This window comes from Paenibacillus tritici (assembly GCF_013204885.1).
Taxonomy (GTDB): domain Bacteria; phylum Bacillota; class Bacilli; order Paenibacillales; family Paenibacillaceae; genus Paenibacillus_AQ; species Paenibacillus_AQ tritici.
In genome coordinates this window covers 173,015-288,357 of the sequence record NZ_JABMKX010000012.1, presented here as the reverse complement: position 1 = coordinate 288,357, position 115,343 = coordinate 173,015, and the positions used below count along the sequence as shown (strand labels likewise).

General features: G+C 51.9%; 101 protein-coding genes, 1 tRNA gene, 1 other RNA gene and 2 pseudogenes (2 of these 105 running past the window's edge). 69 read left to right on the top strand and 36 right to left on the bottom strand.

Annotation, left to right across the window (positions count from 1 at the left end; translation table 11 throughout):
• The 5 genes from HQN87_RS22450 to HQN87_RS22430 all read left to right on the top strand — a co-directional run.
• A protein-coding gene (locus tag HQN87_RS22450) for a fumarylacetoacetate hydrolase family protein (protein WP_173137813.1) crosses the window boundary here: on the top strand, positions 1 to 96 show its 3' portion. The gene continues 528 nt to the left of window position 1, outside the view; the window shows 96 of its 624 coding nt (coding positions 529–624); its start codon lies off the left edge, out of view; it ends in the stop codon at positions 94 to 96.
• Between the two features lie 25 nt (positions 97 to 121).
• Positions 122 to 925 carry a DUF92 domain-containing protein gene (locus tag HQN87_RS22445; protein WP_173137903.1) on the top strand — a complete coding sequence of 268 codons (804 nt, stop codon included), beginning with the start codon at positions 122 to 124 and terminating at the stop codon, positions 923 to 925.
• 65 nt (positions 926 to 990) lie between these two features.
• The gene (locus HQN87_RS22440) at positions 991 to 1,596 is read left to right on the top strand and encodes a TetR/AcrR family transcriptional regulator (RefSeq protein WP_254075611.1); all 606 of its coding nucleotides are present in this window, start codon (positions 991 to 993) and stop codon (positions 1,594 to 1,596) included.
• Positions 1,597 to 1,646: 50 nt separating this feature from the next.
• Entirely contained in the window at positions 1,647 to 3,590 is a 1,944-nt protein-coding gene (locus tag HQN87_RS22435) for an ABC-F family ATP-binding cassette domain-containing protein (protein ID WP_173137809.1), read from the top strand.
• Between the two features lie 292 nt (positions 3,591 to 3,882).
• The gene (locus HQN87_RS22430; protein WP_173137807.1) at positions 3,883 to 4,371 is read left to right on the top strand and encodes a tetratricopeptide repeat protein; all 489 of its coding nucleotides are present in this window, start codon (positions 3,883 to 3,885) and stop codon (positions 4,369 to 4,371) included.
• Between the two features lie 749 nt (positions 4,372 to 5,120).
• On the opposite strand, the gene HQN87_RS22425 is transcribed toward HQN87_RS22430, so the two are convergent.
• From HQN87_RS22425 to HQN87_RS22405, 5 genes are all read right to left on the bottom strand, one after another.
• Positions 5,121 to 6,164, bottom strand: coding sequence for a M42 family metallopeptidase (locus tag HQN87_RS22425; protein ID WP_173137805.1), 1,044 nt, complete (start codon positions 6,162 to 6,164; stop codon positions 5,121 to 5,123).
• Positions 6,165 to 6,192: 28 nt separating this feature from the next.
• Entirely contained in the window at positions 6,193 to 6,513 is a 321-nt protein-coding gene (locus tag HQN87_RS22420; RefSeq protein ID WP_173137803.1) for a LapA family protein, read from the bottom strand.
• Positions 6,514 to 6,598: 85 nt separating this feature from the next.
• On the bottom strand, positions 6,599 to 8,389 hold the full coding sequence (gene pepF / locus HQN87_RS22415; RefSeq protein ID WP_173137801.1) for an oligoendopeptidase F: 1,791 nt from the start codon (positions 8,387 to 8,389) through the stop codon (positions 6,599 to 6,601).
• Between the two features lie 212 nt (positions 8,390 to 8,601).
• Complete coding sequence (locus HQN87_RS22410) at positions 8,602 to 8,772, bottom strand: hypothetical protein (RefSeq protein WP_173137798.1); 171 nt, start codon at positions 8,770 to 8,772, stop codon at positions 8,602 to 8,604.
• A gap of 6 nt (positions 8,773 to 8,778) precedes the next feature.
• Positions 8,779 to 9,012, bottom strand: coding sequence for a hypothetical protein (locus HQN87_RS22405; RefSeq protein ID WP_036702226.1), 234 nt, complete (start codon positions 9,010 to 9,012; stop codon positions 8,779 to 8,781).
• Between the two features lie 172 nt (positions 9,013 to 9,184).
• On the opposite strand from HQN87_RS22405, the gene HQN87_RS22400 reads away from it, so the two are divergent.
• Complete coding sequence (locus HQN87_RS22400; RefSeq protein ID WP_036725228.1) at positions 9,185 to 9,382, top strand: cold shock domain-containing protein; 198 nt, start codon at positions 9,185 to 9,187, stop codon at positions 9,380 to 9,382.
• 201 nt (positions 9,383 to 9,583) lie between these two features.
• Here the strand turns inward: HQN87_RS22400 and HQN87_RS22395 are convergent, their stop codons facing one another.
• Positions 9,584 to 10,828: an MFS transporter gene (locus HQN87_RS22395; RefSeq protein ID WP_173137797.1), complete on the bottom strand. Its 1,245-nt coding sequence runs from the start codon at positions 10,826 to 10,828 to the stop codon at positions 9,584 to 9,586.
• Positions 10,829 to 11,053: 225 nt separating this feature from the next.
• Here HQN87_RS22395 and HQN87_RS22390 point away from each other — a divergent pair, with 225 nt between their 5' ends.
• The 4 genes from HQN87_RS22390 (at position 11,054) to HQN87_RS22375 (ending at position 16,158) form a co-directional block, all read left to right on the top strand.
• On the top strand, positions 11,054 to 12,136 hold the full coding sequence (locus HQN87_RS22390) for a tetraprenyl-beta-curcumene synthase family protein (RefSeq protein ID WP_173137901.1): 1,083 nt from the start codon (positions 11,054 to 11,056) through the stop codon (positions 12,134 to 12,136).
• A gap of 69 nt (positions 12,137 to 12,205) precedes the next feature.
• Entirely contained in the window at positions 12,206 to 13,177 is a 972-nt protein-coding gene (pfkA, locus tag HQN87_RS22385) for a 6-phosphofructokinase (RefSeq protein WP_173137795.1), read from the top strand.
• Between the two features lie 226 nt (positions 13,178 to 13,403).
• A complete protein-coding gene (locus HQN87_RS22380; RefSeq protein ID WP_173137792.1) occupies positions 13,404 to 15,881 on the top strand; it encodes a CoA-disulfide reductase in 2,478 nt (825 codons plus the stop codon).
• Between the two features lie 16 nt (positions 15,882 to 15,897).
• A complete protein-coding gene (locus tag HQN87_RS22375; protein ID WP_173137790.1) occupies positions 15,898 to 16,158 on the top strand; it encodes a metal-sensitive transcriptional regulator in 261 nt (86 codons plus the stop codon).
• A 275-nt stretch (positions 16,159 to 16,433) separates the two neighbouring features.
• Here HQN87_RS22375 and HQN87_RS22370 read toward each other — a convergent pair whose 3' ends face one another.
• The 4 genes from HQN87_RS22370 to HQN87_RS22355 form a co-directional block, all read right to left on the bottom strand.
• Complete coding sequence (locus HQN87_RS22370) at positions 16,434 to 17,789, bottom strand: MATE family efflux transporter (protein WP_173137788.1); 1,356 nt, start codon at positions 17,787 to 17,789, stop codon at positions 16,434 to 16,436.
• 144 nt (positions 17,790 to 17,933) lie between these two features.
• Positions 17,934 to 19,163 (bottom strand): putative glycoside hydrolase, encoded by a 1,230-nt coding sequence (locus HQN87_RS22365; protein ID WP_173137786.1) that lies wholly within the window; start codon positions 19,161 to 19,163, stop codon positions 17,934 to 17,936.
• A gap of 244 nt (positions 19,164 to 19,407) precedes the next feature.
• Positions 19,408 to 19,596 carry a hypothetical protein gene (locus tag HQN87_RS22360; protein ID WP_171718441.1) on the bottom strand — a complete coding sequence of 63 codons (189 nt, stop codon included), beginning with the start codon at positions 19,594 to 19,596 and terminating at the stop codon, positions 19,408 to 19,410.
• Positions 19,597 to 19,772: 176 nt separating this feature from the next.
• Positions 19,773 to 20,600 (bottom strand): YitT family protein, encoded by an 828-nt coding sequence (locus tag HQN87_RS22355; protein WP_301953208.1) that lies wholly within the window; start codon positions 20,598 to 20,600, stop codon positions 19,773 to 19,775.
• A 315-nt stretch (positions 20,601 to 20,915) separates the two neighbouring features.
• On the opposite strand from HQN87_RS22355, the gene cshA reads away from it, so the two are divergent.
• Entirely contained in the window at positions 20,916 to 22,580 is a 1,665-nt protein-coding gene (cshA, locus tag HQN87_RS22350; protein ID WP_173137784.1) for a degradosome RNA helicase CshA, read from the top strand.
• A gap of 71 nt (positions 22,581 to 22,651) precedes the next feature.
• Here the strand turns inward: cshA and HQN87_RS22345 are convergent, their stop codons facing one another.
• Positions 22,652 to 22,747 carry a dihydroorotate dehydrogenase gene (locus HQN87_RS22345; RefSeq protein ID WP_173137782.1) on the bottom strand — a complete coding sequence of 32 codons (96 nt, stop codon included), beginning with the start codon at positions 22,745 to 22,747 and terminating at the stop codon, positions 22,652 to 22,654.
• Positions 22,748 to 22,926: 179 nt separating this feature from the next.
• On the opposite strand from HQN87_RS22345, the gene HQN87_RS22340 reads away from it, so the two are divergent.
• The 3 genes from HQN87_RS22340 (at position 22,927) to HQN87_RS22330 (ending at position 24,676) form a co-directional block, all read left to right on the top strand.
• Positions 22,927 to 23,769 (top strand): YesL family protein, encoded by an 843-nt coding sequence (locus HQN87_RS22340; RefSeq protein ID WP_173137780.1) that lies wholly within the window; start codon positions 22,927 to 22,929, stop codon positions 23,767 to 23,769.
• A gap of 103 nt (positions 23,770 to 23,872) precedes the next feature.
• A non-coding RNA gene (gene ssrS, locus HQN87_RS22335) (6S RNA) lies at positions 23,873 to 24,064 on the top strand.
• Positions 24,065 to 24,286: 222 nt separating this feature from the next.
• Positions 24,287 to 24,676 carry a DUF1499 domain-containing protein gene (locus tag HQN87_RS22330; RefSeq protein WP_173137778.1) on the top strand — a complete coding sequence of 130 codons (390 nt, stop codon included), beginning with the start codon at positions 24,287 to 24,289 and terminating at the stop codon, positions 24,674 to 24,676.
• Between the two features lie 115 nt (positions 24,677 to 24,791).
• Here HQN87_RS22330 and tpx read toward each other — a convergent pair whose 3' ends face one another.
• The gene (gene tpx / locus HQN87_RS22325) at positions 24,792 to 25,310 is read right to left on the bottom strand and encodes a thiol peroxidase (RefSeq protein ID WP_173137776.1); all 519 of its coding nucleotides are present in this window, start codon (positions 25,308 to 25,310) and stop codon (positions 24,792 to 24,794) included.
• A gap of 112 nt (positions 25,311 to 25,422) precedes the next feature.
• Here tpx and HQN87_RS22320 point away from each other — a divergent pair, with 112 nt between their 5' ends.
• Together HQN87_RS22320 and gltC are read left to right on the top strand one after the other, a co-directional pair.
• On the top strand, positions 25,423 to 26,049 hold the full coding sequence (locus HQN87_RS22320) for a rhomboid family intramembrane serine protease (RefSeq protein WP_173137774.1): 627 nt from the start codon (positions 25,423 to 25,425) through the stop codon (positions 26,047 to 26,049).
• Between the two features lie 12 nt (positions 26,050 to 26,061).
• Positions 26,062 to 26,979 (top strand): glutamate biosynthesis transcriptional regulator GltC, encoded by a 918-nt coding sequence (gene gltC, locus HQN87_RS22315; RefSeq protein ID WP_173137772.1) that lies wholly within the window; start codon positions 26,062 to 26,064, stop codon positions 26,977 to 26,979.
• A gap of 37 nt (positions 26,980 to 27,016) precedes the next feature.
• Here gltC and HQN87_RS22310 read toward each other — a convergent pair whose 3' ends face one another.
• Together HQN87_RS22310 and HQN87_RS22305 are read right to left on the bottom strand one after the other, a co-directional pair.
• Complete coding sequence (locus HQN87_RS22310) at positions 27,017 to 27,694, bottom strand: zinc metallopeptidase (protein ID WP_436836483.1); 678 nt, start codon at positions 27,692 to 27,694, stop codon at positions 27,017 to 27,019.
• Positions 27,695 to 27,727: 33 nt separating this feature from the next.
• Entirely contained in the window at positions 27,728 to 28,159 is a 432-nt protein-coding gene (locus HQN87_RS22305) for a MerR family transcriptional regulator (protein ID WP_173137770.1), read from the bottom strand.
• Positions 28,160 to 28,615: 456 nt separating this feature from the next.
• Between HQN87_RS22305 and HQN87_RS22300 the strand changes: the two genes are divergently transcribed.
• From HQN87_RS22300 to HQN87_RS22285, 4 genes are all read left to right on the top strand, one after another.
• Positions 28,616 to 30,010: an ammonium transporter gene (locus HQN87_RS22300; RefSeq protein WP_173137768.1), complete on the top strand. Its 1,395-nt coding sequence runs from the start codon at positions 28,616 to 28,618 to the stop codon at positions 30,008 to 30,010.
• Positions 30,011 to 30,050: 40 nt separating this feature from the next.
• A complete protein-coding gene (locus tag HQN87_RS22295; protein ID WP_216857409.1) occupies positions 30,051 to 31,124 on the top strand; it encodes a DUF294 nucleotidyltransferase-like domain-containing protein in 1,074 nt (357 codons plus the stop codon).
• Complete coding sequence (locus HQN87_RS22290) at positions 31,121 to 31,870, top strand: exonuclease domain-containing protein (RefSeq protein WP_173137764.1); 750 nt, start codon at positions 31,121 to 31,123, stop codon at positions 31,868 to 31,870. Before HQN87_RS22295 ends, HQN87_RS22290 begins: the two co-directional genes overlap by 4 nt.
• A 1,246-nt stretch (positions 31,871 to 33,116) precedes the next feature.
• Positions 33,117 to 33,677 (top strand): TlpA family protein disulfide reductase, encoded by a 561-nt coding sequence (locus HQN87_RS22285; RefSeq protein ID WP_173137762.1) that lies wholly within the window; start codon positions 33,117 to 33,119, stop codon positions 33,675 to 33,677.
• A gap of 98 nt (positions 33,678 to 33,775) precedes the next feature.
• Here HQN87_RS22285 and cimA read toward each other — a convergent pair whose 3' ends face one another.
• Positions 33,776 to 35,395 carry a citramalate synthase gene (cimA, locus tag HQN87_RS22280; protein ID WP_173137760.1) on the bottom strand — a complete coding sequence of 540 codons (1,620 nt, stop codon included), beginning with the start codon at positions 35,393 to 35,395 and terminating at the stop codon, positions 33,776 to 33,778.
• Positions 35,396 to 35,647: 252 nt separating this feature from the next.
• On the opposite strand from cimA, the gene HQN87_RS22275 reads away from it, so the two are divergent.
• The 3 genes from HQN87_RS22275 (at position 35,648) to HQN87_RS22265 (ending at position 38,922) form a co-directional block, all read left to right on the top strand.
• Positions 35,648 to 36,883 (top strand): DNA polymerase IV, encoded by a 1,236-nt coding sequence (locus HQN87_RS22275; RefSeq protein WP_216857408.1) that lies wholly within the window; start codon positions 35,648 to 35,650, stop codon positions 36,881 to 36,883.
• 160 nt (positions 36,884 to 37,043) lie between these two features.
• Positions 37,044 to 37,286, top strand: a complete 243-nt coding sequence (locus HQN87_RS22270; protein WP_036702186.1) for a ferredoxin — start codon at positions 37,044 to 37,046, stop codon at positions 37,284 to 37,286.
• A gap of 196 nt (positions 37,287 to 37,482) precedes the next feature.
• Positions 37,483 to 38,922 carry a L,D-transpeptidase family protein gene (locus HQN87_RS22265; protein ID WP_173137756.1) on the top strand — a complete coding sequence of 480 codons (1,440 nt, stop codon included), beginning with the start codon at positions 37,483 to 37,485 and terminating at the stop codon, positions 38,920 to 38,922.
• Here the strand turns inward: HQN87_RS22265 and HQN87_RS22260 are convergent.
• A complete protein-coding gene (locus HQN87_RS22260; protein WP_173137754.1) occupies positions 38,919 to 39,056 on the bottom strand; it encodes a hypothetical protein in 138 nt (45 codons plus the stop codon). The genes HQN87_RS22265 and HQN87_RS22260 overlap by 4 nt on opposite strands.
• A 277-nt stretch (positions 39,057 to 39,333) precedes the next feature.
• Here HQN87_RS22260 and HQN87_RS22255 point away from each other — a divergent pair, with 277 nt between their 5' ends.
• From HQN87_RS22255 to HQN87_RS22230, 6 genes are all read left to right on the top strand, one after another.
• Entirely contained in the window at positions 39,334 to 40,428 is a 1,095-nt protein-coding gene (locus HQN87_RS22255) for a quinone-dependent dihydroorotate dehydrogenase (RefSeq protein WP_173137752.1), read from the top strand.
• A 27-nt stretch (positions 40,429 to 40,455) separates the two neighbouring features.
• Positions 40,456 to 41,268 (top strand): GTP diphosphokinase, encoded by an 813-nt coding sequence (gene yjbM / locus HQN87_RS22250; protein ID WP_036725183.1) that lies wholly within the window; start codon positions 40,456 to 40,458, stop codon positions 41,266 to 41,268.
• The gene (locus HQN87_RS22245; protein WP_367272772.1) at positions 41,234 to 41,707 is read left to right on the top strand and encodes a DUF309 domain-containing protein; all 474 of its coding nucleotides are present in this window, start codon (positions 41,234 to 41,236) and stop codon (positions 41,705 to 41,707) included. Before yjbM ends, HQN87_RS22245 begins: the two co-directional genes overlap by 35 nt.
• Before the next feature lie 124 nt (positions 41,708 to 41,831).
• Positions 41,832 to 43,451 (top strand): RsmB/NOP family class I SAM-dependent RNA methyltransferase, encoded by a 1,620-nt coding sequence (locus HQN87_RS22240; protein ID WP_173137750.1) that lies wholly within the window; start codon positions 41,832 to 41,834, stop codon positions 43,449 to 43,451.
• A 3-nt stretch (positions 43,452 to 43,454) separates the two neighbouring features.
• Positions 43,455 to 44,219 carry a pseudouridine synthase gene (locus tag HQN87_RS22235; RefSeq protein WP_173137748.1) on the top strand — a complete coding sequence of 255 codons (765 nt, stop codon included), beginning with the start codon at positions 43,455 to 43,457 and terminating at the stop codon, positions 44,217 to 44,219.
• A 34-nt stretch (positions 44,220 to 44,253) separates the two neighbouring features.
• The gene (locus tag HQN87_RS22230; RefSeq protein ID WP_173137746.1) at positions 44,254 to 45,057 is read left to right on the top strand and encodes a Cof-type HAD-IIB family hydrolase; all 804 of its coding nucleotides are present in this window, start codon (positions 44,254 to 44,256) and stop codon (positions 45,055 to 45,057) included.
• Between the two features lie 87 nt (positions 45,058 to 45,144).
• Here HQN87_RS22230 and HQN87_RS22225 read toward each other — a convergent pair whose 3' ends face one another.
• Both HQN87_RS22225 and HQN87_RS22220 read right to left on the bottom strand, forming a co-directional pair.
• The gene (locus tag HQN87_RS22225) at positions 45,145 to 45,234 is read right to left on the bottom strand and encodes a sporulation protein YjcZ (RefSeq protein ID WP_173137744.1); all 90 of its coding nucleotides are present in this window, start codon (positions 45,232 to 45,234) and stop codon (positions 45,145 to 45,147) included.
• A 114-nt stretch (positions 45,235 to 45,348) separates the two neighbouring features.
• Positions 45,349 to 46,755 carry an RsmB/NOP family class I SAM-dependent RNA methyltransferase gene (locus HQN87_RS22220; RefSeq protein ID WP_173137742.1) on the bottom strand — a complete coding sequence of 469 codons (1,407 nt, stop codon included), beginning with the start codon at positions 46,753 to 46,755 and terminating at the stop codon, positions 45,349 to 45,351.
• Positions 46,756 to 46,951: 196 nt separating this feature from the next.
• On the opposite strand from HQN87_RS22220, the gene HQN87_RS22215 reads away from it, so the two are divergent.
• Genes HQN87_RS22215 through HQN87_RS22205 form a run of 3 tightly spaced genes read left to right on the top strand, consistent with a single transcriptional unit; the run spans position 46,952 to position 53,020 of the window.
• Entirely contained in the window at positions 46,952 to 48,088 is a 1,137-nt protein-coding gene (locus tag HQN87_RS22215; RefSeq protein WP_173137740.1) for a glycosyltransferase family 4 protein, read from the top strand.
• Between the two features lie 4 nt (positions 48,089 to 48,092).
• Entirely contained in the window at positions 48,093 to 49,688 is a 1,596-nt protein-coding gene (locus HQN87_RS22210) for a metallophosphoesterase family protein (protein ID WP_246553468.1), read from the top strand.
• A complete protein-coding gene (locus tag HQN87_RS22205) occupies positions 49,685 to 53,020 on the top strand; it encodes an AAA family ATPase (protein WP_173137738.1) in 3,336 nt (1,111 codons plus the stop codon). Before HQN87_RS22210 ends, HQN87_RS22205 begins: the two co-directional genes overlap by 4 nt.
• On the opposite strand, the gene HQN87_RS22200 is transcribed toward HQN87_RS22205, so the two are convergent.
• Positions 53,007 to 54,140 (bottom strand): YkvI family membrane protein, encoded by a 1,134-nt coding sequence (locus HQN87_RS22200; protein ID WP_173137736.1) that lies wholly within the window; start codon positions 54,138 to 54,140, stop codon positions 53,007 to 53,009. The two genes, HQN87_RS22205 and HQN87_RS22200, sit on opposite strands and share 14 nt — an antisense overlap.
• 283 nt (positions 54,141 to 54,423) lie before the next feature.
• On the opposite strand from HQN87_RS22200, the gene HQN87_RS22195 reads away from it, so the two are divergent.
• The 4 genes from HQN87_RS22195 (at position 54,424) to HQN87_RS22180 (ending at position 56,468) form a co-directional block, all read left to right on the top strand.
• The gene (locus tag HQN87_RS22195) at positions 54,424 to 54,993 is read left to right on the top strand and encodes a xanthine phosphoribosyltransferase (RefSeq protein ID WP_173137734.1); all 570 of its coding nucleotides are present in this window, start codon (positions 54,424 to 54,426) and stop codon (positions 54,991 to 54,993) included.
• Positions 54,994 to 55,101: 108 nt separating this feature from the next.
• Positions 55,102 to 55,419 carry a hypothetical protein gene (locus HQN87_RS22190; RefSeq protein WP_173137732.1) on the top strand — a complete coding sequence of 106 codons (318 nt, stop codon included), beginning with the start codon at positions 55,102 to 55,104 and terminating at the stop codon, positions 55,417 to 55,419.
• Between the two features lie 128 nt (positions 55,420 to 55,547).
• The gene (locus HQN87_RS22185; RefSeq protein WP_173137730.1) at positions 55,548 to 55,769 is read left to right on the top strand and encodes a hypothetical protein; all 222 of its coding nucleotides are present in this window, start codon (positions 55,548 to 55,550) and stop codon (positions 55,767 to 55,769) included.
• Between the two features lie 21 nt (positions 55,770 to 55,790).
• Positions 55,791 to 56,468: an AlkZ-related protein gene (locus HQN87_RS22180; protein ID WP_173137727.1), complete on the top strand. Its 678-nt coding sequence runs from the start codon at positions 55,791 to 55,793 to the stop codon at positions 56,466 to 56,468.
• A gap of 382 nt (positions 56,469 to 56,850) precedes the next feature.
• Here HQN87_RS22180 and HQN87_RS22175 read toward each other — a convergent pair whose 3' ends face one another.
• Positions 56,851 to 57,309, bottom strand: a complete 459-nt coding sequence (locus HQN87_RS22175) for a YhjD family protein (protein ID WP_173137725.1) — start codon at positions 57,307 to 57,309, stop codon at positions 56,851 to 56,853.
• A 179-nt stretch (positions 57,310 to 57,488) separates the two neighbouring features.
• On the opposite strand from HQN87_RS22175, the gene HQN87_RS22170 reads away from it, so the two are divergent.
• From HQN87_RS22170 to HQN87_RS22140, 7 genes are all read left to right on the top strand, one after another.
• Positions 57,489 to 57,572, top strand: a tRNA-Leu gene (locus HQN87_RS22170).
• Positions 57,573 to 57,691: 119 nt separating this feature from the next.
• On the top strand, positions 57,692 to 58,099 hold the full coding sequence (locus tag HQN87_RS22165) for a hypothetical protein (protein WP_173137724.1): 408 nt from the start codon (positions 57,692 to 57,694) through the stop codon (positions 58,097 to 58,099).
• A 50-nt stretch (positions 58,100 to 58,149) separates the two neighbouring features.
• A complete protein-coding gene (locus HQN87_RS22160) occupies positions 58,150 to 58,431 on the top strand; it encodes a hypothetical protein (protein ID WP_173137723.1) in 282 nt (93 codons plus the stop codon).
• Between the two features lie 605 nt (positions 58,432 to 59,036).
• Positions 59,037 to 60,383, top strand: a complete 1,347-nt coding sequence (locus tag HQN87_RS22155) for a citrate transporter (protein ID WP_367272770.1) — start codon at positions 59,037 to 59,039, stop codon at positions 60,381 to 60,383.
• A 34-nt stretch (positions 60,384 to 60,417) separates the two neighbouring features.
• The gene (locus tag HQN87_RS22150) at positions 60,418 to 62,550 is read left to right on the top strand and encodes a hydantoinase/oxoprolinase family protein (RefSeq protein ID WP_173137722.1); all 2,133 of its coding nucleotides are present in this window, start codon (positions 60,418 to 60,420) and stop codon (positions 62,548 to 62,550) included.
• Positions 62,551 to 62,599: 49 nt separating this feature from the next.
• Positions 62,600 to 63,277 (top strand): hypothetical protein, encoded by a 678-nt coding sequence (locus tag HQN87_RS22145; protein ID WP_216857399.1) that lies wholly within the window; start codon positions 62,600 to 62,602, stop codon positions 63,275 to 63,277.
• An 8-nt stretch (positions 63,278 to 63,285) separates the two neighbouring features.
• The gene (locus tag HQN87_RS22140; protein ID WP_301953207.1) at positions 63,286 to 63,954 is read left to right on the top strand and encodes a GntR family transcriptional regulator; all 669 of its coding nucleotides are present in this window, start codon (positions 63,286 to 63,288) and stop codon (positions 63,952 to 63,954) included.
• Between the two features lie 117 nt (positions 63,955 to 64,071).
• Here HQN87_RS22140 and HQN87_RS22135 read toward each other — a convergent pair whose 3' ends face one another.
• The 3 genes from HQN87_RS22135 to HQN87_RS22125 all read right to left on the bottom strand — a co-directional run bounded on the left by HQN87_RS22135 (position 64,072) and on the right by HQN87_RS22125 (position 66,350).
• Positions 64,072 to 65,220 (bottom strand): DUF2812 domain-containing protein, encoded by a 1,149-nt coding sequence (locus HQN87_RS22135; protein WP_173137721.1) that lies wholly within the window; start codon positions 65,218 to 65,220, stop codon positions 64,072 to 64,074.
• Complete coding sequence (locus HQN87_RS22130) at positions 65,217 to 65,588, bottom strand: PadR family transcriptional regulator (protein ID WP_254075610.1); 372 nt, start codon at positions 65,586 to 65,588, stop codon at positions 65,217 to 65,219. Before HQN87_RS22130 ends, HQN87_RS22135 begins: the two co-directional genes overlap by 4 nt.
• Before the next feature lie 75 nt (positions 65,589 to 65,663).
• Positions 65,664 to 66,350, bottom strand: a complete 687-nt coding sequence (locus HQN87_RS22125; protein WP_173137720.1) for a DUF7002 family protein — start codon at positions 66,348 to 66,350, stop codon at positions 65,664 to 65,666.
• 318 nt (positions 66,351 to 66,668) lie between these two features.
• On the opposite strand from HQN87_RS22125, the gene HQN87_RS22120 reads away from it, so the two are divergent.
• Complete coding sequence (locus HQN87_RS22120; RefSeq protein ID WP_173137719.1) at positions 66,669 to 67,544, top strand: GNAT family N-acetyltransferase; 876 nt, start codon at positions 66,669 to 66,671, stop codon at positions 67,542 to 67,544.
• A gap of 305 nt (positions 67,545 to 67,849) precedes the next feature.
• On the opposite strand, the gene HQN87_RS22115 is transcribed toward HQN87_RS22120, so the two are convergent.
• The 3 genes from HQN87_RS22115 to HQN87_RS22105 form a co-directional block, all read right to left on the bottom strand.
• On the bottom strand, positions 67,850 to 68,695 hold the full coding sequence (locus tag HQN87_RS22115; protein WP_173137718.1) for a YihY/virulence factor BrkB family protein: 846 nt from the start codon (positions 68,693 to 68,695) through the stop codon (positions 67,850 to 67,852).
• A gap of 81 nt (positions 68,696 to 68,776) precedes the next feature.
• Complete coding sequence (locus tag HQN87_RS22110; protein ID WP_367272769.1) at positions 68,777 to 69,943, bottom strand: anaerobic sulfatase maturase; 1,167 nt, start codon at positions 69,941 to 69,943, stop codon at positions 68,777 to 68,779.
• Positions 69,944 to 69,967: 24 nt separating this feature from the next.
• Positions 69,968 to 71,158, bottom strand: coding sequence for an ROK family protein (locus HQN87_RS22105; RefSeq protein ID WP_173137884.1), 1,191 nt, complete (start codon positions 71,156 to 71,158; stop codon positions 69,968 to 69,970).
• 219 nt (positions 71,159 to 71,377) lie between these two features.
• Between HQN87_RS22105 and HQN87_RS22100 the strand changes: the two genes are divergently transcribed.
• Complete coding sequence (locus HQN87_RS22100) at positions 71,378 to 72,013, top strand: chromate transporter (protein ID WP_173137717.1); 636 nt, start codon at positions 71,378 to 71,380, stop codon at positions 72,011 to 72,013.
• 13 nt (positions 72,014 to 72,026) lie between these two features.
• Positions 72,027 to 72,560, top strand: a complete 534-nt coding sequence (locus HQN87_RS22095; protein ID WP_173137715.1) for a chromate transporter — start codon at positions 72,027 to 72,029, stop codon at positions 72,558 to 72,560.
• An 86-nt stretch (positions 72,561 to 72,646) separates the two neighbouring features.
• Here HQN87_RS22095 and HQN87_RS22090 read toward each other — a convergent pair whose 3' ends face one another.
• Positions 72,647 to 74,185, bottom strand: coding sequence for a sulfatase family protein (locus HQN87_RS22090; RefSeq protein ID WP_173137713.1), 1,539 nt, complete (start codon positions 74,183 to 74,185; stop codon positions 72,647 to 72,649).
• 103 nt (positions 74,186 to 74,288) lie between these two features.
• Between HQN87_RS22090 and HQN87_RS22085 the strand changes: the two genes are divergently transcribed.
• From HQN87_RS22085 to HQN87_RS22050, 8 genes are all read left to right on the top strand, one after another.
• The gene (locus HQN87_RS22085; protein WP_343221978.1) at positions 74,289 to 75,167 is read left to right on the top strand and encodes an AraC family transcriptional regulator; all 879 of its coding nucleotides are present in this window, start codon (positions 74,289 to 74,291) and stop codon (positions 75,165 to 75,167) included.
• 75 nt (positions 75,168 to 75,242) lie between these two features.
• Positions 75,243 to 77,045, top strand: a complete 1,803-nt coding sequence (locus tag HQN87_RS22080; protein WP_173137711.1) for a sensor histidine kinase — start codon at positions 75,243 to 75,245, stop codon at positions 77,043 to 77,045.
• Positions 77,046 to 78,644, top strand: coding sequence for a response regulator transcription factor (locus HQN87_RS22075; protein ID WP_254075608.1), 1,599 nt, complete (start codon positions 77,046 to 77,048; stop codon positions 78,642 to 78,644).
• 135 nt (positions 78,645 to 78,779) lie between these two features.
• Positions 78,780 to 80,354 (top strand): extracellular solute-binding protein, encoded by a 1,575-nt coding sequence (locus HQN87_RS22070; RefSeq protein WP_173137709.1) that lies wholly within the window; start codon positions 78,780 to 78,782, stop codon positions 80,352 to 80,354.
• Positions 80,355 to 80,384: 30 nt separating this feature from the next.
• A complete protein-coding gene (locus HQN87_RS22065; RefSeq protein ID WP_173137707.1) occupies positions 80,385 to 81,344 on the top strand; it encodes an ABC transporter permease in 960 nt (319 codons plus the stop codon).
• 18 nt (positions 81,345 to 81,362) lie between these two features.
• On the top strand, positions 81,363 to 82,259 hold the full coding sequence (locus tag HQN87_RS22060) for a carbohydrate ABC transporter permease (protein WP_173137705.1): 897 nt from the start codon (positions 81,363 to 81,365) through the stop codon (positions 82,257 to 82,259).
• 20 nt (positions 82,260 to 82,279) lie between these two features.
• Positions 82,280 to 84,316 (top strand): alpha-L-arabinofuranosidase family protein, encoded by a 2,037-nt coding sequence (locus HQN87_RS22055; RefSeq protein WP_173137703.1) that lies wholly within the window; start codon positions 82,280 to 82,282, stop codon positions 84,314 to 84,316.
• A complete protein-coding gene (locus HQN87_RS22050; protein ID WP_173137701.1) occupies positions 84,313 to 86,079 on the top strand; it encodes a glycoside hydrolase family 2 protein in 1,767 nt (588 codons plus the stop codon). The genes HQN87_RS22055 and HQN87_RS22050 overlap by 4 nt, the downstream gene beginning before the upstream one ends.
• A gap of 442 nt (positions 86,080 to 86,521) precedes the next feature.
• Here HQN87_RS22050 and HQN87_RS22045 read toward each other — a convergent pair whose 3' ends face one another.
• On the bottom strand, positions 86,522 to 87,382 hold the full coding sequence (locus HQN87_RS22045; protein WP_173137699.1) for an SDR family NAD(P)-dependent oxidoreductase: 861 nt from the start codon (positions 87,380 to 87,382) through the stop codon (positions 86,522 to 86,524).
• A 165-nt stretch (positions 87,383 to 87,547) separates the two neighbouring features.
• On the opposite strand from HQN87_RS22045, the gene HQN87_RS22040 reads away from it, so the two are divergent.
• Together HQN87_RS22040 and HQN87_RS22035 are read left to right on the top strand one after the other, a co-directional pair.
• Positions 87,548 to 87,991: a MerR family transcriptional regulator gene (locus tag HQN87_RS22040; RefSeq protein ID WP_173137697.1), complete on the top strand. Its 444-nt coding sequence runs from the start codon at positions 87,548 to 87,550 to the stop codon at positions 87,989 to 87,991.
• A gap of 159 nt (positions 87,992 to 88,150) precedes the next feature.
• Positions 88,151 to 89,017 carry a divergent polysaccharide deacetylase family protein gene (locus HQN87_RS22035; RefSeq protein WP_173137695.1) on the top strand — a complete coding sequence of 289 codons (867 nt, stop codon included), beginning with the start codon at positions 88,151 to 88,153 and terminating at the stop codon, positions 89,015 to 89,017.
• On the opposite strand, the gene HQN87_RS22030 is transcribed toward HQN87_RS22035, so the two are convergent.
• Positions 89,004 to 89,807, bottom strand: coding sequence for an N-acetylmuramoyl-L-alanine amidase family protein (locus HQN87_RS22030; RefSeq protein WP_173137693.1), 804 nt, complete (start codon positions 89,805 to 89,807; stop codon positions 89,004 to 89,006). The two genes, HQN87_RS22035 and HQN87_RS22030, sit on opposite strands and share 14 nt — an antisense overlap.
• A gap of 167 nt (positions 89,808 to 89,974) precedes the next feature.
• Between HQN87_RS22030 and HQN87_RS22025 the strand changes: the two genes are divergently transcribed.
• A complete protein-coding gene (locus HQN87_RS22025) occupies positions 89,975 to 90,169 on the top strand; it encodes a YqzE family protein (protein WP_173137691.1) in 195 nt (64 codons plus the stop codon).
• Between the two features lie 105 nt (positions 90,170 to 90,274).
• Here the strand turns inward: HQN87_RS22025 and HQN87_RS22020 are convergent, their stop codons facing one another.
• From HQN87_RS22020 to HQN87_RS22010, 3 genes are all read right to left on the bottom strand, one after another.
• Positions 90,275 to 91,357 carry a hypothetical protein gene (locus tag HQN87_RS22020; protein WP_173137689.1) on the bottom strand — a complete coding sequence of 361 codons (1,083 nt, stop codon included), beginning with the start codon at positions 91,355 to 91,357 and terminating at the stop codon, positions 90,275 to 90,277.
• A 194-nt stretch (positions 91,358 to 91,551) separates the two neighbouring features.
• A complete protein-coding gene (locus HQN87_RS22015; RefSeq protein WP_436836482.1) occupies positions 91,552 to 92,616 on the bottom strand; it encodes a YqhG family protein in 1,065 nt (354 codons plus the stop codon).
• A gap of 11 nt (positions 92,617 to 92,627) precedes the next feature.
• On the bottom strand, positions 92,628 to 94,373 hold the full coding sequence (locus HQN87_RS22010) for a DEAD/DEAH box helicase (protein ID WP_173137685.1): 1,746 nt from the start codon (positions 94,371 to 94,373) through the stop codon (positions 92,628 to 92,630).
• A 421-nt stretch (positions 94,374 to 94,794) separates the two neighbouring features.
• On the opposite strand from HQN87_RS22010, the gene HQN87_RS22005 reads away from it, so the two are divergent.
• Both HQN87_RS22005 and spoVB read left to right on the top strand, forming a co-directional pair.
• Positions 94,795 to 98,586, top strand: coding sequence for a ribonucleotide reductase barrel domain-containing protein (locus HQN87_RS22005; protein WP_173137683.1), 3,792 nt, complete (start codon positions 94,795 to 94,797; stop codon positions 98,584 to 98,586).
• Between the two features lie 335 nt (positions 98,587 to 98,921).
• Positions 98,922 to 100,478: a stage V sporulation protein B gene (gene spoVB, locus HQN87_RS22000; RefSeq protein WP_173137681.1), complete on the top strand. Its 1,557-nt coding sequence runs from the start codon at positions 98,922 to 98,924 to the stop codon at positions 100,476 to 100,478.
• Positions 100,479 to 100,612: 134 nt separating this feature from the next.
• Here the strand turns inward: spoVB and HQN87_RS21995 are convergent, their stop codons facing one another.
• Complete coding sequence (locus HQN87_RS21995; protein WP_367272775.1) at positions 100,613 to 101,137, bottom strand: hypothetical protein; 525 nt, start codon at positions 101,135 to 101,137, stop codon at positions 100,613 to 100,615.
• A gap of 14 nt (positions 101,138 to 101,151) precedes the next feature.
• Complete coding sequence (locus HQN87_RS21990; protein WP_173137679.1) at positions 101,152 to 101,598, bottom strand: OsmC family protein; 447 nt, start codon at positions 101,596 to 101,598, stop codon at positions 101,152 to 101,154.
• Positions 101,599 to 101,841: 243 nt separating this feature from the next.
• Here HQN87_RS21990 and HQN87_RS32100 point away from each other — a divergent pair, with 243 nt between their 5' ends.
• Positions 101,842 to 102,039 carry a hypothetical protein gene (locus HQN87_RS32100; RefSeq protein WP_216857396.1) on the top strand — a complete coding sequence of 66 codons (198 nt, stop codon included), beginning with the start codon at positions 101,842 to 101,844 and terminating at the stop codon, positions 102,037 to 102,039.
• A 240-nt stretch (positions 102,040 to 102,279) separates the two neighbouring features.
• Positions 102,280 to 103,170, top strand: a complete 891-nt coding sequence (locus tag HQN87_RS21985) for a hypothetical protein (protein WP_173137677.1) — start codon at positions 102,280 to 102,282, stop codon at positions 103,168 to 103,170.
• A 17-nt stretch (positions 103,171 to 103,187) separates the two neighbouring features.
• Here the strand turns inward: HQN87_RS21985 and HQN87_RS21980 are convergent, their stop codons facing one another.
• Positions 103,188 to 103,358 carry a DUF3955 domain-containing protein gene (locus tag HQN87_RS21980; protein ID WP_173137675.1) on the bottom strand — a complete coding sequence of 57 codons (171 nt, stop codon included), beginning with the start codon at positions 103,356 to 103,358 and terminating at the stop codon, positions 103,188 to 103,190.
• A 74-nt stretch (positions 103,359 to 103,432) separates the two neighbouring features.
• Here HQN87_RS21980 and HQN87_RS33070 point away from each other — a divergent pair.
• The 4 genes and pseudogenes from HQN87_RS33070 to HQN87_RS21965 all read left to right on the top strand — a co-directional run.
• Positions 103,433 to 103,609: pseudogene (locus HQN87_RS33070) on the top strand (S-layer homology domain-containing protein); the annotation flags it as partial.
• Positions 103,551 to 103,691 (top strand): annotated as a pseudogene (locus tag HQN87_RS33065) (glycoside hydrolase family 95-like protein); the annotation flags it as partial. The pseudogenes HQN87_RS33070 and HQN87_RS33065, both read left to right, overlap by 59 nt.
• Positions 103,692 to 104,115: 424 nt before the next feature.
• A complete protein-coding gene (locus tag HQN87_RS21970; protein ID WP_173137671.1) occupies positions 104,116 to 106,077 on the top strand; it encodes a carbohydrate-binding protein in 1,962 nt (653 codons plus the stop codon).
• A 303-nt stretch (positions 106,078 to 106,380) separates the two neighbouring features.
• On the top strand, positions 106,381 to 107,391 hold the full coding sequence (locus tag HQN87_RS21965) for a phosphotransferase family protein (protein ID WP_173137669.1): 1,011 nt from the start codon (positions 106,381 to 106,383) through the stop codon (positions 107,389 to 107,391).
• A gap of 18 nt (positions 107,392 to 107,409) precedes the next feature.
• Here HQN87_RS21965 and HQN87_RS21960 read toward each other — a convergent pair whose 3' ends face one another.
• Positions 107,410 to 108,705, bottom strand: a complete 1,296-nt coding sequence (locus tag HQN87_RS21960; protein ID WP_173137667.1) for a helix-turn-helix domain-containing protein — start codon at positions 108,703 to 108,705, stop codon at positions 107,410 to 107,412.
• A gap of 105 nt (positions 108,706 to 108,810) precedes the next feature.
• Here HQN87_RS21960 and HQN87_RS21955 point away from each other — a divergent pair, with 105 nt between their 5' ends.
• From HQN87_RS21955 to HQN87_RS21940, 4 genes are all read left to right on the top strand, one after another.
• Entirely contained in the window at positions 108,811 to 110,169 is a 1,359-nt protein-coding gene (locus HQN87_RS21955; RefSeq protein ID WP_173137665.1) for an MFS transporter, read from the top strand.
• A 37-nt stretch (positions 110,170 to 110,206) separates the two neighbouring features.
• Positions 110,207 to 110,944, top strand: coding sequence for a helix-turn-helix domain-containing protein (locus tag HQN87_RS21950; RefSeq protein ID WP_173137663.1), 738 nt, complete (start codon positions 110,207 to 110,209; stop codon positions 110,942 to 110,944).
• Positions 110,945 to 111,022: 78 nt separating this feature from the next.
• Positions 111,023 to 113,863, top strand: coding sequence for an alpha-L-rhamnosidase (locus tag HQN87_RS21945; protein WP_173137661.1), 2,841 nt, complete (start codon positions 111,023 to 111,025; stop codon positions 113,861 to 113,863).
• Between the two features lie 26 nt (positions 113,864 to 113,889).
• Positions 113,890 to 115,343, top strand: the 5' portion of a protein-coding gene (locus tag HQN87_RS21940) for a beta-glucosidase (RefSeq protein ID WP_173137659.1). Its footprint extends 826 nt past the window's final position; only the first 1,454 of its 2,280 coding nucleotides appear in the window; it begins with the start codon at positions 113,890 to 113,892; its stop codon lies beyond the right edge, outside the window.

Here is a 115,343-nt window from a genome sequence, read left to right as displayed (position 1 = left end):
ACCGGAACGCCGGCAGGCGTAGGTCCTGTGGTACCGGGCGATTCGTTCGAGCTGTTCTGGGGCGATACTCTCATGGGCACCTGCCTGATCGGTTAAGGCGATGCTCACAGGACTTGAAGTGCTGCAATGGATTATCGGGGCCGGCGGTGCGCTGCTGGTCGCCGGTGCAGCTTACTGGAAGCAGTCGCTGAGCTTCTCGGGGATGCTGGCGGCAGTCATGATGGGCACGATCTACTTCGGCGCGGGCAATCTGTTCTGGTTCGGCATCCTGCTGGTGTTCTTCATCTCCTCGACCCTGCTGTCGAGGCTTCATCATGAGAATAAGGCAGAGCTTGAGGCTACGTATGACAAGACGGGACGCCGGGACGCCGGCCAGGTCTTCGCCAATGGCGGCCTTGGTATGCTGCTGGTTCTGCTGAACGCAATTTACCCGCTGGAAATCTGGGGCTTCCTGTTCATCGGGGTCATGGCTACCGTGACCTCGGATACCTGGGCGACAGAGATCGGCACATTGGCCCGGAAGCCTCCCCGGTCGGTCCTGACCGGGAAGGTGCTGCAGGCGGGCGCCTCCGGGGGCGTGTCCCTGCCGGGTACGCTGGCGGCGGCAGCAGGCGGGGCATTGATCGGCGCCGCCTCCTGGCTGCTGCGGGCAGCCTCAGGCATGATGCCGCACTCTTTGCTGCTGCTGGTTCTGGCCGGACTGCTGGGCGGGCTGGCCGGAGCTTTTGCCGACTCGATCCTGGGAGCCACGGTGCAGCGGATGAACCGCTGCGCGGTCTGCGGCCGCGAGGTGGAAGCCTCGCAGCATTGCGGGACGCCTACTGTGTATGCCCGGGGCTGGCGCTGGATGGACAATGATACGGTGAATGCGGTGAGTTCAATATTCGGCGGTGCTGTGGCGCTGCTGGTCAGTTACATAGGATGAGGACGGGCTACGTTACGTTATCCGGTAAGATCGTTGATTATTACAATTGGGGGGGAGGTGAACCGTTGAGCAGTGCATCTGTAGACAAACATGCAGCGATTCTGGATGCCGCTTATGAGCTTTTCGGTTCAGGCGGCTTCTACGAGACGAAGATGTCGGAAGTAGCGGAGCGTGCGGGAATTGCCAAGGGCACGGTCTATTTATATTTTACAAGCAAGGAAGAGCTGTTCATGGCGGTCACCCGCCGCGATTGTGAAGAATTCCTCGAGCAGCTTGAGGGCAAGCTGCGTATCTGCTCTACACTGACAGATAAGCTCTCGGTCATTGCCGAGCACCACTTGTTCTATTATTATGAACGCAAGCAGCATACGAAGCTGTTCTTCCGCGCGCCCAACAATAACCCTGAGCTGGTGGCCTATATGGCCCAGTTCATGGAAGCCTACATGCAGGCTGTGGTGAAGGTGCTGCTGGAAGGCGGGGCAACCGAGCCGGAGCTGATGGCACAGTCGTATATCGGGATACTCGACCGCCTGAAGATGGATATCCTGTTCAACCCGGAGTTTGCGGAAGCAGATGCGGATAAGCGGGCGAGGTTTGCGGCCAGACTCTTCATTAACGGGGCACTGGGCAGCCTGAATCCGGCGTCTGGTGATCTTCCGTCTGAACCCTAAGAAATACAGCCAATTCTGGTTTTAAAATATAAGGCAAGCGAGGACAACAGATGAATATTATGACGGTGGAACATCTCTCCAAAAGCTACGGGGAGAAAATCTTATTCCGTGATGCCTCCTTTGGCATGGATGACAGGGATAAGATTGGCGTGATTGGCGTCAATGGAACAGGTAAATCGACCTTTCTGAAGATTATCGCCGGACTGGACACAGCGGACGCGGGGCAGATTGCGATTGGCAATGATGTGCGGGTGCAGTTTCTGGCCCAGAATCCGCCGTATGAGTCTGGGAATACAGTGCTGCAGCAGGTATTTGCCGGGGATGAACCGGAGCTTGCGACGATGCGGGAGTATATGGAGATCCTGTCTCTTCTGGAGCAGAATCCGGGGGATTCGGGACTGGAGGGCAGGCTGGTCACAATCAGCCAGGCTATTGATGCCGCCGGTACCTGGCAGCTGGAGAGTGAGGCCAAGACCGTCCTGACGAAGCTGGGCATTACCCAGTTCGATGCCCGGATGGAGAATCTCTCGGGTGGACAACGCAAGCGTGTCGCGCTGGCCGCAGCGCTGATTACGCCCTCGGAGCTGCTGATTCTGGACGAGCCTACCAACCATATTGATACGGATTCCGTAGCCTGGCTGGAGCAGTATTTGCAGAAGCGGCGCGGCGCGCTGCTGATGGTTACGCATGACCGTTATTTCCTGGAGCGGGTAGCAAGCGTGATGCTGGAGCTGGACGGGGGCAGCCTGTACCGCTATGAAGCGAACTATTCCCGCTTCCTGGAGCTGAAGGCGGACCGTGAAGAACGCGAAGCCTCAGCGGAGCAGAAGCGCAAGAATCTGCTGCGCACGGAGCTGGCGTGGATCAGACGCGGAGCCAAAGCCCGCTCTACGAAGCAGAAGGCGCGGATCGACCGCTTCGAGAAGCTCAAAGACAGCACAGGAGGGGCTTCGGCGGCTTCGATGGATATCTCTGTGGCCTCTACAAGACTAGGCCGCAAAATCATCGAAATTCAGGATCTTACGAAATCGCTGGACGGCCGGACCTTAATCAAGGATCTGACCTATATTGCTGTACCGCAGGACCGCGTAGGGATTGTCGGCAAGAACGGCAGCGGGAAGTCTACCCTGCTTAACCTGATTGCCGGTAAAATTACGCCGGATAGCGGAGAGGTTCAGCTGGGGACTACCGTCAAGCTGGGCTATTTCACCCAGGAGCATCAGGACATGGATCTGAGCCTGCGGGCTATTGAGTATGTGAAGGAAGAGGCGGAGATTATCAAGACCGCAGACGGCAGTGTGATTACCGCCGGGCAAATGCTGGAACGGTTCCTGTTCCCTCCTGCGATGCAGTGGACCCCGATCTCGAAGCTGTCCGGCGGCGAGAAAAGACGGCTCTACCTGCTCCGTGTACTCATGGGGGCGCCGAATGTGCTGCTGCTGGATGAGCCGACGAATGACCTGGATATCGGAACCCTGGCGGTGCTGGAGGACTATCTGGATGAATTCCCCGGTGTAGTCTTCACCGTATCCCATGACCGGTACTTCCTGGACCGTACAGTGGATAAGCTGATTGCGTTCGAGGACGGGGCTATCCGCCTGCATGTCGGGGATTATAGCGAATATGAAGAGTGGCTGGCGAAGAACGTGCCGTCCGGCAGCGGAAGCTCCGCCAAGTCGGAAGCTACCTCCGGACGCGCTTCGGGTGTGGCTGCTGAGCAGGAAGTGAATACACCGGCTGCCGCAGCTTCCCGCGAGAAGCTGAAGTTCACCTTCAAGGAGCAGAAGGAATACGAGGGCATAGACGAGGCAATCGAACAGGCTGAACAGCGTCTCGTGGAGATTGCGTCACAGATGGAGGCAGCCTTTGCAGACTCAGGCAGGCTGCAGGAGCTGGTGGAGAAGCAGCGGCAGGCTGAAGCAGAGCTGGAGCGCCTGATGGAGCGCTGGACCTATCTGAACGAGCTGGCGGAGAAGATCGCCGGGAAAGCGTGAGCATTCCCCGGATTATCGGCCTTCCCGGGCAGAGATCTGGTAACTTGATAGCCAATCCTGCCCGGAATACAACATTGGCCCCATCCTACCGGCCCAGAGCCGGGGAATGTTGTATAAATGGCAGGATTTCACCTTTTACAAGCGTCTGAGGAGGATTAGATAGGTTGCACACAATACTTATCCTTCTATTTCTCGCTGAAACGGGACCGTCCTTTAAAAGGACGGCAAAGCCGTATCTACTTGTTATTAATTTGTCATACTAGAGCTACATCATGGAAGGAGGGCGCTGTTAGTGACAAGTACCATTGAAGCTGCCATAGCGCTGCGGACCTCCGGCCAGGCGGAGGAAGCGAGAGTCCTCCTGCTTGAGTTATTATCAGCGGATGACAGTAATGCTGAGCTGCACTATCAGCTGGCCTGGACGCACGATGTGCTGGGTCTGGAGAGAGAAGCTGTGTCCTATTATGAGCGGAGTCTTGCGCTGGGTCTTGCGGATGCGGAGCAGAAGGCGGGCGCAATGCTGGGACTCGGCAGCACGTACCGGACGCTTGGAGAGTATGCAGCATCCCGTGTGATCCTGGAGCAGGGTGCGCTTGAATTCCCGCAGCGTGCGGAGTTCCAGGCATTCCTGGCGATGACGCTGCATAATCTGGGTGCGCATACTGAGGCGATGGAGCTGCTTCTTAAGCTGCTTGCAGATACCTCCGCCGATGCCGGTATCCAAGAGTACAGTAAGGCCATTATGTTCTACGCGGATAAGCTGGAGCAGGTGTGGCCTTAGCCACAATGGGTTAGAGAAGCCGTATCATAGCGGAAATATCTAATCCGGGCCGGGCTATGCGCAAATCCTGCCCGAAATACAACATATCCATCGTGATCGCGGCTCTAATCCAGAATATCCATCGTGATCGCGGCTCTAATCCAGAATGGTTGTTCTGCCAAAAATGCTGCACCAGCTATTTAAATAAGCCGGTGCAGCATTTTTTGTATTGAATAGGAGATTTATCACACATAAGTATTGTTGGCAATTCCCGATTCCGAACGGGCATCGCTATTAGACTAGACGGGTTTGATGCGCATAAGGATTTAGTTGGATTTTATCCACCTGCTGATGGACGAGGGCGCCCTGCGAATGAAGCAGATGGATAAACAGCACTTAAATCATCATATTTCACCCGAATTCGCTCAAACCCACATAATAGATGTCGTTTATCCACTTGCTTCCGGAAATCCTCGTAAAACCAGCAAATTAAGCTACCTTTTTCCACTTGCTGGCCGGGAGGTAAGGCTCTAGAGTCCGCTGCCTCGCGCTGTCTGCCGAGCCCGCTGCCCCGCGCTGTCTGCCGAGCCCGCTGCCTCGCGCTGTCCGCCGAGCCCGCTGCCCCACGCTGTCCGCCGCCGAGTCCGCTGTTCGCTGAGCGCGCTGCCCTTCAGGGTTCGCTGCCCGGCCCAGTCAGCTGCCCGCCGCCGAGCCCGCTGCCCGGCTGAGTCAGCTTCGCCCTTGCCGGACCCGATAAGCCGCCTCTAATATCAGTTCGCCCCCACATAAGCCGCAAGCAGCTTAGTTGTATTCAGCACAGCCTGCTTATGGGTGCGCTCCATGGAATGGGAGGCATGGACGCCGGGGCCGATCAGCGCGGCGCGGATATTATTGCCGCCGCGCAGCGCTGCTGAAGCATCTGAGCCATATTGCGGATAGATATCTACCGCAAATGGAATCGCCAGACCGTTCGCCAGCTCGATCATCCGGCTGGTCATAGCATAGTCATAAGGGCCGGAGGAATCCTTCGCACAGATAGAGACATCGGTCTCCTTGCAGCTCAGGTCATCGCCCATCGCGCCCATATCCACAGCAATCATCTCATTGATTTCGCCCGGAATCCAGGCTGCGCCGTGTCCAACCTCTTCATAATTGGAGATCAGCAGGGAGAGGTTGTGCAGCGGCTTCCAGCCTTCGCGCCGGATGCTCTCCAGAAGCCCGAATAACGCAGCCACACTGGCTTTGTCATCAAGGTGACGCGACTTGATATATCCGCTTGGGGTAAGCACGGCACGGGCGTCAAAAGAGATGAAGTCTCCGACGGAAATCCCCAGCTTAAGTACATCATCTTTGGTAGAGACGGGCTCATCAATACGGATCTCCATGTTTTCTTCGGAGCGTTTGAAATCACGCGCATCGGCATATACATGTACGGAAGGGTGGCTTGTCAGAATGGTGCCGGTGTAAGTTAATCCGCTGCGTGTATGGATGATACAGTATTCATTCTCAATGCTATTCATGGTGAAGCCGCCAACCGAAGTTAAGCGGAGGGTACCATTAGGTTTAATGGAGCGGACCATGGCGCCGAGCGTATCCACATGGGCACTGATGCCAATGGTGCGGGAAGGGTCGAGGCCGGGCACGGTAACCATGGCGCCGCCTTTCTCATTCCAGCTGAGCGGGATGTTCAGCGCTGCGGCTTCTTCGGCTACAAGAGCCATTACCTGGGCGGTGAAGCCGCTGGGGCTGGGGGTGTCCAGCAGTTTTTTGAGCAGGGTCAGGATATATTCTTCATTGGGCTGGATGTTAAGCAAGGGATGTTCCTCCTATTCGGTATATGGGTTATAACTGAGAGGTTCCTTCTGTAGGGACAGAATCATTAGGGATGTTCAGGGAATCCATAGCACTGCCCGCATCACGGAGCTTGGCAAGCTCGGCGTTCAGGTTCTTGATCTGCTTCTGCAGCTTATACTGGCGAAAAATCCCATAAGAACCCACCACAAGACCCCCGATCAGCGCACAGCCAAGGATCACTAGAATAAGCGGGATGCTTACAACGTCAAAGCCGAAATTAACCGGAACCGTATCTACATTCATGACTGCGAATACTGCGGTCAGCAGGGCGAAAAATAAGCCTAATATAAGTGACCATTGAAATTTCATGTTTCTTCCTCCTCGGTTCGGTGTGACAATATAAATCCCCTGCCCGCAGAGGGCAAGGGATTACTGTTATACTAAGCTTTCTGTGTTACTTGGTCAACTGTTCCATCTGCTCGATCACGCTTTCGAATACGCTCATTGCTTCGCGGATCGGCTCAGGGGAGGACATGTCAACCCCGGCCTTGGAGAGAATGTTGATGGAATAATCACTGCCGCCGCTCTTCAGGAAGCCGAGGTAACGGTCTACCGCCGGTTGGCCTTCCTCCAGAATCTGTTTGGCGAAGCTCGTTGCCGCCGAGAAGCCGGTAGCATATTTGTAGACATAGAAGCTGTTGTAGAAATGCGGAATCCGTGCCCATTCCATCTCAATGTCCTGATCAATCACCATATCCTTGCCGTAATACTTGACATTCAGGTCATAGTAGATGGCCGAGAGATCCTGAGGAGTAAGCGATTCGCCTTCTTCCGCACGCTGGTGAATGATCTTCTCGAATTCAGCGAACATCGTCTGCCGGAATACTGTGGTGCGGAACTGGTCGGCATAATAGGTGAGCAGGTACATTTTTTCCTTGGGGTCCGTGGACTTGTTCAGCAGATAATCCATCAGCAGGGCCTCATTGGTAGTAGAAGCGACTTCAGCCAGGAAAATAGTGTACTGTGCATCCCGGTACTTCAGCGCCGTATCCGAATAATAGGAATGCAGGGCATGCCCCATCTCGTGCGCCAGAGTGAACATACTGTTCAGGTTGTCATTGTGGTTCAGCAGCACATAAGGATGGGTGCCGTAAGCCCCCCAGCTGTATGCGCCGGTGCGTTTGTTCTCGTTCTCATATACATCGATCCAGCCTTTGTCGTAACCTTCCTGCAGGACGCCCAAGTAGTCTTCGCCAAGCGGCTTCAGACCTTCCTTGGTAATCTTCTTGGCCTCGTCAAAGGTGATATCCAGCTTATATTCGTCCACGAGCGGAGCGAACAGGTCATACATATGTAGCTCATCTACTCCAAGCAGCTTCTGGCGCAGCTTCATATAACGGTGCATCAGCGGCAGGCTCTCATGGATAGTGTCGATCAGATTCGTGTAGACTTCCTTCGGAATATTGTCGCCGTACAGAGACATTTCCAGGACAGAAGGATATTTGCGCACACGGGAGTAAAATACATTCTTATTCACATTCGCGCTCAGCGTGGCCGCAATGGTGTTCTTCTGTTTACCGTAAGTTTCATAGACCGCTTTGAAAGCATTCTTGCGCACTTCACGGTCTGGGCTTTCGAGGAATTGAATGTAGCTGCCATGAGTCAGCTCGACTTCCTTGCCTTCTTCATTCTTAACCTTCGGGAACTTGAGATCCGCATTGTTCAGCATGCCGAATACCGTTTGCGGGGCCTGGGCAAGTGTGCCGACCTGGGCGAGCAGGGCTTCTTCCGCTTTGGACAATACATGGGCTTTCTCACGCTTCATTTCAGTCAAAGTGAAGGTGTAGTCGGACAGCGAAGGGTCAGAGATGAACTGGTCGAGGGTGGCGTCGGGCAGAGCCAGAATCTCCGGTGTGACAAAAGAAAGGGCTTCTCCTGCTTCAACGCCAAGCTTTTTGGCCTTGGAGGAGAGGGCCTGATACTTCGGTGCAGCCGTATCCTCATCCTGGCGCATATGCGCATAGACATAGAGGCGTTCAGTCAGCAGGGACAGCTTGTCGTCCAGCTCGAAGCATTTTTTGAGGGAATCTGGAGAATCCAGCTTGCCCTGGAAGGAAGCGGCACTTGCAATTAGCTCTTTCACTTCCTTATATTCGGCATCCCACTGATTCTCTGAAGCAAACATATCTTCAAGCTTCCAGCGGTTCTCAGCGGGCACTTCACTTCTCTTAGGTAATTGTTCCATAGATATCCTCCTCGGTTGATGGGATGCGGCAGAGCCGGTCTTCGCTTGCGGGACTGCTGAGGACAGATTTCCCTGCAGCAGGGTGAGCGCAAGCAGGAGCGGGAGTGATTTGGCGGTAACGGACATGACGGCAGCCTCCTGAGTCTCAAAGTCTGCTTAGTATGCCCTGCCAATTCATGTTTATTAAACCAGATGTGTGCTGTAAGATGAAGTTATGTGAGCAGGCTATAAATAATGAAAACAAAAGCCAGCGCAATCATAACGACTGCGGTTAACGCCATCCCGCGCTTGAGGCGCGGGGGCATCTTATCCTTGCTCATGATCAGAACGGCACCGAGACACAGAACGACGATTACATAGATTACAAGACTCTCATTGTTCATGCCGGATTATACCTGCTTGAAGGCAGCGATAATATTCTTGTACTCTTCTTCATTGTCCTTGTAGGATTCTTTATTGAAGCGGTTGTTCACCCACTGCATCATAGCCGGACGGCTCATGAAGGTGTGGGTTTCTTCCCCCCACTGATCGGATATTTCGCGGAGGATAATATAACGTCCCTGAACCTCCACGGTCATCATGTTCCATTTGTCTGTTTTGTATATTTCATGTTTTTTGATCATTATCATTACCACCCTGGCGATTTTTGGCTTTTGGCTCAATGATAACGCACCGGAGAAGGGAAAAGCAAATTAATTCATGAAATCAGGGAAAAGATGGATTGCTTTACAAGTAAAGAAAGAGTATAATGTAAGCATACGCCATATATGGCGGTATTTTTAGGAGGTTGTTCATTTGAAAGGTACAGTTAAGTGGTTTAACGCAGAAAAGGGTTATGGTTTCCTTCAAGTAGAAGGCGGCGAAGATGTATTCGTTCACTTCTCAGCCATTCAAGGCGACGGTTTCAAGACTTTGGACGAAGGTCAAGCGGTTGAATTCGATGTTACTGACGGTAACCGTGGACCACAGGCAGCAAACGTAGTTAAATTATAAAATACGGCCAAGGCAGAGCTTCTGCCAGCCGCAATATATATATTTGATGCAGCACGCACTGGCATGAGTAGCATAAGGCAACTTAAGCAGCACACAGTTCTTTCGGGAACTGTGTTTTTTTGTGCCTCAGGAAGCTGATTTAAGCCGGAAGCGGCAACAAGCCATGCCGATCCCGGACAGGAACGGCATGGCTTGCTCCGCTTAGAGCGGAGTCTTGGAGTTGCTGCGCAGCGGGCGGTCTGTACCGCCTCCGAGGTCCATCAGATGCTTGGACAGGAAGCCGATTAGGGCCAGGATGGAGAAGCCTGTAGCTACCATATAGAATACAATCCGTCCGGCATCCTGGTAGATCAGTCCGCCGAAGGTGCCGCTGAGCAGACCTGCACCGCTGGACCATACGACTGTGAACAGCGCCATCCCGGTTGCCCGGAGATGATCGGGGATAATCCGGGTGATGTAGCGGACGGCCGTTACATAATAGATGCCGAAGGAGACGCTGTGCATAGCCTGAATGGCTACCACAGTTCCCGGCTCCTTGGCCAGCGCCATGAACAGAAAGCGCAGCGTGAACATCAGGCTGGCAAAGGCGAGCAGCGGCAGCTCCTTGAACCTGTCGCCGTATCTGCTCAGCAGGAAGAAGATCGGGATCTCACTGAGTGCAGAGGCCAGCAGCGCCCAGCCGACAATCTCATCACCTGCATTCATGCTCTTGAGGCTTATGGTCAGGAAGGCCTCGTTCATCCGGTAACCTATGGCAAGCAGGAAGACGGAGCCGAAGAACCACAGCACTTCCTTTTGGAGCAGAATTTCCCGGAGTCCGGCGCCTTTAAGGGGTTTGTCCGGTGATTCTCCGCCTGCCAGTGCGGGAGCGGCTTCGCTGCGCTTCACATCCTTTAGTCCAATTGTAATAAGCAGCGCAGTCACGACAATCACAATACAAATAGCTACGCTGTACTGGGGTCCCATCGCTCTTAGTACATATCCAATCGTAAGGGCAAAGAAAGAGTACCCGAGGGAGCCGAACACGCGAATGGCGATGAAATTCCGCCCGTGCCGCTGGGCAATTTTGATAGCCATCGTATCCGCAAGCGGAAATACAGGGTAATAGAAGAAATAGAAAAAGGACAAAATAAGCATAACACTTGAGAAATCGGTAGCTCTGGCGAGAATAATGGCGGTGACCAGCTGGCCGCCAAGCAGAAGCGCCATGATCTTCCGGACTGTACCCAGCCGGTCACTCATCATGCTCCAGAATAGGTTGGAGAGAATCGAAATCAGCGGGCCCACCGAGTACAGCAGGCCCATTTGCGGACTGCTGAACCCTAAGTGTGCATAGAACAAAGGGAAATAAGAAACAACCAGCACACTTGTGCCGTATAACGTAAACATAAAGGATCGCAGCCAGTTCTGATCACTGTATTGGCCGCCGCTCCGTCTCGCATTCATGGTTGTGCACTCCTTCGGATAGGACAAAAACTTAGAATAGTAACCTTTTTAGGCTGAACGGGTAATAGTATAGCATAAAGCTGAGAGGCCGGGGTTACGTAAAATATCGTTTTTCTGAATCTTTCAAGCTTTTGCGAAAGTGATTTTGTTGTTTGTACAAATACGCTCTGCATATTATAATAATGATGATTTGGATAAGGAGACAACAATGTGGAGGCACTGTCATTGAATGTATTTGAGCAAGGCCGTTACCTAAGTCCGCGCGGTCCTATTGGAATGATGAACAGGGTCTATAAGTACGTGCTGCCGGAAGTGCGATCATGTCTCGATTTCTGGCGCCAGGATGCAGAAGGAATTCCCGATCCCGAGCTCCGTAAGCAGGCGCTTGCCAGCATTGAAACGAAGCAGTTTCATTGCCAAGGCGGCGGTATCTATGCCGCCGGTAATTTGTCGATGAGACATATACTGATTCCGCTAATTGTTGCTTATCAGACAATCAGTGATTATTTGGACAACCTATGTGATCGCAGTACTTCGCTTGACCCTGACGATTTTCGGCTGCTGCACCAGTCGATGCTTGATGCGGTTACCCCCGGCGCAGAGCCAGTGAACTATTATGCGCTGCGTACCGAACAGAATGATGGCGGATATTTGAACAGGCTGGTCCGCAAATGCCAGGAGATGACCTCCCGGCTTCCGGGATACGGTGCTGCCGCTGAAGAGATTTATCAGTTGGCCGTATTATACACCGATCTTCAGGTCTACAAGCACATTCATCCTGATCTCAGGGAAGCTGCCCTGAAGGAGTGGTGGGAGAAGGAGGGGCATCGTGCACCTCATCTCCAGTGGAATGAGTTTGCTGCCGCAACCGGTTCAACTCTGGGTGTGTTTATGCTTTTTCTGGCTTCCTGTGATTCCAAGCTGAGCACCGCTGCATCGGCTTCCATTCGTGCTGCGTACTTTCCGCATGTATGCGGGCTGCACATTATGCTGGATTATCTGATTGACCAGGATGAAGACCGGGCCGGCGGTGATCTCAATTTCTGCAATTATTATGAGAATACGGATACTATGCTGGATCGGATCGCTTCGATCGTAGAGTGGGCCCGCAGGGATGTCCAGAATCTTCCCGAGACCTCCATGCATCGTATGGTCATCGAAGGACTTCTGGCACTTTATTTGTCCGATCCCAAAGTCAGCGAACAGCGGGAGGTTCGCCTGGTATCCAAACGGCTGATGAGAAAAAGTCCGCTGACCCGGCTTTTCTTCTTCGTCAACAGCCGCTGGATACGCAAACGTATGTATTAATGCATCAGATGCTGCTGGGCCTTCGTCCGATTAGGAGATCCGGCGCAATTTTAAGGAGGAACTAACAGAATGTCAAACGTAAAAAAAATCGCAGTATTAACCAGTGGTGGAGACTCCCAGGGCATGAATGCCGCTGTACGTGCGGTCGTCCGCAGCGCAATCTACTTCGGAATTGAGGTATTTGGCATTCAGCGCGGATATCAGGGTCTGCTGAACCGTGACATTTTCCCGATGGATCTGCGGAGTGTAGGCGATATTATCCAGCGCGGAGGTACCGTTCTGCAATCTGCACGCTGCCTGGAGTTCATGAAGCCGGAAGGACAGCAGAAGGGTGCGGACATTCTCAATGAGTTCGGTATCGACGGTCTGGTTGTAATCGGCGGAGACGGCTCCTACCACGGTGCGAACAAACTTAGTAAGCTGGGCATTAAAACCATGGCGTTGCCGGGAACGATTGATAATGATATCTCATTCACGGACTACACCATTGGATTCGATACAGCCGTTGGCGTTGTAGTAGATGCGATCAATAAATTGCGCGACACCATGTCTTCCCATGAACGTTCCTCTATCGTAGAAGTTATGGGACGCCACTGCGGAGACATCGCTCTGCATGCGGGCCTTGCTTCGGGAGCGGAGACTATCCTGGTGCCGGAAATGCCTTATGATCTTAATGAAGTGGCTGACCGGATGAAGGATAACTTCGCCCGCGGTAAACGTCATAGTATTGTTATTGTGGCCGAAGGCGTAGGCAAGGGTGAAGATGTTGCCCAGGCGCTCAAAGACCGCCATGCTTCCCTCGATGCCCGTGTAACGGTGCTGGGACATATTCAGCGCGGTGGTACGCCAACCCCGGCAGACCGTAACCTGGCCAGCCGTTTGGCCGATTTTGCCGTCCGCAAGCTGATTGAAGGCGAATCGGACAAGGCCTGCGGACTTATTAAAGGAGAATTGACGCTTACGGATATTGATAAGGTTGTGAACACTAAGAAAGATTTCGATATCGAGCTGTATGAGCTGGCTTCCCGGTTGTCCCAATAAGAGTAACGGGAACGAATTAAGTAGTAATGATCAACATAGCAGCGATTCTGGCGATCCTCCATTGGAGGATCGTTTTTTTTGAAATATGAGAATTTATATGTTGCACACGATAACTTATCCTTCTAGTTCTCGCTGAAACAAATACCGTCTATTTCAGCTTGACATATACCCCCACCCGTATATAATAATACCCATAGGGGTATATAACCCGAAGGAGGAAATACAGATGAGCAGAACTATAGTCATTATTGGCGGAGTTGCCGGAGGGGCATCGGCGGCCGCGCGTTTAAGAAGATTAAATGAAGAAGACCGGATCATTATGATAGAGCGGGGAGAGCATGTCTCTTTTGCCAATTGCGGGCTGCCGTACTATATCGGTGAGACGATTGATTCCAGAGACAAGCTCTTTCTGCAGACACCTGCGGGTATACAGGCCCGCTTCAATATTGAGGTGAAGGTCTTCACCGAGGCGACGGAGATCGATCGCGAACGCAAGGAGGTCCACTGCCGCAATGTCACGACAGGAGAGGTCTTCCAGATTCCGTATGATATCGTTGTGCTGTCTCCTGGGGCCAAGCCGATAGTTCCGCCTATTCCGGGAATCGCTGATGCCAAGAACCTGTTTACTTTAAGAAATATTCCCGATACGGACCGTATCAAGGATTATGTGGATACCAATTCGCTCAGACATGCCACAGTGATCGGTGCGGGCTTCATCGGACTTGAAATGGCGGAGAACCTGCGGGAGCGCGGTCTTGCAGTCACCGTAATCGACAGAGGACAGCAGATCCTGAACCCGCTCGATCTTGAAATGGTCCGCCCGCTGGAAGCGCATATGCGCCTTCATGGTGTAGAGCTGCGGCTGAACGAGGGAGTGGAAGCTTTTGAAGAGCAGGGCCGGCTGCTTCGCCTCTCTTCTGGTAATCAGATGAAGACAGATATAGTAATTATGGCCATCGGAGTCAGTCCTGAGAATGATCTGGCACGCAGCAGCGGCCTTGCGCTTGGAGTCCGGGGGGCCGTTAAAGTGAATGCCTCGCTGCAGACCAGTGATCCGGCGATTTATGCAGTCGGGGATGTCATTGAAGTGAAGGACCGGGTGCAGGGGTTCGATACCATGGTCTCCCTGGCCTGGGGGGCGAATCGTCAGGGTCGTCTGGCCGCCGATCATATCAACGGGCGCGAAGCTTCCTATACGGGAGCACTGGGAACTGCAATTATCAAGATTTTTGACTTGACTGCTGCGCTTACCGGCAATAATGAGAAGACGCTCAAGTCACTGGGGGTACCCTACGAGGCTGTGCATATCCATCCCAATTCGCATGCCGGGTACTACCCTGGTGCGGCTCCGATAGCGTTGAAGCTGCTCTTCAATCCGCAGACCGGAGTGATATATGGAGCACAGGCAGTGGGCAGCAGTGGTGCTGACAAAAGAATTGATGTCATTGCGACCGCCATCCGCAGCAAGCTGAGGGCCGATGAGCTGGCCGATCTGGAGCTTGCCTATGCACCGCCGTATTCCTCGGCCAAAGACCCAGTAAATATGGCCGGATATGTTGCCTCTAATGTAATGGAGGGGCTTGTCCGTAATCTGCAGTGGCATGAAGTCGATGAATTCACGCGCGGCGGCGGACTTATTATTGATGTCAGGGACAAGGCCGAGAGATTGGCAGGCTATATTCCCGGTTCTGTTAATATTCCGCTATCCGAGCTGCGGGACAGGCTGACAGAAATTCCGGGGGGGAAGGAAATTGCGGTATCCTGCCAGGTAGGGTTACGCGGCTATATTGCTGCCAGAATGCTCAGTCAATATGGGTATCCGGTGAGGAACGTGGATGGAGGCTATAAAACTTATGCCGCAATGGCAGAAGAGAATTCCGGCGGGAGTGGAGAGCCGGAGGCTCCGGCTTTGGCGGACCTCCCTCCGGACGGTACAGTGAATAGTCAGGAGCAGCTTAATGCCAAGCCGCGCCTTGTGCTGGATGCTTGCGGTTTACAGTGCCCAGGCCCTATACTCAAAGTATATGAGACCGTAAAGTCGATGGAGGAAGGCCAGCAGGTTGAGATCAGCGCGACAGATTTCGGTTTTGCCGCTGATATCAGACAATGGTGCAGCAAGACTCATAACACGCTCGAATCTGTGGATGTGTCCGGAGGCAGAGTGAAGGCATTGGTACGCAAAGGGCAAAGCCCGGCAGACGTAAGCGGGCTTCAGACAGAGCAGGCCCTGCCTTCAGGAGGGACCACTATGATTGTATTCAGCGGCGACCTCGACAAATCCATTGCCTCCTTCATTATTGCCACAGGTGCCGCAGCTATGGGCAAGCAGGTAACCATGTTCTTCACCTTCTGGGGGCTGAATGTACTTCGCCGCGGGCAGCCACCGAAGGTGAGCAAATCCGGTCTTGACCGGATGTTCGGTAAGATGATGCCGCAAGGGACCCGTAAGCTTCCTTTATCCAGAATGAATATGGGCGGGCTGGGCGCTAAGCTGATCCGTTATACCATGGGCCGCAAGAATGTGGATTCCCTGGAGAAGCTGATGCAGGGAGCGCTGGATGCTGGCGTGAAGCTGATGGCCTGTACGATGAGCATGGACATTATGGGCATCAAGCAGGAAGAGTTGATTGAAGGCGTGGACTTTGGCGGTGTTGCCAGTTATCTTGGAGCCGCAGAGGATTCGGGTGTTAATCTGTTCATCTAGAGGAGGTCAGGGAACCGTGGAGTATGATAAAGCCATTACCAACCGGTTGAAGCGCATTGAAGGTCAGGTGCGGGGAGTACTGGGTATGCTGGAGGAAGGCAAGGATTGCCGCGAGATCGTGACGCAGCTGACAGCGATCAGAACCGCCGTAGACCGCACTGTAGGTGCAGTTATCGGCGATAATCTGGAGCACTGCATTCAGGAAGAGCTGGCACAAGGGAATTCTCCCGATCAAGTGATTAAGGAAGCAGTCGGACTGCTTGTGAAGAGCCGGTAGTTGAAAAGGGGCTGTTCCAAAGCCATAAAATGGCTTGGACAGCCCCTCTGCGTTTTTGAAGAATGTATTCGTATCCCGCTTAAACAGCGGAGAGGACGGAACGAATGTGGAAAAGCGAATGCGGTCGCCTTTGTCCCCGGATTTTCACCGCTAAGGGGAATCCAAAAAATCTGGGGACAAGAGCGATTGGAACATCGGTCCGTTCGCGCAGCGTTCATTCAAATGCGCAAAGTTGATCCTACTCCAATACAAAGGGGTTTGTCCTTGGCTCGTTATCATGCTCCCTTTACGGAGAATCTTCTCTGCACCCGGACAAGCCTGGCCAGCAGCAGAATTGCACCTATAGCCAGACCGGTAATCAGTCCGATCCAGTATCCGTATGCACCGAGGCTGCTGTAAGTGGCAAGCAGATAGCCGACGGGAAGCCCGATTACCCAGTAGGCGATGAAGCAAATAATGAATGCAGGATTGACATCCTTATAACCCCGCAGTACACCCTGGGTAGGAGTTGCAATGGCATCGGAGATTTGGAAGAAGATCGCATAGATCAGGAAATGCTGGATTAGCGATATCACTTCAGGTTCATCCGAGTACAATCCGGCCACATGATTCCCTGCGAACAGCAGCACAAGCGCTGTAAGCAGGGAGAGCACTGCCGCGCTGCCGATACCCATGATGCCATACTGCCGCGCATCCTTAAGCCGGCCGGAGCCGCTCTCGAAGCCGACGAGAATCGTCAGGCTCATACAGATGCTCAGCGGAATCATGTACAGGGTGGAGGCGAAATTGATTGCGGCCTGATGGGCAGCGATAGTTACAGTATCGAAGCGGCTCATCAGCAGGGTTACGGCTGAGAATACCGCAGTCTCAAAAAAGATGGAAAAGCCGATCGGCACGCCAATCTTCAGCAGCTCCTTGAAGCTTGTTAACGACATGGCATAGAATTTGCGGAAGATCCGCAGGTTACGGAAAGTCTCAGCGCGGTAGATGAAGACCAGAGCAATCAGGAAGATGACCCAATAGGTGATGGCAGAAGCGACACCTGCGCCTACTCCGCCAAGACGGGGAAATCCGAAGTTGCCGAAGATCAGCAGATAGTTAAGCCCCACATTGACCGGCAGTGCAATCAGGGTGATGAACATAGAGACCCGGGTCTGCCCGAGTGCGTCAATACAGCTGCGGACAACAGTATAGCCGAACAGCGGGATAATGCCGAAGGAGATAGCGCCCAGGAACCGGAAGGCGATATCACGTACGGCAGGCTCCAGATTCATGAAGTTCAATATCGGCGAAAGGGCAAGGCCGCCCAGAATAAGGACCAGCACTGATATAATCAGTGAGAGCCAAATGCCCTGCATCACCTGGCCTGCGACCTCCTTGTCACGTTTGCTGCCGAGGAGATGAGAGACAATGGGGGTAATCCCCATTAGAATACCGCTGAGGCCGGTCTGGATGGGAATCCACAGGCTCGTGCCAATGGCCACGCCAGCGAGATCATTCGTGCCGAATTTGCCGGACATATTGGTATCGAAGAAGGTGATCGCAGACAGCGCAATCTGAGTAATCAGGATCGGAAGTAAGATGTGCAGGAATTGTCCGGCTTTTTGTTTAATGGAAGTAGTCTGTTTCATAATAATCAATGCTCCGTTATCTTTAAAATATAAGAATGTATACGTATATGTATCTATTCATATTAATGAAATTTTCCAGTAAAAAGCCCGGCGGCTGCCGGGCTAGAGTGTAGCTAATGGATGCACCTTATAATTGCAGAAAGCCTATTGTACGTATTTCACATCAGAGGTATAGCGGTTATTGGCATTCCAAAGCAGGAATTCCTCGATGTTCTCGTCCTTCAGGGCACGGATCTGATCTTCAACCTGCTTCTTGCCGTATTTGACATAATGTCCGCTGCCCAGCCAGCTGGCGGTGAAGTCCTGAATCCACGGACGGATGACCGGTTTGTAGCTGCCTAGCGGATTAAGCTTCTTATGTGTATCGACCATCGAACCCTTGATCGTCGCATAAGGGTCTTTGTCAGGGTCTTTCACATCAAACCAGCCGGTGGAGTAATGGCTCGGATAGACCATGGGGCTGATAACATCAACATTTTTGGATATTTTGACGAAATCCTGGCCAATACCTTCAGCAGCAGGTACCGAGGCAGCGTAGCCGAAGATATCCACGGATGTCCGCACTCCGAGCGGCGCCAGCTCTGCTTTGGCATATTTGACAAAGTCGGCGATGATCTCCACGCGCGGTCTGTCGCTCTTCGTGTACTTCAGTGTGTCCGCACGTTTCTCGAAGCCTTCAGGGAAACGCACATAGTCAAACTGAATCTCCTTGAAGCCAAGCTTCACGGCTTCCTTGGCAATATCCACATTATATTTCCACACCGCTTCATTATAAGGATTCACGAAGCTGTCTCCGCCTTTGTTGGCCCAGACAGAGCCGTCTTTATTCACAAAGGACAATTCCTTGTTCTTTTTGGCGAGGACAGAATCCTTGAATACCACGATCCGGGCAATCGGATAGACATCATGCTCCTTCAGCCGGGTCATCAGCTTGTTGATATCACCGATGAACGGCTGGGGATGTCCCATCTGCTGAAGCTCAGCATTATCCGTCTTATATGTGATATATCCGGCATCATCCTTGATGTCAATGACCATAGAGTTCAGCTCTGTCTTGTCCAGCAGGGCAAGCAGAGTTTCCATCCGTGCACCCCCGGCGCTGTACGCAGTTACGTAGATCCCTTTGACTTTGGGAGCATCCGGCTGCGGGTCGGTATGAAGTGCTGCCTCTGCGGTGGCACTTGGTGAAGGTGAAGGAGCGGTAGTGCCGCCTCCGTTCGGTGAAGTCGCTGCATCAGGATTAGTGGTTTGTTGTGCGACGATGGGGGGGTTCATGGCGCCTTGCAGTGCTGCTGCCACATCAGCTTCATGTCCCTGATTCGGGACACCAACGCCTCCCAGGGCCATCATCAGTAAAGCCCAGGTGATGTTCATTTTCTTAATCGCTCCCTTTATGTACATTCCTTATAAAGTATAAAGTAACGGATGCACCCAAAAAGAACAGACTTGTAACAATACCCGTAATTTTTGAGGTCATGACTCCGCTCTTGTTGTTAATAAACGGGATGTACAGATTTTGAATCGCTGATCTAAAAAGTAAATGCCGCTCCGGACTGGCACGAACGCCAAAGTCCGGAGCGGCAACTATTATAACTTGCTTGCTGGTAAGGCAGCTTACTTAATGAAGATACGCAGAATTCTGATGCTCGCAAATGCTGTAATGGATGATATCCATGGCATCTGCCGGTTCCAGAATACTAAGACCGTCACGCAGAACGATTACAGAATTGAGTTCGTCCTGCTTCAGAAACGGTATCATATCCGGATACCACCTCATGACGATTGCTGACAATTTTACCGTTTCCATTTCCACAAAAATCACCCTTTCCTTTTTCGAATCGAACTGAATCAGAATTCAGGGTCCACCCGGAAAAACGAAGTGCCTGGAAAAAAGAGGGGTAAATCACAATCTTCATGAAATTGTTAAGGTCCTGCGTAGTAATAATATAACACAATTTGAACGATTAAGCATTTCTTCTGGCTCTACCTTTTGCGGAAAGAGCCCATGACTCCGACGGTTTCAACAATATTTACAAAAGCCTGCGGGTCGCTGGTTTTGATAATGCGCTTCAGCTCTGCAAGTTCATAGCGAGTGGTTACTGTCATTAGCATGTCCCGTTCTACATGAGAATAAGCGCCTTCTGTCTTAAATTTTGTAACTCCGCGCTGAAGTCCCAGTAATTGCTGCAAAAGCTCGTCGGTCCGGTTGGTTATGATATACACGGTGACTTTGATGTGGCTGACATGAATCAGGTCCACCACCTTGCCGGTTACATAAATGGAGACCATGGAGGCCAGGGCGAGGTTCCAGTTGTCGTCAAAGTAGGCCGCAGCAAGAATCACGAGCCCGTTGAGGCCGACCAGCACACTGCCGATCGGGAAATCCCGGTATCGCGTAATGATGGAGCCCAGAATATCGAAACCGCCCGACGAGCCCCCTACACGGAAGGAGATGCCTGCACCGGCACCCACAAGCACCCCGCCGAAGACAGAGGCCAGCAGCATATCCGAGGATACTTGAAAGACCGGTACCACCGTCATCAGCCAGGTGGTAGCCCCTACAGAGACCATGCTGAGAATAATAAACCGGCGGCCCAGCTGGAACCATCCGGCGACAAGCAGCGGAATATTGAAGAGTAAATACAACAGGCTGATATTGAACGGGGTGAAATACCCGGCCAGCATGGCCAGACCGGATACGCCTCCGCTGAGCAGCCTGTGGGGGATCAGGAACAGATTAAAGCCGCTTGCGATCATTGCTGAACCGAAGAGAACGGCAAGAAAGCTCCCGAAAAGTCTAAGTTTTACCAAGCAAATTCACCTCTGAGTGTAATGTAAGTAATGAAAGTAAGGAATACACTGGTATTCCTCATTGAGTTTGTGATATAATGTATAGGATATTCTTGAGTAGGACGTTACAATGGTATTTTTGCATTGCTTAGAATGCGAAGTTACAGTTGTCAGGTGTATGTAGTGGCCTGATCATAGGACATTTTTTTGTCCCAATACGCGCTAAACCATGCAGGAAATACGGCATGATTGGACAGCCTATAAATGTGTTTACCGCTACTTAAGAATACAGACAAGCATGTGGAATGTCCACTGTATAGAAGGAGCATGAATAATTTGAAAACATTCGCAGAATTCGGCTTGGAGCCAAAAGTACTTCAAGCAATCACAGAGCTAGGATTTGAGGAAGCAACCCCCATTCAGGAGCAGGCAATTCCGCTTGCTATGGCCGGATCGGACTTGATCGGCCAGGCACAGACGGGTACAGGTAAGACTGCTGCATTCGGGATTCCCCTCATTTCCAAGATCGCCCGGGAAGAAGAGAAGATTGTTGCACTGATTATGACCCCGACTCGTGAGCTTGCCATTCAGGTTGCTGAAGAGATCGGCAAATTGACCCGCTTCAAAGGACTTCGTTCACTGGCGATTTACGGCGGGCAGGATATCGGCCGTCAGATCCGCGGACTTAAGAAGAAACCACAGATTATTATTGGTACACCAGGACGTCTCCTGGACCATATCAACCGCAAAACCATCCGCCTGGATGATGTTCAGACCATCGTACTGGACGAAGCCGATGAAATGCTCGACATGGGCTTCATGGAGGATATCCAAACGATCCTCAAGCTCGTTCCAGAAGAACGTCAGACCATGCTCTTCTCGGCTACTATGCCTCCTAACATCCAACGCCTTGCCCAGCAGTTCCTGAAGAACCCGCAGCATGTATCCGTAATTCCTAAGCAGATCAGCGCTCCGCTTATTGACCAGGCTTATGTTGAAGTGCCGGAACGCCAGAAATTCGAAGCGCTCAGTCGCTTGATTGACATGGAATCCCCTGATCTGGCTATCGTATTCGGCCGCACCAAACGCCGGGTAGACGAGCTTGCTGAAGGATTGCAGAAACGCGGATATTCCGCTGACGGCCTGCACGGTGACTTGTCGCAGAATCAGCGCGATGCTGTAATGCGCAAATTCCGCGACGGCAGCATTGATGTACTGGTAGCTACAGACGTTGCTGCACGCGGTCTGGACGTATCCGGCGTAACGCATGTAATCAACTTCGACCTTCCGCAGGACCCGGAAAGCTATGTACACCGTATCGGCCGTACAGGCCGTGCCGGTAAAGAAGGTACTGCATGGTCCTTCGTGACTCCGCGTGAGATGGATCATCTGCACCTGATCGAGCGCGTTACCCGTCACCGCATTACCCGCAAACCGCTTCCAACGATGGCTGAGGCTATTGAAGGCAAACAACGCATTACAGCAGAACGTCTGCTTGCAATGGTTGAGGATGGCGAATTGAACGAATACAAAGGCATTGCCATTCAATTGCTGGAACAGTATGATTCTGTACAGCTGCTGTCCGCAGCTATGAAGCTTCTTACCGGCGATAACAAGGATGCGCAGATTGAATTGACTCCGGAAGATCCGATCCGTGCGAAACGCCGCGGCGGCAAGAACGATATCCGCAGCGGACGCAAGCCTAACAGCGGCTATGGCGGCAACCGTACGGGTTCAAGTTCCGGCGGCGGCTACAAAGGCAACCGTGACAACGCAAGCGGCGGCGGCTATCGCGGCAACCGTGACAATGCAAGCAGCGGCGGAAGCACACGTGGCGGCTACAGCAGCGGCTATGGCGGCAACAGTGGCAGCGGCGGAAGCAGCTACGGCGGCGGCTACAAAGGCAACCGTGATGGAGCAACCCGTAGCACAGATGCAAGACCGTCATCGCGTCCGAGCAGCACAAGCACGCGCCCGGCCAAGCAGGATTATGACGCTTAAGGAATAGAAGACATTCTGAAGAAGACGAGCAACCGTTAGCGGCTCTCGTCTTCTTTTTGTGCTGAATTGTTTTAGATGAAGGTGCGGGAGATGATGACCAGCAGGATAAAGAGAACCAGAATAGTGCCTGTGGAAGTCCAAGGACTGCAGCATCCAGGTGCGGACATGAGGTTAACCTCCTTTGAACATAAGAGATTTGTTGTGGTTACAATGTAATATATGGAAGGCTGGCAGAGCTTGCTTAGACACTTACCTAGAACTTGTAAACTTGGGCGCTGGAAAAGTCCTGTCCAAAAAGGTATAGTTAAGATATGCAGTATGCACAAGATAGACAGGAGGAAGGGAATTGGAGTTTAAAGGAGCAATGGGCGGTTTATACCGCATCACGGAATGGATCACACGGATCGCCTTCAGCAATATTTTATGGGCGTTGTGTTCGATTCCGTTCCTGTTCGCAGGAATTATGAAGATTCTCATGCTGGGTTCTGGAGCAGGCGGACCGAATGAGCAGATCATGCTGAACTGGGTACTTGGTGTATTCGCACCATTCACCGTATTTCCGGCTACGTCGGCGTTATTTACGGTGGTACGCAAATGGGTTATGGGCAACACTGATGTAAGTACATTCCGCACTTTTTTTCAAGGGTACAAAGAGAATTACCTGAAAAGTATGCTTGGAGGGCTGATCTACACCCTGCTGTTTGTCGTCATGTACGTTGATGTGACCGTATACATGACCCAGATGGCCAATTTCAAAATCATCGGTATCCTGATGCTTGTGCTGATGATTATCTTGTTCGTATCCATGTTTAATTTCTTCTCCATCGTGGTTCATTACCAGATGACTTTCAAAGAAGTGGTAACCAATTCCATTCTGCTCACGATCGCCCGGCCGATCCGTGTATTCTCGACGCTGATTGGGGCAGGGGTTCTTCTCTATATAGGTCTGAGGTATCCGGTGCTCTACGTGCTGTGTATTCCTACACTGATTGCGATGCTTGCCTTCTTCAATTTCTTCGCTACATACAACAAGCTGCAGCTGCAGGTGGAGAAGAAGAAGCTGGCAGAGGAACAGGCGGCGCTCGAAGCGGCTGAGAATGAAGGCCTGCCGTCCGATGAAGATGACGAAGACGAGGAAGACGAGGATGAAGAGGACAACAAAGCCGATAGGCTGTCCAAACGGACTTAACATTCCCGTAATAAACAGGCGGTTAAGGTAACGGAAAATGATGCCGGTGTTAAATAAAGCGCATACAGGTTTACTTTTTTGTTAAAACGCAATATAATGATTATAAATCCTGCGATGTTCGTTATGGTTGCTCGTTGTTTTGAACCAATGATAATGTCTTGGGAGATCTACATGAAGCGCGGCTGAACAGCCCTGTCTATATGACCTGGGGAATTCAAAAACGACTTCTGCGGTCACCCACCTGCTCTAGCAGGTTCAGAAGACACTGCAGCCGGACGGCATAGGCGGGTTTTCTACTGTTAATGACAAGGCACCCTGTTACCTGCTTAACTGCGGGTACAGGGTGCCTTTTTATTAGTGCAGTCTGAATTTTTGAAATACCCTGGTGGTAAGCTCCGATTATTGTTCTCCAGACAGGGGATTTTACCCGGGGAAAGTGAGCAATGCCCTTTTGTTCCGCGGACAAGAGTGTTACACTTAAGGTAATGAACTTGGGATTTGAAGAGGGGGAAGAATTTTGTCGTTGAAAAGAACCTTGGTCGGTTTATTTCGCAGTCATGACGGAACAAGCGACCGTGCCAAAGATCCGGCATTGAAAACGCGTTATTACAATCTTTCAAGAGACAAGGCGTGGGAAGAAGTATCTGCAACGCTGAAGAAAATTCCTGGATATAAGGTCTTGCATGAAGTGCAGTCTGTAGGGGAGATTACCCTGGAGAAGAGAACGGCGCTCGGCCGCTCGCTTGATATTACAGTATCTGTGCTGAGCACTACACCCGTGCGCTGTGCCGTAGATATATATTCAGCATCCAGAGGGTCGCTTGGCGATTTGGGTGCCAATTACCGTGTCATTCAACGTTTGTACCAGTCCATGGATAAGAAGCTGGGTAAATTCAAGGTCGATTGAGCACAAGACGGCCATGATATACTTAAAGATCATCATACGCAAAAAGCGGGAGAGGGATGACCTTCTGCCGCTTTTTTTCAAAAATATAAGTATTTATATACCTGTTCGTTCCGTCTTAGAGCAGTGCTTTAACGGCGGAGATCGCCGCTTCATAATCAGGGTGCTCAGCCATTTCGCCAAGATACTCGACATAAGCCAAAGTATCATTCTTGTCTACCACGAAGATGGAGCGCATGTCGAGGCGGAATTCCTTGATGAGTACCCCGTAGGCTTGTCCGAAAGAGACCTCTTTGTGATCGGACAGTGTAATAACACTGTCAATGCCTGCGGCACCGCACCAGCGGGCCTGGGCGAAGGGAAGGTCAGTGCTGATGGTGAGGATGACCACATCATCGCCAAGTCCGGCAGCTTCGCTGTTGAAGCGGCGGGTCTGCGCATCGCACACGCCGGTATCCAGGGAAGGCACAACGCTGATCAGCTTGATTTTGCCAGCGTAATCTGTAAGTGATGCGTCTTCCAGCAGATTCTTGCTCACCGTGAATGGTGGAGCGGAATCTCCGGCCTTCAGTTCTGGCCCTACCAGAGTAATGGGATTACCCTTAAAAGTAGCTACGCCTGTTCGTTCTTGCGTCATGTCCTTGTTTCCTCCTTGAATTACATTATTGGATTGTTAGTGCCAGAATAAATTATAATCTTTTTAGAAGCTTTATGTCGAGCTGGACAACATACATAGAAGGATGGGTGCTATGATTTTTATACGATATGAGAAGTGGAGGAGCTATCTCCGGTATTATCCTGTGACCTGTGCTCTGATTCTGGCCAATGTGATTATGTTTATCGTGCTGTCGCTTAATGGCGGCTCGACCAATCTATATACGCTCGTCAAATATGGGGCAACGGTCAATGTGGGTCCGGAGAAGGATGAGCTGTGGCGCTACGCTTCGGCGATGTTCCTGCACAACGGCTTCGCCCATTTGTTCTTTAACAGCTTCTCCCTGCTGGTGTTCGCCCCTCCCCTGGAGCGGCTGATGGGCTGGTGGAGGTATGCGCTGCTGTACCTGGGCGGAGGGTTCCTGGCTAATCTGATCGGGGTCGCCGTCAGCAGCCGCGGTAACGTTGAAATCGGGATTGTCTCTGTAGGGGCCTCAGGAGCGATCTACGCCATATATGGCGCCTTCCTCTATATTGCAGTGCTGCAGAGAGGAATGATGGATGAGGGCTCGCGCAAGACGCTCTACGGGCTGTTGGTCGTGGGGATCGTTATGTCTTTTGCTACACCGCACATAGATTACATGGCACATATCGGGGGTCTGATCGCCGGATTCTTCATTTATGGGCTAATGATTCGTATATTCAAAAGAAAACGACGATAAGGAAGTGTAGTTTTGGAGCTTAGACAGCTGCAGTATTTTCTGAAGGTTGCCCAGAAGGAACATGTCACCAGAGCGGCGGAGGAGCTGCATGTCGCACAATCTGCGGTAAGCCGCCAGATTCATCAGCTGGAGCAGGAGCTGGGGGTGGATCTGTTCATGCAGAAGGGTAGGAATCTGCAGCTGACTCCCGTAGGACAGCTCTTTTGCAAAAGAGTGGAGTCGGTGCTGAATGAACTGGACCGGTCAGTGGCAGAGGTTCACGAATTCCTTGATCCGGAGCGCGGGGAGATCCGCATCGGCTTCCCGCACAGTCTGGGGACCCATCTCATACCTTCGATTGTGGCGGAATTCCGCAGCCATTTCCCTCATGTCAAATTCCGTTTCAAGCAGGGGGCGTATCCATCCTTAATCAAGGATGTAATCTCCGGGGAAGTGGATTTGGCATTCATCTCTCCGTTTCCCGAGAATGTAGGGCATGTGGCCGGAGATATTGTAATGACCGAAGAGCTGTTCGCTATCCTGCCGGAGAATCATCCGTTAGCTAGTAGGGAAGTGATCCGGCTGGAACAGCTTCGGGACGAGAAGTTCGTATTATTCAGCCAAGGCTACTCGCTGCGGCCGATTGTCTGGCAGGCTTGCCTTGCGGCGGGCTTCAAGCCGCAGATTGCTTTTGAGGGCGGAGAGACGGATACCATTCGTGGCCTGGTTGCCGCCGGAATGGGGGTAAGCCTGCTGCCTGAGATGGCGCTCTACCAGACCAATCCGATGCAGCCGGCGCAGGTCCGGGTGGTGGAGCCTACCATTACGAGGACCGTAGGGCTCATTCACCGGGCGGAGGGGAAGCTCCCGCTGGTAGCCCAGTCCTTCCGTAACTTCCTGCTAACCTATTTCAAAGACAGACAAACAGACAATACCCCGGTCGGCTCTTAGCCTACCGGGGTATTGTCTGTTTGTCTATAGAGATCGGTTAATCGCGGTTGCCCAGGTACATCAGGATCAGACGGATCAGTTCGATCAGGGATACCAGAGCGGCTGCAACATACGTAAGTGCTGCGGCGTTCAGAACCTTGGCAACTCCCCGCTCTTCATCATTGCGGATGAAGCCTTGCTGCACCATAATCCGGCGTGCTCGGCTGCTGGCATTGAATTCGACAGGCAGCGTGACCAGCTGGAAGGCTACTGCGGCGGAGAAGAAAATAATACCAAGACCGATCAGTTGAAATGAGCTGAATATGAAGCCCGCCAGCAGCATGAAGGGAGCAACGCCGGATGCAAAGTTAACGACCGGGAACATCCGGTGGCGGAGCGACAGCATGGGATAATGTTCCTTATGCTGGATCGCATGGCCGATCTCGTGACACGCCACAGAGACCGCTGCGATAGAGCTCTCATAATATACAGGCTCGGATAACCGTACAACACGATGGATCGGGTCATAATGGTCGGTGAGCGTTCCCTGCACCGGCTCGATGGGAACATCGTGGAGGCCGTTGGCATCAAGCATGCGCCGGGCAGCTTCATAACCGGTTAAGCCGTTCATATTCGGCACCTGGGCCCATTTCTTGAAATTGCCTTTGACTCTGAACTGGGCCCATAGCGAAAAGATAAAAGCGACAGCTAACAACAGATACATTAGTGGCATCATATGCGTTCATTCCTCCATTTGAGATACAAGCTGTTACATTGGCGGCCCCTGGGTCAGCAGAAGACGGATTGCTTCCATACAAGCTACGCCTTGGGGAATCAGTGCTGCGAGCGCCCGATTGGCCTGTCCCGGCTTCAGGCCGCTAATTACGGGCTCCAGCGCCCGGACTTCCCGCTCAAGCTGCTGCATCTGAAGCTCAAGCTGGACCAGCTTGCCGGAGACTTCAGCTTCCGGTGTGGCTGCGTTCCACTTGCTGATCAGGGATTTGATTTCTTCCAATGTATATTTCTCTTGCTTAAGCTGATTAATACGTTGAAGAACGACTAAGGTTTCATGGCTGTACAACCGGTAATTCTTCAAGCTCCTGGATTCCGGTGTGATCAGTCCAAGCTTCGTATAATAATCAATGGTACGTTCACTGATACTGGCCGCCTTGGCCAGCTCTCCGATCCGGTAAAGGGTCATATCTCCAAGTTATCTCACCTCGCTAAGCTGCTTACTATTGTTAAGGACATAACTAATCATATCAAATGGGAAACCGTACAGTCAAACGTACCGCTTACTTAAAGTATATGCGGATTCTTCATAATAATGCTTGGGTTTAAAATAACTATATATAACATGTTATGTTATATATTTGAGTGTTGAAGTATGCGGAAATCATCTGGATAGCTAAAATTGGCGGGAGAAAGGCATTTTTACTAATGAGTGTTAATAAAAATACAGTATAAAGCACACGGGGAATGTATATGTAGTGTATGCGTTTGCATTAGCGGTGCATAAGGGAACTTCAGAATGATGCAAGTTTTAATTAGAATATTCAAAAAAATAGTCTTGTCAATTTACCTGACTTCTGATTATAATGACATTAAGAGTTTCACGACTTGTTAGGAAATATAACATTGGGGAGTGGGGTACAATATGAAAAAGAAGTTGTTGATGATGTTCCTGGCCATGATTACACTGATGATCTATCCGGTCAGCGCGTTTGCGGCTGAGGGTCCGGCAGCACCGGATCTGCAGATCGGACTGGATACTGCATTTACCTTCCTGGCATTTATCCTTGTATTCTTCATGCAATCGGGGTTCGCATTACTTGAGGCCGGTTCGGTCCGGATGAAGAATGCCGGCCACGTTGCCGGTAAGACAGTACTGACACTGGCAATTGCCAGCTTATGTTTCTGGGCACTGGGCTTCGGTCTTGGCTTCGGAAACGGCAACAGCTTCTTCGGAACTACGGGCTTCTTCTACGGTGGAGATTCAACAGCCTCCGCGTTCGAATCCCTGGCGTTCTCCGATGTAACGCTGAATACTAAATTCCTGTTCCAAATGGCATTTGCTGCAGTCTCCCTGGCGATTGTATCCGGCGGTATGGCTGAACGTGCTAAACTTAGTGTATACATTATCTTCGGAATTCTCTTCTCGGTCGTTATCTACCCTGTGGTAGCTCACTGGGTATGGGGCGGCGGCTGGCTGGCTGAACTGAGCATGCAGGATTATGCAGGTTCTACTGTAGTCCATCTTACAGGAGCAACGGCGGCTGTAGTGGCAACCATTCTGCTCAAACCTCGTCTTGGCAAGTTCAACAAAGAAGGCAAGCCGGTTATTATTCCGGGTCATAACCAGGTATTCACGGTACTGGGTGTTATCATTCTCTGGTTCGGCTGGTTCGGATTCAACCCGGGCAGCGCCTTGTCTCCAATGGGCGGATTCTTTGGACACGTAGCGCTTACCACCAACATTGCAGCAGCGGCAGGCGGTCTGGCTGCACTGGCGGCTTCCTGGCTGTACTTCGGCAAATCCGATATCCCGGCCATGCTTAACGGCGTACTGGCAGCCCTCGTTGCCATCACCGGTGCTTGTGCCTTCGTAGAACCATGGGCAGCAATCATTATCGGTCTTGTGGCAGGTGCCTTCACCTTCATGACTTCACAGTGGCTGGAGCGTGCCGGACTTGATGATCCGATCTATGCTTTCTCTGTACATGGTATCGCCGGAATATGGGGTGCATTGTCCACAGGCCTCTTCGCAGCACCTGATCTGATTGAACAAGGTGCACTTGTAGGTAAAGCGGGTCTGTTCTATGGCGGAGGCTTCCATCAGCTTGGCGTACAGGCGCTGGGTGTAGTCGGAACCTTTGTCTTCGTAGCGGTAATGTCCTTCGTAATCCTGTATGTAATGAAGATGGTAATTGGTATTCGTGTAACGGAAGAAGAAGAATTGATGGGTCTGGATATCAGTGAGCATGGTACGTACGGCTATCCTGAACAAATGAAGCTGATCGCTGAATCGGATTCCAAAACCCTGAAGCATTAATAGATTTCTACTCGATAGGGAGGCGGACCGAGTGGCTTCGATGGAGACTGCAGATTGGAACGAAGAAGAAAGTTACTTGTCCATCGTAACAGCCGGTTCGCCGCAGGAGCTTAAGGCCAGGCGTACCGCTTGCCAACAGGTACTTCTGGAGCAGTTAAACGTTATTCCGGTTGAGGAATGGATGTACCGGGTCAATGCCATGCATGATCAGCTTGCCAGAACGGCGGTACACCTATGTGAGGCGCAGATGAAGGAGGCGGGCTACGGCCTGCCTCCTTGTGCCTATTCCTTCATTGTATTCGGCAGTGCAGGCCGGCAGGAAGCCACGCTGTGGAGCGATCAGGATAACGGTTTGATTGTTGAGGGAGAGCTGGAGGGCGACAGGGGAAGTTATTTTGAAGCTTTTGGCAACATGCTGTCGGATGTACTTGAAGCTATAGGTTATGAGAAATGCGACGGCAGAGTCATGTGCTCCGAGCCGCTCTGGCGGAAGTCGCTGGCTGAATGGAAGCATCAGCTGTCAGACTGGATGGAGCAGCTCGAATGGGAACCTGTCCGCTACCTGATTATAGCCTCAGACATGCGCCATGTAGCCGGGAGTGAGGAGTTGTCTGCCGCTTGGCGGGAAGCTCTTCATGCCGGATTCATAGACAACAGCAAATTAACGACGGCAGTGCTGCGCAATACAGTACGCCATAAGGCTACGCTTAATCTGCTTGGACAGGTACTCACGGAGCGGTTCGGCGATAATGCAGGCGGCTTCGATGTGAAATATGGCCTCTACATTCCGCTGGTGAATATCGTCCGGCATTTGTCGCTGCTGCACGGCATTGAGGAATCTTCGACACTGAAGAGGCTTGAGGACCTGGCGGAGCTGAACCAGTATCAGCATCTTGAAGAGATCCGGCGGGCTGTCCTGACGGCGCTGAGGATGCGTGTGAATACGCCGTATACGGTGGTGGACGGTCTGCTGGCAAGCAGTGATTATTATCCCGGGGATGATCTGAAGAATAAGCGGCTCAGAGCGGAGCTGCGGGAAAGTCTGCTGCTGATCAGACGTCTGCATAAGGCGCTGCAGCGTCAGCTCCGGTCAGCGGAAAGGAGGCAGCTATGAAGGAGCCGAACAAAGGCGGGGGATTCTGGAATAACCTGCGGCAGGGCGGAATGCCGTCCGCCATCGCTTCCATGAGAGGCGGGGAGTCGGCCCAGCAGACCGCCCAGCAGATGGCCTTCATCCGTTCTCTGATGCGTGAAAAGCGGCGTCCGGAGGTACTGCACACTCCGCTGTCTGAACTGGAGACGGTTATATTTGATCTGGAGACGACGGGCTTCTCCCATCAGGGCGGGGATGAGATTATGTCCTTCGGGGCGATCCGGGTTGTCGGGGAAGAGATTAAGGAAGAGGAGTGCTTCTATACACTTGTGAACTGCGGGGCAGCCATTCCTGATCACATCACCCGGCTTACGGGAATTTCAGCAGAGATGACATCAGCTGCACCGCCGCTCATGGACGGGCTGCATAATTTCATGTCCTTTGTCGGCCAGCGGGTGCTGGTGGCGCACGGAAGTGCCCATGACAAGTCATTTCTGAATGCGGCCTTATGGAAGACCTCCAAGGTCCAGTTAACCCACCGGGTGCTCGATACGATGATGCTGGCCCGCTGGCTGGAGCCGCACCGCAGCAATTACACGCTGGATGAGCTGCTGGCCATCCATGAGATTCCCATTGAGGGCCGTCACCATGCGCTGGAGGATGCCAAAATGACGGCAAAGTTATGGGTGAAGTATATCCGCCAGATTTCCCAAAAGAACCAGGTGGACACGCTTGGTGATCTGTACGCGTATCTGAGCAGAACATAACGGCTATGCTGGGAAGACGAAGACAAACAGAATTTGCATAAGGTGAGCAGGCTGGGATGCGGAGCTAGGAAGGCAGCGAGTCTGCTGCGCAGGAGGGCGGTCAGGCGGCGGGTCTGCTGCACGGGAAGGCGGACAGGCGGCGGGTCAGGCGGAAAGTCGGCGGGTCTGGTGCGCGGAAGGCGACAAGTCGGCGAGTCTGGTGTGCGGAAGGAGATAAGGCGGCGAGTCTGGTGCGCGGAAGGCGATAAGGCAGCGGACCAGGCAACACTTGGAGGCGACAAGTCGGCGAGTCTGGTGCGCAGGAAGGCGGTCAAGCGGCGGGTCAGGCGCTACGTTGAGTACGGGCTGTTGTGGTCCGTACAATGCCGCCCGCTGCGGCAGCAACAGCAGTTATCCGCAGGCTTCCTGAGGATAACAGGTCAGCAGAAGCTTCCCCAGCCTCTGCTGTATGGAGGAGCCCTGTCTGATCGACTGGGGGAATCCCTGGACTGCTGTCAGCTTTACCCCTCTCTCTTCATGGGATTTCGTCTTTGACGGAATCCTCTTTTTTCGTTCATACCCCTGGGGCTTTATTCGAATCCACCAACTCGACCCCGTCGTATGCTGTTTGGGAGGGGAGCGCCGGAAATAGATGGATTTTGTCCACTTACTGCTGAAGGAATAGTCGATGTTAAACCAATAGTTGGAAAAACAACACTTAATTTAGCTCATTTCTCCCAGTGTACTTAAAACTATTCAGATTAGATGTTGTTTTTCCACTTGCTTACGCACATTCAGCAGAAATGGGAGGATTAAGATACGTTTTTCCACTTACTTACTTGCTTGTTACAGGAAGGGTGGCGGTCTCCGTTCCATACCCTGGAGCTTGCTCCTGGGCTGCACCTCTGCTTCCCCCGGGAGCCCAGGCCTCTACCCCTGCTGTCCCTCAGCGTCCCAGGCATCCACCATCGTTCTCCCTCGTAACCCAGACATCCACCTCGGTTCTCCTCAGCGTTCAGCCCAGGCATTCACCTCCACTTCCCTCAGCGTCCGAGTATCCACCATCGTTCTCCCTCGGTAACCCAGATATCCGCCTCAGTTCCCCCTAGCGTTCAGCCCAGGCATCTACCTCGGTTCCCCCTCAGCAGCCCAGGCATCCAGCTCCACTTCGGCAACATTCTTCCTTTTGTTCGGTAAATTACGTTTGAAACTGGAGCAAGTGGGGGTACAATAGAGAAAAATCCTCCATGCAAAGGAATTGAGTCCTATGAAGGCAGTCCATAAAAGGAATTTGACGATTCTGGCCTTGATTATTTTTCTGGCCGTGCTTGCCATAGAACATAAAGTGAAGTCTGAGCCAAGCGCGGTTGCGGTTATGCAGCCGGCAGCGGAACCGGAGACTGGTGCGTACGCAGGCATGAAGGCCCCTTCTTTTACCCTGCAGGAGGGAGATAAGCAATATGTGGTCGATGGAGCAAGGGACAAGGCGGTCATTCTGAACTTCTGGGCCTCCTGGTGCGACCCTTGCAAGCAGGAAGCTCCTGAGCTGAATAAGCTGGCTATGAAATACAGCAACGTGCTGGATGTATACGGAATCAACGTTACCAGCCAGGATTACAAGCCTAATGCGGAACGGTTCGTCAAGAAGTATATGCTGACTTTTCCGGTGATGTATGATTTGAAAGGGCAGATCTTCGATAAGTACAACGGAGCGGTGTTCCCGACCAACGTGTTGATTGACAAGAATGGTGTGATTAGTGAGATCATTCTGGGTGTCCTGTCCGCTGAGGAATTGGAAAAGAAGATTATCGCCCTGACAGGCTCCTAGCCCAATCGGCGGCCGTCGCACATTGCAAAAAGCCCTCCAGGGCGGATACATGTCCGCACTGGAGGGCTTTTGTCTAATATAGGAGGGGGTTACAGTGGTCAGTGATTGACCAAACCTCTGGGTTCACTGCTGGTCTGGATACCCTGATCCAGTGAGATTTGCCCCAGAAGGGCATACCGCATGGAATCGACCAACGCCTCCCAGCTCGCTTCTATCACATTGCTGGATACGCCTACCGTACTCCAGGTGTCGCTATAATCTTTGGATTCAATCAGCACGCGAACCTTCGCTGCCGTCTGGTCCTGCTCGTCCAGTACACGGACCTTATAGTCGGAGAGGTGCATATCCTTAAGCTGCGGGAAGTAGGTCTGCAGCGCCTTGCGCAGTGCGTTGTCCAGCGCGTTGACCGGACCGTTGCCCTCTGCCGCAGTGTACAGGCTCTCGCCGCCCACCTTCAGCTTGACGAAGGCTTCAGAGACTACGGAGCGGCCGGCGGTCTTCTCAACCAGCATTTTGAAGGATTCGAAGGTGAACAGCTCATTCATCTCGCCGGTAGCTTCCCGGAGCAGCAATTCAAGTGAGGCGTCTGCACCTTCGAATTGATACCCCTGATGTTCAAGATCCTTGATCTTGTCGATAACCTTGCGGGCCTGCTCGCTGCTTGGATCAAGGCTAAGCCCCATCTCCTGTGCCTTGGACAGCACATTGCTCTGTCCGGCCAGCTCGGAGACCAGTACACGCTGCTTATTGCCGACCAGCTCGGGAGCGATATGCTCATAGGTCCGTGAATCACGCAGGATCGCCGAGACATGAATCCCGCCCTTATGGGCAAAGGCTGCTGCCCCCACATAAGGCTGGTTCACCGGCATGTTCACGTTGGCGACCTCACTGATATACCGGGCCGTGTTGGTGAGCTGCGGCAGGGAATCTCCGGGGATGCAGTGGTAGCCCATTTTGAGCTGCAGCGTTGGGATAATGGAGCATAGATTGGCATTGCCGCAGCGTTCGCCGTAGCCGTTGATGGTTCCCTGAACCTGACGGGCACCGGCGCCGATTGCGCTTAGGGTATTGGCTACCGCAAGCTCGCAATCGTTGTGCGTGTGAATGCCAAGAGCCGCTCCCGGAAGGATAACGCCCATCCCTGACACAATGTCATGGATCTCATTTGGCAGGGTGCCGCCGTTCGTGTCACACATGACCAGCCAGTCTGCTCCGGCCTCACGGGCACGGGTAAGAACGGCAGAAGCATATTCAGGGTTGTTCTTGAAGCCATCGAAGAAATGCTCCGCATCGAAAATAACCTCAAGTCCTTTACGCTTCAAATAGGAGATGGAATCGCCGATCATGGCCAGATTCTCTTCGAGTGTAGTCTGCAGCGCAGTATGAACATGGAAGTCCCAGGACTTCCCCACCAGAGTAGCTGCCGGAACGCCTGCATCAATCATTCGTTGCAGCCCCTCATCCTGCTCGGTCACCGTGTTCTTACGCCGGGTGCTGCCGAATGCGGTGATCTTGGCATGCAGATGCAGCTCCTGGACTCTTTTGAAAAATTCGATGTCTTTGTTATTGCTTCCCGGATTGCCGCCTTCAATATAATGGACACCCAGATCGTCGAGTTTTCTGGCGATCTTCAGCTTGTCATCCGCCGACAGACTGATCCCTTCACCCTGAGTGCCGTCGCGCAGGGTAGTATCGAAGATGGAGATAGACTTAGACATGAGTGTCCTCCTAAAAGTTTTGTGAGTATACGTATATGAAATTAATTTTTATATTATATCATTTTTACGCGGGAAAGTAACAAAGAACTTTTCACTTGGTTGTCACTTGGGTGCTGTACTGCAAAGTTGACCTCCCGCCAGGGGAGAGGTATGCTGAAATAACATAGGGAACCCCGAAGATAAGAAGGTGACACCGTGCAGAATGTGGATCAATATTATCCGGCGAGCGGCAGGGTTATTCTGCATGTGGACATGAATGCTTTTTACTGCTCTGTGCACGAGGCGGAAGACCCGGAGCAGTACAAAGGCAAGGCGACGGCTGTTGCCGGGAGCGTGGAGTCCAGACGGGGCATTATCGTCACCTGCTCCTATGCCGCACGCAGGCTTGGCATCTCCACCGGGATGCAGGTGCAGAAGGCGCTGCGCATCTGCCCCTCCCTGATCCTGATTAAGCCGAATTTTCATCTGTACCGCAAGTACTCGAATGCATTTATGCAAATCGCCTACAGCTATACGCCACTGCTGGAAGCTGTCTCGATAGATGAATGTTATCTGGATATCACCGGTTCCCGCCAATTCGGAACGCCGCTTGAGATTGCCGGGAATCTCCAGCGCAGGATTATGGAGGAGCTTGGCCTGCCTTGTTCCATCGGGATCGCCCCCAATAAGCTGCTGGCGAAGATTGCTTCAGATCTGAAGAAGCCAAGCGGGATCTCAGTGCTGCGCCTGCGTGATGTGCCGTCCATTCTATGGGACAAGCCCTGCAATGAGATGTTCGGCATAGGCAGCAAGACGGCAGAGAAGCTGCGGAAGCTGGGGATCTACAGCATCGGACAGCTGGCGGCAGCGGATGAGACGATGCTGGTCGGGCATTTTGGCGTAATGGGCTCCTGGCTGAAACGGGCAGGGAACGGGATTGATCATGGAATCGTCAATCCTGAGCGGGAACAGAGCAAGTCCATCGGACATACGACTACGCTGCCGCATGATGTGGTGGGTCTGGCGGAAGCGCGCCCGATCCTGCTGAATCTCAGCGATCAGGTAGCCCGGAGGTTAAGGAAGCAGGGGCTGGTTGCGGCGGGCGTGCAGCTGACTATCCGTACACCGGATATGAAGACGATTACCCGCTCCCGCCAGCTGGAGGCTCCTACGGAGAGCTCTGAGGACATCTATAAGGCAGTCTGTGACCAGTTCGCGCGCCACTGGAAAGGCGACAAGCCGGTGCGGCTGCTGGGTGTAACTCTTCAGGGGCTGACGCTCAAAGAGGAGGCCGCCATTCAGTTGGATCTGTTCGATTATGAGCGGCAGCCGAAGAAGGAATCACTCAATAAGGCGATGGACATGCTGCGTAACAAATTCGGCGAGAATGCCGTGCTGACCGCAGGTATGCTTAGTGACAGCCACTCGGCGCGGCTGCGCAACCACAAGGAACGGGGCACCTCATTGCAGAAGGATAATCTGAACGGAGCAGAGCGGGATGCGGACTGAAATACCTTGCCGGGACAGCCGTTAAGCGGGTGCCGGAGAATGAGGCAATAATGTCAACACATTGAAAATGCATTGAAATTGTAGTCTATTTATATTAATATGAGAAAAATAACAGGCTGCGACTGCAGGCTGTATTGTTTAAGCGGGAGGCAGAGATAAAATGGCTAAGTACACTTGGGTCGAGAAGGACACATGCATCGCTTGTGGTGCTTGTGGCGCGACGGCCCCTGATATTTTTGATTACGATGACGAAGGTTTGGCAGAAGTGATCTATGAGAACGACGGCAACCACGGTAATGTAGTGATTCCGGACGACTTGTTCGATGACCTGCAGGATTCAGCTGACGGATGCCCTACAGATTCCATCAAGATCGCGGATGCGCCTTTTAACAAAGAAGGCTAAGTGCGGCTTCAATTCATCAGTACTGGAACGTTAGGAACGGATATAGGGTGAAGCTTATATTTGGTTCCTAACATCTACATAAAGGCATCTCCGACCGTGATAAATGCGGCTTGAGATGTCTTTTTTTGCGGCTTGTGCCGATATAAAATAGAAGTTAACTAAAAATACATATGAATCTTACTCCCTGGAGGCCAATGTGAAAAATTCTCAGCATCTAAAAGCGTATGTACAGATGCATCCGGATAATAAGATGGCATGGTACTTGCTTGGTAAGGAATACTATAAGAACGGACAGTTCGGAAAAGCGAATTACTGCTATAACCAGGCCGGGGAAGTCTATGAGGCTTTTGAGCACAGCAAGGTGCCAGCGGATATGCTGCAGCAGTATGAAGAAGGGCTGCTGCAATCGGCCCGGGAACGCCAGACGTCAAGGCTCAGGAAACGGCGTGTATTGCTGGCTCTAATGCTGCTGCTGTTGCTGCTTATTCCGGCTGCCGTAGCTCCGGGAGTCCCGCAGGAGAATGCCGAGACACCTGCAGGCGAGAGGGTAAATGATCCCCCGGCAGCGCTGGCGGCAGTAACCGGAGAGAAGCAAGAGAGTCCGCGAGATCCGGAAAGTCTGGATTTCACCGCGGTTGCGGCGGACGCGGCGGCCGGGGGACAAGGGCTGGCAAGCCTTCTGCAACAGACGAAGACTCCTTCTGTCACGGCACTGCTCAGTATGAGACGCTCCGGCCAATGGCTCCTGTGGAACAAAGGGCTTCCTCTGGCAGCTACGCTTGCCAAGACTGGAGAGGGGCGTGTAGTGTACCAGTCCTATGACCCGGCAGCGTGTGAATGTCAGCCGCCGGATGCGGCGGACATCAAGCAGCAGGCGGGGAAATGGCAGAAGCGGCAGGAGGAGCTGGCTGTACTCTGGAGTGCAATGCGCGCCTATAAGAGCAGCAAGGGGGCTCTTCCCGGATCGGTGCAGGATCTGGTGAAGCCGTTCCCGGCGAATGTGCTTGGCGGCGTAACACCGCTGATGAAGGAGGCGTTCACACCGCTTCGTGCAGCCGCCGCAGGAGCAGAGGCTTCACCGCAGCCCACAGCATCTCCGCAGCCTTCCTCCGGCCCGGATACCAGCTCTCAGGGGCAAGGGCAGACCAGCGGGAGCCATGCGGCAGCAGGCGGGGAAGCGAAGCCTTTTTTTGCAGCACCGCTTAAGATTATTGTGGATAAACAAAAACACCGTCTGGCAGTGACCAGCGGCAGGATTATTCTGCGGAACTATGCAGTAGGGCTCGGCGGCGACAAGACACCTGAAGGGGAATTCGTGATTAAGGACAAAGTGGTTAACCCGAACGGGCGGGATAACGGGGAATTCGGCAGCCGCGGGATGCAGCTCTCGGACAGCAATTATGCAATCCACGGGACGAATGAACCGGATAGTATTGGCAAGGATGAGTCGCTGGGATGTATACGGATGAGCCGCAAGGATGTGGAGGAGCTGTTCGCCATGGTGCCGATGGGGACGGCGGTGCAGATCGGCACAGGGGTTCTGCCTGAGGAGCTAGTCGTACCGGAGGAACGTTTCCCTTCGGATTCGCCCCGGGATCAGACCAACCCCCATAAATTGTACCATTGGCTTCATTAATTCCCTGCTACGATGAATAGAACAACAATGAGTGCAATCAGCAGTACCAGGCTGGCACCGATCCACAGGATTGCTTTGCGGTTGACTTCTTCCTTCTTCTGCTGGAGTGTTGGAGGTTTGCGTTTTGTTGACATCTTGTCACCCTTCTTTCTCTCATCATCTGTGGTACCCCTTACATGAAGCCGGTTAGCGGCAGTAGAGCGGATTGAAACCCGCCTCTCTATTTTAGTCTGTATGAAAAGACAAGTCTAGCCGCAATCTCTCAGCCGTTCCATATCTCTGCATTCCAACGGTTTGAACTGTGATCGGCAAAAAACTTTTCTTTTCACCCGGAAACGGATAAAATTAAGAAGAAACTTATAGATACGGGAGTCGTTATGCGAATGGGGTTCCCTTGAAGGAGCGAGAACGGTGCTGTATCGACATTTTGGCAAACCAATTTTCTTTAAAATGGACCCGGAGACGGCGCACCATCTCGTCGTAGGCGGACTAAACAAAGCGGATTTAGTTCCCGGCGGAAGTGCGGCTATGCGCCTGATGTACGGTGTCCCTGAGACGGCTGACCTTGCAGTGGACCTGTTCGGGGTACATTTTCCTACACCCGTAGGCTTAGCTGCAGGCCTGGATAAGAATGCTGAAGCGGTAGGAGGCTTCTCTTCGATCGGCTTCGGATTTATGGAAGTGGGTACGGTGACACCTGTGGGCCAGCCCGGTAATGACAGCCCCCGGCTGTTCCGCCTGCTGCCGGACAAGGCACTCATTAACCGGATGGGCTTCAATAATGAAGGCGCCGAAGCGATGGCATTACGCCTGAAGGGGCTTAAGAAACGGAGAATTCCGGTTGCGGTCAATATTGGACGCAACAAGGCTACCCCTAATGAATTGGCGCATGAGGATTACCGCAAGTGTATCCGTACGCTGTATCCGTACGGTGATTTTTTTGTGGTCAATATCAGCTCGCCGAATACCCCGGATCTCCGGAGTCTCCAGCACGGCAGCGAGCTCTCGAATCTGCTCAGCCAGGTGAAGGAAGAGATGAAGCTGCAAGGTGAGAAGTATGGCCTCACCAAAGGGCTGCTGGTGAAGATCGCGCCCGATGTCAGCGACGCCGAGCTGGAATATATGGTACATACCATCACGGAAGCCGGAATGGACGGTGTGATTGCCACCAATACGACACTCGCCCGTGAAGGGCTGAAGAGCGATAAAGCCGGGGAGACGGGAGGCCTCAGCGGTCAGCCGCTGCGCGAGCGCTCCACGGAGATTATCCGCAGAATATACAGCCAGACCGGCGGCAAGCTGCCGATTATCGGGTCGGGCGGTATTTTTACAGCCCAGGATGCTTACGACAAGATCCGGGCGGGCGCCAGCCTGGTCGAAATTTATACAGCACTCATCTATGAAGGCCCGGAGGTTAACCGCAAAGTGCATGCCGGATTACGGCAGCTGCTGCGGAAGGACGGATTCCGGGGGCTCCTGGAAGCGGTGGGCGCTGATCATCACTGAAGGATGAATGGACAGGAGGACAAGGCGATGGACGTCAGGGACTGGGGAACTTTTCTGCTTCCTTATGAACAAACGGTGGAGGAATTGAAGGTTAAATTCAAGACGATGCGCTCCGAGCTTAAGAAAAGGGAAGAATATACTCCGATTGAGTTCGTGACCGGCCGTGTCAAGCGGCTGTCAAGTATTCTTGAAAAGGCCAAGCGGTTAAACGTGAAGATGGAGGATCTGGAAACGGGCATTGAGGATATCGCCGGGATTCGCATTATGTGCCAGTTCGTCGAGGATATCCGCAGAGTGGCGGAATACATCCGCGCCCGAAAGGACCTTGAAGTGTTATATGAGAAAGACTACATTACCAATTATAAGGAAAGCGGCTACCGCAGCTTCCATATGATCATCAGATATCCGGTACAAACTGCGCTCGGTCAAAAAATTGTACTGGCTGAAATTCAAATCCGTACACTGGCGATGAACTTCTGGGCAACCATTGAGCATTCGCTGAATTATAAATACCGCGAGAGCCTGCCCGATGAAATGCGGGTCCGCCTGAAGACGGCAGCGGAAGCAGCCTCCATACTGGACAGCGAGATGTCGAGCATCCGGGAAGAGATTCTGGAAGCCCAGAAGACCTTCGAGGAGAACTCGAACATGACGACCCAACTGCTGAAGGCCATCCACCAGCTGTATTTCTATCACCTCGTGAACGAGGCGATTGAGAGCCAGGAACGGTTCAATGCCATCTGGCAGGCACAGGATATGGATGCAATGAAGGAGCTGCTGGATCATGTGCGGGAGCTGCTCTCGAATGCCAAGAAAGGCAGCGAGCCGGATGGCTTATGAGCCGCTGTATCTGGCCTACCTCATCTACTTCAACCGGGACAGGGATTATTTCGAATGTCATGAGGTGCTTGAGGAATTATGGCTGGAGAAGCAGCGTGATCCGCTCTACAAAGCTCTGCTGCAGGTCGCAGTCGGGCTGTATCATTTCCGGAATAACAATGTTCGCGGCGGCCTGATTCTGCTGAAGCAGTCCCATGAAGTACTGGGCAGATATCCGGCGGTGACGCTGGGCATTGATCTGGCGAAGCTGGTTCAGGAAGCGGGAGAGTATACTGCCCGTCTTGAAGCCTTCGAGGAGCAGCCCTTTGCTTATTACGATCTGACCATCCGCATGGTGGACCCCGTGCTGGAAGAAGAGGTGAGGGTGGCTGCGCAGTCCATTCAGCCGGTTCTTCCCCAGCGGCGCGGTCCGCAGCGGCCGGACAGAATGAAGCACTAGAAGAGAATGGCATAGGCTAGAGGAACAACAGGAGCACCCGAGGGGGTGTTCCCTTAAAACGGATGCCGTCCTTACAAGGACGGCATAGTCGTTTCTACTTGATATTTGAGCAGGGGGACCCATCATGACAGCACAACTGCCCGGAACTTTCATGGAACGTATGAAAGAGCTGCTGGGAACGGAATATGAAGAATTTATTGATACATATAAGCAGCCGCCTTACGGAGGAATCCGCGCCAATACGCTGAAGATTACAGTGGACGAGCTGCGGGAGCGTTCACCTTTTGCGCTGGAGCCGATTCCCTGGTGTCCATCAGGCTTCTACACCGGGGAGGGGGCCAGACCCGGCAAACATCCGTATTATCATGCCGGTCTGTACTATATCCAGGAGCCGAGTGCCATGGCCCCGGTGGAACTGCTGGGTGTTCAGCCGGGAGACCGGGTGCTGGATCTCTGCGCAGCACCGGGCGGCAAGTCTACACAGATTGCGGCCAAGCTGCAGGGTGAAGGCATGCTGGTCACGAATGATCTGCATCCTGAACGGACGAAGGCGCTCGCCAAGAATCTGGAGCTGTATGGAGTGCGTAACGGCATTGTACTGAATGAGAGCCCGGAGCGGATCGCGGCAGCCTTCCCCGGCTTCTTCGACCGGATTCTGATCGACGCGCCCTGTTCGGGGGAAGGTATGTTCCGCAAGGATGAGGATATGGTCAGGCAGTGGGAGCCGGGAACTCCGGCCAAGTATGCGAATATGCAGCAGGAGATTCTGAAGGCGGCAGCGGCAGCGCTGAAGCCGGGAGGAACGGTTGTATACTCCACTTGCACCTTCGCGCTGGAAGAGGATGAGGAGATGATTGCCGGATTCCTGTCCGGACATCCGGAGTTCTCGCTGGTTCCCGTTGGCGGGACTGGTCCGTTCGCCGCCGGACTTGGCCCACTGCCGGGTGCAGCTCGGCTGTGGCCGCATAAGGTTAAGGGGGAAGGGCATTTCATGGCGGTACTGCGCCATGGCGGAAGTGAAGGCCTGGATAGAGAAGGGCCGGCAGCTATAGAAGAAGCTGTAGGGGCCGGAGCTGTAGAAGCGGAAGCTGTGAAAGCAGAGGCCGGATTGCCAAAAGCTTTAAAGGGACAAGCAGATCTGAGAGAAGCAACCCTATCCGTATCATCGCGGAAGGTTGCCAAATCTGCTTTTCCTTTTAAAGCTGCTGCTGGCAGGACGGATCACGGACGCGGCAAGGGCGGACACGGCTCCGGCAAGACAGGAGCTGCCGGCGGACGGCAGGCACCCGGAAGCGGGGAAGAGGCATCGTTTAAGGTCTATGCTGATTTTATCCAAGAGCTGCTGGGGAATGTGCCTGCTGGACATCCGATATGGTTCGGGGATCATCTGTATATCTCCCCGCTGCCGCGTGAAGCGCTGAACGGGCTGAAGACGATCCGACCCGGCTGGTATGCCGGACAGATTAACAAGAGCGGCAGATTCGTTCCCGGTCATCCTCTGGCTACAGCGTTGCGTCCTACTGAATGCAGCCGCTCTGTTTCTCTATACAGCGCCAGTGGCGAAGCGGTCTCCTACCTGAAGGGCGAGACATTGTCAATTCCGCGGGAGCGTCTGTCCATTAAGGAAGGACATGTCTCCAAGGGTTATACTCTCGTCTGCATTGACGGCTTCAGCGCAGGCTGGGGCAAATGGCAGGATGGTATACTGAAGAACGAATATCCCCCAGGCTGGAGGTGGACCTAGATTATGGCTACAGCAGGAAATGCGAATAAGAAGCAACGGATCGACAAGGTGCTGTCCCACATGGGAATTGGCTCACGCAGCGATATCCGCAAGCAGGCCAAGCAGGGTCTGATCACTGTGAATGGAGCTGTCGTCAAAGACAGCGGGTTCCATGTAGACCCCGGACAGGATCAGATAGAGGTGGGAGGTGAGTGGGTCCTCTACCGGGAATATATCTATCTGATGATGAACAAGCCGCCGGGCGTGTTGTCTGCAACGGAGGATAAACGGGACCGTACCGTCCTGGATCTGCTGAAGCAGGAGTATGCCTTGTTCGAGCCGTTCCCGGTCGGGCGGCTGGATAAGGATACGGTGGGACTTCTGCTGCTCACGAATGACGGCAAGCTGGCTCATGAGCTGCTGTCCCCGCGCAAGCATGTGCCCAAGACTTACGAGGCAACCGTCGAGGGGGAGGTGGATGCAGCGGATGTGGCTGCTTTTGCCGCGGGTGTGGAGCTGGAGGATGGTTATGTGACGCTGCCCGCACAGCTTAGCATTCTGGGCAGAGAAAGAGGCAGCAAGGTGCTGTCGTATATCTCGCTCACGATCACGGAAGGCAAATTCCATCAGGTGAAGCGGATGTTCGTGGCTGTCGGGAAGAAGGTGGTGTTCCTGAAACGGGTGTCGATGGGCGAACTGAAGCTGGACGAGACGCTGCCGCCCGGTGTCTGCCGGGAGCTGACTGCGGGGGAGCTGGAGCTGCTACAAGGACACACCAGACTGACCTGACAGTATACTATACAGAGAGATAGGATGATGGGGTATGAAATACAAGCTGATAGCACTGGATGTAGACGGGACATTACTGAATGACGATCATCAGTTAAGCGAAGAGAATAAAGCGGCGGTTGCCGAGGTTACGCGCCAGGGCGGGCAGATTGTACTCTGCACAGGGCGAAGCCCGCAGAATTCAATTCCTTTTATGGAAGAGATGGGCCTGTCGGGGTATGTGCTGGGCCATAACGGAGCGGTAACGGTGAGGGTGGAAGACCGTAAGGTGCTGCATCAGTACGGGCTGGATGCCAGAGGGCTGGACCCGTATATCGCCTATTGCCGCGAGCGTGATATCCATTTCGACGTTAATACCGCGTTCGATATGTATGTGGACAATGTGGAGAATCTGACGAAGGAAGCTAACTTCATGTATGAGCATTTCCGGATTATGCCTGCATCACTTCCGGCCTGGGAGGACTTCCGAGAACCGATTGTGAAATTCACTGTGTTCACGCAGTCGGGCATTCTGGATGAAGCACAGCGGGAGTGGGCTACCTGGGGAGAAGCGTACAATATTCTGCGCAGCGGAGAGTTCTTCGTGGACTTCATGCACCCCGAAGCCTCCAAAGGCAACGCGCTGAAGAAGCTGGCGGCTGAGCTTGGCATCCCGCAAGAGGAGGTATTGTCCATTGGGAACTATTATAATGATATCTCCATGCTGACTTACGCCGGCTTGGGTGTGGCTATGGATAACTCTCCGCTTGAGGTCAAAGCGGCGGCGGATGTTATTACCGGCACCAACAATGAGAACGGTGTGCGTGATGCGCTGGTGAAATACTGTCTGTCTTCCTGACTGCTGACAGCAGCAAGAAAAAGCAGCCCGCCCCCATACTGGGGAGCGGGCTGCTTGAAGTTCCTGTGCTGTGCTGCTTAAATGGAATTATACGAACAACGAACGGGAAATGATAACGAGCAATATGAAGAGCACCAAAATCGCACCGGTCGATGTGAAGCCTGCACCTACACCCATGTCTGATTCCTCCCTTGACTCATGTCTGTTCCCATTGCCGCAGTGTAGTCCGGCGGTCTTTCATGGGATAATGACATCATATGCGTATGGAGGCCGGGTGAACTGGTCAGCAGCCTAACTCTCGTCAATATGGGCTTTTAGAATCCGCAGACCTTTGGGCAGATGATTCTTGAGCTGGCCGGAGCTGGCTTTGCCCCAGCCAACAGGCAAGCCGTCTACACTTACCAGTGTCCAGCCATGCAGACTTGGTGGAACAGTCAGGCTCTCTCCGCGCAGCCAGGCTTCGGTTTCCGGACTGTCCGCAGGCATATCATAGCTGCGCGCAGCCTGATCCGGTCTAAGCGCCATGGCCAGGGCGTGGGCGGGTTCGATCCGGTTCTTCTTCAGATGGGCAATATGCAGACCGGCACGCGGAACCTTAAGGCCGTCCAGCAGCCCGGTATGCAGCCGCTCATTGAACGTCTCAGGCAGCAGGTACAGGGATTCGCCGAAGAGAAGCGGTACTCCATGTCCGGTGAATCCGGGCAGCTCTGCCGCCGACCAGTCCATGAACTGCTGATAGGCAGCTCTGAGTGAGGCGCTTGCCTTCTGGCCGTTATTGCCGCGGTCCCCGCGTTTCCCCCGGTTCTTGCGCTGGGCAGAATCTGCCTGATCCCCGTTAGCTGCCTTGCGCAGCAGGGCTACGAAATGCCCTTCGCCTTTGTCCAAATGCGGCCACAGCCGCTTCGTCACGATCAGCTCCATATCAGGATAGGCCTGTACGAAGCGCTCCATGGTTTCCTCGTTCTCTTGGCGGTTGAAGGTACAGGTCGAATAGACCATACTGCCCCCCGGCCTCAGCATCAGATAAGCATCCTGCAGAATATCCCACTGCCTGGCTGCGCACATCTCTACATGCTTCGGCGACCATTCGTTCAGCGCCGCAGGGTCCTTGCGGAACATCCCTTCCCCGGAGCAAGGTGCATCAAGCATAATCCGGTCAAACACTTCCGGGAATCGCCTGGAAAGATCCCCCGGAGCTGCGGAGGTGACCAGAGCGTTGGATATTCCGAGCCGCTCCACATTTTCTGCCAGTATTTTGGCCCGTTCCGGGTGGATTTCATTCGAGACAAGAAGTCCTTGTCCTTGCATTAGCGCAGCAATGTGGGTGGTTTTGCCGCCGGGAGCGGCCGCCAGGTCGAGCACGGTCTCACCGGGAAGCGGCTGAAGCAGCTCAGCTGCGGACATTGCGGAGGGCTCTTGAATATAATATAGTCCGGCGGTGTGATAAGGATGTCTCCCCGGCCGGGCAGGGTCTTCATAATAGAATCCGGCCGGGCACCAGGGGACTTGTGACAGGTTAAATTGTGAGAGGGCATGTTCTGCTGCGGCTTGGCCTGGATCTGAACTGCTTTTTAGCGTATTGAACCTCAGACCCTGGGTCCGCCGTGCCAGATAGCTCTCTAGAAAAGCATCCGCCGTATCCCCCAGCATCTCTCGGATGTTAGCGGTGTAAGCGGCAGGCAATCGTTCTTCATTCATAAATCACTCTCCTTGGTCCAAGTTCAAGATAAGTAAAGCTGTCATCTTAGTTGCTGTTTCGGGTGGATACCGATAAAATTAAGGCAGGGAACCTTAGCGTACCTGTAACAGTACCCGTAATTGTACATATATACAACTATATCATAATTGCCGGGCTTCACCGTAAATAGGGCAATTGTAAAGGGAGATGTACCTAATGAACTTGCTGCAAGCGCTATTCTTCCCGCCGGAGCAACCCGGTGGTGTGTCTTCTATGATCCCTTATCTGCAGGAACGCTTCCGGTCCAGCCGCTGGGAGATGGATTTGTTCTGGCTGCCCAAGCGCATCCGGGGCAAGGGACGCGAAGACATCGTCTTTGAGACCTTTGACTGGACACTATACGGCGAAAGTCCGGTTGTGCAAAAATATATACAAACCTACCGTGATTACATTTGGTGGACCAAGCTGCGGATGAGCAAAAGTTATGATCTGATCCATGCCCATCATCCGATTGCCGGACTGGCGATGAAGCGGATATATCCTGATCTTCCTCTGATCCAGACCCTGCACTCCAGCTATGAACGCGAGCTGATTCTGAATGGAGTGATCCGGGAGGGGGGGCTGGAGCATCAGTTCCTGGTCTCCATTTACCGGGAGCTGGAGCATGTGAGCGACCGGCTGATGACGGTTTCGCGTGCTTTTGCCGACTATTTGATTCCTTATGTTGAGCAGCCTGCCGACATTGGTATCATTCCCAACGGATTCGACGAAAAGAGATTCAAGCCTGTGCCGCATGAGAATGATGTTCCGCAGCTGGTTACCGTTACCCGTCTGGTGCCGGCCAAAGGCATAGATATTCTGTTCAAGGCCTGCGCCGAGCTGAAGCAGCGGGGACATGAGTACGTGCTGCACATTATAGGCGACGGGCCGAGCCGGGCAGAGCTGGAGCAGCTGGCGCAGCAGCTTGGTATTTATAATGAGACGATTTTTTACGGGTATACGCTGCATCCTGAGGAGTTCATGCCGTTCTTCGATATCTTCGTTCTGCCATCGCGGGCGGAGGCGTTTGGGTCGGTATTTGCCGAGGCGGCGCTTAGCTGTCTGGCACTGGTCGGGACCAATGTCGGCGGAATCCCCGAGCAGATTGAAGACGGGGTCAACGGGCTGCTGGTGAACCCGGATGATGCGCTGGGACTGGCAGATGCGCTGGAAAAAGTAATCAGTGATCCCGGCTACCGTTATGAGCTGTCGCGCTCGGCTTGGGACAAAGCCAAAAGCCGCTACTCTCTGACCCGTGTAGCGAATGAGCTGAAGAAAACCTACCTGCAGTTCCAGCCGGGAGTGAAGGGGTGAGCCTATGATTCCATTTCGTTTCCTCCATGCGGCGGATCTGCATCTGGACAGCCGGTTCGCAGGGCTGTCCCATCTTCCGCAGGAGATACGCTCCTATCTCCGGGAGTCCACCTTCGCCGCCCTCGGGCGGCTTGTTGGCGTAGCCATAGCGCAAAAGGTAGATTTCGTGGTCATCAGCGGCGATGTCTATGATGTCACCGATGCTTCTCTCCAGGGCCAGCTCCGCTTCCGGGAGGCTCTGGATGAACTCGGGCGCCACGGGATTCAGGTGTTCCTGATCCACGGCAATCATGATCCGCTGGACGGGCCGCGTCTGGCATCAGCGCCGCCTGAACATGTTACGGTATTCGGCGGGAGTGAGCCGGGGCGCGTTGTCGCCCGCCGCAGACAAGACGGGAGAGAGGTTGCCGTGGTCAGCGGAATCTCTTATCCGACCGCCAAAGTGACAGAGAATACAGCGCTGCGCTTCAGCCGTGAGCCGGGAAGCAGCCTGTTCCATATTGCCCTGCTGCATGGCAATGTGGATGGGGATCTTCAGCATGAGACGTACGCTCCATGCACCCGCAAGGATCTGATTAGCAGGGGATATGACTATTGGGCGCTCGGACATATTCATAAGCGGAGTATTCTGCATGAGCATCCGCCAATCGTCTATCCGGGCAATATTCAAGGCAGAAGCATTAAGGAAACCGGGCCTAAGGGCTGTTATACCGTTGATGTAGATGCAGAAGGTGCGGCTGTATTAGAATTCCATGAGCTGGACAGTGTGCGCTGGCAGGTGCGGGAGTTATCCATTGAAGGCCTGGCGGATGAAGCCGAGTGGACCCGGGCCGTGGAGAATGCGGTTGAAGAGCTTAGGGAGGAAACCCCGCAGATGATGTCGGTGGTCCGCTTCCGGCTGACCGGACGGGGGGCTGTACATAAGATACTGGCGGAGAAAGGGGCAGCCGATGATCTGCTTACCGAGCTGCAGCGGCGGGAAGCCGTCCGTGCGGCACGCAGGGAATATGCGGGTCTGGTATGGACGGAAGGCTTCTCTATAGAATCAGGACTGGCTATTGACCGTGAACGCCTGCTTCTGGAGGACAGCTTCTTGGGTGAAATGCTGCGTCTTACCGGGCGGACTAGCGTGAATGCCGGGGAGCTGGACGAGCTGGTCGCTGCTGCGCTCAAGCCGCTGATGGAGAATCAGGAGCTGCGCAGGCTGCTGATGTCGGTTGGGAGCGAGGAGAAGCTGGACTGGCTGAGAGGGGCGGCGGAGCTTGGAATAACACTGCTGAGCGGATTGGCGGAGCCTGCCGGGGCGCAGAGTCCTGCGGAGGGAGGTATGGAGCTGTCTGCCGGAAGCAGCGAACTGTCCATGGAAGAGGCTGGACTGGAGACGGGAAGTGCTAGGGTGGCAGGTAATTTTGTGGCAGGAGATGGACCTGCGATGAGCGGGAAGCTGGATCATGACGGTTCAGCGAAGCATGGGGAATGGGACGATGCCAGATCGGCGGGGAATAAGGCAATGGATAATGACGGATCGTTGAGGAGCGGGGCCGGTGCTGAGGAACCGGGAGACTGTGCTGGCCGGCAAGAGCGGAGGGATGCGGAGTGAAGATTGATTCCTTACGGATAAGCGGCTACGGCCGTCTGGCCCAGCGGGAGATCGGATTGAACGAAGGGGTTACGGTTCTGTTCGGGCGTAATGAAGCTGGTAAAAGCACCACCCTGCAGTTCATCCGTGCCATGCTGTATGGCATCCCCGGCAGGGCGAACCCTGCCGAGCGGTACGAGCCGCTCCAGGGGGGAACGCATGGCGGGGTACTGGAAGCGCGGGACGATTCCGGGTCAGCGTGGACGATCCGCCGGTATGCTTCCGGCGGCGAGGGACCGGGGAGAGCGGAGAAGCTGAATGTTGTGGTCACCCATTCCGATGGAAGCACGGAGGAGCTGAATCAGGCGGAGCTGGAACGCCGTCTGCTTGGAGGCATCTCACGGAGCATGTTCCGCCAGCTGTTCGCTGTCTCGCTCGACGAGCTGCAGGAGCTGGGTGCGCTGCAATCCGGTGAGATGAGCAGCTACCTGTTCCATGCCGGTATGGGCGGCGGCGGTGAGATTATGCGGGCGGAGAAGCGCCTAATCCAGGAGTCCGAGAAGCTCTATAAGCCGCGCGGCCGGGTCCAGGAGGCTGCAAAGATCCTGCAGTCCATTGAGAAGCTGGAAGGGGAGGTTGCGGAGAGCCGCTCCTATCTGCCCAGGTATAACGAGAATACTCTGGCTCTGGAAGCAGCGGAGCAGAAGCTGGCGCAGATGAAGGAGCGCCGGGAACGGGCCGGAGCGAAGCTGGTGAAGCTGCGCAAGGCGCAGGACATCCGGGAGCTGTGGCTGAAATGGTGTGAAGGCCGGCTGGAGCTGGCGGAGCTTCCTGTGATCCATACGTTCCCTGAGGCCGGTGCGGAGCGGTGGAGGTCGCTTGAGGCCGACCTGCGGAGTCTGCAGGGTGCGGCGTTCCGGCTGGAACGGTTGCAGGCGGAGCTTACGGAGGAGCTTGCGGCGAACCCGCCCGATCCTCTGCTTGCGCAGCAGGGTCCGGCCCTCGAAGCGCTGGACCGCAAGCGGAGCAGCTATGAGGACAAGCGCTCCGAGCAGCTGCGGGTGCAGGCGGAGCTGACTTCTCTGCGCGAGCAGCTGGAGCGCCTGCTGCGCAGCATTGGCGCAGGCTGGGACACCGCTGCGCTTGCGGGCTTCACTGCCGCCGCGGCGGACCGGGAGGCCGCGCGGCGTTATGCCGCGTCCTTTGCCGGGTATGACCGGCAAATGGAGACCCGGGGCGCGGAGCTGCTGAGCCTCCGCGCCCGCATTGCTGCCGCAGACGCTGCGCTTGCGGCGGCTGAGCGCCAGCTTGCGCAGGGTCACGCAAGCGGCGCCGCGGACTTCGCGGGCCTCGCTGCGCGCAGCCCGCGTGAACTGCTGCAGCTGTGGGACGAGCTGCAGCAGGCAGCCGAGCGCTGGCGCGAAGCCCAGCTCGGCCCTGTTGAAGCCGCCGGGCGCAGCCGCTCCGGCGGGAACGGGCGCCGGGCGGCACGCTACCGGCGCTTCCTGCAGGCGGGCGCAGCGCTTACGCTGCTGCTGCCGCCTGCGCTGTGGCTGACCGGCGCACCGCCGGTCAGCGCGTGGTCCGCGCTAGGCCTGCTGGCCGCCGCGGACCTGTGGCTCTGGGCCGCCATGCGCGCAGCGGCGGCTGATTCTTCCCCGCCGGAGCCCGGCGGCGGGGAGGCCGGCAAGGCCGCAGCGGAGATGCTGCGGCTGCGCGGGCTGCTGCTCTCCGGTGCGGAGCAGGAGAGCAGCAAGGCCACCAGCCCTGATGCCAGCGGGCTGGAAGCCGGGATGAAGGAACTGCGCCGTCGGATGGAGGCCTGGAGTGCCTGGCGCCAGCATATAGACCGGCTTACGGTTGAGGCGGAGGCCTGCCGGACGGAGCTTGCCGTGCTGACCGGCCAGGAACGGGTGCTGACCGGGGAGCTCGATCAGGCGGAAGCCAGCTTCACGAAGCTGGCCGCAAGCTACGAAGATTGGCTGCGTCAGCGGAGACTCCCGGAGGGGCTGTCACCGGACAGCCTGCCGGATCTCTTCGCCCTGGCAGAGCAGGGCCATGAGCTTCTTCGCCAGGAGGACAAAGGGACTCTGCGGCTTAGTACGCTAGAGGCGGAATGTGCAGTCTACGAGCAGGAGGGAATGAAGCTGCTCGCAGCTGCCGGGGCTGAACAAGGCGGCACAGCCCCTTCTTCAGCCCACCCCACCGCTGCTTCCGCTGTCACCGCCCAGACTGGTCTAGAGCCTACGTCACCCACTGTTCAGTCTGGTCTAGAGCCTGCGCCACCCACTGTTCAGTCCAGTCTAGAGCCTATGCCACCTGCTATCCATTCTGATCCACAGCCTACACTTTCCGCCGCCCATCCCGCCTCCCTCTTAACCTGGCTGGACCAGCGGAAGCAGGAGTGGGAGCAGCTGAAGGCTGAGCTGCTGCGCAGAGAGAGTATGGAGGTGCGGCTGGCAGAAGTCCGGGAGGAGCTGGCGGCGAACCACGCAGAACAAGCGGAATTGAACGGGCGTTGCTCCAGGCTGCTGCAGGAAGGCGGCGCCGAGGATGGCGAACACTTCCTGCGCCGTTCCTCCGCCTGGCTGAGACGTACAGAGGTGACACGGTCCGTGCGCCAATGGGAGCTGGCGATGTTTGGCGGATGGGATGAAGGGGGCAAGGCGGAGCTGCTGAGTCTGCTGGAGCAGCGGGATGCCGTGCAGCTGGAACAGGAGCGCAGCGCTGATGAAGAGGCGGCGGCCGAGCTTGAAGAAGAGCACAGCAGCCTGCTGGAGCAGCGCGGCAAGCTGCTGCGGGAACGGGAAGAGCTGACGGGACGCTGCAAGGAAGACACAGCGCTCCAGCAGCTGGAGGAGCAGCGGGCAGCGCTGCGCCAGCTGGCCGGGCAATATGCGGTAACGGCGCTGGCGGCCGAGCTGATGGGGCGGACGCGCCGCATCTACGAGCAGGAGAAGCAGCCGCAGGTGCTTCAGCTTGCCTCGGTATATTTCTCGAAGCTGACGCACGGGGAATACCGCCGGATTGTAATGACCCTGGGCCACAAGGAGCTGAAGGCCGAACACAAGGAAGCCGGTCTGCTGGATAGCGGACTGCTAAGCCGGGGAACGGCGGAGCAGCTGTATCTGGCAATCCGGCTGGCACTGGCAGAAACGATGAGCAGCAAAGTACATCTGCCGCTGTTCTTCGATGATCTGTTCGTGAATTTCGACGAACACCGGCTTCGCGCCGCCCTGGCCTTGTTAGGCGAGCTGTCGGTATCCCGGCAGATTGTAATGATGACCTGCCACCGGCATGTAGCGGAAGCAGCCGCGAATATCATACCTTCGGCTGCCATTATTTCCGTGTAGGCCGGATGGCGGGTTTGACGGCAACGATCGTGATCCCCTTCTTCCCCGGGCCTGATCCGCCTGCCGGCGGTTTCCCCTGTCCCGGCGGCGGAGATAGGGGGCTGCGCAGCAGCATGACCACCCATATCAGGCAGAGTCCGCCGAAGATCGGGTAGAATATACCGAGCAATGAGCTGAACCCGAATTGGCTGAACACATAGCAGATCAGCATCAGCAGCGGGGCGACGAGAGCAGGAGCGACCGGAAGGCGCTGCTGGAGCTGGACGCTCACCCCGTAGATGCCTGCAACGAAGGTGCTGAAGATCTCCATGAAGATCAGCAGCAGGAAAATCATCTGCACCACAGGACCCAGCCGGATCGCGATGCTGCCCATCGGGATCTCGAACTGCAGGATGCCCGGCATTTGTGAGCTCATGGCGAAGTGTGCCGCCAGCAGCATGAAGCCGATCCCGGCTCCGCCCAGAATACCGCCGCGGATAAGTGCACGCTCATCATCCGTATGCCGGGCCAATGGAACAAGCACGGCTTGGGCCATTCCAAGGTTGAAGGAAGTGTAGAGGAGCGGCGCGATCCAGGCGTTGATGGCCCCGTGATCCGTCGGCAGGAAGAGGAATCTTTCGGCTCCCGGTACAACCAGCGTATTGAAGACAAGGATTAACGACAGCGTAAGCATCAGGGGTACGACCAGACTGTTAATCTGCAAGATGCCAGAGATGCCGCGCTTTAACAGAAAATAAGAGCCCAGTATCGTCAAAAGCAGCCCTGCCTGATAGGGAAGGGCGAGATGCTCCTTGAAGATCGCCCCGGCGCCTGCGAGCATAATACTGTTGACCCCGATCAGGATAATCATGGTGAACAGGCTGATGCTGCCCCCGGCCCTTGCACCGAACAGGTGGCGGTTGAAATCCTCATAGGAGTCCGCAGCGATCCTGCGTGCGATTATCATCATTTTGGTTCCGAGCCAGATAAACAGTGCGGTGGAGAGCAGAATCGTCAGCAGGGCCCAGTGCCCGTATCTGGTGAAAAAACGGAGGATTTCCTGGCCGGTGGCGAATCCGGCGCCTACAACAGTGCCAATATAGGTGAAAGCGATCTGCAATGTGCGGATATGTGACTTCATGCTTACCCTCCTCTGAATGCTGCGAAGATTAAAATGGCGGGGTCCGCTAGGATATAGCCTTGTGCAGTCCGCATAGTACAGGTTATGATGAGGGACAGAGGGACATGACTTCCGCCTATAGGAACAAATGCTTTTTTCAGTGGAACGTCTGCAACAAGTGGAAACGGCTTTGCCGGTCCTTTTAAAGGACGGCATTCGTTTCAGCGAGAAATCGAAGGATAAGTTATCGTGTGAAACAAATAAATTCTTATATTTTTATTAAGGGTAATGGAGGTTCGAAATCATGGAATTATTGAAACAGCGGATTTTGGAGGAAGGGGTTGTCGTCTCGGATCAGGTGCTGAAGCTGGACGGTCTGCTCAACCACCAGGTCGATCCGATGCTGACGATGGAAATGGGACGGGAATTTGCCCGCAGATTCGCTGAGGCTGGAGTGTCGCGCGTAGTGACCGTGGAATCCTCGGGTATTGCCGTGGCATTTGCCACCGCTTATGAGATGAAGGTGCCGCTGGTATTTGCCCGCCGCAAAAAAACGCTGCTGGCTGATCCCGACGCTCTATGCGAACGGGTGCCCTCTTTTACCAAAGGGATTGTGACGGACATCATGCTGTCCCGCCAATACATCTCGGAGAATGACAAAATCCTGTTCATTGATGATATTATCGCCAACGGCGATGCGGCCCGCGGCCTGATCAAGATCATTCAGCGTTCGGGCGCTGAGCTTGTAGGTCTGGGTGTAGTTGTCGAAAAAAGCTTCCAGGCCGGTGCGCGTACGATCCGGGAACAGGGAATCCGGCTGGAATCGCTTGTTGATATTACCTCCCTTAGTGAGGGAAAGATTACTTTCGGGTAAAATTGAAGTGTCAATAACAGGAACTTAGCCTATTTTTGAAACATCTTCTTTTCACCCTATAAGTTTTCCTTTATAATAAAAATTAGACATGAGAGGGGAGGCGTCACAATGGGGAAAGAACCGGTGACTGAGCAATTTTTTATTGATAAACTAACCGAGGCTAAGGATCACTTCGAACGTGCGCTGGATTGCAAACACACGGAGTTCGACGATTTGTATCCCTATATGATTGAACATCCTCAATTTTTCTGGTACAAACGTTATGTAGCTTGGTCGGAGCTGTTGACAATCACAAGTTTGTGTGAAGAGCTGTCGTATGGCTGGAGACAGTTATTCACGGACCATCAGGTAGAGTATCTTGAAGAACGTGTGATGTCCGCTAAAGTTCTTGACTTCTGGTTTGAGAAGAATGAAGCGCTGATATAGGAACTTCATAAGACATACAGATTGCCTAGTTCGTAACTAGACCCGGATGATTCTCATTTGGGTCTTTTTCATGACCTTAACCGGGTAAATATTGGACAAGCTAAAGACAGAGAGGGGAATAGAGAATTATGATCAGTGATGAACAACTGGACGCCTACCGGATCTCAGGAGAAAAGATACGCGTTGTACGGGATGGACTGGAGAGCAATGATGTGAAGGGGATCGTGCTGGCCTGGGATGAGTCCCAGGTGATGATCCGCCGACCCAATAAGCGGGTGGTGAAGCTGGACCGGAATTATCTGTATCAGCCGTTCAGCGAACCCAGACCAGAAGCGGACACGGCGGAGTAACCGGGATCTATGGAGGGAATTATGAAGCTGCCTGTAATTAAAAATGCCGGGGAACTGGCCGCGCTGGTGCGTGAGATTGGTTTCCTGCCCTTGTTCCGCTGTGAAATCGGAGGCTTCTCCCTGGAGGAGTGCACTCCCGCCGGTTACTGGTTTGTGAAGGATGTGGAGGGCCCGTGGGAGTGGCGTGAGGAGATTGCGGCCGGGGGCGAGATCGCTTATGCGAAGCTGTTTAACAAGAAGGCCGGGTTTGTCAGCAAAGAATGGTACCCGGACTTCGCCAATTACCGCCGGGACGGTTATGATTTCGATGCCAGATATGATGACGGACTAGCGTCCATGCCAAGCAAACAAATTATGGATGTGCTTATGGAACACAAGGAGGGATTGCTCTCCAATGAGCTTAAGCAGCTGGCGGGCTTCGGCAACAATGGTGCTAAAGGCTTCGACACCGCAATGACGCATCTGCAGATGCAGACGTATATTACAGCCAGCAGGTTCGAGTACAAGCTGGACCAGAAAGGCCGCCCCTATGGCTGGGGGATCGGGCGTTATGCCGTGAGCGAGCACATCTTCGGAGCAGATTGGGTAACTTCCCGTTACACCGATAAGCCCGAAGAATCGAAAGCGCGGATTGCCGGGCAGGTAGCGAAGCTGTTCCCCGATGCCGGGGTGAAGCAGGTGGAGAAGGTTTTGAAGTAAGAAACAAACATGTCCTTCAAGGCACAACTCCAGCATGAAAATGAGCAGCGCGCCTAAAAACAGAACATCGTCTGTTCATCTATTTAACAAATGTTAACGGAAAACCGAATACAATTGGACTTGGAGCGCCACGTAGGCCGAATGTAATCGAAAAACCGAACACAATTGGACTGAACGCGCCACGTAAGCCGAATGTAATCGAAAAACCGAACACAATATATGGCCGTTAAAACGCATGGGCCCATGCGTTCGAGACTAATTAGGATGGCCAAGCCACGCTCCATTAGCGTATCATATATTGAAATGTAGCCGCACCAAGAGCCTCGTCCAGAATAGGACGAGGCTCTTCATGTTAGCAGTACAATCCATTACAAGCCGCGGCTTAGATGGACAATGCCATCTGTTCCACACGTTCTTCTCTGGGAAGAACGGAGGCAAGCTCGGCACCCAGTCCGAGATAGGCCCGCATACGCTGCATCATCTCACTCCGGAAGCCGGGCCAGAGGATATGGATCTCGCCGGCATATCCCCGGCAATTATACTCGGCAGTAACTCCGCGCTGATCCTGGCGGACGGTACTGATCTTCAGCTGATGGGAGGTAAGCTCGCGGGTAACCTCCTGCAGCATCAGGGAAGTCTTCTTGGTAGCACTGGATACCAGCTCCATGTAGAGCTGGGGAGTCTTGAACAGACCGCTCTTGCCGATGGCACGGCAATCCCGTTCAAATACTTTATGGATAAACGTTAGCAGCAGGTAGCTTCTGACCAGGGACAATTCATCTTTGGATATATTCTCAGGGATTGTTGGTGTAGTTGGGGTATATCGCTTGGTAATCGCCATATAAATCACCTCATTTATAGTATGCGAACCTTTGTTCTCATTATACATCGAACCCGTACATAAAAGCAATATTTAACCAGAAATTTATGGGAAGAAAGAAAAATTTAAAAAACTTGACTCCATAATTCCGGCATGGTAAGATCTATCTTGTGACTGCGTTAAGCAAGTCAACCGAATATGCGGTCATGGCGGAATTGGCAGACGCGCTGGCTTCAGGTGCCAGTGATAGCAATATCGTGGAGGTTCGAGTCCTCTTGACCGCATCACTGATGTACAAAGGCCCGTTCATTTACCCTAGTGGTAATGAACGGGTCTTTGTTATACTATAAGAATTCAGAGGCTTCATATGATCAATTAATCTGAAATACAGGAGTGAGCGACTATGAGCTGGGATGTACTGATCATGAAGGAGAAATATGATTTCGACGCACCTGAGGACAAGCAACCTGCGATACCTCCCCTTGGACAACGTGATGAAATCATCGGGAAGTTGACTAGCTGTATTCCAGAGCTGGATTACCGGGATGCAGCATGGGGATTCATGAATGGCGAGGGATATTCGATAGAGTTCAACACAGGAGATGAGGAAACCGTGGACTCCATCATGCTGCATATCCGGGGCGGAGGAACGGTTATGGATACCATCCAATTGGTTTGTGATACCCTGGAAGCCTATGCGCTGAATACATCGGATGGTAGCTATATCAATTTTGAGCAGCCTGAAGAAGCGGAACAATCATGGGAGCAGTTTCAGAAGTATCGTGATCAGGTGATTAAGGAATTCAAATAAAATAACATAAATCAAATTCCTACCCTAGGATAAACTGCAGGGAGGCTGCCATGAAAAAACCATTATTCCGGGCGTTGATCACAGGACTGCTATTTGTAGGTGTATATTATGGTGTTCAGGCTATTTACGGGATGTATCTTACTATGAGCCTTGCTCCAGATTTGGCAGATCAGTATACGTCCGCTAATGATTTGCAGTATAAAGTAACATTCGGGGTGGCAGATCATCCTGTGTGGAGAATAGTAGAGGTCTTTGGTCTGATGCTGCTTGGAATGATTGTCTATTATACAGGCAGGGTATTGAGAAGGAACGCCTTCAAAAGCCATAAGTAGCCTTGCCGATAATAATATTGCTTGCGGACCCTGGCGTCCGCAAGCGTTACGTCAGAAACATCCACATCAGCTCTAACACATGGCCCAGCTTTCTCTGCACGCCCTCAGCGTTACCAACCTGCCGAACGCCAACTCTCCCTGCACGCCCTCAGCGTTACCAACCTGCCTAACGCCAACTCTCCCTGCACGCCTTCAGCGTTACCAACCTGCCGAACACCAACTTTCCCCGCACACCCTCAGCGTCAGCAACCTGCCGAATACCAGCTTTTCCCGCATCTGCTTCACCGTCACCAAGCACCCCGATACCATCCCACGCCTAGCCCGTTCACGGATTCGCCCTAACCCCAACAAACCTGATCCATCCGTCATCCGGTAACCCGCCATCCTGCTCCTGTCTGGATTATATCCCCGGTAAACACGGCGGAATCAAGAGATTAACACGGACCATTCCCTCATCAAAAACAGTTTAAATTAACGTGCAGAATGGTATTGACGCCTGAACAATCAGCATGTTAATATTTTCACGAGACAAACTAACATGTCAGTACACCTATATAGCATGTTAGCATGTTATTTTATTTGATCCTATTACAGGAGGTTATTTTGTGGATGTGGCTAATGTTGTAATCGGTTTCATTATGGTTTTATCATTTTTTGGATTGGTGTGGTATTGCGTTAAGGGGTATAACCTCATGGTGGGCTTCTTCGTCATGTCGGTGCTGTGGACCTCGATTGCCCTGATCGGTAATTCCATTCATCCCACCTCTGTGATGGAGGGCAAGACGTTCATTGATGTCCTGACGAACGTGTTCCAGACGGGGCCGGAGAACTACGGTAAAGCGATCCTGGTTAATATCTTCTTCGGTGCATTCTTCGGCAGAGTCCTAATCGACACCGGAATTGCCGCGACCTTAATCCGTAAGGTAGTAGAGCTGGGGGGAGACAAACCAAGAGTCACCATGTCACTGCTGTGTATAGTTACCGCTGTAATCTTCACATCCATGACCGGCATCGGTCCGGTAATCTCCATTGCTGTAATCGTGTTGCCAATCATGCTGTCGCTCGGAATTCCTTCACCGATTGCCTTGTTCTCCTTCATGGGCTCCATTATGGCGGGGATCTTCGGGAACATCGTGAATTTCAAGCAATATCAGGCTATCTTTGCCACAGCCAATGAAAGTTATGCCAGCTACGACTATAATACATATTTCAAATTCGGCATGATTGCGATGGCTGTATCCCTGATTGTTGTACTGGTTGTATCGAACGTGATGATGAACAAAAAGATCTCAAGAGCCTGGGCCGCCACGCCGGATACCGGCGCTACGAAGGATGCGCCTGCCATCTCCTGGATTTCCATCATCCTGCCCGTTATCGGCGTGGTGGTGCTTAAGGTTCCGATTATATTTGGCTTCATCTTCGCCGCATTGTTCGCCTTGCTGACCTGCGGCAAGTTAAAGGGTGGTTTTGCAAACGTTTGCAGAATGCTGTCGAAGCAATTCTCGGACGGAGCCATTGATGTGGCGCCGATGATCGGTTTCTTGCTCACCCTGTCGATGTTCAACAATGCAGCCACCTATGCTTCGCCCTATTTCAAAGAACTGCTGGATGGTGCGATGCCGCAGACAGCGTTATTGCTCTGTATCGTATTCGCCATCCTGACACCGCTCGGCTTCTTCCGCGGCCCGATGAACCTGGTCGGTTCGGGTTCGGCGATTCTGGCCGTAGTCGTTGCAACGGCAGCCTGGCCGGTGCAATTCCTGTATCCGTTGTTCGCCATTACTACTGTAGCACCGCAGCACTTGGACGTAACCCAGTCCTGGGTCGCCTGGGGCTTCGGCTATACGAAGGTTCCGGCCAAGGAATACATGAAGATGTCGATTCCTACAGGCTGGATCATCGGTATTATTCTATGCGCGGTCGTATTCTTCATGTACGGCAATCTGGTGTAGCATGTTTTATAATGAAGAGAAACGGAGCAATCATATGGGCAAAATGGTTAGGATGGGTATCGACGTAGGGGGAACACATACCAAAGCAGTGGCCATCGACAATGCGACACATGAGATTATCGGGAAATCATCGGTCAAGACGACACATGATCATGCCACAGGCGTAGCCGCAGGTGTGGTGAAATGCTTCATGAATTGCCTGGAGGAGAACAATATCCGGCCGGAGGATGTAGTGTTCGTGGCACACAGTACAACACAGGCGACCAATGCGCTGATCGAAGGCGATATTGCCCAGGTTGGCATCATTGGCCTGGCGAAGGGCGGTCTTGAAGGCTGGCTCGCCAAACGGCAGACCAAGCTTCAGAATATAGATCTGGGCAACAGCAAGGAGATCAAGATTTATAATGGCTTCCTTAATGTTAAAAAAATGTCCGAAGCCTCCGTGCTGGCGGTCATTGATGAGCTTAAGCGTCAGGGGGCACAGGTGATTGTGCCTTCCATGGCTTTTGGCGTGGATAATGGACGGCCTGAGGAACTGGTATATATAGAAGCTGAGAAACAGGGTATGCCGACCACCATGGCCTCCGACATTACGAAGCTGTACGGGCTGACCCGAAGAACCAGAACGGCGGCGATTAATGCAAGTATTCTGCCGAAGATGCTGGATACGGCCAATTCAACAGAGCGGTCTGTCCGGGAGGCCGGTGTCCATGTGCCGCTGATGATTATGAGAGGCGACGGCGGTGTGATGGAGATCAGTGAGATGAAGAAGCGGCCTGTGCTGACCATGCTGTCGGGACCGGCGGCCTCGGTTATGGGATCGCTGATGTATCTGAGAGCGTCGAACGGGGTGTATTTCGAGGTCGGCGGTACGACAACCAATATTGGTGTCATCAAAAACGGCCGCCCGGCCATTGACTATTCCATCGTCGGCGGCCATCCGACCTATGTCAATTCACTGGATGTGCGGGTACTCGGTGTTGCCGGCGGTTCGATGATCCGGGCCAATAAGAGCGGTGTGGTGGATGTCGGTCCGAGATCGGCGCATATCGGCGGTCTGGATTATTCGGTCTTCACGGACCCGGAGAAGATCAAGGGAGCGCAGGTCGAGTTTTTCTCGCCGAAGCCTGGTGATCCTGCAGATTATGTAGCGATCCGTCTGGAGAACGGGGAACGGGTGACGATTACGAACTCCTGCGCGGCGAACGTGCTGGGCCTGGTGAAGCCGGAGCATTTCTCCTACGGGAATGTGGAAGCAGCGAGAAGGGCGATGCAGGCGCTGGCCGATTACTGCGGAACGACAGCCGAGGATATTGCCAAGCAGATCATGGAGAAGGCCTATGCCAAGATCGAGCCGATCATCCTGGCGCTGGCTGAGAAGTACAAACTGGAGAAGGATCAGATCTCCCTGGTGGGTGTCGGCGGCGGGGCAGCTTCGCTTATTGTCTATTTCTCGGAGAAAATGGGCCTCAAATACAGCATCCCGGAGAATGCGGAGGTCATCTCCTCCATAGGCGTGGCCTTGTCGATGGTCCGGGATGTAGTCGAGCGGATTATTCCTTCCCCTTCCAAGGAAGTGATTGCCGCCCTCAAAATGGAAGCCATGAACAAGGCGATACAGAGCGGAGCGACACCGGAGAGCATCGAGATTCATATTGACATTGATCCGCAGACCTCCAAGGTGACTGCGATTGCTACCGGCTCTACGGAAGTCAAGACGACCGAGCTGCTGAAGGAATGTACGGAAGAGGAATTGCAGGAGCTGGCGGCACAGGATATGCGTATTCCCGTCGAGCGGACAGTGCTGCTTGAGAAGACCAGATACGTGTATATTTTCGGCGAAAAGATGGATAAGGCCGGTGAAGCCGGTGCGGTTCGCATCCTGGACACCAAAGGGTTCATCAAGGTACAGAGAGGCCGGGCGATGGCGTTTAAAACCACGGCCGGGGACTATCTGAATGCCGTCCGTAAGCTATGGGAGGCGATGGCCGTCTATCAGACGGAGCTGATCGCAAGGCCTGACTTTTACCTGTGCATCGGGGCCCGCGTCATGGACTTCACCGCTTCGGACTTTGAACAGCTGGAGCTGCTGATGGATATCGAAGTATCCACGTTCGAGCCGGACACCGAGATCATTGTCGTGGCAGCCAATATCAAGCAAAGCTAACGGCCGTAAAGAGTAAGACAGGGAAGAGGACACAGGGGGAGGTATGCAGGTGCAGAGGAAGCTGGGAGAGATGATGGATGATTTGCTGCGGGTTGACGATGAGGCTTGGGGGATGTACGCCTTCTCCAGAGATATTCTGAACCGGCGCATTCCGCCTGTGACCAAGATAGAGATGCTAGTGCGGGCCAGAGCCTGCGGGATTGAATACGCCCGGCGGATGATCCGTGACTATGGCACCAGCGATGTCCGGGAGATTGCCGGGAAGCTGAACCTGAAGCTGGAACTAAGGAGTGCAAGCATGACCGGCAAGCGGGTGCTGTTTGCCAGCTATACGCCTCCGGACAAGATTGAAATTATGGAAGAACCCGTGCGCAGGGCGGCGGAGCTGGTACAGGCGGAACAGCCTGCTCTAGTTGAACTTTTTCCGCAAGCTGGTATAATGAATACTATCCTTGGCCACGAGATTTTTCATGGTGTAGAAGACCGGTATGCACAGGAAATATACACCCGGACCGAGCGGATTCTGCTATGGAAGCTGCTGGGCCTGAAGAATTATTCTACTATACGCACCTTAAGTGAAGTCGGAGCCATGGCCTTTACGCAGGAATTGAACAGACTAAGCTACTCACCGTTTATTCTGGATATTCTGCTATATTACAGCTACGATTCAGCCAGTGCGGAGATCATATACCGTGATGTACTAGGAGTGAGTTCAGGGAAGGTGTAGGGAATCCGTTGAAGATTATTAATAACAGTAATTCACTAAATGATGTAACTTACAATAAAATAAAAGAAGACATCATGAATATGACGTTGGAGCCGGGAATGGATGTCAGTGTGCAGAAGCTGTCGGAACGTTATGGCGTCAGCCGGACACCGGTGCGTGAAGCTGTAGTCCGCCTTCAACAGTCGGGACTGGTGGAAATATATCCTCAGCGCAAAACCGTAGTCTCCAAGATTGATCTGCAAAGAGTGCGTGAGGAATGGTTCATCCGGACCTCGCTTGAATCCGCGGTGATTGATGAATTCATCCGCAAGTGCAGTGAACTGGTAGCAGATACGATGCAGGAACTGATTAATAAGCAGAAGAAATATATGGATAAGAAATATTTCAGAGAATTCTATTTCAAGGACAACCGCTTCCATCAGCTGATCTTTCAGACGGCGGGGGAGGAGTTATCCTGGTTTACCATTGAAGAAGTAGCCTCCCATTATAATCGCATCCGTCTGCTGTACGGCAAGATGGAGGGGGTGCAGCCCTCCGATATTGATAAGCATGTGAAGATGGTCGCGGCTACCCGTAAGCGGGATGTGGAAGGGATGCGCAAGGTTGTGATCGAGCATTCCAATACCCTTCTGGACCGGGTTCAGAGCATGTCCAAGTTATACCCGCAATTCTTCTGATCATAGACCGGCTGTCATGTTAAAGGCGTATACTGAAAGCTTTCTCCGTATGGAGGGGCTTCCGGTATACGCCTTTTGTCGCGAACTAACCAATCCGTCTCTACTTGTTCAGCCGTTCTATAGCTTCTTGAGCCGCCGGTAATACAGCCAGGTTCTGACCGCAAACGAGCCGAAAATAAGGATGCAGAGGAACATCAGTGATGTGTTCCATGCCCGGGAAGCGGTGATTCCGTCTTGCAGCATCCCGTCAATAAATGCCGTCACATTCAGGCTGTAGAGCAGAATCATGGGCAGGAACAGCAGGGTATAGCTGACGGCAATTTTGCGTGCGTGCTTCAGGCGGTGGTAAGGATCACTGTAGATTTCCGGCTGCTGCGCATGATCCGGCTGCTCCCGGCTCCAGATGGTCCATTTCTGCAAGGAAAAAGGTGAGCTATAGACCTTATTCCAGCCTGCCTGGCGGTGCAGTTCGACATACTCCTCATCGCCAATGACCTGATAGTCGGCGTGATACTTCATTTGGCGCGGACTGCCTTGGCTGAAATGGAACAGGGTTCCCCCCGGGCCGACTTTATACAGATTCCAGCCCAGCCGCTCCTTCTCCTCCAGCCATTCCTCCAGCCGGTCGGGAGCGTACATCCAGCCTAACTTCAGCCGCGTCATCTTAAGGCCCGCTGGCTTCTGCTGTTCATGAGTCTTCTTGATAACATCTTGATTCAATTGGAACCCCTTGCTGGCCGCCCGGAGCTTAATAATCGAATAGATTGCAAGGATAAGCAGGATCACAGCCAAGACTGCTGCGACCCAGGTAACCGCCCACAACGGGCTTTGTTGCGTCTGCATAGGAGTATCCTGGGTCAAGGAGAAGCCTAGCGCAATCAGCGGGATCATCGCAATGAGCAATAAGTACACCAATATTCCCATGAAAATATAGGAGATCTTGCGGTTCCGCCTTAAGACCTCTTTGCGGGAAGGGTACGCCTTAATCTGTGCCAGCTGCCGCTCATTCTCGTAGACGGTCCATTTGCCTTGCTGCAGGCGCTTGCTCCAGCCTTCAGCAGCCAGATAGGATGACATGGAAGGCTGGGAGGAGGGTCCATACCCGATCTGATAAGAACGCTGTACCGGTTGAGCTTGCCGGAAGGTGAACCGCCGGAGTAGCAGGCTCCACTCCGCCAGCACCCAGCCCTGACTTGCCATATCGGCCAGCCAGGCTTCTGACTTGGGCAGGTCATAACTCCAGAAGGGCCGAAATACCCTTTTCATACAAATTCCTCCTCACTGGTAATGGCATTGCGGTGAAGTTCCTTCAATCTGCTGATTTCTGCGCGCATTACTTCTTTCCCCAGACTGGACACCTCGTACACCGTCTTTCTCTCTCCATCGGCGAATACAACGATCAGTCCGTCCTTGTTCATCTTCGTCAAAGTTCCGTATACCGTACCGGAGCCCAGTCTAAGCCGCCCTGCGGACAGCTCCTCCACATGCTTGATGATTCCGTAGCCGTGGCGGGGTTTGGTCAGGGACAACAGAATATAGAACGCCGTCTCTGTCATCGGCACATACTTTTTCAGCACTTTATCCGTTGCGGACACCAAGATCACCTGCTTCGCCAGTTCATTGTGCATACTCATGGCATATGTCTTGCCGTGACTATGTCATAACGTGACTATATCACGGTGTGACATAAAATTCAAGGCTGAGGGCAATTATAGCGCCGCCAGCTCGAGCGGCTGGCAGACAGGCTGCCAGATCTCGGGCACATGCTTGATCTCCGAACAGTAGACCGCCTGCAAATATCGGCTGAGCGGGGAGAGTTGGCCTTCGACCAGGACTTCCTTGATCTCCGAAGGTTTGGTAGGGATATCCCTCCTGGATATGGACATGAATTCTGCGACGGGCAGCAGCATCCCGCAGCTTTTGCGGTAGGACATCCGGTGCGGGAATCTGGGCGAGCTGCCGGAATCATATTTGGACAGCCTGATCCGGTCAAACTGACCGGTGAGCAGCTCGGGAGCGGAGAATTGGAGAATAGCAAACGGTTCGTCCGGTTCCCGGCGGGAGTACATGGCCGCCATTGCGAGGCAATCCCGCCAGGTCGGCCAGAGGAATACATGGCGGTCCAGGCAGCGGCGGAATTCTTCAGGCGTAGTGTACGGGTCCATGGCTTCAGGCGTGATGCGCAGATGGGCATTCAGCATAGCGGTTTGGCCGCCGTATTCTACCTGGAGGGTAGTTGTCCGGCGTAATCCGGCAGCATGTCCGGGACTCAATACGGCTGGAGCATATAAGGCATCAAGTGCAGCCATGGCCGGCAAATTGCGGGTCCGGGTGAAGTGGTATAACGAGGTGCGGAGCGGACTTTTGGTTATTGCTGCAATCAGTGCTGGATTCATGGGCATATTTTTCCTTTGCGGGAGCAGAAGTTTTTGATATTTTTATAAGATATATAAGAGACACTTAGAAATAAACAAAAAGCAAAAGAAGCGGAGGGGAAATTTGGAACTGTAGGAGCGATAGCGACCGCCTTTGTCACCGGATTTCCACCGCGAAGAGCGGTATTGATCAAGAAATCTGGGGACAACAGCGGCCGAAAGACCAAATGTTCACCGCAGTGACGATGAAGCTTCAAGTTCAAACCTTAAGTGTGTCTGATATACAATGGTACCGAAAGGATGAGACGGATGCAGGTTGAATTACTTACTCAGAGCAGGATGGAGGCATTTTTGAGCTTTTGCCGGAAGCACCGGGGGGAGCTGGATGATTCTTATCTGATTGATGAGGAGCTTGCCGGGTTCGAATGCTCCCCGGACAACCCTACGTATATTATGGCCGATTCTTCGGGGGGAATTACAGCGGCGGCTTCGCTCATGCTGAATGATTACGCCCGCAGGGGACGGAAGGCCAGATTCAGAATCCTGTATACGGAGACTGGGGATGTGAATGTATACGAGTCCTTGCTGCGCTCGGTACTGCCTCATGCGGCAGGAATGGATCAGTTGAATCTGTTCGTTCCTTTGGCAAATGCTGCGGCAATAGAGATTCTGGCATCCGTCCGGTTCGCAGTGCAGCGTTACATTTATGTCCTTGTGAGGGAGGAGGGGCAACCTCCTGCGCTGAGCTTGCCGCCGGGCTATGAGGTTCTTCCCTTTCGCAGCGGGGCGGATGAAGTGGTCTGGTGTGAGGTGCGCAATGCCGGCTTCGCCAGACTGCAGGGCAACGAGACACCGGTCACGCCTGCTATGGTGCAGCAGATGATCCGCGGAGCAGACTATATCGAAGGCGGTCTACTGATTCTGTATCATAACGGAACTGCCGTAGGTATCGTACGCGGCTCCGCTGATGAATACGAAGAGGCTCCTGCCATGAGTATCGGCCCGCTGGCGGTATTACCGGAGTATCAGGGGAGAGGACTGGGCCGGATTCTGCTTCAGGCGGCGCTGCGGTTCGCGGCTGAGAAGACGTATTCCCGTACCGTTCTGTGTGTCAACGCAGAGAATGAACGGGCGCAGGCTTTGTACACGGGAGAAGGCTTCAGGCAGGTGGAGGCTGTAGCGTGTCTGACTTATGTAGTACAGCATCAGATTTAAACTAGTGGCAAGGCGTAACGGACTGAGGCGCACGTATTCCGGATGAAAGACACCCCATGGGCAATGGAACGGACCCCATGCGAGCTTATTCTTGGAATTTCTACGCTTAAATCTCTCGTAGAGAGTCGATAAGGGCTACTCCGTCCGTTAAACCGCAAAACGTGGTGTTTTCCTGGGAATAGGGTCTCTCAGGTCCGTTAGGAGCAAACTCGGCCGGGCGCGCAGTTCCGTGGTTCGGAACCTCCGGGATTCAACCCTATTCACAGAATTCAGAAAGGGAAAAGTGGCGGATGTCTATCACGGTCCTATTTACCATCCGCCTTGCGTTTGAGCAGGACCGCATTAATCTCGCCTCCGGCAAGAATAATAAAGGAGCTGATATACAGCCAGATAAGCAGAACCGTTACGCCTCCGAGACTGCCGTAGGTTTTGGTGAAATCGCTGAATTGATTGACGTATACAGAGAAGAGGACAGAGGTTGTAATCCAGCCGATCGTTGAGAACAGCGCACCGGGCACGACTTCGCGCAGAGCCAGCCTCCGGCTGGGAGCGATCCAGTACAGAAGAGTGAAGACTATGAACATTACAAGCAGCGGAATAGCATATTGCAGCAGATCCCACAGCTTCTGGAATCCGTAGGGCAAGTCGATAAGCAGGAAGACCTGGGTTTTGAGCCAGGTACCAAGGACAAGCAGCAGAATACTGAGCAGAACGACGAGACCGATCGTCAAGGTAGCGAGCAGGGCGATGCCCCGTATTTTCCAGAAGGCTCTGCTCTCATCAATGTCATAGGCACGGTTAAGCCCCTTGATGATGGCATTCACACCTTTGGAGGCGGCCCAGAGCGTTGCCAGCATCCCGAAGGATAATAACGCCTGGCTGCGTCCGGCAGATACATCTTGCAGAATTTCTTCAATGATTGAAATAGCCTCGGCGGGCATGACCTGCTCGAGCTGGTGGATTTTGTCCTCAAGGGAGATATTGGCGTACCCAATCAGGGTCATGATGAAGATCAGAAAAGGAAACAGGGACAGGATCAGATAATAGGTCAGCTGTGCGCCTAGACCCTGGACATCATCGGCATTGATTTTAGTCCACAGCTGTTTCATGAAATTGAATGCGCCTCTCGCTCCGCCAGTCTTCGTGTTCATAGGACCCTCCATTACGTATCAGGGTATAGCCTTCGCTCAATATACAAGAATGCAGGCTTCACGCTATAAGTTACCCAATATTTACCCGTTGCAACCTCGCTGAACGGGTTCCCGGCGCAGCTTGCCTGCCAACTGTCTCATTCTCTCATCGGCATAAGCATAGATACGCATATAGCTCCGGCAAAAATAATCAGGACTGGAGCCGCCTTCTTCCGGGTTCCATTTCCGGTTCCGGGGGCATCCTCCATAACACAACGGCTGCCATTCGCAGGATTGACATGGCTCCGGCAGAGCGGGCTTCATCTGGTGAAACCGCTCGTAGTTGGGATGGGCAAGCATATCCGCAATGGAATCCCCGGCTATATTGCCGACCTTCCACTCCTCATTGATATAGAAATCGCAGGGGAAGGCGTCCCCGTTCTGCTCCAGCACGAGACTTGAAGGACATGCAGCGCGGTGAATACAGGATTCTGCTTCGCCGCCCAGGTAGACGCTGAGCATGTTATCGAAGAACCGTACCGATATTTCGGGCTTGCCGTCCTGATACCATTCGTCGAAGGCCTCACACAGGAAATCCCCGTATTCGTCCGCTGTAATCTCATAGACGCCCGGCTGATCCACCTGCTGGGATCTGAAGTCCATGCAGGGAATGAACTGAATGAAGCGGAAGTCCTGCTCCCGGTAGAACGCCATCAGTTCCCTTGCTTTACCTACATTGCCCTTATGAATAACCGTTAATATATTAAAGTCAACCTGGTGCCGCCGAAGGTGGCTGATGCCGTTCATGACCTGGACATAACTGCCCTTCCCTGCGGAATTCACCCGGCGCGAGTCATGAATCTGCTGCGGACCGTCCAGACTGACTCCGATCAGGAAATGATAGGTTTTGAAAAAAGCAGCCCACCGCCCGCTGATCAGCGTGGCATTGGTTTGCAGGGAATTGCTGATAACCGTATGCGGCGGGGCATGCAGAGCCTGGCGGTACACGACTTCCTCAAAGAATTCGTGACCTGCCAGCAGCGGTTCTCCGCCCTGCCAGGCGAAGGTGGCACTGCCGGAGCTGCGCTGCATATAATCCTGGATGAATTTATCCAGAATCCCAGAGTCGATCCGGTTAATTGCCGGTCCGGGCTTCCCTCCACAGGTACTATAATAACAATAGTCGCACGCCAGATTACAATCCTCCGAGACCGTCTTCCACATCACACCTAAACCGGAATGAGAACCGGCAGTGCAGCTAAGAGACACAGTAATCTCCTCCTGTCTTCCTATTTATTCAACATACCAGTCATTTAGAAGCATGATGGCCGCTCCTGTGGCTACGGCCTCTTCTTTGAGCTGTCCTTGAGTAAAGAACGGACTGTTCTCGGGCGAGGGATAAGTGTTCTTCCTGGCGACCTCAACCGATGTGTCGAAGACAAGTTGATGTGCCCGGATCAGGGGTCCGCCCAGCACGACACACTCCGGATGAAGAGTGTTAATCAGATTAGCCAGTCCGATCCCCAGGTACGCAGACGATTCCGTGAATTGTTCAGTAACCAGCTTATCTCCATGCCCAAGAGCTTCAGTTAAGGAGGCAAAGGTGACCCGTTCCGGAGAAATTTCCGCCAGTACGCTGCTGCGCCCAATCTTCAATTGTGTGCGTACACGCTCTTCCAGCGCCGGAACAGACACGAAGGCTTCAAGGGCTCCGTAGTTTCCTTTACCGTGCAGTCTGGGTCCGTTGGTCTGGATAATCATCTGACCCAGCGCACCCTCAGCGCCGGAGGCCCCCCGAACGATATGGCCGCCGGATATCATGGCGAATCTAATAGTTGTTCCGGCATGTACATACAGGATGTGCTGATAGTTGCTGGACTTAAGGGCCCGATGCTCACCGATAAGGGCGCAGTTGGCGCCATTGTCAAGCTTGACCGGCAGGTCAAGCCGTTCCTTCAGCATCTCGCAGATGGGGACGTTGGTCCAGGAAGCGGCCGGGAAGTGTTCCGGCTCCAGAATGATCCCGCGTTCGGAGTTCAAGGGGCCGACAGCGCCTATCCCCATACCCAGAACGCTGCCCGGCGATATGCCGTGCTCCGCCAGAAGAGCCCGGGCACAGTCCGCAACATGATCCGCGAGCAGCGGGGGCGTCATGCTATCGTCCATGGTCCACCGGGTCATAGACAGCAGATTGAAATGCATATCGTACAAGCCAAGGGAAGAATGAATGCGGGAAATCTCCAGCCCGAACAGATACCTGTATGCCGGGTTGCACTGGAACAGGATGGGCTTCCTCCCGCCTTTGGAGGTTCCCAGCCCTGAAGCGATAATTAATCCCTGGGACGACATCTCATCGAGAAGCCGTGTCATACTGCTGCTGGTCAGGGCAAAATCATTCAACAAATCGGCCTTGGAGGCCGTTCCCAGGTAGGAGATGCGGTCATAGACCTGTTTTTTGAGGGAAGCATTAGGGTGGGGCAGCATCAGGCTTATCTCCATTCCAAGTTTATTCGTAGGAATACCTAAGATAATTCCAAATTGATTTTTATTCAACGGAAAATTGACTTTGTACACTCTGATTATGAAGTATACACAGAATATTTACAATAAAATTCATAACTTTAATCCAAAATGAAATTAATTATGCTAGTATATAAGTAACATCTCTAGAGAGAGCAGAAAAGAATGTAAGGTGGAACTGGAATGAAGCAAAATGCACGCGGAAAAATGAAGTTACTTTGGAGTATTTTTTGCGTATTTTTCAAAATTGGACCCTCCACCTTTGGAGGCGGTTATGCCATGATTGCAACTATTGAAGAAGAAATTGTTCGGAAAAAGAGATGGATGAACGAAGCGGAAATGGGGGACATGATATCCGTGTCCGGTTCCGCTCCCGGAGGGGTGGCCGTCAATAGCGCAACCTTCATCGGCTATCGTCTTGGCGGAGTGGCGGGAGCTGTGGCTGCCGTCATTGCCATAACCCTGCCCACCTTCCTGATCGTGTTCCTTCTCAGCGGCCTCCGGCTTTTATTCAAAGATAACGTCAAGGTAGAAGCCGCTTTGAAGGGGATTCATGCCGCGGTTGTGGCCCTGATCATTGTCGCAGCCGGAAAGATGTGGAAAGCTTCTGTTCTGGACGCAGTGACGTTTGCGCTTGTAGCGGTATCGCTGGCCTTGCTGTTGTTCACGCAGATTCATCCGTTTTACCTGATTGTGGGCGGACTGACAGCCGGAGTTCTGGTGGTGCAGTACAATCAGAAACGGGGAAAGAGCATAGTTACAGAGCAGGTGAGAACAGAGGAGAGCCGGGATCTGCAGTTTCCGGAATACTACATTTGAAGGGGTTCATGGGATGCTGTGGGAGCTGTTGTACATTTTTTTCAAAGTAGGGCTAGTATCATTTGGCGGCGGATATGCCGTGATTACGCTGATCCAGCGGGAGGTTGCCGGGCAAGGATGGCTGGACAGCGGCGCTTTTCAGGAAATCGTCTCTTTGGCAGGAATGGCCCCGGGTTCCATCGCGACCAATACCGCCACCCTGATCGGCTACTCCCAGGCGGGGGTGGGGGGAGCCATAGCGGCAACTGTCGGCATTATTCTGCCGTCGCTTATCATCGTCATTGGTATCGCTGCATTCTTCCTGAAGCTGCAGAGCAATAAGTGGGTCAGATCTTCCTTCTACGGACTGCGTCCGATCGTGACCGGCTTAATTCTGTATGCGGCGGTTCATTTCGGATTCAGCGGAACAAGCGGCTCCTGGTTGACCTGGACACTCGCGGGCTCGCTGCTGATCTGTGCCGGATGCCTTCTTCTTATTTCCAAATACAAAGTACATCCGTTTGCTGTGATCCTCCTGTCGGCAGTTGCGGGCATTGTTATATTCTGACTGAATTCATATCATATCCAAGAAAGCGTGAGCGAAGGGAAGAGCCCTTGCTCACGCTTTCTTATTTCCCCATGGACCGGCCTGCTTCAGGCATGATGTATTCTCGGCATAGGCAGCGGTTCCTTGCCCAGCTCCGCCCAAATATATTTCAGCAGAAGCTCAGACTTCAGCTGCCCGTGCTCCGGCTCGTCCCACAGATTATGAAGTTCGTGCGGGTCCTGCTCTAAATCGAAGAGTTCGCCGTACTGCTGGTTGTAATAGACCGTAATTTTGTAGCGTGCATCAATATAAGTCTTCTGGTGAATGGTCGTGGGCTCATGCCGGAATTCGCAAATGGCATGGTCACGCGCCTGATTCCTGCGGCCCAGCCATACATCCTTCTGATCTACACCGGTCATCGACGAAGGAACGGGAAGGTTGGCAAATGACAGAAAGGTAGGCGCCAGGTCCACGAGCGACTGGATCGCATCCGACTGTCTGCCTGCCGGAACCTGCCCAGGATATCTGACGATGAATGGCAGCTTGATTAAATCCTCGTAATGAAACCCTCCTTTGGCCTGCAGACCATGCTGCCCGAAGAAATGCCCGTGATCGGTTGTGAAGACGACGAGTGTGTTCTCCGCGAGTCCGAGTTCCTCGAGCTTATCGAGAATGCGGCCGATATATTTGTCCATCATGCTGATCATTCCGTAATAGACCGCTACCAGCTTCTTTTTGTCATAATCCGTCAGCAGCGCCTTATCCCCGTATTCATAATACAGGTGGGAGCGGTAGCCGTGAATGCCGAAGCCCGTCTCCATAAGCTGCGAGAAATCAGGGCTGTCTTCCTGGGTCATGCCGAAATGCGGCGGATTCCGGTCGTGTTCCCCGGGCGTCAGTGAAGGAATGGTCAGCTTGTCAGGGTCATACATCGAATCCCAAGGCTCCGGGACCAGATATTCGGGATGCGGATCAAAGAAGCTGGCCCAGAGAAAGAACGGATCTCCGGACTCTTGATGCTCCTCAAGGCGGGCATTGCTGCGCTCTGCAATCCAGGTGTTGTAATGATACTTCTCCGGAATGGGCCAGGTGTAGGTTACAGACGGGTCCATTGTCCCCGTGGGAGGGAGGAAATAATCCCGCCAATTGGGACAGCCCTGTTCTTCCAGCCATAAGGCATAATGCTGGCCGACATGGGCTTCGTTCGTATGGTTCCTGGCAAGCTCCACATGGTCGAATCCGTAGAAGGACTCCTGGAAACCGCTCCAGTAATCCAAGTCCTGCAACAGGGGATAGGCTTCCTTCGATTCATATTCCTCCGTAGACTTCAGGGGCTGGAAATGGGCTTTGCCGATCAGTGAGGTCTGGTAACCTGCTTCGCTGAAATCCTCACCTACCGTATGCCGGTCCTCCAGCAGCTTCGTTCCCAGCGTCCACGCACCGTGCTGGCTTGGATACATTCCCGTAATAATAGAGGAACGGCTTGGCGTACAGGTGGGATTAGGGCAATAAGCGCGGCCGAAGGTGGTCCCTTGCTGTGCCAGCCGGTCCAGATTGGGAGTGGAGATCTCGGACTGGAAGGCACCGATGGTATTCCAATGCTGTTGATCACTGGTTATTAGTAAAATGTTAGGTTTGCTGGACAATGGTCATCGCCTCCTATTATGATGATAGGGAAAAAACAACGTTTAATAAATAGCCTAATGTTAGGTATGAATTGTCATTTTGTTAGATGAGAGGGGTGGGGATATGTCAGAAGCGATGCGCAATCTGCAGGAATACGAATATGAATATGCCGAGTTCATCTATTATACGCCGGGCAATCTGGACCGGGAGGGGCAGCTATGGCCGGTCCGTGCGGGCCGCAGCCTGGCTAAGCCGAACTACAGGGTAGGTCCCAAAAGGATTGAGTGTTACAGTCTTCATTTTGTATACGAAGGCAGGGTCGGTCTCAATTATGGAGATCAGCACATCGAGCTGCAAAAGGGTGACCTGTTCTGTCTGTTTCCGGACCAGACCTATCATTATTACATCATTCCTGCGGAAGCTCCGCTGCAGATGAACTGGCTTGCGCTGGATGGAAGCAGGGTAATGCCGCTCTTGAAGCTGGCCGGGCTGGTGCCTGAGCAGCCGGCAGCTCCGGGCAAGGTGACATCCCGCGTCCAAGCTGCACTCGAACGCATCCTCGGGGCAATGACCCGGTACGAGCAGTGGGACCCGGCTGTATCCCTTGAGCTTGAGGGACAAATCTGCGAATTACTGGCCGGCCTGATGCCCGAAGCCTTCCCTAAGGTAAGCCCGTCACCTTCCGGCTGGGTATCGCAGTGTATGGAATTTATGAACCTGCATGCTACTGAAGGGATAACCGTCCAGCAGGTTGCCTCGCTGGCAGGCGTACACCGTTCCTACTTCACTAGTGCTTTTACAAGTCAGGTCGGCGTATCGCCGCAGAAGTATATCCAGAGCATACGCATGGGGAAGGCCAAACGGCTGCTTGCCGAAACCGAGGCCACCATCACAGAAATTGCATTGTCGCTTGGCTATCCCAACCTGTACACGTTCACCCGGGCATTCAAGTCCTATTACAAATCCTCTCCCTTGCATACCCGTACGGCTGGAGACGGATAAGAGGGCGAAGGGGTTGCCGAATAATATGAGAGCGCTTACTAGAAGACAATTCCCTTACGGGAAGGAGAGACCGCTATGAGATTCGCAGCGCTGCGCCATAAATTATCCCCGAAGCCGGGGATTCAGGGGAAAATATTCATCGCGTTCGGACTGCTCAGTCTGTTCTCGATCGTAACGGTTACTTCTATCATCTATCTGAATATGCGTGAGACGATTAAGCAGAATGCGATTACTTCGGTCGCGGACAGTATCCGTCAAGCCGACGAATCGCTGAATCATATGTTCGAAGAGATTGATCGTCTGAACACTGTCGCCGTCACGAATAAAAATACGGTCATTGATATATTGCTGAGTCCCAGCGAGGAGATCAGCTACGAGTGGTTTCAGGAGCAAAAGCGGATCAATGAGTTTCTCTCAGGCCTGATTGATTATAAGCCTTATATCACACGCATAGCTGTGATTGGACTGAACGGTAAAGTGTTCTTCACCGGGGGTCCTTGGATTGACCGGAATTTCCTCCAGACCAAAGCGATGGACTACATGCTGAACCATGGGGACCGCCATGCTTATTTCAAACAGGAAGGCAGCACGGATGTGATTTCTGTCGGCCGTGTGATCCGGTACAACAAGGAATCTATTGGCGTCGTAATGGTGGATTTGAACTATGATTTCATTCGGAGTACCTATGGCGTCAAGCCGACAGCAGACAGTGTTCTATATGTACTGGATGAACAGATGGAGCTGGTGTACCCTTCCGGAGCTGCGCCTGCGTCACTCTCCCCGCAAATGCTAAGCACGGTGTATGCTCACCCGCAGCTTGCGGGAACTGCTGTGCAAGAGGCGGCAGAGCAGAAGATCGACGGTAAGTCCTATATTGTAGTCAGCCGCCGCTCCGGGGATACAGGCTGGATTACCCGGGCGCTTGTGCCGCTGGATTCTCTTCTCAGCGAATCGGTGAAGGTCCGGAATCTGATGATTGAAGTATCGGTCATCGTGTTTGCCGCAGTTCTGCTGGGAGCATTGCAGATGTCTTCCCGGACTACGCTGCATATCCGGCGGCTCAAAACGATGATGATGCGGGTGAAGGACGGCAACTTATCTTTTCCGCGTATGGGTATGGACTCAAAAGACGAAATCGGTGAACTTTACACCGTGTTCATTAGCATGATTGATGATCTGCAGCGGCTGATGCAGGATATCCGGATTAGCGAGCAGGCGAAGCGGGAGGCAGAGCTTACGGCACTACAGGCGCAGATCCGCCCCCATTTTCTGTACAATACCCTCAATACTATTAAGTATCTGGCCAAGCTGAATGATGTGCCGAATATCGAGGAGGTATCAGGCTCGTTAATTGAGCTAATGCGCGGGGTACTCGGGAATTCAAGCGAATTCCTTACGCTCAGGGAAGAGCTGGATTATATGAACTGCTATGTATCTATTGTGAAATACAAATATATGGAGCCGATATCGGTTCAGGTTCAAGTGGAAGATGATGATCTGCTGGAGTGCAGGGTGCTCAAGCTGATGCTGCAGCCTATTGTGGAGAATGCCATTCTGCACGGAGTGGTCCCGGCAGCCAAAGGCGGGTTGATTCTGATCAGAGTCTACGGGGAGAGCGGGGATTTGTTGATAGAAATTATGGATAACGGGCCAGGGATGTCTCAGGAAACCATGCAGCAGCTGCTTGAATCCGTCAAGGAGGGGAGCGCTTCGCGCTTCAGCGGAATCGGCGTGCGTAATGTGCATGAACGAATCAGCAGGATGTACGGGGAGCCGTACGGTATCAGGCTGTTTAGTGAAGAAGCGCTGTATACCAAGGTGGTCATCCGTTTCCCGGAAATTCGCAGGGATGAACCATCCGCAGAGGAGGCAGGTTGAATGTTGATTCAAGTATTGCTGGTAGACGATGAACCGCTGGTACATCATCATCTGTTGACGATGACGGATTGGCGCAGCCATGGTTTTGAGATTTGCGGGGAAGCCTACAGCGGTCTGACGGCGCTCCAGGCTTGTGAGAAATTGCTGGTGCATATTGCAATTATTGATGTGAATATGCCCGGCATGAATGGAGTAGAGCTGCAACGGACCATCCGTGAGCGGTACCCGGCTGTAAAGACAATCATGCTCAGCAGCTATGACGATTACGATTATGTCCGTGAGTGCCTGAGGAACGGGGCTGCCGACTATTTACTGAAGCACCGCTTGAATGACCAATCGCTAATTTCCGTTCTGAAGAAAGTGGCACAAGAGCTGCAGGAGAAGGCCGTGACCCCAGTCCCCGGGCTGGAGGAGGGAAGCGCTGCTGCGGACAGCAGTCCCGGGGATTTACGTGAGCAGGCACTCCGGCTGCTGGCCGGACAGCCGGAGGCTGAAGCCATGTTTGACAAAAGCATGAAACGGAGCGGGCTTCAGCCCGGTGTGGTCTGCTATATGGCTGCCGCTGTCCAAATCGTTCCCTTCCTGTTGTTGACACAATCACGCAGTGACGTACAGATTAACGGTCTGGTCCGGCAGGCGGTAGAGCTTATGCAGCAGAGTCTCGGCGAGCTGCCTGAGCGGATGGCCGTGTATGTTGAGAATGGGCGTCTGGCCGCCCTGTTCGCATTCAGAGAACGGAGCGAACAGGCTGCAGCGAGTGAGGCCAACCGGCTGATTAGCAATGCCAGCCATTCGCTGGAGCTATTCCTGAACTTGAAATGCACCTATAGCATTGGTCATATGTGCAGCAGCATGTCCAAGCTCGAAGCCAGTTACCGTTCGGCCGAACGAGTCCTCGATCACGCGGCTGCACGGCAAGAGCCGGATGCCGAAGCGGACAGTCCGCGTCTTCTGATGACGATCGGGAATCAGAAGCAGCTTCTTCTGGCCATTGAGCGGCTGGATCGGGAAGGGATAGAGCAGTCCATTACCGACGTATTCACCCCTGTTCAGCAGCTTCCGCTTCATTCGCCAAGTGTACAGATGATTGTCAGCGAACTGCTGGCAATAGGTGACAAGACCCTGACGCAGGACGAAGATGCAGCTGGCGGATTGCCGTCCCGGGAAGAGCTGGGCAATATCAACAGCGTAGCCGGGCTGGAACAGTGGATGAAAGCTTATTACGGAGGCCTGCTGGGCAGGCTCCGCCGCAGACAGTCACAAGGTAGCTATTCGCGGCATGTGTCCCAAGCCATTCAGCTTATTCTGGAACGTTATCAGAGTTACATTACGCTGGAGCTGACTGCCGACCTGATCGGGCTTAACCCGTCTTACTTAAGCCGGATCTTCAAAGAAGAGACCCGGACGACCTTTTCCGAATATTTGAACCGTGTCCGAATTGATGCCAGCTGCAGGCTGCTCGAAAGCGGCAAATACACTGTGAAGCAAATTAGCAGCCAGGTTGGGTTCACGACGTATAATTATTTTTTCAAAGTATTCAAGGAGCTGACCGGTACGACGCCGCATGCTTTTGTAAGCCGTCAGCCTGCTGCGGAGTGAAACAGTAAGATAAGTGTAGTAAATAGTCATATATGTAGAATCCCCCTCTTCGCTGGCCCGGATATAATAAAACCACACCAAGGGAAGCGCTTACACCGAAGGATCAGTGAGATATATAAGGAGGTTGTACCAGACATGCGCAGACAACGAAATCAAACGGCGGTCAGTCTTATGGTCATTGCCGCACTGGCAATGGGCGGCTGCAGTTCAGGAGTGGACAGCAGCAACAAAGAGGCTGCACCTCAGGCAACAGCAGATCAATCCGTGAGCAAGGACGGATTCCCTATCGTGCAGGAGCCGGTGAAGCTGAGCATGTTCACCCGGATTGCGCCCGTCAACGGACCGTTCAAGGACATGCCGGTCTTTCAGGATTATGAGAAGCTGAGCAATGTTCAGGTGGAGTTCACCGAAGCGCCGACAGATGGCTTCCAGGAGAAGAAGAATCTGCTGTTCGCCTCCAACGAGCTGCCCGATGTCATGTACCGCTCCGGGATCACCCCACTGGAGGCCGTCCGTTACGGCTCGGGCGGCCAGCTTATTCCACTGGAGGATCTGATCCGGGACTATGCCCCGAACTTCAACAAGCTGATGGATGAGTATCCGGAGATCCGCGCGGGCATTACGACACCGGAAGGTCATATTTACGCGATTCCGGGTATCGTTAGCCTGAGTGCGGCGCGGACGGACAAGAAATGGATCAACCAGGCCTGGCTGAAGAAGCTGAACCTGAAGGTGCCGGAGACGACGGATGAGCTGTACGATGTGCTGGTCGCCTTCCGTGATCAGGACCCGAACGGCAACGGACAGAAGGACGAACTTCCACTGACTGCCCGCGTCGGCCTCAGTGTCGCCACGATGATGAGCGGATCGTTCGGACTGGATCAGCAGTTCGGTTATAACGTCAACCTTAAGGATGATAAGGTCGAAATCTGGATGGGCAGCGAACGGAACAAGGAAATGCTCATGTATCTGAACAAGCTGTACGCCGCGAAGCTGCTGGACCAGGAAGTGTTCTCCCATACCGAGGCCCAGTTCCTGGCCAAGCAGGGCTCCGGCTTGACGGGGATGTTCTTCGACCAGACGAATAACAATTTCCTGCCGATCTCGGATCAATACATCGGCATCGCGCCGCCAGCAGGTCCGCATGGTGACCGGATGCAGAGCCAGACGTCTCCGATCCCGCGTGACTTTGGGGCGTATGCCATTACTTCCGTCAATAAATATCCGGAAATCTCCATGCGCTGGATCGATTATTTCTATAGCGACGAAGGCTCGACGCTGCTGCGGTTCGGGCGGGAAGGCGAGCATTATGAGCTGAAGGACGGAATTCCGTATTACAAGCCAGAGTATTCAACCTCTGAAACTCAGCCCAAAATCACTCCTTATGCCGGCGGAGGGGCGCCGCATCTGATCAGTGAGCATGTAGCTTCTTATATCAATCCGCCTCAGGTGCAGGAAGCGCAGAAGGCGCTCGACCCGTATATGCCGGAAATCCGCTATGCCGCTCCGATGTTTGACGAAGCGACAGCCCAGAAGGTGAACATGCTCCGGAATGATATTGACAAATATTACGAAGAACAGAGCACGAAGTTTATCGCCGGCGCACTCAGCTTCGACAAGTGGGATGAATTCCAGTCGACCCTCCAAAAGATGAATCTGGAAGAGCTGCAGCAAATTTATCAGGAAGCTTACGACAAGATGGAGAAATAGGCAGATCCACCTGGATAGGAGCGGATGTTCATGAATAAGGCTGAAATTCATACTACTGCCGCAGCGCCCCCGTCCCGCCGGGAACCGGGGCGCCGCCTGATCAGGCAAATCGCCCGAAGATACGACTTGTATCTCATGCTGTTAATACCGATCACATGGTACCTGGTGTTTCATTACGGCCCGCTCTACGGGCTGCAGATCGCCTTCAAGAATTTCAACCCGGGCAAGGGAATCCTTGGCAGCAGCTGGGTGGGCTTCGAGCATTTCCAGCGTTTCTTCGACTCCTATTATTTCTGGAGACTTCTCTGGAATACGTTGTCCATCAACCTGTTCTCCCTGCTGATTGCTTTTCCGGTTCCGATTCTGCTGGCCCTGCTGATCAACGAAATTGGCAGTAAGAGGTACAGTAAATTACTGCAGAACGTCACTTATATCCCGCATTTTATCTCTGTTGTTGTTATCGTGGGCATTCTGACGGTGCTGCTCTCCCCGAGCGGCCCGGTCAACATGCTAATTCAGGCGCTTGGCAGAACGCCGACCCGCTTCATGGAATCGGCCGCGTGGTTCAAAACGATCTTCATCAGCTCAAACATATGGCAGAACATGGGCTGGCAATCCATTATATACATCGCTGCGCTTAGCGGAATTAATCCGCAGCTGTACGAAGCGGCCAAGATGGACGGCGCCTCCCGTATCCGGCGGATCTGGCATGTCTCACTGCCTGGAATTGTCCCTGTGATCGTCATTTTACTGATTCTGGACATTGGACAGTTCATGAACATCGGCTTTGAGAAAATTTTGCTGATGCAGAATAATTTGAATCTGGAATCAAGCGACGTGATTTCCACTTTTGTATACACCACCGGCATTCTAAAGGGCGAATACAGCTATACTGCCGCAATAGGGCTGTTCAACTCCCTGATTAACCTGACGCTGCTCCTGCTGGTGAACCGGTTTGCGCGCAAAACGTCGGATACGAGCCTGTGGTAATGGAGGAGGAGACGGGCAATGCCTAAGGATGTAATTATGAAAGCCCCACCCGATGAAAAGCGGTTCGACGTAATCGTATACCTGCTAGCAGCGGTAATCATTGTTATAGTGCTCTATCCGTTACTATTTGTGGTCAGCGCTTCGTTCAGTGATCCCGCCAAAGTACTGAACGGGGAGGTCTGGCTGCTGCCCAAGGGCGTGACACTGGAAGCCTACAGCAATATTTTGCACAACGATAAAATTTGGACCGGATACCGCAATACGCTGATCTACACTGTTGTCGGAACAAGTGTCAATATTATGATGACCCTGCTTGCGGCATACCCGCTATCCAGACCGGATCTTCCCGGACGCAAGCTGCTAATGCTGATTGTTACCCTGACGATGTTCTTCAGCGGTGGACTCATCCCCAGTTATCTGCTGGTCAAAAACCTGGGGATGGTCGATACGATGTGGGCGCTCATTATTCCCGGAGCCATATCCACGTACAATCTGATTGTGATGAGAACATACTTTGAATCCAGTATTCCCTGGGAGCTGCAGGAGGCGGCGCACATTGACGGCTGCTCCAACTGGAGGCTGCTGATCAGCATTATTCTGCCGTTGTCGAAACCGATTATTGCTGTAATGGTTCTGTTCTATGCCGTGGGGCACTGGAATTCGTTCTTCAATGCGCTGATTTATATCCGCAGCGAGGACCGTTACCCGCTGCAGCTGGTGCTGCGCGAGATACTGATGATCAGTCAATCCGCCGGCGCAGACGGGGGGAATGTCGGACTGGAGGATCAAATCCTGCTCTCCGAGAGCATTAAATACGCGGTCATTATCGTGTCCAGCCTGCCGGTGCTGCTGATGTATCCTTTGGTCCAGAAGCACTTCGTCAAAGGTGTCATGATTGGTTCAATTAAAGGTTAATCGGAAACGGAGGAGTGAAATTGTCTAACCAAGCAACGATAAGGATCGACTGCAGCCAGCCAAGCGGGCATACGGTCAACCCGTACCTGTTCGGACATTTTGTGGAGGATATCCGCGATCATATGGAAGCCATGCTGGCTTATCCGCTGAAGGATATGGATTTCGAGAGTGAAGCGGGGAGTACGGCGGGCGTGGCGGGAAGCTGGTATGCGTTCACGAACGGGCGGAATACCGGATATGCCCTTGAAGCGTCTGCCCCGAAGCATTCGGGCCGCGCCCAGCGTATCCGCCTGCTGAGCGATGATGAGGCCTATGCCGGCATCGCCCAGAGGACAGCTCTCCAGGAAGGGATGTATACGGTTAAGCTGGTGGCGAGGGCATCTGTCGAGCTGACTTATATTATTGTTGAAGCCGTAGACCGGATCAGCCAAGCCCGCCTGGGGCTGGAGCGCATCGGGCTGGACAGCCATAATTGGCAGCAGTATGAGGCCGGACTATCCGTCAGCCGGAACAGCGAAGATGCAGAGTTCCGGGTATATGTTCCCGCTGAGCATCCCAGATGGAGGGATCATGTCTCTACCGGCATGTTATGGTTAGATCATGTCTCTCTGCTCCCCGAAGACCACATCGGTACCGTAAAACGTGAGGTGGTCGAAATGACGAAGGATCTGAACGCCGGGATGATGCGGCTGGCAGGGAACTATATCAGCGCCTATCATTTCGAGCACGGGATCGGTCCGGTGCTGGAGCGCCCGGTTATGTTCAACGAGGCATGGGGAGGATGGACCAGCAAATACTTCGGCACAGATGAATTCATCCGCTTCTGCCGGGAGCTTCGTGTGGAGCCGCTGATCTGCGTGAATGACGGCTCCGGCTCGCCGGAGGAGGCAGCGAGGTGGGTGGAATACTGCAATGGCGGGACCGATACTCCCATGGGCGCGAAGCGGGCCGCGAATGGCTATGCGGAGCCCTATAATGTGAAGTATTGGGAGATCGGCAACGAGGTGTGGGGACCCTGGCAGGTTGGAACAACTACGGCGGAGCAGTTCGCCAAGCGGACCGTGTCCTTCATTCAAGCTATGAAGCAGGCAGATCCTTCTCTCGTTATTCTGGCCTGCGGACATACCGATCAGGAATGGAACCGGGCTGTTCTGGATACCGCGGGTGAACAGATTGATTATTTGACCTTACATCTCTACCATGGCTATAACCGGTTTGCTATGGACCAGAACACACCGGAAGAAGAGCGCTATAAGGCCATTGCCTCATTCCCGGAATGGACCCGCTACAATATAGAACAGACGGCAGGCCAGATCCGCTCCAACCCGGACCATGCGCATGTGAAGCTGGCAATTACCGAATACAATACAATGTATTATCCCAACACGGTACGCAAAGGGCTGCCGGACGAGCATACGCTGGGCGCTGCGGTGGCTAATGCCGCTAATTTGAACGAAATGCTGCGGGCAAGCGACATCGTGCAAATCGGCAGCTTCTCCGATCTGGTGAACGGATGGCTTGGCGGGTGTATCCGGGTAGGCGATTATTATGCCGATCAATACTGCGGCAAGCTGCCGGGCTGGAGCGGGCATCCGTTAACCGTCTACGGCACGCCAACCTATGAAGTCATGAAGCTGTATGCCGGCCGCGATATCTCCCGTCTGCTTCCTTCAGTTGCAGAGTGCGGCACTTTCTCCGTAAGGTCCGGCAGACCGGCGCCTATCCATCTGGACGCCCTGCCGGATCTGGATACGGTGGCCTTCACGAATGAATCCGGGGATAGCGTCACCGTGTTCACTGTAAACCGCAGCCTGCAGGAAGTGAAGGCTTCCTTCACAATGCATGGATTTGAGGCTGACGGTACTGTAGTGGTATATGAAATATCGGGGGAATCCGAATGGGAGATCAATTCTGTCTTCGCGCCGGACCGCATCGCCTGCAAGGTAAGCGAGGTTCCTGCTGGAGCGTGGGCGGAGAACTGGCTGCTGCGTCCGGCATCGGTCTATGCGCTGGAATTCAGAACCGGGTCTGCCGGGCGGAACGGGGGAGTACGATGACAACCAAAGCATACATCAAGGATTATCCCAGACCGCAGTTCGTCCGCGGGGGATGGCAGACCCTTAACGGGGAGTGGGGCTTCCGGTTCGACGATCAGAATACCGGTGAGCACGGGAAATGGCAGGAGCAGTTGAACGCAACCCATACCATTACTGTTCCATATACTTACGAGACGCAGGCAAGCGGCATCGGTATTCAGGAATTTCATCCCCGGGTATGGTACAACAAGGCAGTGCTCATTCCCGGGGAGGCGTCCGGAAAAAGGGTCATTCTCCACTTCCAGGCCGTGGATTATCACGCCAAGGTATGGGTGAACGGCATCCTGGCAGGCAGTCATCAGGGAGGGTATGCTGCGTTTTCCTTCGACATCACTCCCTATCTAATCTCTGGGAAGGAGAACAGCATTACGTTAAAGGCAGAAGACAGTAATGACTGTACCCAGCCCCGGGGGAAGCAGCGCTGGACGAAGGATAATTTTGAATGCTTTTATGTGCAGAGCACCGGAATCTGGCAGACCGTCTGGCTGGAATATGTGGAAGAGCAGCGGCTGGATTCTGTAAAAATCACTCCGGACATCGACCGCTCCTGTGTCTCGTTCGATGTTCAATTGCACGGGCTAGAGACGGCGGCAGGCAAGATCCTGCTGGAGGCCGCGGTTACTTTCAAGGGAGTCCCGGTTAAGACAACGAGCCAGTGGATGGACCGGCCCCGCCAGACGATAGAAGTCGATCTGCTGCATGAGGCAAGCGGTCCCTGGAAGCGGAGCTACTGGTCACCGGCGCAGCCCAACCTGTATGATGTTGAGTTCACCCTATACGTAGGCGGCAAGGTTGTGGATCAGGTGCATTCCTATTTCGGAATGAGAAAGGTCTCCATCCAGAACGGTAAGGTGCTGCTTAATAATACACCAGTCTATCAGAGGATTATTCTGGATCAAGGCTACTGGACAGAGAGCCACCTGACACCGCCGAGCGAAGAAGCGATTGTAGCCGATATTGATTATATTCTGGCGATGGGCTATAACAGCGTACGCAAGCATATGAAGATTGAGGATGCCCGTTTCCTGTATTGGTGCGATGTAAAGGGCCTGCTGGTATGGTCGGAGATGGCGGCAACGTTCGAATTTCATGACCGCGCCGTGGAGAGCTTCACAAACGAATGGCTGGAGATCGTCCGGCAGCAGTATAATCATCCCAGTATCATTACCTGGGTGCCGTTCAATGAGTCCTGGGGCGTGCCGAACATTCTGCATGATCAGCGGCAGCAGAAATTCACGGAAGGCATCTATCACTTAACCAAGGCCATTGACCCCTACCGCCCGGTGATTACGAATGATGGCTGGGAGCATACCGTGTCGGATATTCTGACCCTGCATGATTACGTTGAAATGGGTGACGGCTTCTTAAGCAGGTATGGTGACAACAAAGAGGCCATCGTGAATAAAGAGACCACCTGCAACCAATGGAAGTATGCCTTCGCCGAGGGGTATGCGTACCAAGGCCAGCCTATCATTATATCGGAATTCGGCGGGATCGCCTTCCAGTCCGATAAGGGCTGGGGGTACGGGCATCAGGTGGCATCAGAGGAAGAATTCCTGAACCGCTTCGCAAGCCTGACCCAAGCGATCAAAAGTGTGGATTATATCTGCGGGTACTGCTATACCCAGCTCACCGATGTGCAGCAGGAAATCAACGGTCTGCTGACAGAGGCGCGTGAGCCGAAAATTCCGCTGGATAAAATTAAAGAGATCAACCTGAAGTAATCGAATGGATAAGGACTGACCCGGGCCAGGGAATGGCCGGGCTGGTCCTTCTATTTCTCGCTGAAACGAATGCCGTCCTTTAATTTAAAAGGACGGTTAAGCCGTTTCCACTTGTGTGAAGTGTGCGATTCGATTTAAGGAATTAGTTGGATTTTCAGCACTTACTGATAAGCATTTGCCTCCTGTTGGAACAGCAGTTGTATAAACAACACTTAATTTGGCACATTTCATCCAGAGTGGCAAAAAACCAATAATTAGATGCCCTTTTTCCACTTGCTGCCGTTTATTTAGGAGATGTCGGTAAATTAAGATACGTTTGTCCACTTGTTAGTTGGCAGGTGCGGGTAACGTACATACATCAAAGCCCAGCCCAAGTCATCCTATCAGGGTAGCTTGGGCTTGATGTGTGCAGGCTTAGGTGTGTGGCAGCATGGCCTGAGAATCAGGAAGGGCTACCGGCCGGGCGGAATTCCTGCTGGTAAATGGCCTGGACGTTCGCCAGTATATCACGGCTGTACGCTGTGAATTTCAGCGGGGTCACCTGATTCTTGATCAGGAACACCCCAGACTTACGGCTGTGCTCGCCGAGTGCAGCCTGGTACAGCAGGCCTGCTCCATGGGTAGGCTCCGGGAAGAACATACGTGTAATGGGCCTCAGCCAAAAGGGGATTCCGGACTTTTTGCCGCTGCGCATGGTGTTATTGCCTCCGGGATCGGCACTGCGGATCATAATGCCTTCCGCCGCAAGCGCCGGGGCAAGCTCCGAAGTCCACAAGGACAAGGCAAGCTTCGTATCGGCATAAGGGCCGGTTAGCTTGGCGAACTTGGCCGGACGCTCAAGCGTCGCAGGGTCGAACCGGCGTTTCATCATAAAAGCATTGGAAGAAGTATTAATGACGGTGAGGAGCTTGCCTCTCAGAATTAACGGCTTCAGCTCCATCGTGAGGATATACGGCACAACGGTCTGCAGTTCATAGTGCAGCTCCCGTCCTTGCTTGGAGAAGCTTAATTCGGGGAAGCTCCCGCCTGCATTATTGAACAGCAGATCAATCTGCGTCTCATGGCTTGTAATAGCCTGCAAGGCAAGCTTCAGCTGGGCGAAGTCTGTTAAATCCGCCTTGTATATCCGCAGCTGTCTGCTGCTGAGCGCCCCGCGGATAAGGGGGTCATCCTCAGTGAAAGCTGAACGGATGAGCGCGATAACCTCCCAGCCCTCACTTAGCATTCTGCGGGTCAGCGCGAGTCCGATTCCATGATTCGCGCCGGTGATCAGCGCAGTATGTGGGGCTTGTTCTATAGTCATAATAAGTCCTCCTTGGGGAACATTGTGGTGAATGGTGCCCATTGTATAACTTGGAGCCGACTCCAGGTCAAGAACTGAATTTAACATTTGACTTGGAGCTGACTCCAAGTTATACAATAGAATGAGCCTAAGGCACAACAACAACAATACAAAGGAGGCAGCCCTATGAGTCTGGCAGACAAGAATCCAGTCTCAGGATATTCAATCAAGGAGACGGCGGAGCGGACCGGAATCACGGAGGATACGATCCGGTATTATGAGAAGATCGGGCTGCTGCCCCGGGCGCAGCGTAAGGGGAACAGCCACCGCATCTACAGCGAACAGGATCTGGAAATGATGAAGCTGATCACCTGTCTCAAGAAGACGGGAATGTCCCTGGACGATATGCGTCCCTTCCTTAACCTGTCGCTCGACTCGGACCTGTCACAATATCCCGAGCTGCATGAGATGATCCTGACTCATAAGCAGAAGATTCTGGAGCAGATTGCTTCGCTTCAGCAGGTTGTGGATTTTATCGACAACAAAGTGGAGCAGGGCAGCCTTGGCCCGCAGGCATGTGAGCTGACCGGGGATACCCGCCGCAGGATGCCGGCACGAAGCAAACGCTGATTTCTTGCATCCCGCAGCAGGTGGTGAAGGGGGCTGCTTAATGCAGACCGCCGCTTCCCCTTCACATTGTTAATTATTTCGTAAGCACGCCGTACATATTTAACCTTCGTGAGCCAAACAATGAGAGCATTAGTTGAATCACGAAGGAGATGTCCCAGGATGAAGACAAACAACAAGAGAATAAAGCATATCCTTCTGTATTCTATAGCCGCAGCATTGATTACGATAACCGCACTGGTACCGTCAGCGCCGCAAGCAGTGTCAGCAGCCCCGGCAGAGGACACGCATTCAGCACAGCCGCAGGCAGAGAATACGAAGCAGCCCAGCCGGGTAGCCATCATAGTCGATGATTTCGGCAACGATATGCGCGGGACGGATGAAATGTTCAAGCTGCCAGTCAAAATCACCGTCGCAGTAATGCCGTTCCTCCGCTCCAGCGAGCAGGACGCACGGCGTGCCCATGAGCTTGGCTACGATGTGCTGGTCCATCTGCCCATGGAGCCGCGGCAGGGCAAGCCGGAATGGCTGGGGCCGGGGGCAGTGCTGACAAGCATGACAGACGCGGAGGTGCGTAAACGGGTGGAGGCGGCGCTCGATAATGTTCCTTACGCCATTGGAATTAATAATCACATGGGCTCCAAGGTGACCGGTGACGAACGGGTTATGGGTATTGTGCTTGGTGTCTGCAAGGAGCGCGGACTTTTCTTCGTAGACAGCCATACCAATTACCGTTCCGTGGCGGGCCGGATGGCCCGGGAGCTCGGAATGCCGCCTGTGGAAAATCACATTTTCCTGGATGATGTGCATTCTGCCTCCCATGTGGCGAAGCAGATGAAGCTGGTGCAGGAACGGGCGCTGAGCCAGAGATATTGTGTGACAATCGGCCATGTCGGCATTCAGGGCAAAGAAACCGCAGCGGGTATCCGCAGCGGCATTGCCGGAATGAAGGACAACGTGGAGTTTGTCGGAATCTCGGAGCTGGTACGGGATGAATGGAAATGGAACTCCCGGCTTACACTTCCATAAGATAAGCGGCGATTCCATTGGCAATCGCTTCAGCAATTTCCTCCTGGCCTTTCGGAGTGCAGAGCTTCTTGCGGTCAGCCGGACTGCTTACAAATCCCGCCTCAACGATAACCGTTGTGGCGGTTATTTTGTTGAGCAGGTAGAAGGGCTTGCCCTGTACGGGATCATTCCTCATCCCATAGAGCTGGTTCAGCTGGTCCTGGATAGTCCGGGCCAGCAGGAAGCTGCGCCCTTCCTGGCGGTACAAGACAAGCGGCCCGTGCTTGGTAGGGGATTTGGCCCAATTGATATGAATACTGACCACCACATTCGCCGGGAGCGTCTCGGCCAGCTCCTTGCGCTGGGCGAGATCGCGCAGATGCCGGGACCTGCTGCGCAGCCACAGATTCTCATCGCTTGGCGCATAATCGCCGTTCCGGTTCAGAATGGCGTCGAAGCCGTCGCCGCGCAGCAGGAGGAACAGGCGGCGGGAGATAGCAAGGGTGATGTCCTTCTCCAGGATGCTGCCGTAGGAGGTTCCGCCGTCGATTCCCCCATGTCCGGCATCAATCAGGATGATCCGCTGATCATGGCCGAGCATATGGGGGCTGTGTTTAGGGATGCCGGCCTGCTGTCCGGCCCGTGGTGCAGCCGCGTGGGTAACTCCGGCATTCCCCGCTGTAAGCAGCAACAGTACTCCTGCCGCTGCCAGGAACCGCTGTAGCCGCAGCCCCAGTCTCAGTCGGTCAATTTCGCGTGAACATCCGGGTTGTTCTGAGTTGTGTTGTTCTAATGTTTCCGATTGTCTCAAGTGAATAACCTCCCTGCCGATAAGTATAGTTATTGTTAGATTGTGCCTTAACAGCCTAACCTATACGAAGCTTCGGTTTCCGGTTTAGAGTTCAGGGGATTGGAGCACACTATAGGCATAAGGCCAGTGAGTGATAACTGCCATATCTCACATGGGAGGTGTATGAAATGGCATCCGGCGGAGATGATCTGGTGAAATATATTACGGAGAAGGTAGTCGTGTACATTGAGAACCCGCGCGCCGTCCATGCAAGAAGGAAGGCTGAGAAGCAGCCCTGGGCGGAAAAATGGTTCGGTACGATCCCGCTCGCATGGTCGGTCTGGCGCAGCAAATGGAGCCGGGACAGGGATGGTAAGGAGTAGCGATTCAGCAGTGAGTGGGATTTAGGTGTAGAAGCAAATAGCCTTCCCTAGGAGCCGTTCAGACGGCACCGGGGAAGGCTGTTTGCTTTTCACGAATAATGGTCCCTATTGCCTGGAATCCGGCACAGAGGCTGCGCCCAGAGTTGTGCCTCCGCGCAGCGGCATCGGCGGCTTGTGGAAGGTGCCGGACTTTTGAAGCGCTGTGAGCGGAAGGTAGCGAATCCCCCCGGGACCGGCAGCCGCATAGACCACTGCGGCTTCACTGTCTGCCGGGTCTCCGGCAGAAGTAGTCTTAAGCCAGCTCTGGCTGCCTGTAATCATGAACGGCGCCCCCAGAGCCTCATTGTGCCCGGAAGACTGGAAGGCAAGACTGCCGCGTTCCCGGAGTAAGGCAGTCAGGCTTGCACCATTCATAGACTTGAGCTCAGGAGCGGTTATCCACAGCAGATCAGCATACGGGTCGTCCTCTCCGCCGCTCAGAAGCGCGGGAAGGGGAGTACGTGCCTGGTCCGGGCCTGAGGAGGACAGCATAGCTGCCGAATCCGGCTTGGCGCCCAGAATAGTGTCAGCCTGTCCGGGACTCCAGGGCAGGAGCTCCGGGACCGAGGCATTCAGATAGAACGTTTTGTTCCCGGCGGTGAGCTTCCAGAGCGGGAGCAGCGGAGCATAGAGCGGCGTAAGCTCGATTGTAGCTGAATGATCGGAAGATATCAGTCCTTGCTGCACCAGATACTGGCGCAGTTCAAGCATACTGTAAGGGAGACCGGAGGTTCCGGCTCCATATTCACTAAGCACATAACCGCCCTGATCTGCGGCAGATATAATGAGATAGCCAATCCGCTGCCCGCCGTTCATCACATTGACCAGCCAGCTTCGCGTCCCCGGACCCAGAGGGTAGACCTCCGTCCCCGCATCCTTCCATTCTGTAAAAGGAGCATGGGCCGACAGCTTGCCGATCGTCTCTTTGGTGAAGGTCTGCAGCGTTTCCGGTGACGGAATCTGCTTCATGGCAAGCCCCGGAAGAGCCTCCTGCATGACGGCCTGCGTCACGGTGGTACGGCTGCTTTTGGACGCCATCGCCGGAGGAGGGGAGGCGCTTGCAGCGAACAGTGCCAGTCCAAGAATCAGACAGAGGAGCAAGCGGCTGCGCTGCCCGCGGGGTTCCTTCTGTCCTGCTTTGTTTATCATAGTATCGTTCACCTTTCCTGTTCCAAAGGTTATTCGCTGGGAAGCCCCGGTCTCATGACTATGAGACCGGCGGGTCTCCGGCTGCTTACTGTTCATTGTAGGGGACAAGCCCTGAAAAGGCTGTTGCTTGCTGTCGCGGCAGGCGGCGGGAGTTTCGCTGTTTTTTGCCTGCTTTTAGCGAGCAGGGTCGCATTCTATGTGCTGCGCAGATGAAACAGTCCGTATGTTACGGCAGAAACTGCAATCTGCGGCTCATACTGCCAGGAGGTCTCCTGACGGCGGCGGTTATACTGCTCCTCGATGCTGAGACGTTTCTCCTCATCCTCTTCCTTCAGCAGCTCGGCATAATAAATATCCACAATGCTCAGCTCAAGCTCCAGCCGTTGGCGGGCTTCTTCGGCCCACGTATAATCCAGCAGCGCCAGCTTCGAGGTCAGATATCCCTCCAGCCTGTCGGCTCCGTCCTTAATGCCAAGCTCGGAAGGCTGAACATGTATGTTCTCCGGGAGCCGCGGGGTCAGCTCCTTCGAAGCCAGCCGGGCTTCAAAGTCAGGGACAATCAGCCCCGAAGTCAGCGACACAGCAATGAAATGCAGCTCTTCCCGCTTCAGGTCGCAGGTCATCTCCACCTTATAGCAGACAGCCAGCCATGGCTCGTAGGCTGCCGAGAACAGGGTGGTCCGCTGCCTGAGCCCGGGGTCCTCGAACAGCTGCAGGCACTTGCCTTCATCCCGCGCCGCCGACCAGATCTGCCGCAGACGTCTGCTGCCGTAGGTCACATCCTCCCGGCGGATCATGCCCGGCCCGATGCGCGGCAGCGCCGGAACGACGCCGAAGTACCGGGCAAGGATGCTGTCCTCCGGGGCAGCCGAGACCCCGGGAGGCAGCGCACCGCCCGGCGCCGCAGCCTGCGCCGCGCCAAGCTCCGCCCCTGCCTCGGCATCCGCCGCCGCACCGGCCTGGCCCGGCAGCGCGTCTGCCGCTGCCGGGCGGCTTGCGCCGCCACTGCGCGGGCGTGCGGCCTGCGCCGCAGCCTGCGCGGCCAGTTCATCGTACTTCTGCGGATCGAAGACGAAGCTGAAGGACAAGGTCTCGGGATCTACGCCGGTGCGCTCCACGAATCCCCAATAATAAGGGCGGTCCGTCAGCATCCGGTCCGCGCGGGGGGAGAGCTTTACCGTCACATGCACCGGTGAGGATTCAAGGATGGTGCATTCGGTCGCTTCCAGATAATCCATGACCTGTTTGCGTACTTCCACGGGCGAGAGCATCAAGGCGCCACCTCGCTTTCATCCAGATCAGCATGGGTCAGCTCGCTGAGCGTATCGCCAATATCATCGAGACTGCTGCGCAGCTCCTCGTCCGTGCGGGCTTCAAGGACGATTTTGTACAGGCTTTTCTCCAGCGACTCTTTCTTCTCGAAGCGTTCCAGAATGACATCCAGCCCGCCGATGACCATCTCGAACATGTTGATTTTCTCATGCAGCAGGTGGAGAATATGCTCTTCAATCGTCCCCTCCGTGGAAAGGTTATAGATGACCACATCATTCTCCTGGCCCAGCCGGTGTACCCGTCCGATCCGCTGCTCCACCCGCATCGGGTTCCAGGGCAGATCGAAATTGATCATATGGTGGCAGAACTGCAGGTTGATGCCTTCGCCCCCTGCTTCCGTGGCAATCATCACCTGGGCGCGTCCGCGGAAAAGGTCCATCATCCAGTCTTTTTTGCCGCGGTTCATTCCGCCCGAGTAAGTGACACATTGCAGTCCATGCTCCCGGAAATATTGAAGCAGATACTCCTGCGTGGCGCGGTATTCGGTGAAGACGATGACCTTTTCATTCATTTGCTGAATTAACTCCATCGTCTTCTCCGCCTTGGTATTCGTCTTTACGGTACGGATGGTCTGGAGCAGACCCATCATCCGCTCACGCTTCGGAGAATCTGCCGGCAGCTTCTTGATCAGGTTCACCAGCGTGACGAACACAGCGTCCCGGCTGCTGCAGACTTCACGTTGAAGCGTAACCAGGGAGAGCATACTGCTGAGATTGCCGCCCGCCTCCTGATATTGGTCTTTGACAAAAGCAGTGACGCCGTCGTACAATTCCTTCTCCTCTGCCGACAGGGTGAGGGGGATATTGCGCACCTTGCGCTTGGTGAAGTTCACCGGGCCTTCGCCCCGGCGGTTACGGATCATGACCTTGGACAGCTCGCCCCTGAGCTGGACTTCATTCTTGGGCTGGCGCTTATCGACAACGAAATTAGTGGCGAAATCGCCCTGATTCCCGAGCTGGCCCGGCTTCAGCAGCGTAATCAGATTGAACAGCTCGCCGAGATCGTTCTGCACGGGTGTGGCGGTGAGCAGCAGGCAGTATTTTTTGCGCAGCTGCTGTACAAACAGATAGTTCGTGGATTTCTTATTCTTCAGCTTATGGGCTTCGTCGATAATGAGCATGTCGTACTCCTGGCTCAGCAGCATTTCCTTATGCGGGTCACGTTTGGCGGTATCCATGGAGGCGACGACAATGTCATTGCCCCAGGAATAGGCTTTTTTTTGCGCTACGGCTGAGATCCCGAATTTGGCATTCAGCTCCCGTACCCATTGCAGCACAAGCGAGGCCGGCACCAGAATCAGAACCTTGCTCACCAGACCCCGCACCAGATATTCTTTCAGCACCAGCCCGGCTTCTATCGTCTTGCCAAGACCGACTTCATCGGCGAGAATCGCCCGGCCCGACATCTGGAACAGCACCTTATGCGCAGTATCAAGCTGATGGGGAAGCGGGGACAGCCCGTTCAGATGCTTCATACATTGCAGCTCATCGAAGCTCGTAACCAGGCCCGACTGCTCTCCCTGCACGGCAAGGCGGGATAACCGCCAGTCTCCCCAAGGACCGCCTTTATCGAGTCTCGATTCCAGATCATGCAGCCAGTTACGCTCAATAGATAGAGGAACAGGCAGCAGCGGCGCAGAAGTTACGTTCTCGTGCGGCAGGGAATTGCGGAATAATTGCGTCATGTTGCAGCCTCCTCCGTCGCAGTTTCATATCGAAATGCGTAGCAGTAGTATGCGCGTAAAAGAGAGATTTCATAACCTGCGGAGCATGGAATTCACAGAGGAATGCTGTAATCCCCCTGGAAAGCTTTCAGTTCCGGTACCGGCAAAAAAGCGAGAAAGAGGGAGGAAATAAGCTCTATTTTCCAGTTTTTCAGATATTCCTGCCAGGAGCTGCTTTTTCATAAATGATCTCATCCCACAACATGTGGTATAGTTTAAACATTGACGCACACTATATATTGTTACAAAAGCATGAAATTTTGATTGTGTGCGGGAATTTTCGGTTATTTGTTATTGACAACAGGAGCTTCCGCTGGACAAGCAGGCTGCGGCGAACAGCCGCCGGAAGCATGACCTATTAATCATCCGGGAGGTAATATTATTGAGTACTGTGGAACGGAATAAGCGTCTGGAGGGTTTGAGCGAGAAAATATTTCTGGACCGTTATGCCTGGAAGGATGCGGACAGCAATAATGCCAAGGTGGGTGATGTAGTCCTTGTCCTGACGAAGGATGATCCGAAGTTTCCAACCAAGGAGGTTGGCGAGATTGTAGAGCGTACAGGCCGGATTGTAACCGTAAAAACCCGCAGCGGGGAGCTGGTGCAATCGGATGTGGAGAAGCTGACGCTCAATATCGAGAAGACTCCAGAGGAGATGTGGGACCGTCTCGCGGGAGCGATGGCATCCGTAGAGAAGACCCCTGAGCTTCAGGAAGAATGGACAGGCAAATTCCGCTCGATACTGGATGACTGGAAGCTTGTACCGGGCGGCCGGATTGCGGCGGGTGCCGGAGCGAGCGAGGAGCTTACCCTGTTCAACTGCTATGTAGTTCCTTCCCCCAAAGACAGCCGGGGCGGCATTATGCAGACGCTCTCTGAGATGACGGAGATTATGGCCCGCGGGGGCGGCGTAGGCATCAACCTGTCTTCGCTTCGTCCGCGCCGTGCCATTGTCAGAGGGGTGAACGGTTCCTCCAGCGGCTCCGTATCCTGGGGCGGCCTCTTCAGCTATACCACCGGACTGATTGAGCAAGGCGGCAGCCGCCGTGGCGCGCTGATGCTGATGATCAATGACTGGCACCCGGATGTGCTGGATTTCATTACCGTGAAGCAAACCATGGGCCAGGTCACTAATGCCAACCTGTCGGTCTGTGTGAGCAACGGCTTCATGAAGGCCGTCAAGGAGGATCTGGACTGGGAGCTGGTCTTCCCGGATACGACCGATCCTGATTACGACACGCTCTGGGACGGAGATCTGGATAAATGGAAGGCTGACAACCGCCGTGTGATTCCCTACCGTACGGTCAGAGCTCGCGATGTGTGGCATACGATTATCGAATCGGCCTGGAAATCTGCGGAACCGGGCGTTGTTTTCATGGAGTATTATAATCAGATGTCTAATAGCTGGTACTTCAATCCGATTATTTGTACGAATCCGTGTTTTCACCCGGACACCCGGATTGCAACGGAATATGGTCTCTTAACTATTGAAGAGCTATATAAGAAGGTCGGAACAGAGTCCTTCCTGGTTGGAACCGATTTGAGATTAGTGGAGCAGGCCAAAGTGGTCGGCGGGAGAAGCTATGAAATTCCAGGTTTGCAGATGAGAAGGGCTACGGTCTTCCCAACCGGAACCAGAGAAACCTTGAAGATCTCCCTGCAAAATGGCGTAGAACTATCCGTAACACCTGAGCATCGCTTGTTCACCAACTCCGGCTGGAAAGAGGCCCATACTCTGAGTGCAGACGATTGCGTTTATTTGCAGTCCGGAGAAGGTTCCTTTGCCGCTGAGGATACCCTTGGTGAGGGATGGGGCTGGTTCCTGGGCTGGCTCATAGGCGACGGCTGGATTTCCAAACGTGGTGATATCGGTATGGTATTTGGTGAGGCAGACAGCGAAGTTATTCCATTGCTCATTGATGCTGCCAAGAATATCACAGGCGTAACCGCCAAAGTATTCGACAGAACCAACAATACCAAGCAGGCTTATTGGTGGCGTAAGTCGTTCCGTGAACAGCTTGAAGAACTCGGAGTGAAGGCAGTTAGAGCCGCTGAAAAAGAGGTTCCGGCTGCGCTGTATACAGCTTCACGTGCAACTGTTGTGGCATTCCTGCAAGGACTATTCTCTGCTGACGGAACGGTGTATGAGAATGATGAGATGCACCGTACGGTCAGATTGACCTCAGCTTCCAAAAAACTTCTTCAAGGCGTTCAATTGCTGCTGCTTAATTTCGGAATTAACAGTTCTATCTATAGCCGTCAGAAGAAGAATCAAGCTGTATTTACGTATACGACCAAAGCCGGCGAGGAACGGAGCTATGAAGGCGGCGGATTCTACGAGCTTATCTTAAGCGGCAACAACATCCTGGAGTTCAAGAATAAGATCGGGTTCAAGCTCATTACCAGAAAACAAGAAGCGCTGGAGCGGATTGCCCGGCCTTCCCGCAAATCTGAAAAGTTTCTGTCCAAAGTTATTGGTATTGAACCCGGCGACGTTGTAACGGTATATGATATCACCGAACCTGTGACGCATTCGCTGATTGCAGGCGGTGTAGTTGCCCATAACTGTGGTGAACAAGGCTTGCCCGGATGGGGTGTGTGCAACCTGTCCGCCGTCAATCTTTCCAAGTTCTACGATGCGGAGAACCATGATGTGGACTGGGCAGATCTGGCGACAACGACCCGTTATTCCGTGCGTTTCCTGGATAATGTTATCGACAAGACACCGTATCATTTCCCGGAAAATGAAGCCAACCAGAAGCTCGAACGCCGCGTAGGTCTCGGCACCATGGGTCTGGCTGAGCTGATGATCAAGCTGAATATCCGCTATGGCAGCCCGGAATCGCTGGAGTTCCTGGACAAGCTCTACGGCTTCATGGCCCGCGAGGCTTATCTGGCTTCCGCAGAGATTGCGGGCGAGAAGGGATCATTCCAGGCGTTTGACACCGATAAATATCTGCAGAGCGGGTTCATGCGGAATATCACCGAGGTCTATCCTGAAGTGGGCGAGTCGATCCGCAAGCATGGTATGCGTAACGTAACGGTGATTACCCAGGCACCAACCGGCAGCACGGGAACGATGGTCGGCACTTCCACAGGGATCGAACCGTATTTCGCCTTCAAATATTTCCGTCAGAGCCGTCTCGGCTACGATGAGCAGTTCGTGCCTATCGCCCAGGAATGGCTGGAGTCCCATCCGGGAGAAGAACTGCCGGAATACTTTGTCACTTCGATGGACCTGTCCGCCAAGGATCATATCCGCGCGCAGGCAGCCATCCAGCGCTGGGTGGACAGCTCGATCTCCAAGACCGCGAACTGCCCGTCCGACTTCACGGTGGAAGAGACCGCAGAGCTGTATGAAATGGCCTTCGATCTGGGCTGCAAAGGCGTAACCATCTACCGTGACGGCAGCCGTGATGTACAGGTGCTGGAAACGGCGAAGAAGGAAGAAAAGAAGGATGCTTCGGCGGCAGTTGAGGCGGTGGAGGCCAAGGCAGCCGAAACAGCAGCTGAAGCTAAGGTAACGGCAACTCCGGTTACTATAGAAGCAGCGCCGGGTCTGCAGCCTTCAGCCAACGTAGTGGACAAACAATACAAGAAACGCCCGCAGGTGCTGCGCGGCGCTACCTATAAGATCAACACGCCGTTCGGTATGGCGTATATTACCATCAACGATCTTGACCGGACGCCGGCCGAAATCTTCCTGAATGTCGGCAAAGCCGGCTCCGATGTGTTCGCCATGGCGGAAGCGCTGGGCCGCGTCTGCTCGCTGTTCCTGCGTTACGGTGATCACGGCGAGAAGGTCGAGCTGCTGATCAAGCATCTCAAAGGCATCGGCGGCTCCGGCGCCATCGGCTTCGGCGCGAACCGCGTCGAGTCCATCGCCGACGCGGTAGCGAAGGCCCTGGAGACCCATGTGCAGAACAACGCCCATGACGACCATATCCCTGCGCCCATCGCGGCGACACTGGAGCTTGATTTCAACGAGGCGCTGAACGCCGAGCTGAAATCCAGTGTACCGCCAGCGGCTGCCGATGACGGACACGGAAGCCATGGCGCCCATAGCCACGCTACGGCATCGCGGGATCTCTGCCCTTCCTGCGGAAGCGCATCGCTCATTAATATTGAGGGGTGTAAGACCTGCGGCAATTGCGGGTATAGCCGGTGCGGGTGAGGGTGGCTCATTAAAGGAATGAGTTAGTGTATGTGATTTTTCATTTTAAATGAGAATTGTTTCATTTCAAGTGAGAAAATAATTTTATACACTTAATTGAATTAAAATACATTAAAAGCACAACTAGAACACCGCAGCATGCTTCATTATGTTGCTGTGTTCTTTTTTGTTTGTGCCTATTTAATTTAAGTAAAAATAATGGGGAAGTGATCCTATGGTGTATCGGGCTTTTTGCAGATTTAATACTTTATAACTACTTCTCTGCATGTGCTTGAGTTTGTTCGAATAAGTTAGGAAGTAGAACCAGGACAAACCATAGGTGGAGATGCTTAGAAATGGGGATGCGTAAACAAAGCTTTATTCATGGCACGTTCATTTTAACCGTATCGTCATTTTTTACAAAAGGGCTCGGATTTTTGAACGGAGTTTTGTTGGCACGTTTTTTGGGAGCCGAGGGGGTAGGTCTGCTTATGATTGCTCATCCCCTACTTCCCTTATTTATTACACTGACAGAACTGGGGCTTCCTGTTGCGATTTCGAAGCTTGTCTCAGAAGCCGAGGTTAAGCAGGATGAAGCGCGGGTAAAGCGAATTCTCAAAGTATCCTTAAGCATTACGGGTACATTGAGTATTATTCTAACTTTAGTGGCTCTATTTGGCTCCAAATGGATCGCATCGGTTTTTTTAGCCGATCAGCGGGCGTATTATGCTATGGTCGCGATTACACCAATCATTCCAATTATTGCGATGTCAGCTGTATTGAAAGGTTATTTTCGTGGGAAACAGAACATGAACCCGCTGGCCTTTTCCGATATTATTGAGAATTTGGCGCAAATCATTGTCATTATCGGTGTTGTCAACGTTTTGCTGCCCTATGGCATTGCCTATGCAGCTGCGGGTGCTATGGCGGCATCCGTTATCGGCGAAGGTTTTGGATTGCTCTATTTGTTTGCTGTCTTCAAATGGTCAAATCGAGGGAAGATCAAAACCTCCCCACCGCCTACATCAAGTATTTCGCCCAAAGGTGACAGTACGTTGAGAGATCTGCTGCGCATCGGCTTACCGATGACTGGCAGCGGGTTTATTCATTCTATCTATCATGCGTTTCTCCCACTGCTTATAACGAAAAGTCTAGTACTGTTTGGTGTAGGTGTGGAGATGGCGACTAAACAATTCGGACTTCTGGCGGGATATGCTCTCCCAATGTTGTTTCTCCCCAGCTTTTTCACACAATCGTTGTCAACTGCATTAATACCGGCGATCAGCGAAGCAAGTGTGACCAACAATAGCAAGCTTATGCATAGTCGGATGGATATGGCTATGCGATCCGCGCTCATTGTAGGTCTCCCATGTACAATCATCCTGTACATATGGGCTGTACCATTAACGACATTGATCTATCATTCGGCAGAAGCGGGTGAGCTGCTAAGGTTGATTACCCCCTTATTTTTTCTTTATTATTTTGGAGCACCACTGCAAGCGATTCTGCTTGGTTTGGGGAAAGCATCAACCGTCATGTGGAACCATATTCTTACGAATATTTTTGAAGTCATTGCGATCTTTGTTCTCGGTTCAAATATTGGAATCGAAGGAGTTGCTATGGGGTTTGGACTGGGGCTCTTGCTGCTGACACTGCTGAATTTTTTATCTGTGGCAGGAACGATCGGATTTTATTTTGACTTTCGCATTGTATTCAAGGTGGGCGCGGGAGGAATTGTCATGACGATTTGTGGGATGACGGCTCACGGAATTCTGGAACGAATGGACCTGGGACAGATCATTGAACTGTCCGGAGCGCTATTCGTTTCGTTGATCACCTACGCAGCAACATTGCAGGTAACCCATGCTTGGGAAAGGGCACCGAAACCGCCAACGATCACGCCTGTTTCTTAAATAAGAATATTCGGTTTCACGCTCCAAAAAGTAAATCGAGCAATGAAGCTGATGAATGATTATGGTATATGCCGCATTCGCTGCAGGCGATAAAAGAATGTAAGTGATCGGCATAGCGCTGGCTGATGACATCGTTACACAATCAGAGGATGCTGCTGATCATAGTCTAAAGCCAGCAATGCAAGCATCATAAGAATTGTACTGATTGCATAACTATACAGGGTCCCATCGGATTCAATTCGCGTCTCTAAGAGATCAGACAGATTAGGAGCATTAGCTGTTGAGATCGAAAAACGTCGATCGGCCATTATAAGCATTGGTGTGAGATGCACTCTTGAGTAGCCAGAGAACTCAAAATAGTTAATAGGAAAATAAGCTGGAAATAGCAAAACTTCTAGAGGAATCGAAGAGATCGATAAAGGCCACTTGCTTTGTCCTGTAGCTGCGAGAATGACTCTAGTTAAGGTGCTAGTAACTTTTCCAATCCCTCCTTTGGATTGAATATAATCTTTAGCGCGCAACATCGGCTCATCTGTCACCTTACTGTATCCAGAGTATAGAAGGGAGTAGTAGGCTTCAACCGAGGTAGATAAGTTTCCATATTCTTTATCTCTATACAATTTCCAGGATTCATTCCTTAGGTACCTCCTAGATACTATAGATATACAAAAGTTTAATTCTCAATAATAATACGATTCAGCTTAAGATTCACCGGGGCAGCAATCGTGTCACCTACAGGGCATTTACTTTCTAAAAATTGCACGAATGCTTCAACCTTCTCGGCAGGCGATGAGGTCTTTATGTAGAATGTATATCGAATATCGGAATAACCAGGACGGACTTCGGAACGGTTAAAAAATCCGTCGAGATCCAGATCGCCTTCTACGTCAACTTTGAAATCTTCAAGTTCCACCTCGAATTTTGAGGCATAAACTCGGGCAACAATAGATTGGCAGGCTCCTAAAGAAGCAAGCAAAGCTTCAACAGGATTCATTCCAGTATTTGTACCCCCAAGACTTTGAGGTTCGTCGATGACAAGCTCGAATTGTCTTGCTTTTGTAATAACCTTAACCCCATCTTGTAAATGAGCAGTTGCTTTGAAAGTTTGAACATTTGGCATGTGTTTACACTCCTTCTTCTGGACAACCCAATTAAGAGTAGATACTTCGAATATCATTCAATTCATAGTATTTTTATATGAATTGTATAGATTATAGTTCTATTCTTTGTACCTTGTCAATATTTGATTAGTTTATTGGAGGTAGATAATGTGTCGGCTGGAATGGCGTTTACGTGAAAATTAAATGTGGAAACTTAAGAGTTACTTAAGACCATATTGGGTGTGGTCTGTGTAGCACTACTTATGATGATGCTCGAAGTGTTTATGGATTTGCTTCAGACTACACTAATGGCGAGCATTATGGATTATGGGATTATGACGAAAGATTTATCACATATTTATTCGACGGGATTGACCATGCTAGGAGTAGCATTTGTCGGTCTAATTGGTGGGGTGGGCGTGGTAGCGGTGCGCCAATCGTACGTGCTAAAAATCAAGTGAGCACGCTTAAACGCATCTGGACTTATTTGAATCGTCAACGGTTCGGGTTAATCATTGTATATGTATTTACTGTGTCGAATGCTCTTCTTTCGTCGATTGGACCGTATCTCATCGGTAAAGCGATTGATACTGCGTGTGGAAAATTGTATTTTGCACTATAGGAAATATCTTCTTGTCAACTTTTTAAGATATTCTTGGTAAGGTAAGGGGATATCAATTAATAAGAGGTGATGAGTTGTAATGATTAAGAAATACTGCTTGTTCTGTGATGAGATGGTATCCATTACATCGGAAGGCGATTACGATAGATATTTAGGTTGTAATTGTTCTCCTGACGGGTTCTATAACTTATTGAGAGACAGCTATGAGCCTATAAATTCTCTCGCGCATCAAAAGAAACGCGATATGTTTCATGTCGTATCGGCTTATATACGGGAGCTGACAGATCGTGGAGAGAAGTTCAGTCTATCGGCCGACGATTTAGAATCCATTGTAAATTCCCCGAAAATTCCAGTGACGATTGAAGATAAAGGAAACCTTTTACTGCAATACTTATACAGACATTCTGAAGCCCCCGGGGAATCCGTTGTTATTCAACCACTCTCCAGTAGCTATAACCTGACGTATTCGCCTAATCTGCAAGAACTGGTATATATCATAGATAAGCTGATTAACGATCAGTCTATGATTAGGGAAGGCATGACCTTTAAGTTGACGGACGCGGGATGGAATGAAGCTGCGGCAATCGCAGGAGGCAAAAAATTAAAACCCTGTATCGTTCTAATGTCCGATGCGGAGGATTTGCACACGGTGTGGGTGGAAAAACTGCTTCCTAAAATCGAGCAGTTTGGTTATATACCACGTTTGCTAAGGCATACGACATCGCAAAACCGTGAACCGTATTCCTTGGAGCTTATAGAGGAGAGTAAACTGATTATCGCTGATTTAACGGGTCAATCCCCTGAGGTATATTTTACTGCAGGATATGCGCTCGGTTTGAACATACCAGTGATTTGGACTGTGAACAGCAGCGATGCCGATAACCTTTTTGTACAGGTGAAAAATATCCGTCCGATCGTTTGGGATACGGCTGAAGAGCTGACAGTTTTACTCCAGCAGAAGTTGAGTTAATAGGGTCTATCTCATATTTATATTTTACGATAATTTTTTTTCTTATTAAGGGCTGAACCTAAACCCACAAACAGCAAAGCGATAATACCACTGAAAAGAAACAGGAAGCCCAGCGGAATTAAGAAAAAGAGCGGCTCATGCAACATACCATCTGATCCCACGCTTGAATCAACTATTCTCGAGATCATTGACCATAATTACTTGTGAGGACTATTATTTGGGTTAAACAAATTTAAGAAAGTCTTATGCTACCTTAGCCTCTAAACTGATCATTAACGGAATGACGGATCAGGCGTTTGCACCGGCAGGCCAAGTTACACGTGCGCAATTTGCGGCACTACTGGTAAGAGGACTGGGGCTATCGACAGAGTCGGTAACAAATGCCTTCAACTTGGACAACTGGGAGTTTCTCAGGAATAAAAGCACGAGGCGGATTTGAGGTTGGTGTAACCTGGGCGAAATCTCGGGCGACGAGTATTCAGGTCAAATCGCTTAACGGAACAAGTGCCAAACTTTCATACCCAAACATTGCCGGGGCAATCGTCACTAATCAAGCAGGTCAAAATGTTGCTTATGCGACTAATCACTTCACTCATGTCCCTCATGCTGGGTCAGTTCCCGGACAAGAAGGGAATCGTCCTGGGGATGTTGCTAAGTGGTGCAGGTATCGGGATGTTGTTAAGCGGATTAAATCGCTTCGAAATAGGTAATAAGAATGCGCAGGGGAGGCATGTCCGCAGGGCGGAGGTGGCCTCCCTTCTCTGTATAAAGCTGCTGCAGATATCTGCCCTAAATGTGGGCTTACCCGCCTTATCCGGATGTGCCAATCCGTCTATAATCAGGTTGTAAGCGAATACAAAATGGATATATAAGGGGGAACTGAGGTTACCGATGATCTGGAACACTTCGAGGTGCTCTAAAAAAAGATGAAAGAGGTGTTTAGTTATGTTAAGGAAGTTAAAGTTATTAAGTGCATTATTAATTTTTTGTATGGCCAATCTGTTACCTGTCTTTCCTTCGACAGCAAGCGCGGCGGGTACAATTGTAAGCTATCCATTACCGTCGATCTATACCACGACCAGTCAATACACGGTAACAGCAGACTCTACGAATATACCGGTAAACGACACTTCGGAGGTATTTGTAAACTATAATTATTGTAATTTCTCTTTTTCAGGTACGACTACAATCACAATAACAGCAAGCGAGCCAATCAATACCTATAATATTTCTCCCAAAGCTTTGGGAATCACTGCAACCAAGAGCGGGAATACACTTACCTTTACACTTTCATCACCAACCTATCTTATCGTTAAAATCAATAACCTGAAGGATCTGGTGATTGCGGCAGATGCTCTTGAAACCAATGTTCCGGCTTCATCCGGTACAGGGATATACAATGTTAAAACCGGGTACGGTGCCGACAGTACCGGGGCCGCTTTGGCTACAACTGCAATACAGAACGCCATCAATGCGGCTAACGCAGCAGGTGGCGGTATCGTATACGTTCCAGCCGGAGTGTACAAGAGCGGAAACCTTGTTCTAAAAAGCAATGTTTCGGTGTATCTGGAGGGTGGTTCTGTTATAAGGGGTTCAGGAAATCCAAGCGATTACACTACCCATTTCCATAAGAATTCTCTGAATAAGGATGGAACCTGGTTTATTTATACCGAAACCAATGCAAACAATATTAAGATATACGGCAGGGGAACAATTGACGGCAATGGCCATTATATGAGAAATACAAACAATTATCTGAACAATATTCTTGTACCCTTGCAGTGCAGCAACTTCACGGTTGACGGCATAACCATAAGAGACAGCGGAGGCTGGGCTACAATCGTTACCAGATCTAATAACGTAACCTTCCAGAATACCAAGCACTTCAACAACAATGAACTTGATTATGAAAATGATGCCATAGACATTCAAGAGAGCCAGAATGTACTCATTAAGCACACTGTAGCAGTATCGGAGGATGACACCTACTCCTTTAAGACCTGGGATGTAGCCACTACGGATATAGCTGCAAACTGGCCGGGAAGTCCTGAAAGCCAGTCAAATGTAGTGGTGGATGATGCTTTGGCCTGGAGCAGATGTGGAGCATTCAAGGTCGGAGATGGAGTAAAACAGCTTCAGGATGGTATCGTTGTTAAAAACTCTTATGTATACCGGTGCTGGCGCGCTTTAGCGGTAGGTCATCTCTATGGAACTCCAGCAGCACAGAACATCGTATTCGACAATATAGATGTAGAAGGTTTCTGGCCAAGATCCGGTGTTCACTCCAGATGGTTTGATCTTTCTGCAAAAACCGGTCCGATCAAAAATGTGGTTTATAATAATATCAATTTACGCGCTTTGGGTGAAGTTTCAATCATGAAGGGTTGGAATGACACATCTACGGTCTCCGGAGTGACATTAAACAATGTTCGCGTCGGTGGAGCTGCGGTAAATAATTTGACAGATTTGAAAATAACAGATACGAACAGCTATGCTGCAGAGCCAAAATTCAACACATTGAAATTTGAAGCGGAAGGCTATAACCTTAGTTCAGGTGTTATGTCCTATGAGTCAAGCACTGACGGCGGGGTGAATGTGGGTGGAGGGAGTAATGGCGACTATATAGCATTTAAAAATGTAGACTTTGGCAGTACAGCTAAAACAAGTATTGATATGAAGGTTGCATCCGCTAACTCCGGCGGAAAGATAGAATTCCACTTGGATAGCCCTACAGGCCCTATGCTGGGTTCTTGGACGGCAGAAAGCACAGGCGGATGGCAGACATGGTCACTCAAGAATATCCCGCTTAATGCCGGGACAGCGGTAGGAACTCATACGGTATATGTTACTTTTGTGAAATCAGATTCAACCACAGTTGCCAATTTAACTTGGTTCCAGTTCAAATAAAATGTTTTAATTAATTGCAGTAAGATGGATGAAGGGGCATATCAAATGATATGCCTCTTTATTCAGCTAAAGTTTTTTCAATTAATTCTTAAAGCTATGAATTATATGTTCAATTCTGGAGAACTACATTTAAAGTTGTTGGCTGGACGTCTCAAAAGCTTTTGTCGCATTTTCACATAGTATTGATTCCACGATCTTGTTATTTTTGAAAAAAGGATTTATCTGGAATATTAATTATCCGGATTTTTCAATTAGAAAGTCTATAACTCTATTTTGACTGCTTAATTTCGGAGGGGATAGTTTGTGAGAAGCAGGACAAAGCATCGATTAACGAGACTAGAGATCGTCAAACTTGCCGCTAATCAATTTGGAGATAATACTACTGTTGGTGTCATTAAGGAGCTTAAGGGGGGCATGTTCAACTCGGCATACTTATTAGAGTTACCGGGCTTGAAACAAGAGGTGGTGCTGAAAGTATCTGTACATCCTGATGCTTCCCTATTGGCTTATGAAAAAAATCTGATGAGAACAGAAGTCGAAGTTTATCAGCATATTGCTTCAACTACGAGTATACCTATACCCGATATTATGGGCTATGATTTTACCAGGCGCCTGATTCCAAGTGATTACTTTTTTATGAGTGCGCTTAAAGGACAGACGATGCATAGTCTTAGAAAAAAGCTGAATACTGCTCTACTTGACAAGATAAAAGTGGAATTGGGAGGTTATATTTCACAGCTGCATCAAATTCAAGGGAGTTATTTTGGTTACTTCTCAGAGGACGATAAACTTCAGTTTAGAACCTGGAAGGAAGCCTACTGGCATATGATGCAAATGATTCTTCAGGATGGGAAAAGACTGAATGTTAAACTGCCATATAACCGCATTGAGACGATAATAAAACAAAAGGAACATCTTCTAGAAGCTATAAAAGTACCCAGTTTAGTAAGCTTTGACTTATGGCCAGGGAACATTTTTGTAATTGAGGATAATGATGATTATAAGATTGAAGCGATTATTGATTTTGAACGCTCCTTTTGGGGAGACCCTTATGCTGACTTTCCACCGGCGTTTATGCTGTTTAAAGATGTGAGAAACGAAAAGCAGTTCTGGCATGCATATAGCAGGAGTTTTAATAAAGCGCTTGAGATCACCAGGGAAGATTATTTACGTATGCAATTATATAAACTATATATTTTTCTGATTATGAGTATAGAAACGTACAGATATGGAAAGGTCTACGGTAAGCTTCAATACATTTATTCAAGAAGCACAGTAATGAAATGTCTCAGTGAACTTGAAGTGTATGATTAATCTAATTTGTAAGCATCCTCACTTTAGCGGGGATGCTTGTGGATTGTTGCGGTATTGATTCGGTGTCAGACCCGTAAGCTTTTTAAAAATGCTACTGAAATAGCTTTGATCATTAAACTGAAGCAATGCCGATATTTCTGTGGCAGAAAGATCGGATTGAATGAGCATTTTTTGCGCCTCTCGAATTTTTTCCCGCTGAATATACTGATTTAATGAAAAACCGGTTTCTTTTTTGAATAATTGTGAAAGATAGACAGGGTGTAAACGAACCAATTGGGCGAGTGTATGTACCGATATTCGCTCAAAAATATAGTCATAAATATGATTTTGACATACAGAGACTGTACGACTATGGGACTTTTCTTTATTGGTGTGTACACGATCTGTCAAATTGTATAAATATCGCATCATTAATACATATATTTGATTCGTTTCATTAGTATCTTCCACCTGCAAAATAAATGTATCACTCATTGTATATGCGATTTCAGGGTAAAGCCCTCCATCCACGGCAGCGCGGGTTGCCAAAGAAATGGAGATAATTGCTTGATTTTTTAGGTTGCGTATATGGCTTTTTGTTGATAATAATCCAAACCCCGCTAATTGAAGAGTATTTGCAACTACTGTTAATCTGTCCCGATCTCCATCCCTAACACACTGCCAGATTTGTTGCTCCAGCCGGTAATTTAAGTGGAAATCGGTTTCCAATCTACGGGAGTGAAGATTCTTTTCTACTGAGTTCTCCAAACTTGAAAGTAACTTTGGCTGTTCAGCCAGTTCAACTTTATCAATCATTTTGTGGAACAATACGTATGCGGCCAGCTTACTGATCTGATTCCATTTATCTAAATTGATCCAGTTCATTTGACCGTAATAAGCTTGCATTGCATCTCGAACATTCCCTGGAATTTGAAGTTCCAGAAACAAACTCTCTAAGAATCCCTCGGGCATGTCACTTACCAGTGTAGGACCGATTACAACAAATCCATTCCGTAAAAGTTCCCCGCCGTTTATCACCAGAAAGTACTCCATATAATCAGTGATCTTAAGTATTGGCTGTTGAAGCGTATCAACACCTTCAATTAAATTGGTTAATGCGGCTTTGCTATTGGGAAACATTGGGTTAAACTCAGTTTGCTCTGGCTGTTGAATGAAGCTGCTGTGGTCAGCCGCAATATATTGTACTGGTAACTGATAAGTCTCATACAACATTTTAATCGCAAACTCCAGCTCATTTTGTGAAATCACAATATCCGCTCCCTGCAAAATGTTAAGTATCCTTTCAATAGTAAAAATAACATCTTGAAAAATCAATATAAATCTTTGTTTTCTTATATTAAATCGTTTTCAGTAACTTTATACTAACTATTGTAAGCGTTAACGTAAAGATATTTATTCAACTATGTAGGGGGCACACTCATGAAAAGAGAACTAACCAACCGGGCTTTACTAGGAGATGCTATGGGGCAATTCGGGTTAAATATAGCCTCTGGTCTGCTGGGTCTGGTTACGTATTATTACACTGATATTGTCGGCGTTGCAGCCGGACTTGTGGGGACAATCATGCTGCTGACTAAAGTAATTGATGCTGGAGCAGATGTGGCAATGGGGGTAATGGTTGACCGGACCCGTTCCAAACACGGGCAGGCTAGACCATGGCTTTTATGGATGACAATCCCTTTACTAATTTCGACTCTTTTAATTTTTTCTGTGCCTAATGTAGGCGCTACAGCCAAAATAACTTTTGCAGTAGTGACAAACCTTCTCTTTTTCGTTGGGGTATACACTCCACTTACCATTCCTTATGGCAGTTTAATGGCACTGACAACCAAAAACTCTACTGACCGTTCACTTATGGGGGCATATCGGGCAGGATTCGGTTATTTGGGCGGGATGATAACAGCCATTGCATTTTTGCCTATTGTTAACGCAATGGGAGGGGGAAGAACCCAATGGACTATTCTTGCAGTTATTTTTGGTGTGATTGCTTCCGGCAGTGTATACATTGCATTTCGTTCAACCAAAGAGAAATACAGTACGACTTTAATGAAAGAAACGGGAGAACTCAAAAAATCTTTACCTTTTCAAACAGCTCTCAAACTTTTGTTCAAGAATAAGTACTGGCTAATAATATTTTTCGTAAGCATTCTGGCTAATATTCTGTTTGCTCTCTCAAATACAGCAGGTATGTATTATGCCAAGTATGTATGGGGCAACGTTAATTTAGTTAGTATCATGGGGGCTATTGGATTAATCCCCACAGTTTTGATCTTTTTGCTATCCGGACCGTCGATGAAACGTTTCGGAAGACGTAATACTGCACTTATTGGATTAGTTATTGGAATAATAGGCTTGATTATTCGTCTTATTGATCCTACTAGTATCGTAATTGGTCTAGTCGGCTCAGTATTCCAATCCTTCGGTATGATCCCGCTTATGGTCGTAATGTCACCCCTTGGTACCGATACAATCGAATACGGAGAATGGAAGCATGGCCAGCGGATTGTAGGTTTAACCAATAGTGTAAATTCATTTGGCGCTAAAATGGGAATGGCTCTTGGAACAGCGCTAATTGGCTGGTTGCTTGCCTGGGGGCATTACAATGAGAGTGCATCTGTTCAACCGGATACAGCTAAACAAATGATCATCGTTTTTAATATCTATATTCCTCTAATTGTCTACATCTGTATAGCCGTTCTACTGCTATTCTTTTCATTGGAAAAACAGTACACACGCATTTTGGATGATCTGGAGCAACGTAAACAGACGATTATCTAACGTACGATTATTAATATTAAGGTAAAGGGGCGTCTGTATGAACAACTATCCGTCCTATGTGTTCATTACTTACATTATTGAGGGGACCGGCAAACTGGAGTTGGGGTTTACCAATATTAAAGTAGCCCCGGGAGAATTATATGTCATTCCTTTGACAGGTTCAGAGCTCTCTCGAGCAGTTGAGAGCAAACCTCAGTTTTGTTTGCTTGAGAATATACATTGTACGGAAAGTCTGGGGGAGGCGGCTCCTCTGTTACCTATGAAATGGAAAATATTAAAAAAGCACCAAGAAGAGTTTGTTAAACTACTCAAGCTTATGTCCTATCATCAGAAAGAAGCGAATTCAATTATGAGCACTGGCTTTGTTTCAATATGGACAGCTTTTATGGAGTTTCTTCTCTCTGCACCTAAAAGAGCAGAATTACAAACATTTGATGAAGACAACCTGACAATTCATAAAGCTCTTCATCTTATAGGGAACAGCTTTATGAACAGGACTTCTGTTGGCGAAATTAGCAGACAGGTGGCAATGAGCACACGTCAGTTTCAGCGGAAATTCAAAGCACTTACTGGGAGAACCTATAAGCAGTTTTTGCAGGAAATCCGTATCCGGCATAGCTGTGGCCTCTTAATGTTTACCAGTCTAAACGTTCAAACGATCGCGGAGTATGTTGGTATATACGATATGTATCACTTCTATAGATTGTTTCGGGAGTATTGCGGAATGACTCCCGCTGCATTTCGTCAGCTCCGTCAGCTCGATTCGTTATTTTGACGTTTTTTCATATATTTATTTGCTGATGTTCTTGTTATTTTTGAAGAGAAATTAAATCGGTACAGGAGGCAAAACATTATGAAAATTATACGGATGAAAACAAATCACGTAGTCAACCCGCTTGGGTTTTTACTAAATAACCCGCGTATTTCTTATGTTGTGAGCGAAACAGAGGCTAAGAAACAAGTAGCTGCACGAATTAAAGTAGCATTGGACGAAGCATTTTCAACCGTTATTTATGACAGTGGTAAGAGTATCGACATTGACAATTTAGCTTTTGAAATTCCAATTGAACTAAAACCGAGAACACGCTATTACTGGAAAGTTGAAGTTTGGGCAGATAATGGTGATTATGCTGTCAGTGAAGCAGCTTGGTTTGAAACTGCAAAGCGGGATGAGCCTTGGACCGGCAAATGGATTGTACCTGAAATGGATAAAGATATTCATCCGGTGCTTCATCATCATTTCAATTTGCACAGTGAAGTGAAAGCTGCACGCGCATACGTTTGCGGTTTAGGCTTGTATGAAATGGAGATTAACGGTTTAAAGGCCGGTGATGAATATTTCACACCGCATTTCAATGCCTATCAAAAATGGCTGCAGTATCAGACTTATGATATTACGGAGTTATTAACACAAGGAGAAAACAGACTTTCAGTATGCCTTGGAAATGGACTTTACAAAGGCCGCTTTGGATTTGAGGGTTATACTTCAGAGCTTTATGGATCGGAGTTTGCCCTCATTTGTGAAATTGCAGTTACCTATAACGACGGGACAACAGTTGTGATCAGCTCTGATAACAATTGGACTGCAGCTCCAGGCAAAATCAGAGAGGGCAATTTGTACGACGGTGAAGTATATGACGCGACATTCAATTCTACTGAAAAATTTAATGTGCGCGAAGCCGAACTCGGATTTGAACGGTTGACCGAACGCTTGAGTTTACCAGTAGTCTTGAAAGAGGAAATTAAACCGGTAGAGGTAATCCGTACTCCATCTGGCGAGACAGTGCTGGACATGGGCCAAAATATGGTAGGCTGGCTACAGTTTCGTACGAAGGCACCTCATGGAACAGTAATCAGGCTTCAATATGGCGAGGTAATGCAGAAGGGGGAGTTTTACCGCGACAATCTGCGCACTGCAAAAGCCGAATATGTCTATACAGCTGATGGTTCACAGGCAGTAGTGCGACCTGTCTTTACCTTTTTCGGTTTCCGGTACGTTAAGGTTGAAGGATGGCCAGGGGAAATCAATATAGACGACTTTACCGGCTGTGTTGTTTATTCTGATTTGGAGTCAACCGGTCATTTTGAGACGAGTGACCCACTCGTAAATCGATTGTTCTTGAATGCACTCTGGGGTCAGAAAGGTAACTTCCTGGATGTACCGACGGATTGCCCACAACGCGATGAACGCATGGGTTGGACTGGGGATGCACAGGTATTTTCAGGGGCAGCATGCTTTAACATGGATTCGTATGCGTTCTTTTCTAAGTATGGTTACGATATGGCGATGGAGCAGAAGGATCGCGGGGGCATGGTGCCGATGGTCGTACCTGCGACAAACGTGCAAGGAGGCGGCTCAAGTGCATGGGCAGATGCTGCGACGATCATTCCTTGGAACGTATATCTTCACTATGGAGACAAAGCAATTCTAGAACAGCAGTTTGAGAGTATGAAATCATGGGTTGATTTCATTATTCGGGCTGACGAAGAATCAGGAGCACGACGCTTGTGGACGACAGGCTTCCATTTTGGAGACTGGCTCGCTCTGGATGGTCCAGATCCGGAGTCACCAATGGGAGGGACGGATACAGAATTTATAGCTTCTGCGTATTATCGTTATTCCTCTTTAATCGTAGCAAAAGCAGCAACGGTCCTTGGTAAAACAGAGCTTTATAAATATTACGAGGGTATATCCGAAGCAGTAAAGAAAGCGATGGAAGATGAATTCTTCTCTAAAAATGGACGTTTGGCAATAGATACTCAAACAGCTTACGCGGTGGCGTTGTACATGGACATTGTGCCTCAAAAGTATAAAGCAAGAGTAACTGATTCTTTTCGCAAACGGCTAAAAACGGACGGTAAGCATCTTAGAACAGGATTTGTTGGAACACCTTATTTGACAAATGCGCTGTCCGCTAATGGCAGTAATGATCTTGCCTACACGCTTCTGTTAAATGATGATTTCCCGAGCTGGCTCTATGCGGTTAAACTGGGAGCTACAACAATCTGGGAACGCTGGAATTCAATCATGGCAGATGGCACAATCAGCAGTACAGGAATGAATTCACTAAATCACTATGCATATGGTGCGATAGCCGAGTGGATGTACCGGACGGTGGCTGGTATCAACCCGCTTGAAGAATCTCCCGGCTTCCGCCAGGCTCTGCTTGCACCGCAACCGGATAACCGTTTGAAATGGGCTAAAGCCTGCGTTCAAACTGCGGCTGGAACTTACCGGAGCGAGTGGTCATTTGACAACACAGGAAATCTCTACTTTGTATTTGAAATTCCCTTTAACTCTATTGCTCAAGTTCGCCTGCCTCGCGCAGATATATCTTTACTTACTATTAATAATATGAGCCTTGAAACAAGCGGAATAACGGGAACACAGCAAGGTGATGAGGCTTATTTGGATTTGGAAAGCGGTCATTATATGATTCATTATACGCCGACAAAGAGCTACATTACTGCACTGAGTACACATACTCCATTGATTGAATTGTTGTACCACACAGAAGCAAAAACGTTAATAGCAAACCTGCTCCCACATGGTATGGAGCTGGATCCAAGCATTTTACAGGGTTCGATCGGGGAAGCATCGCTAAGAGATCTATCGGCCTATTATCCGATGAAAGCAGAAATGCTAGATGACCTGGATGCGAAATTGGCTGAGCTCTCTAAAGCTAATAACTAAAACTATACGGAGATGGGGTAGTAAACTTGAAAAGAAACATTAAGGAAATTGTACAAAAGCTAACGCTTGAAGAAAAGGCAAGCCTGTGTTCAGGAAAAGACTTCTGGACAACAGTAGCCATTGACAGACTAGACATCCCGTCCATCATGTTGACTGATGGGCCACACGGCCTGCGGAAGCAGGCCGGAGAAGCGGATCATCTCGGACTTAACCAGAGCGTGGCCTCTACTTGCTTTCCGACAGCAGCAGGTTTGGCAAGCTCATGGAACCGTGAGCTTATTCACAAAGTAGGCGATGCCATTGGTGAAGAGGCTCAAGCTGAAGGGGTTTCTATTGTTCTTGGTCCCGGAGCTAATATTAAGCGTTCTCCGCTGTGCGGACGGAATTTTGAATATTTCTCTGAAGATCCCTATCTAACAGGAGAACTTGCAGCCGCTCATATTTCTGGAGTTCAAAGCCAAGGAGTAGGTGCATCCCTAAAGCATTTTGCAGTTAATAATCAGGAACATCGCCGAATGACAACAGATGCAGTGGTGGACGAGAGAACACTTCGTGAGCTCTATTTAACAGGCTTTGAGATGGCTGTGAAAAGCTCACAGCCCTGGACCGTCATGTCTGCCTACAATCGGTTAAATGGGACTTATTGTTCAGAGAATAAGACTCTGCTTACAAGTATTCTGAAGGAAGAATGGGGGCATGAGGGATTTGTCGTATCGGACTGGGGCGCAGTAAATGAAGCTGCGGATAGTGTAAGTGCCGGCATGGAACTTGAGATGCCTTCCAGTCTTGGTATTGGTCAGGAAAAGATTGTGTCAGCGGTGAAAAGTGGTGAGTTATCTTCTGAAGCGCTTGATCAAGCCGTAGAACGTCTTTTAACTGTTATATTCAAGGCTGCCGATAATCAAAAGCCTAATGCTTCTTACGACAAGCAGGCTCACCATCGGCTTGCCAGGGAAGTGGCTCAGGAGACCATTGTTCTGTTGAAGAATGACGATAATCTCCTTCCGCTCGCTAAGTCGGGTAAAATCGCAATCATCGGAGAGATGGCTGAACAGGTCAGATATCAAGGCGGGGGAAGTTCCCATATTAACCCAACGAGTCTAGATAATATAAAGAATGAGATCGAGAAATCAGCTATAGGCGCTGAGATTCAATTTTCCCTGGGGTACCAGTTAGATCTAGACACAACCAATGATGAGCTAGTCTTAGAAGCGCAACAAATAGCTGCCGCGTCCGATGTAGCGATCCTATTTGTTGGCTTACCTGACCGTTATGAATCGGAAGGATATGATCGAACACATCTGAACTTGCCTGCCAACCAGCTTGAATTGATTGAAGGAATCGTTTCTGTCCAATCAAACGTAATTGTTGTGCTTAGCAATGGTGCACCAATTGTAATGCCATGGATGGATAGGGTAAATGCTGTACTGGAAGCTTATCTGGGCGGTCAGGCAGTGGGGGGGGCAATTGCAGATATACT

Bases quoted from the DNA above. Each gene is read 5' to 3' on its own strand.
- HQN87_RS22435 (WP_173137809.1), top strand. From the start codon at position 1,647: ATGAATATTATGACGGTGGAACATCTCTCCAAAAGCTACGGGGAGAAA.
- HQN87_RS22420 (WP_173137803.1), bottom strand. From the start codon at position 6,513: ATGAAATTTCAATGGTCACTTATATTAGGCTTATTTTTCGCCCTGCTG.
- pepF (WP_173137801.1), bottom strand. From the start codon at position 8,389: ATGGAACAATTACCTAAGAGAAGTGAAGTGCCCGCTGAGAACCGCTGG.
- HQN87_RS22410 (WP_173137798.1), bottom strand. From the start codon at position 8,772: ATGAACAATGAGAGTCTTGTAATCTATGTAATCGTCGTTCTGTGTCTC.
- HQN87_RS22405 (WP_036702226.1), bottom strand. From the start codon at position 9,012: ATGATCAAAAAACATGAAATATACAAAACAGACAAATGGAACATGATG.
- HQN87_RS22395 (WP_173137797.1), bottom strand. From the start codon at position 10,828: ATGAATGCGAGACGGAGCGGCGGCCAATACAGTGATCAGAACTGGCTG.
- pfkA (WP_173137795.1), top strand. From the start codon at position 12,206: ATGTCAAACGTAAAAAAAATCGCAGTATTAACCAGTGGTGGAGACTCC.
- HQN87_RS22380 (WP_173137792.1), top strand. From the start codon at position 13,404: ATGAGCAGAACTATAGTCATTATTGGCGGAGTTGCCGGAGGGGCATCG.
- HQN87_RS22370 (WP_173137788.1), bottom strand. From the start codon at position 17,789: ATGAAACAGACTACTTCCATTAAACAAAAAGCCGGACAATTCCTGCAC.
- HQN87_RS22365 (WP_173137786.1), bottom strand. From the start codon at position 19,163: ATGAACATCACCTGGGCTTTACTGATGATGGCCCTGGGAGGCGTTGGT.
- HQN87_RS22360 (WP_171718441.1), bottom strand. From the start codon at position 19,596: ATGGAAACGGTAAAATTGTCAGCAATCGTCATGAGGTGGTATCCGGAT.
- HQN87_RS22345 (WP_173137782.1), bottom strand. From the start codon at position 22,747: ATGTCCGCACCTGGATGCTGCAGTCCTTGGACTTCCACAGGCACTATT.
- tpx (WP_173137776.1), bottom strand. From the start codon at position 25,310: ATGACGCAAGAACGAACAGGCGTAGCTACTTTTAAGGGTAATCCCATT.
- HQN87_RS22320 (WP_173137774.1), top strand. From the start codon at position 25,423: ATGATTTTTATACGATATGAGAAGTGGAGGAGCTATCTCCGGTATTAT.
- HQN87_RS22310 (WP_436836483.1), bottom strand. From the start codon at position 27,694: ATGATGCCACTAATGTATCTGTTGTTAGCTGTCGCTTTTATCTTTTCG.
- HQN87_RS22305 (WP_173137770.1), bottom strand. From the start codon at position 28,159: ATGACCCTTTACCGGATCGGAGAGCTGGCCAAGGCGGCCAGTATCAGT.
- HQN87_RS22300 (WP_173137768.1), top strand. From the start codon at position 28,616: ATGAAAAAGAAGTTGTTGATGATGTTCCTGGCCATGATTACACTGATG.
- HQN87_RS22295 (WP_216857409.1), top strand. From the start codon at position 30,051: ATGGAGACTGCAGATTGGAACGAAGAAGAAAGTTACTTGTCCATCGTA.
- HQN87_RS22290 (WP_173137764.1), top strand. From the start codon at position 31,121: ATGAAGGAGCCGAACAAAGGCGGGGGATTCTGGAATAACCTGCGGCAG.
- HQN87_RS22285 (WP_173137762.1), top strand. From the start codon at position 33,117: ATGAAGGCAGTCCATAAAAGGAATTTGACGATTCTGGCCTTGATTATT.
- cimA (WP_173137760.1), bottom strand. From the start codon at position 35,395: ATGTCTAAGTCTATCTCCATCTTCGATACTACCCTGCGCGACGGCACT.
- HQN87_RS22275 (WP_216857408.1), top strand. From the start codon at position 35,648: ATGAATGCTTTTTACTGCTCTGTGCACGAGGCGGAAGACCCGGAGCAG.
- HQN87_RS22270 (WP_036702186.1), top strand. From the start codon at position 37,044: ATGGCTAAGTACACTTGGGTCGAGAAGGACACATGCATCGCTTGTGGT.
- HQN87_RS22260 (WP_173137754.1), bottom strand. From the start codon at position 39,056: ATGTCAACAAAACGCAAACCTCCAACACTCCAGCAGAAGAAGGAAGAA.
- yjbM (WP_036725183.1), top strand. From the start codon at position 40,456: ATGGACGTCAGGGACTGGGGAACTTTTCTGCTTCCTTATGAACAAACG.
- HQN87_RS22245 (WP_367272772.1), top strand. From the start codon at position 41,234: ATGCCAAGAAAGGCAGCGAGCCGGATGGCTTATGAGCCGCTGTATCTG.
- HQN87_RS22240 (WP_173137750.1), top strand. From the start codon at position 41,832: ATGACAGCACAACTGCCCGGAACTTTCATGGAACGTATGAAAGAGCTG.
- HQN87_RS22235 (WP_173137748.1), top strand. From the start codon at position 43,455: ATGGCTACAGCAGGAAATGCGAATAAGAAGCAACGGATCGACAAGGTG.
- HQN87_RS22230 (WP_173137746.1), top strand. From the start codon at position 44,254: ATGAAATACAAGCTGATAGCACTGGATGTAGACGGGACATTACTGAAT.
- HQN87_RS22225 (WP_173137744.1), bottom strand. From the start codon at position 45,234: ATGGGTGTAGGTGCAGGCTTCACATCGACCGGTGCGATTTTGGTGCTC.
- HQN87_RS22220 (WP_173137742.1), bottom strand. From the start codon at position 46,755: ATGAATGAAGAACGATTGCCTGCCGCTTACACCGCTAACATCCGAGAG.
- HQN87_RS22215 (WP_173137740.1), top strand. From the start codon at position 46,952: ATGAACTTGCTGCAAGCGCTATTCTTCCCGCCGGAGCAACCCGGTGGT.
- HQN87_RS22210 (WP_246553468.1), top strand. From the start codon at position 48,093: ATGATTCCATTTCGTTTCCTCCATGCGGCGGATCTGCATCTGGACAGC.
- HQN87_RS22200 (WP_173137736.1), bottom strand. From the start codon at position 54,140: ATGAAGTCACATATCCGCACATTGCAGATCGCTTTCACCTATATTGGC.
- HQN87_RS22195 (WP_173137734.1), top strand. From the start codon at position 54,424: ATGGAATTATTGAAACAGCGGATTTTGGAGGAAGGGGTTGTCGTCTCG.
- HQN87_RS22190 (WP_173137732.1), top strand. From the start codon at position 55,102: ATGGGGAAAGAACCGGTGACTGAGCAATTTTTTATTGATAAACTAACC.
- HQN87_RS22185 (WP_173137730.1), top strand. From the start codon at position 55,548: ATGATCAGTGATGAACAACTGGACGCCTACCGGATCTCAGGAGAAAAG.
- HQN87_RS22180 (WP_173137727.1), top strand. From the start codon at position 55,791: ATGAAGCTGCCTGTAATTAAAAATGCCGGGGAACTGGCCGCGCTGGTG.
- HQN87_RS22175 (WP_173137725.1), bottom strand. From the start codon at position 57,309: ATGGCGATTACCAAGCGATATACCCCAACTACACCAACAATCCCTGAG.
- HQN87_RS22165 (WP_173137724.1), top strand. From the start codon at position 57,692: ATGAGCTGGGATGTACTGATCATGAAGGAGAAATATGATTTCGACGCA.
- HQN87_RS22160 (WP_173137723.1), top strand. From the start codon at position 58,150: ATGAAAAAACCATTATTCCGGGCGTTGATCACAGGACTGCTATTTGTA.
- HQN87_RS22150 (WP_173137722.1), top strand. From the start codon at position 60,418: ATGGGCAAAATGGTTAGGATGGGTATCGACGTAGGGGGAACACATACC.
- HQN87_RS22135 (WP_173137721.1), bottom strand. From the start codon at position 65,220: ATGAAAAGGGTATTTCGGCCCTTCTGGAGTTATGACCTGCCCAAGTCA.
- HQN87_RS22130 (WP_254075610.1), bottom strand. From the start codon at position 65,588: ATGAGTATGCACAATGAACTGGCGAAGCAGGTGATCTTGGTGTCCGCA.
- HQN87_RS22125 (WP_173137720.1), bottom strand. From the start codon at position 66,350: ATGAATCCAGCACTGATTGCAGCAATAACCAAAAGTCCGCTCCGCACC.
- HQN87_RS22120 (WP_173137719.1), top strand. From the start codon at position 66,669: ATGGAGGCATTTTTGAGCTTTTGCCGGAAGCACCGGGGGGAGCTGGAT.
- HQN87_RS22115 (WP_173137718.1), bottom strand. From the start codon at position 68,695: ATGAACACGAAGACTGGCGGAGCGAGAGGCGCATTCAATTTCATGAAA.
- HQN87_RS22105 (WP_173137884.1), bottom strand. From the start codon at position 71,158: ATGCTGCCCCACCCTAATGCTTCCCTCAAAAAACAGGTCTATGACCGC.
- HQN87_RS22100 (WP_173137717.1), top strand. From the start codon at position 71,378: ATGAAGCAAAATGCACGCGGAAAAATGAAGTTACTTTGGAGTATTTTT.
- HQN87_RS22095 (WP_173137715.1), top strand. From the start codon at position 72,027: ATGCTGTGGGAGCTGTTGTACATTTTTTTCAAAGTAGGGCTAGTATCA.
- HQN87_RS22085 (WP_343221978.1), top strand. From the start codon at position 74,289: ATGTCAGAAGCGATGCGCAATCTGCAGGAATACGAATATGAATATGCC.
- HQN87_RS22080 (WP_173137711.1), top strand. From the start codon at position 75,243: ATGAGATTCGCAGCGCTGCGCCATAAATTATCCCCGAAGCCGGGGATT.
- HQN87_RS22075 (WP_254075608.1), top strand. From the start codon at position 77,046: ATGTTGATTCAAGTATTGCTGGTAGACGATGAACCGCTGGTACATCAT.
- HQN87_RS22070 (WP_173137709.1), top strand. From the start codon at position 78,780: ATGCGCAGACAACGAAATCAAACGGCGGTCAGTCTTATGGTCATTGCC.
- HQN87_RS22065 (WP_173137707.1), top strand. From the start codon at position 80,385: ATGAATAAGGCTGAAATTCATACTACTGCCGCAGCGCCCCCGTCCCGC.
- HQN87_RS22060 (WP_173137705.1), top strand. From the start codon at position 81,363: ATGCCTAAGGATGTAATTATGAAAGCCCCACCCGATGAAAAGCGGTTC.
- HQN87_RS22050 (WP_173137701.1), top strand. From the start codon at position 84,313: ATGACAACCAAAGCATACATCAAGGATTATCCCAGACCGCAGTTCGTC.
- HQN87_RS22045 (WP_173137699.1), bottom strand. From the start codon at position 87,382: ATGACTATAGAACAAGCCCCACATACTGCGCTGATCACCGGCGCGAAT.
- HQN87_RS22040 (WP_173137697.1), top strand. From the start codon at position 87,548: ATGAGTCTGGCAGACAAGAATCCAGTCTCAGGATATTCAATCAAGGAG.
- HQN87_RS22035 (WP_173137695.1), top strand. From the start codon at position 88,151: ATGAAGACAAACAACAAGAGAATAAAGCATATCCTTCTGTATTCTATA.
- HQN87_RS22025 (WP_173137691.1), top strand. From the start codon at position 89,975: ATGGCATCCGGCGGAGATGATCTGGTGAAATATATTACGGAGAAGGTA.
- HQN87_RS22020 (WP_173137689.1), bottom strand. From the start codon at position 91,357: ATGATAAACAAAGCAGGACAGAAGGAACCCCGCGGGCAGCGCAGCCGC.
- HQN87_RS22010 (WP_173137685.1), bottom strand. From the start codon at position 94,373: ATGACGCAATTATTCCGCAATTCCCTGCCGCACGAGAACGTAACTTCT.
- spoVB (WP_173137681.1), top strand. From the start codon at position 98,922: ATGGGGATGCGTAAACAAAGCTTTATTCATGGCACGTTCATTTTAACC.
- HQN87_RS21990 (WP_173137679.1), bottom strand. From the start codon at position 101,598: ATGCCAAATGTTCAAACTTTCAAAGCAACTGCTCATTTACAAGATGGG.
- HQN87_RS32100 (WP_216857396.1), top strand. From the start codon at position 101,842: ATGATGATGCTCGAAGTGTTTATGGATTTGCTTCAGACTACACTAATG.
- HQN87_RS21985 (WP_173137677.1), top strand. From the start codon at position 102,280: ATGATTAAGAAATACTGCTTGTTCTGTGATGAGATGGTATCCATTACA.
- HQN87_RS21980 (WP_173137675.1), bottom strand. From the start codon at position 103,358: ATGATCTCGAGAATAGTTGATTCAAGCGTGGGATCAGATGGTATGTTG.
- HQN87_RS21970 (WP_173137671.1), top strand. From the start codon at position 104,116: ATGTTAAGGAAGTTAAAGTTATTAAGTGCATTATTAATTTTTTGTATG.
- HQN87_RS21955 (WP_173137665.1), top strand. From the start codon at position 108,811: ATGAAAAGAGAACTAACCAACCGGGCTTTACTAGGAGATGCTATGGGG.
- HQN87_RS21950 (WP_173137663.1), top strand. From the start codon at position 110,207: ATGAACAACTATCCGTCCTATGTGTTCATTACTTACATTATTGAGGGG.
- HQN87_RS21945 (WP_173137661.1), top strand. From the start codon at position 111,023: ATGAAAATTATACGGATGAAAACAAATCACGTAGTCAACCCGCTTGGG.